Source organism: Corallococcus sicarius, from assembly GCF_003611735.1.
In the GTDB taxonomy this organism is placed as follows: domain Bacteria; phylum Myxococcota; class Myxococcia; order Myxococcales; family Myxococcaceae; genus Corallococcus; species Corallococcus sicarius.
Map to the genome: position 1 here is coordinate 1 of NZ_RAWG01000003.1, position 84957 is coordinate 84957.

General features: G+C 70.1%; 55 protein-coding genes. 28 read left to right on the forward strand and 27 right to left on the reverse strand.

Annotation, left to right across the window (positions count from 1 at the left end; all coding sequences use genetic code 11):
• Both D7X12_RS00715 and D7X12_RS00720 read right to left on the reverse strand, forming a co-directional pair.
• Nucleotides 1-1123 (reverse strand): M50 family metallopeptidase (locus tag D7X12_RS00715; protein WP_147443467.1); only part of this gene is annotated, 1123 nt, incomplete at its 3' end.
• A gap of 13 nt (nucleotides 1124-1136) precedes the next feature.
• The gene (locus tag D7X12_RS00720; RefSeq protein WP_120539453.1) at nucleotides 1137-1559 is read right to left on the reverse strand and encodes an NUDIX domain-containing protein; all 423 of its coding nucleotides are present in this window, start codon (nucleotides 1557-1559) and stop codon (nucleotides 1137-1139) included.
• Between the two features lie 72 nt (nucleotides 1560-1631).
• Between D7X12_RS00720 and D7X12_RS00725 the strand changes: the two genes are divergently transcribed.
• Both D7X12_RS00725 and acs read left to right on the forward strand, forming a co-directional pair.
• Nucleotides 1632-2117 carry a hypothetical protein gene (locus D7X12_RS00725; protein WP_244224267.1) on the forward strand — a complete coding sequence of 162 codons (486 nt, stop codon included), beginning with the start codon at nucleotides 1632-1634 and terminating at the stop codon, nucleotides 2115-2117.
• A gap of 61 nt (nucleotides 2118-2178) precedes the next feature.
• Nucleotides 2179-4131, forward strand: coding sequence for an acetate--CoA ligase (gene acs, locus D7X12_RS00730; protein ID WP_120623338.1), 1953 nt, complete (start codon nucleotides 2179-2181; stop codon nucleotides 4129-4131).
• Between the two features lie 17 nt (nucleotides 4132-4148).
• Here acs and D7X12_RS42730 read toward each other — a convergent pair whose 3' ends face one another.
• Complete coding sequence (locus D7X12_RS42730; RefSeq protein WP_158619909.1) at nucleotides 4149-4310, reverse strand: hypothetical protein; 162 nt, start codon at nucleotides 4308-4310, stop codon at nucleotides 4149-4151.
• A 233-nt stretch (nucleotides 4311-4543) separates the two neighbouring features.
• Between D7X12_RS42730 and D7X12_RS00735 the strand changes: the two genes are divergently transcribed.
• Nucleotides 4544-6196 carry a dipeptidase gene (locus D7X12_RS00735; RefSeq protein WP_120623339.1) on the forward strand — a complete coding sequence of 551 codons (1653 nt, stop codon included), beginning with the start codon at nucleotides 4544-4546 and terminating at the stop codon, nucleotides 6194-6196.
• Nucleotides 6197-6455: 259 nt separating this feature from the next.
• Here the strand turns inward: D7X12_RS00735 and D7X12_RS00740 are convergent, their stop codons facing one another.
• From D7X12_RS00740 to D7X12_RS00755, 4 genes are all read right to left on the reverse strand, one after another.
• Nucleotides 6456-7064 carry a hypothetical protein gene (locus D7X12_RS00740; RefSeq protein WP_120623340.1) on the reverse strand — a complete coding sequence of 203 codons (609 nt, stop codon included), beginning with the start codon at nucleotides 7062-7064 and terminating at the stop codon, nucleotides 6456-6458.
• Entirely contained in the window at nucleotides 7061-8065 is a 1005-nt protein-coding gene (locus D7X12_RS00745) for a hypothetical protein (RefSeq protein WP_147443468.1), read from the reverse strand. Before D7X12_RS00745 ends, D7X12_RS00740 begins: the two co-directional genes overlap by 4 nt.
• Nucleotides 8066-8090: 25 nt before the next feature.
• A complete protein-coding gene (locus D7X12_RS00750; protein WP_120623342.1) occupies nucleotides 8091-9677 on the reverse strand; it encodes an IS1182 family transposase in 1587 nt (528 codons plus the stop codon).
• A 102-nt stretch (nucleotides 9678-9779) separates the two neighbouring features.
• The gene (locus D7X12_RS00755) at nucleotides 9780-15251 is read right to left on the reverse strand and encodes a CHAT domain-containing protein (protein ID WP_158619910.1); all 5472 of its coding nucleotides are present in this window, start codon (nucleotides 15249-15251) and stop codon (nucleotides 9780-9782) included.
• A 448-nt stretch (nucleotides 15252-15699) separates the two neighbouring features.
• On the opposite strand from D7X12_RS00755, the gene D7X12_RS00760 reads away from it, so the two are divergent.
• On the forward strand, nucleotides 15700-16662 hold the full coding sequence (locus D7X12_RS00760) for a squalene/phytoene synthase family protein (protein ID WP_158619911.1): 963 nt from the start codon (nucleotides 15700-15702) through the stop codon (nucleotides 16660-16662).
• A 145-nt stretch (nucleotides 16663-16807) separates the two neighbouring features.
• Nucleotides 16808-17092, forward strand: coding sequence for a hypothetical protein (locus D7X12_RS00765; protein ID WP_120623345.1), 285 nt, complete (start codon nucleotides 16808-16810; stop codon nucleotides 17090-17092).
• Between the two features lie 105 nt (nucleotides 17093-17197).
• On the opposite strand, the gene D7X12_RS00770 is transcribed toward D7X12_RS00765, so the two are convergent.
• Nucleotides 17198-17719 carry a hypothetical protein gene (locus tag D7X12_RS00770; protein WP_147443469.1) on the reverse strand — a complete coding sequence of 174 codons (522 nt, stop codon included), beginning with the start codon at nucleotides 17717-17719 and terminating at the stop codon, nucleotides 17198-17200.
• 257 nt (nucleotides 17720-17976) lie between these two features.
• Between D7X12_RS00770 and D7X12_RS00775 the strand changes: the two genes are divergently transcribed.
• On the forward strand, nucleotides 17977-18519 hold the full coding sequence (locus tag D7X12_RS00775) for a hypothetical protein (protein WP_120623347.1): 543 nt from the start codon (nucleotides 17977-17979) through the stop codon (nucleotides 18517-18519).
• Nucleotides 18520-18656: 137 nt separating this feature from the next.
• Entirely contained in the window at nucleotides 18657-19658 is a 1002-nt protein-coding gene (dusA, locus tag D7X12_RS00780) for a tRNA dihydrouridine(20/20a) synthase DusA (protein ID WP_120623348.1), read from the forward strand.
• 27 nt (nucleotides 19659-19685) lie between these two features.
• Here dusA and D7X12_RS42735 read toward each other — a convergent pair whose 3' ends face one another.
• Nucleotides 19686-19850 carry a hypothetical protein gene (locus tag D7X12_RS42735; protein ID WP_158619912.1) on the reverse strand — a complete coding sequence of 55 codons (165 nt, stop codon included), beginning with the start codon at nucleotides 19848-19850 and terminating at the stop codon, nucleotides 19686-19688.
• 366 nt (nucleotides 19851-20216) lie between these two features.
• On the opposite strand from D7X12_RS42735, the gene D7X12_RS00790 reads away from it, so the two are divergent.
• Entirely contained in the window at nucleotides 20217-23177 is a 2961-nt protein-coding gene (locus D7X12_RS00790) for a CHAT domain-containing protein (protein WP_120623350.1), read from the forward strand.
• 103 nt (nucleotides 23178-23280) lie between these two features.
• Here D7X12_RS00790 and D7X12_RS00795 read toward each other — a convergent pair whose 3' ends face one another.
• Complete coding sequence (locus D7X12_RS00795; RefSeq protein ID WP_120623351.1) at nucleotides 23281-24309, reverse strand: hypothetical protein; 1029 nt, start codon at nucleotides 24307-24309, stop codon at nucleotides 23281-23283.
• Nucleotides 24310-24441: 132 nt separating this feature from the next.
• On the reverse strand, nucleotides 24442-25671 hold the full coding sequence (locus tag D7X12_RS00800; protein WP_120623352.1) for an FAD-dependent monooxygenase: 1230 nt from the start codon (nucleotides 25669-25671) through the stop codon (nucleotides 24442-24444).
• A 79-nt stretch (nucleotides 25672-25750) separates the two neighbouring features.
• On the opposite strand from D7X12_RS00800, the gene D7X12_RS00805 reads away from it, so the two are divergent.
• Together D7X12_RS00805 and D7X12_RS00810 are read left to right on the forward strand one after the other, a co-directional pair.
• Entirely contained in the window at nucleotides 25751-25969 is a 219-nt protein-coding gene (locus D7X12_RS00805) for a hypothetical protein (protein WP_120623353.1), read from the forward strand.
• A 252-nt stretch (nucleotides 25970-26221) separates the two neighbouring features.
• Nucleotides 26222-27838 (forward strand): LVIVD repeat-containing protein, encoded by a 1617-nt coding sequence (locus D7X12_RS00810; RefSeq protein WP_120623354.1) that lies wholly within the window; start codon nucleotides 26222-26224, stop codon nucleotides 27836-27838.
• 18 nt (nucleotides 27839-27856) lie between these two features.
• Here D7X12_RS00810 and D7X12_RS00815 read toward each other — a convergent pair whose 3' ends face one another.
• On the reverse strand, nucleotides 27857-28465 hold the full coding sequence (locus D7X12_RS00815) for a LysE/ArgO family amino acid transporter (RefSeq protein WP_120623355.1): 609 nt from the start codon (nucleotides 28463-28465) through the stop codon (nucleotides 27857-27859).
• Nucleotides 28466-28573: 108 nt separating this feature from the next.
• Between D7X12_RS00815 and D7X12_RS00820 the strand changes: the two genes are divergently transcribed.
• A complete protein-coding gene (locus D7X12_RS00820) occupies nucleotides 28574-29482 on the forward strand; it encodes a LysR family transcriptional regulator ArgP (protein WP_120623356.1) in 909 nt (302 codons plus the stop codon).
• Nucleotides 29483-29503: 21 nt separating this feature from the next.
• Here D7X12_RS00820 and D7X12_RS00825 read toward each other — a convergent pair whose 3' ends face one another.
• Nucleotides 29504-30400 (reverse strand): AraC family transcriptional regulator, encoded by an 897-nt coding sequence (locus tag D7X12_RS00825; RefSeq protein WP_208718749.1) that lies wholly within the window; start codon nucleotides 30398-30400, stop codon nucleotides 29504-29506.
• A 108-nt stretch (nucleotides 30401-30508) separates the two neighbouring features.
• Between D7X12_RS00825 and D7X12_RS00830 the strand changes: the two genes are divergently transcribed.
• The gene (locus tag D7X12_RS00830) at nucleotides 30509-31252 is read left to right on the forward strand and encodes an SDR family oxidoreductase (protein ID WP_120623358.1); all 744 of its coding nucleotides are present in this window, start codon (nucleotides 30509-30511) and stop codon (nucleotides 31250-31252) included.
• Nucleotides 31253-31410: 158 nt separating this feature from the next.
• On the opposite strand, the gene trxA is transcribed toward D7X12_RS00830, so the two are convergent.
• Nucleotides 31411-31737, reverse strand: a complete 327-nt coding sequence (trxA, locus tag D7X12_RS00835) for a thioredoxin (RefSeq protein WP_120623359.1) — start codon at nucleotides 31735-31737, stop codon at nucleotides 31411-31413.
• A 122-nt stretch (nucleotides 31738-31859) separates the two neighbouring features.
• Nucleotides 31860-32771, reverse strand: coding sequence for a LysR family transcriptional regulator (locus D7X12_RS00840; RefSeq protein ID WP_120623385.1), 912 nt, complete (start codon nucleotides 32769-32771; stop codon nucleotides 31860-31862).
• Nucleotides 32772-32939: 168 nt separating this feature from the next.
• Here D7X12_RS00840 and D7X12_RS00845 point away from each other — a divergent pair, with 168 nt between their 5' ends.
• Entirely contained in the window at nucleotides 32940-34604 is a 1665-nt protein-coding gene (locus D7X12_RS00845; protein ID WP_120623360.1) for a hypothetical protein, read from the forward strand.
• Nucleotides 34605-34676: 72 nt separating this feature from the next.
• On the opposite strand, the gene D7X12_RS00850 is transcribed toward D7X12_RS00845, so the two are convergent.
• Nucleotides 34677-35612 carry a bestrophin family protein gene (locus tag D7X12_RS00850; RefSeq protein WP_120623386.1) on the reverse strand — a complete coding sequence of 312 codons (936 nt, stop codon included), beginning with the start codon at nucleotides 35610-35612 and terminating at the stop codon, nucleotides 34677-34679.
• A 150-nt stretch (nucleotides 35613-35762) separates the two neighbouring features.
• Between D7X12_RS00850 and D7X12_RS00855 the strand changes: the two genes are divergently transcribed.
• From D7X12_RS00855 to D7X12_RS00865, 3 genes are all read left to right on the forward strand, one after another.
• Complete coding sequence (locus D7X12_RS00855; RefSeq protein ID WP_439329338.1) at nucleotides 35763-36539, forward strand: DUF2381 family protein; 777 nt, start codon at nucleotides 35763-35765, stop codon at nucleotides 36537-36539.
• A gap of 10 nt (nucleotides 36540-36549) precedes the next feature.
• Nucleotides 36550-37047 (forward strand): hypothetical protein, encoded by a 498-nt coding sequence (locus D7X12_RS00860; RefSeq protein ID WP_120623361.1) that lies wholly within the window; start codon nucleotides 36550-36552, stop codon nucleotides 37045-37047.
• Nucleotides 37048-37142: 95 nt separating this feature from the next.
• A complete protein-coding gene (locus D7X12_RS00865) occupies nucleotides 37143-37610 on the forward strand; it encodes an FBP domain-containing protein (protein ID WP_120623362.1) in 468 nt (155 codons plus the stop codon).
• 42 nt (nucleotides 37611-37652) lie between these two features.
• Here D7X12_RS00865 and D7X12_RS00870 read toward each other — a convergent pair whose 3' ends face one another.
• Both D7X12_RS00870 and D7X12_RS00875 read right to left on the reverse strand, forming a co-directional pair.
• Nucleotides 37653-51617, reverse strand: a complete 13965-nt coding sequence (locus tag D7X12_RS00870; protein ID WP_120623363.1) for a non-ribosomal peptide synthetase — start codon at nucleotides 51615-51617, stop codon at nucleotides 37653-37655.
• Nucleotides 51618-51713: 96 nt separating this feature from the next.
• Nucleotides 51714-53303 carry a sensor histidine kinase gene (locus D7X12_RS00875; RefSeq protein WP_120623364.1) on the reverse strand — a complete coding sequence of 530 codons (1590 nt, stop codon included), beginning with the start codon at nucleotides 53301-53303 and terminating at the stop codon, nucleotides 51714-51716.
• A gap of 252 nt (nucleotides 53304-53555) precedes the next feature.
• Between D7X12_RS00875 and D7X12_RS00880 the strand changes: the two genes are divergently transcribed.
• On the forward strand, nucleotides 53556-54866 hold the full coding sequence (locus D7X12_RS00880; RefSeq protein WP_120623365.1) for a DUF4082 domain-containing protein: 1311 nt from the start codon (nucleotides 53556-53558) through the stop codon (nucleotides 54864-54866).
• Nucleotides 54867-54945: 79 nt separating this feature from the next.
• Here D7X12_RS00880 and D7X12_RS00885 read toward each other — a convergent pair whose 3' ends face one another.
• The 3 genes from D7X12_RS00885 to D7X12_RS00895 form a co-directional block, all read right to left on the reverse strand.
• Nucleotides 54946-56394, reverse strand: a complete 1449-nt coding sequence (locus D7X12_RS00885; RefSeq protein ID WP_120623366.1) for a glycoside hydrolase family 43 protein — start codon at nucleotides 56392-56394, stop codon at nucleotides 54946-54948.
• A 109-nt stretch (nucleotides 56395-56503) separates the two neighbouring features.
• Nucleotides 56504-57517, reverse strand: a complete 1014-nt coding sequence (locus tag D7X12_RS00890) for a DUF2071 domain-containing protein (RefSeq protein ID WP_120623367.1) — start codon at nucleotides 57515-57517, stop codon at nucleotides 56504-56506.
• Nucleotides 57514-58128 (reverse strand): hypothetical protein, encoded by a 615-nt coding sequence (locus D7X12_RS00895; RefSeq protein WP_120623368.1) that lies wholly within the window; start codon nucleotides 58126-58128, stop codon nucleotides 57514-57516. The genes D7X12_RS00890 and D7X12_RS00895 overlap by 4 nt, the downstream gene beginning before the upstream one ends.
• 37 nt (nucleotides 58129-58165) lie before the next feature.
• Here D7X12_RS00895 and D7X12_RS00900 point away from each other — a divergent pair, with 37 nt between their 5' ends.
• From D7X12_RS00900 to D7X12_RS00920, 5 genes are all read left to right on the forward strand, one after another.
• A complete protein-coding gene (locus tag D7X12_RS00900) occupies nucleotides 58166-59152 on the forward strand; it encodes an NAD(P)-dependent alcohol dehydrogenase (RefSeq protein WP_120623369.1) in 987 nt (328 codons plus the stop codon).
• A 90-nt stretch (nucleotides 59153-59242) separates the two neighbouring features.
• Nucleotides 59243-59728: an RNA polymerase sigma factor gene (locus D7X12_RS00905; protein WP_120623370.1), complete on the forward strand. Its 486-nt coding sequence runs from the start codon at nucleotides 59243-59245 to the stop codon at nucleotides 59726-59728.
• Between the two features lie 197 nt (nucleotides 59729-59925).
• Entirely contained in the window at nucleotides 59926-60429 is a 504-nt protein-coding gene (locus tag D7X12_RS00910) for a cupredoxin domain-containing protein (RefSeq protein ID WP_147443470.1), read from the forward strand.
• Nucleotides 60426-62153, forward strand: a complete 1728-nt coding sequence (locus tag D7X12_RS00915; protein ID WP_120623372.1) for a caspase family protein — start codon at nucleotides 60426-60428, stop codon at nucleotides 62151-62153. The genes D7X12_RS00910 and D7X12_RS00915 overlap by 4 nt, the downstream gene beginning before the upstream one ends.
• Nucleotides 62153-63433: a right-handed parallel beta-helix repeat-containing protein gene (locus D7X12_RS00920; protein WP_120623373.1), complete on the forward strand. Its 1281-nt coding sequence runs from the start codon at nucleotides 62153-62155 to the stop codon at nucleotides 63431-63433. Before D7X12_RS00915 ends, D7X12_RS00920 begins: the two co-directional genes overlap by 1 nt.
• A gap of 27 nt (nucleotides 63434-63460) precedes the next feature.
• Here the strand turns inward: D7X12_RS00920 and D7X12_RS00925 are convergent, their stop codons facing one another.
• Entirely contained in the window at nucleotides 63461-65146 is a 1686-nt protein-coding gene (locus tag D7X12_RS00925; RefSeq protein ID WP_158619913.1) for a DUF4082 domain-containing protein, read from the reverse strand.
• Nucleotides 65147-65414: 268 nt separating this feature from the next.
• On the opposite strand from D7X12_RS00925, the gene D7X12_RS00930 reads away from it, so the two are divergent.
• The 4 genes from D7X12_RS00930 to D7X12_RS00945 all read left to right on the forward strand — a co-directional run bounded on the left by D7X12_RS00930 (nucleotide 65415) and on the right by D7X12_RS00945 (nucleotide 71085).
• Nucleotides 65415-66398: a hypothetical protein gene (locus tag D7X12_RS00930; RefSeq protein WP_158619914.1), complete on the forward strand. Its 984-nt coding sequence runs from the start codon at nucleotides 65415-65417 to the stop codon at nucleotides 66396-66398.
• 49 nt (nucleotides 66399-66447) lie between these two features.
• Nucleotides 66448-68130 carry an SH3 domain-containing protein gene (locus D7X12_RS00935; protein WP_120623376.1) on the forward strand — a complete coding sequence of 561 codons (1683 nt, stop codon included), beginning with the start codon at nucleotides 66448-66450 and terminating at the stop codon, nucleotides 68128-68130.
• A 210-nt stretch (nucleotides 68131-68340) separates the two neighbouring features.
• Complete coding sequence (locus D7X12_RS00940) at nucleotides 68341-69702, forward strand: FAD-binding oxidoreductase (RefSeq protein WP_244224268.1); 1362 nt, start codon at nucleotides 68341-68343, stop codon at nucleotides 69700-69702.
• Nucleotides 69703-69756: 54 nt separating this feature from the next.
• A complete protein-coding gene (locus tag D7X12_RS00945; RefSeq protein WP_120623378.1) occupies nucleotides 69757-71085 on the forward strand; it encodes a metal-dependent hydrolase family protein in 1329 nt (442 codons plus the stop codon).
• Nucleotides 71086-71095: 10 nt separating this feature from the next.
• Here D7X12_RS00945 and D7X12_RS00950 read toward each other — a convergent pair whose 3' ends face one another.
• The 5 genes from D7X12_RS00950 to D7X12_RS00970 all read right to left on the reverse strand — a co-directional run bounded on the left by D7X12_RS00950 (nucleotide 71096) and on the right by D7X12_RS00970 (nucleotide 82165).
• Nucleotides 71096-72838: an acyl-CoA dehydrogenase family protein gene (locus D7X12_RS00950; RefSeq protein WP_120623379.1), complete on the reverse strand. Its 1743-nt coding sequence runs from the start codon at nucleotides 72836-72838 to the stop codon at nucleotides 71096-71098.
• Nucleotides 72835-73554: a thioesterase II family protein gene (locus D7X12_RS00955; protein WP_158619915.1), complete on the reverse strand. Its 720-nt coding sequence runs from the start codon at nucleotides 73552-73554 to the stop codon at nucleotides 72835-72837. The genes D7X12_RS00950 and D7X12_RS00955 overlap by 4 nt, the downstream gene beginning before the upstream one ends.
• 56 nt (nucleotides 73555-73610) lie before the next feature.
• A complete protein-coding gene (locus D7X12_RS00960; protein WP_120623381.1) occupies nucleotides 73611-76682 on the reverse strand; it encodes a type I polyketide synthase in 3072 nt (1023 codons plus the stop codon).
• Complete coding sequence (locus tag D7X12_RS00965; protein ID WP_158619916.1) at nucleotides 76679-81766, reverse strand: non-ribosomal peptide synthetase; 5088 nt, start codon at nucleotides 81764-81766, stop codon at nucleotides 76679-76681. The genes D7X12_RS00960 and D7X12_RS00965 overlap by 4 nt, the downstream gene beginning before the upstream one ends.
• A gap of 129 nt (nucleotides 81767-81895) precedes the next feature.
• The gene (locus D7X12_RS00970; RefSeq protein WP_120623383.1) at nucleotides 81896-82165 is read right to left on the reverse strand and encodes a histidine kinase; all 270 of its coding nucleotides are present in this window, start codon (nucleotides 82163-82165) and stop codon (nucleotides 81896-81898) included.
• 89 nt (nucleotides 82166-82254) lie between these two features.
• Between D7X12_RS00970 and D7X12_RS00975 the strand changes: the two genes are divergently transcribed.
• Together D7X12_RS00975 and D7X12_RS00980 are read left to right on the forward strand one after the other, a co-directional pair.
• Nucleotides 82255-84132: an Ig-like domain-containing protein gene (locus tag D7X12_RS00975; protein ID WP_208718751.1), complete on the forward strand. Its 1878-nt coding sequence runs from the start codon at nucleotides 82255-82257 to the stop codon at nucleotides 84130-84132.
• 109 nt (nucleotides 84133-84241) lie between these two features.
• Nucleotides 84242-84841, forward strand: coding sequence for a TetR/AcrR family transcriptional regulator (locus tag D7X12_RS00980; protein ID WP_120623384.1), 600 nt, complete (start codon nucleotides 84242-84244; stop codon nucleotides 84839-84841).
• Nucleotides 84842-84957 lie beyond the last annotated feature (116 nt).

The following is an 84957-nucleotide window of genomic DNA, read 5'->3' on the forward strand; positions in this document are numbered from 1 at the left end:
GGGCTGGCGCGGGGGAGGGCAAGCCCGCATCCGGTGCCGGAGCCGTTGGGGCCGTGCCGCCCATCACGACCTTCGGTGCCGCGGGGGACGACGAGGGCAGGGCGCGGCGGATCTCCGCGCCCGCCGTGGCCACGATGGCGATGGAGATGAACAGGAACCCCGCCGTCTGCGCGACCGTCTCCACGCGCGGCGGAATGCGCCGTCCACTCACCGCCTCGACCGCGAGCAGCAGCACCCGGCCCCCATCCAATCCCGGCACCGGCACCAACGTCAGCATCGCCAGCGCCACCGACGCCGCCACCAGCGCCCGCACCAGCGCATCGAACCCCGACGCGGTGGACGACGCGACGTCGGATGATTCCTGGCGCATCAGCGCGCCCGGCCCACCCCGGCCCGCGACCTCCGGTCCGCGCACCAGCGCCGCCAGCGTGGACAGCGCCTCGGACGCCACCCTCCCGGTGTGCACGAGTGACTGGGTGAAGGCCTCGCCGGGCGCGTGCTCGCGGAACACGTACTGCTGGCTTACGCCGATGCGCCCCGCGCCCCGCTCATCCGCGCGCGGACGCACCCGCACCGTGCGCGGCTCACCGTGCCGCTCCACCGCCAGCTCCAGGTCGCGGCCCACGCCGTCCGCCACGCGCGTGACGAAGTCCGACCAGCTCTCCAGCGGCTTGCCATCCGCGCGCACCAGCCGGTCACCCGGCAGCAACTGCGCGCGCGCCGCCTCCGAACCCGGCAGCACCGTGCCCACCGTCAGCGGCACCACGACGTGCGTGCCGGACGTGTACAGCGTGAACAGGAGCCCCACCGCCACCGCGTAGTTCGCCACCGGCCCCGCCAGGATGATGCCCATCCGCTTGAGCGGCCCCAGCGTGCCGAACCCGGAGGTGTCCTCCTCGCCGGAGCGGTGCGGGTTCATGCCCTGCAGGTTCGCGGACGCGCCCAGCGGCACGGCGCCCAGCACGAACTGCGTGCCGAACAGCCGGAACGACAGGAGCGGCGGCCCGAAGCCCACGGTGAAGCGCGGCACCCGCACGCCCAGGAGCCGCGCGGCCACCAGGTGCCCCAGCTCGTGCACGATGAGCAGCGCCCCGAGGGCGAGCAGGACGAACAGGTAGTGCATCCGGGCCCCGGACCTACAGCTTGCGGCGCTTGCCGGTGCGCTTGTACGTCACGTAGTCGGACAGGATGGTGCCGTGGTCGAAGCAGAGGTCCTTCGGCAGCGCGTCCAGCGTGAACGTCTTCGCCTCGGCCGCGTCGTCCGCGCCCACCGGCTCGCCCTTCGCCTGCGCGATGAACACCGTGGAGATGGTGTGCAGCCGCGGGTCCCGCTTCGGATCCGAGTAGCTGAAGAACTGCTCCTCCAACGTCACGTCCAGCCCCGTCTCCTCCTTGGCCTCGCGGATGGCCGCCTTGTCCAGCGGCTCTCCTTCGTCCACGAAGCCGCCGGGCAGCGCCCAGCCCACGGGCGGGTTGGCGCGGCGGATGAGCACGATGCGCTCGCCGGACAGCTCGATGATGCAGTCCACGGTGGGTTTGGGGTTGCGGTATTCAGGCATGGCGTCGCACTCTACCCCCGCCCCTACGCGAGCGCCCGCTCCGGATGCGTCCCGTGGGCGATGGTGCGTGCCGTGTCTACCCTTCGACGCCTCTGCCTCGTTGCCTTCGCGCTCGCGGCCCCTTCCCTGGCGGGCTGCCTGCCGTACAGCCAGAACGAGGGCGAATACGAGCTGATCCCCACCGAAGTGCTGCGCGACGACTGCAACCTGCTGGCGGAGGTGCAGGGCGACTTCCAGCTGGGCCTGCAGGTCTCCGGGCGCGTGGTGCGCGCGGACTTCGGCGTGCAGAACATGCAGCTGCTCGGCTACTTCCTGGAGGACGGTGACGCGTTCACCGCCGACGGCAGCGTCGCCAACGTCAGCATCACGACAAGAGGCGAGGAGTGCCTGCTCGACCAGGTCCGCGTGCACCTGGACGCGACCACGCAGTGCGTGACGCAGTTCGATGGTCAACTGCGGCTCGTCTACGCCTCCAACGGGGTCGCGCGCTGCAACTGCGAGCTGTGGGTCCGCTTCGAAGGCGTTCAGGGAAACACCCGCTGCGAAGAGGAGCCTTGAGCCTGGAGGCCAGGGTCCCTACAACAGGAGGGCTGTTCCCACGCGCAAATGAGGGACGCCCATGGCAGACACGCAGGAAATCGTCTCGGTCCTGACCGAGTCCCGCGTCTTCCCCCCGCCCGCGAAGTTCTCCCAGCGGGCCCACATCCGCAGCATGGAGGACTACCAGCGGCTGTGGGACGAGGCGGAGAAGGACCCGCGGAAGTACTGGGGTGACCGCGCCCGTGAGGAGCTGTTCTGGAAGGAGCCCTTCCAGACGGTCCTGGACTGGAAGCCGCCCCATGCGCGCTGGTTCGTCGAGGGGAAGACCAACCTCGCCTACAACTGCCTGGACCGGCACCTGCCGAAGCTGAAGGACAAGCCCGCCATCCTCTTCGAGGGGGAGCCGGGCGACCGCCGCGCCATCACCTACGGAGAGCTGTCGCAGCAGGTGAACCGGCTGGCCAACGGCCTCAAGTCCCTGGGGGTGAAGAAGGGGGACCGCGTGGGCATCTACCTGCCCATGGTGCCGGAGGCGGCCGTCGCGATGCTCGCGTGCGCGCGGCTGGGCGCGGTGCACTCGGTGGTGTTTGGCGGCTTCTCCGCGGAGGCGCTCCAGGAGCGCATGAAGGACGCGGGCGTGAAGGTGCTGCTCACCGCGGACGGCGGCTGGCGCAAGGGCGCGGTGGTGCCGCTGATGAAGAACGTGGAGGCCGCGCTCACGCACGCCACCGGCATCGAGAAGGTCGTCGTCCTCACGCGCACCGGCGACGGCAAGCTGCCGGAGGGGCCGAAGTTCCTGGCGTGGGACGCGCTGGTGAAGGGCCAGTCCGACACCTGCGAGCCGGAGTGGGTGGAGAGCGAACACCCGCTGTTCATCCTCTACACCTCCGGCTCCACCGGGAAGCCCAAGGGCGTGCTGCACACCACGGCGGGCTACGCGATGAACACGTCGCTCACCACGCGCTGGGTGTTCGACCTGCGCGAGGACGACGTCTACTGGTGCACCGCCGACGTCGGCTGGGTGACGGGCCACAGCTATGTCGTCTACGGCCCGCTGATGAACGGCGTCACCACGGTGCTCTACGAAGGCGCGCCCACGCAGCCGGGGCCGGACCGCTTCTGGGACATCATCGAGCGCTACAAGGTCTCCATCCTCTACACCGCGCCCACCGCCATCCGCGCCTTCATGCGCCTGGGCGACGGGCCGGTGAAGCAGCACGACCTGTCCTCGCTGCGCCTCTTGGGCAGCGTGGGCGAGCCCATCAACCCCGAAGCGTGGATGTGGTACCGCGACGTCATCGGCGGCGGGCGCTGCCCTGTCGTGGACACGTGGTGGCAGACGGAGACGGGCTGCATCATGGTCTCCCCGCTGCCCGGCGCCACGCCCACCAAGCCGGGCTCCGCCACCTTCCCGCTGCCCGGCATCCACGCGGAGATATTGGACCGCGACGGCAAGCGGGTGCCCCGGGGACAGGGCGGCCTGCTGTTCGTGACGAAGCCCTGGCCGTCCATGCTGCGCACCGTGTACGGCGACCCGGAGCGGTACGTGAACACGTACTTCAGCGAGCTGCCCGGCATGTACTTCACCGGCGACGGCGCGCGCACGGACGCGGATGGCTACGTGTGGCTGATGGGGCGCGTGGACGACGTGGTGAACGTCGCGGGCCACCGCCTGGGCACCGCGGAGGTGGAGAGCGCGCTCGTCGCGCACGCGAAGGTGGCCGAGGCCGCCGTGGTGGGGCGCCCGGACGACCTGAAGGGCACCGCGCTGGTGGCCTTCGTGACGCTCAAGCAAGGCAACGCTCCCTCGGACGCGCTCAAGAAGGAGCTGGCCACGCACGTGGGGAAGGAGATTGGCGCCATCGCCCGGCCGGATGAGATCCGCTTCGCGGAGGGGCTGCCCAAGACGCGCTCCGGGAAGATCATGCGCCGGCTCCTGCGCGACGTGGCCGCGGGCAACCACTCCACGCAGGACACCACCACGCTGGAGGACCTCAACGTGCTGGCCGCGCTGCGCCAGAACGACGAGTAGCCGCGCTCAGCGGTACTTCAGGCCGGGCCGTCCTCCGCGTCCTTGCGGGGGCGGCCGTGCTTGTCCTTCACGTTCTCCCGGTCCGCCTTGCTCCACCAGACGCGGGAGCTCCAGAGCGCGGGGCCGAGGATGACGGTGAGGACGAAGAACACCACCAGGCCCACCACGATCTCCGTCACGTCTGCCTCCTGGGGCCCGTGGCGGAGGGAAGCGGCGCGCCGGGCCGGAAAAGTGAACCCTAGCGTTCCCGGGCAGGCGCTGCCATGCGCCCGGCAGACAGGGAAGTAGCGGAACGTCCGGCGCCCATCGCCTTCACGCATGACGCGGGGCGCAGCCTGGGGCCCGGGCGCCTTCCTGTCGTGCAACCTGACTGGGCGGGCAGCGGGCGGCAGTCCTGCTAGATTGCGCCGCCATGAACCGATTCCCCTCGACCCTGCTCACCGCGCTGCCGCTGACGGCGGTGCTGGTCGCCCCCATCGCGGATGCCTGCACCAGCATGCTGGTGACGAAGGGCGCCACGACGGACGGCTCCACGTTCATCACCTACGCGGCCGACTCGCACGAGCTGTACGGCGAGCTGTACCACACGCCCGCGCGCCGCCACGCGGCCGGCGCCATGCGCGACGTCATTGACTGGGACACGGGCAAGTTCCTGGGGCGCATCAAGGAGTTGCCCGCCACGTACTCGGTGGTGGGCAACATGAACGAGCACCAGCTCTCCATCAGCGAGTCCACCTTCACGGGCCGCAAGGAGCTGGAGGGGCCCGCGGGCCTCATCGACTACGGCTCGCTCATCTACATCGCGCTGGAGCGCGCGAAGACGGCGCGCGAGGCCATCCAGGTGATGACGGGCCTGGTCGCGGAGTACGGCTACTCCTCCACCGGCGAGACGTTCTCCATCGCCGACCCGAAGGAGGCGTGGCTGCTGGAGATGATTGGCAAGGGCGCGGGCCAGAAGGGCGCGGTGTGGGTGGCGCGCAAGCTGCCGGACGGCGTCATCTCCGCGCACGCCAACCAGGCGCGCATCCGCCAGTTCCCGCTCAACGACGCGGCCAACGCGCTGTACTCGCCGGACGTCATCTCGTTCGCGCGCGCGAAGGGCTGGTTCACGGGCGCGGACAAGGACTTCAGCTTCGCGGACACGTACCACCCGCTGGACTTCGGGGGGCAGCGCTTCTCCGAAGGGCGCGTGTGGAGCATCTTCCGCCGCGCGGCCCCGTCGCTGAAGCTGGGCGTCGAGTACGCGGACGGCGCGGACGTGTCGAAGCGCCTGCCGCTGTGGGTGAAGCCGGACAAGAAGGTGTCCGTGCAGGACGCGATGGCGCTGATGCGCGACCACTTCGAGGGCACGCCGCTGGACATGTCCAAGGACGTGGGCGCGGGGCCCTACGCGGTGCCGTACCGCTGGCGGCCGATGACGTGGGACGTGGACGGCAAGAGCTACGTCCACGAGCGCGCCATCTCCACGCAGCAGACGGGCTTCTCCTTCGTCGCGCAGATGCGCGCGGGCCTGCCGGACGCCATTGGTGGCGTGCTCTGGTTCGGCGTGGATGACACGTACACCACCGTGTACACGCCCATGTACGCGGGCATCCGGCAGGTGCCGAAGAACTTCTCCCAGGGCGTGGCCAGCCGGGGCGACTTCTCCTGGGACTCGTCCTTCTGGGTGTTCAACTGGGTGTCGAACCAGGCCTACGGGCGCTGGAGCGACATGATCGTGGACGTGCAGAAGGCGCAGGGGGAGCTGGAGGGTCAGTTCCTCGCGGATCAGGCCCACGTGGAGAGCATCGCGCAGACGCTCTACAAGCGAACGCCGGAGCAGGCGCGCCAGTACCTCACCGAGTACTCGCTGCAGCAGGGCGACAAGGTGCACGCGCGCTGGCGCAAGCTGGGCGAGCAGCTGCTGGTGAAGTACATCGACGGCAACGTGCGGGACGCGCAGGGCAAGGTGAACCACCCCCGCTACCCGGATGCGTGGTACCGCCGCATCGCCGCGGACAACGGCACGATGCTGCAGTCGCGCGAGAAGCCGGAGCCGAAGCCCACCGTCGCTCCGGCCCCCTGAGCGTGTCCCCCGGGCCGGGCGGAGTTTCCGTCCCGGCCCCGGGCCCTTCGAATGAGCCTCCAGGTCCTTGCGACTTGGGGGCTTTTTCGTTTTCCGGGGCAGGCACTCTGGCGGTGTGCCCTGTCGTGTGCTCCGAGGGGCCAGACTGCGCCCGCCTTCACCCCAATGCTCAACGGACCTTTTGTTACAAGCCAGCAGGCTTCATCCCGTCGGAGGACTGGCAGCCGCGCGGAAGGGAACCGCGGAGTGAGCATGCGCCTCAATCCTCCGGCGCTTCCTCCGCGAGTTCGAAGAGGACAACCCCTGCGGAGCTGAGGGATTTCGACAGCGCCGAGTCCAGGGTGTCGTCCGCGTCTGCTCCCTCCACCGCCATCAAGAGCACCGGGCTCTCACCGGGCTCCAACTTCCAGCGTCTACCGGGCATCGAGCCCTGGGCGGTTCTCGACTGATAGAACACCCGAACATGCTCGCCGGGGGCTTGGAAGGGATGTAATTCGAGCGTGAGCCCCACCTTGACGGAGAGCGACTCGATTTCACCCCAGGCAGGGGCGGTCAGCAGCTCAGGAGCCCTGGAGGTGGGTCCCAGGAGCGCTGTGAGTGGGGGCGGGACCAGGTGGAGGCTCAGCGCCACGCCAACGGGGAAGCGTGTCTTGCGTCGGAGCCTGCTCAAGGATGAAGCGAGCCAGGGATGGTTGAGGACTTCCATGGCAAACCGGTCAATGGTCGCGCGCCGCGCAACAGCCTGCGCCCACCGAGTCGCTGCGTCCGGCGTCGTGAGCAGGGCCCGCCATGCCGCAGGCGTCTCCGGATCATCCTCGCCTTGGACGAGTGCATCGAGCGTCACGAAGTCTACGGGCTTGCGGCTCATGAACGCCTCCTCCTGGTGACGGATGGAAGCGCTTCGATGCTGCGCTCCAGCTCAGGGCTTGCTCCTTCATCCAGGGCAAATGCGGTGAGGGTGGTCTTGGTCACGGACTCGCGCATGAGCTGCCACTCCATGAGGGCCACGGCGTCCGCTGTCTCTGCCGGCGCGTTGAGGGAGCCGATCAACTGGTGAAGGAGCGCACTCACCCCCTCACGCCGCAAGTGTTGGACGGCTCTCTTTGTCTTGGGAATCGTCAGGGGCAATGCCGCTGCGATCTCCTCCTCCGTTCGCCGGTAGGGAGGCACGTTCCGGCACTGGCGGAACAGCCACTCGCGTACGGCGAGATGCGAGGGGGCGGCGTCCTTCTGTTGGAGAAGCAGGCCACGGAAGAGGCATGCGAAGCGAAACAGCGCATCATGGATGCGGATGCTCCGCTCCTTCTTCATCCGGGGTTGATGGGAGGGCTCGGGGATTGGCAAGTCGAACCAGAGGGAGCGCAGCTCCTCCGTGGCCCGGAGCCACCATGTGACGAGGTCTGGACAGGTACGAGCGAGCAGCTCCGTCAATGTGCGGGAGAGCCGCTCTACCAGTCGTTGCACATCCAGATCGGGAACAGGCACTCCTTCTGACTCAGGGATCTCGGCGAGCACCGAGTCCCGCCTGCATGCCGCCTCGAGTTCCTGCATCTTCCGCAGGAATCCTGCGGCTCCCTCCCGCTGAGAAAGCCAGAAACGCGCCTGGGTGAAGAGGCGCCAGCAGCGTGAAGAGGGGCTGAGCCTTCCCTGCTCCAGCGTGCCGGTGGCGAACCGTTTGAGACACCAGTCAACGGCGTCATCAAGGGTCTTGAACCGGAACGCATCGAGCAGGTTCTGTTCGCCATAGGGCTTCGCCGCTTGTGCGAGGCTATGCCGGAGGAGAAGGGCGAAGACTTCCCGGTGTTCCAGCACGAGCGCAGCGCGTCCTTCTTTGGACCAATCGGTGATGGGCGTCCCCAGCTTGTTCATGTGCTAGAGCGCCGAACAGGTTAGGTCACGCCGCGAGTGGGTAGCGCGCGGCGACCTCGAGGTTTTGGACGACCGCGAGTCGCCTGAGGTCGAAGAGGTTGCGGCGCGTGCCTCGGTAACGGGCCTTCGGGCCCTGGCGGTTGGCGAGATGTGCCAGGCAATGCTCGACGCCGACACGCTCGCGGAGTCCTGCTCGGCCCGCGCGCGACTGCAGACGTGAGCGAAGGCGCTGCTGGAGCCGCTCGTCGTCGCCCATCGTGACGCTGCGCCCCTTGCCGGACGCGGCCTGGGTACAACTCGAGCGCAGCTTGCACGGCCCGCAGGCTTCCGGGTCGAAGTGCACGACGGCGCCGGGCTCGAAGGGCTCCACCTCGCCAGCAGGGCACGTGAGGGTGCCGTCGCGGAGGTTCACTTTGAAGTCGCGCTTGCCGAAGAGTCCGGGCTTCGCGCTGGCGCCTCGCCACGGCCGGCAGACGACGTCGCCGCCACTCGTCAGCACGTCTTCGGCCAGGGTGCTGTGGAGGTACGCCCTGTCGATGAGGAGGACATCGGGGAAGAGCTCCTGGTGGGCCATGTCTTCCTGCAGTGCAAGGGTCGCCTCCTCTTCGGGGCGGTTGGCGGGCGTCACGGCGCAGGCCACCACGAGGTCGGTGTCGAGGTCGGTGCCGACGTGCTGCTTGTAGCCATTGAATCGCTTGCTCTTGCTCTTGCGCCCGTGGCGCATGTCGGCGTCCTCGATGGAGATACGCCTGTCGGCCGCCACGCCCTGTCGAATCTGAACGCCGCCCTCGGGGCGCGGCTCGAGGTCCTGCGCCTTCACCTGCGCGAGCGCTTCGATGGAGCGAGTCAGCGGAGCCGCGACGCACGACTTCGACTGCTTCGCCACCCAGGCCATGAGACGGTCGAGCTGCCGGCACAGGCGATTGAGTGCGTCGAGCTTCGCGTCGGGCGCGCTCCAGTCGATGTCGAGGCCGGCCTTGATGCTGCGGGCCCGCAGCAACGGCGCATCGGCCTGCTGACACACCTCCTCGACGTCGGTACCGAGCGCGAGCGCCATGCCCTCGGCCACCTTGCGGCCGGCGTGGCCGAGCAGGTTGAGGGTGTCCTCAACCCGCCCGGCCCCTTCTAAAGGGCGGCTGTCGACTCCCACTCGCAGCGTCTTCGGCGTCTTCTTCGAATCGAACCCCTTCGTCCGCTTCGCCACCTCGACGGTGCGCTCCAGCAACCGGCGGTCCATCTCGGTCGCGATGAGTCGCTCCCTGAATTGCTGCAGCCCGCCCTGGGAGAAGGCGGGCGCGTCCTCGTCCGCACCGAGTCGGTCCAATACCATTCGCCACCGGCTGTCGGTGCCCGAGAGGCACACGGCTTCGGCGTCCGAGGTCTGCGTGTAGGCCTGCACCAGCAGCGCCATGCACATCATCGCGGGCGGCTGCGGCGCTTGCCCCTGGCCCGTCTGTCGGTACATCGCTTCGAGCTCGTCCTGAAAGGCCTCGTCGAACAACTCGTGCCGATGCTCGCGCAGAAAGACGAAGAGCTTCCTGCTCTTCCCCGCGAGCTTCAGCAGGCGCTGCTCCCGTGCGCTCTGCTCCACCGCCGGCTTCCAGCGCTCCATGAGCCACCTCCGTGAGGTGGCGACCTGATCACGCGGCGACAGCCCGCGTCGATCGCTCGCGCAAGTATCCGACTTTCCTCGGGCGGAAACCTGATCGGCGCTCTAGGCCCCCCACCAACGGAAAGCCGCGAGATGCGCTGGCTGGCACAGCTCTTCCACGAGTTCCTCCCCGTCCAAGCCCGCCACCAGGGGAGAATCGGCGCTGTCGGTGAACGGCACGAGCAGTCCTGGGTCGACGTTGAACACGATCGACGCGGCGGAGCGCCTCAAGTGATCTATCAATTCGAGCACCTGGCGCACGGTCCGCTGGGCCGCCTGACTCCGAAGCTCTTGCAGCGCAGCGTGGGTCATGCAGAGTGCTTGTTTCAAAGCCTCGGGGCGGTGTCCGATCCGCCGGCGCATCAGCCCATATTGTTCGCACACCAGGGCCTTGACGATGTCATGGACCGGCCATGCCAGATCGATGACAGCCAGGGCACCGTTGGCGAGGAAGCTCGCGGCAAGCCCTGGGATGCGGTCGCCATCGTTGCGAAGCGGGAGCAGCATTCCCGCGCTCCCGGCAGTGCACGCCCAGAGCTCGACCACCTTGCAGCGAGGCATGAGCATCCCGTGGGTATTCCTCTCGCGAAGTGCTCTTCTTCCCTCCAACTGCATGAGCGACATCGTGTCGTTGAGGGAGTCCGCCTTGCCGACGCCATACAGTCGCAACGTGCGAATCCGTGATGCCTGGGGCTCCAGGGTTCCCACCTCAACCACCCGGTTACCGCTGAGTTCTGCAGGGTCGACTACCAGGTGTGGAGGCTGAACGCGCCGGAGCGTCTCCACTGCGGCCTCCCCGAAGCCAGTGGTTCCCTCCTCCCTGTCGCGGGCAAGCAAGCAGGCCGTGAAATCCTCAGCCTCCTGTTCCCTCGGCAGGAGAGAGAAGGCAATCGATGGCATGTGGACGAGCGCCTCGACTTGGTGCGCGAGGAGCCCCCCAGCGAGCTTCAATCCGAGCAGCGGCAGCTCACGCAGGGCCCCCGGAGCCAGGACACTCCACTTCAACTTCTTTCGAGCCTGCGCCGTTCGAAGCAGCGACTCGAGCACCGGCGCCAGCTGTTCCTCCACCATGCGCCATGAATTCCGCCGCATGTCTGAGGAGGTGCCCCGGCCGGAGGTCGCATCCTGCTCGGAAGGGTGCAGCACGCCCATGAGTGCGCCCTGGACCAGCACCTTCTCCAACCGGAAGGTCCGCTGACCGCGTGAGTGCCCATCGTTCCAACACGCCATGATCAGCAACTCCCCCTGAGGCTCGATCACGAGCCCGAGCACACCGTGTCCGTCAGACAGGTTCCTGAGGGCCTTCTCGTTCTTATCAAGGTCGCGCCCGGGTTCGATGAAGCTCGTCACGCCGGGGAACTCCTGGATGCCCGTGAGCTTGCGGCCTTGCGCATCAGCCTCCAGAAGCGTCTCCCAGGTCTTGGCGATGCTCGCCTCGATCCAGGCCGAGAGGCTGATGGCCTCGAAGGCGGCGGTGTGTGGCGGACGCGTTTCCTCTTTGCGGAGCGAGAGACACGTTTCGCCAAGGGTCCAGGCCGTCAGATCCGTGTCCACCTTCAACCCCTGAACCAGCGCTTGTGAGGACACTGCGTAGGGGTCCAGGCGGTGAGGATGAGGACCGGGGAGCGCGGGATCCACGCTGGGAAAGAGGGTCGCATCGGTCAGGGTGGTGTGGAGCAGCCTCCGGATCCGCAGCAGATCCCACAGGTACTGCATGGCAGGCGGGAGGGACTCCAACCCCAGCGCTTCCGGTAGTCGCGCGAGCCGATGGAGCACGCTCAGGCGCAGATCGCACGAGTACTGCAAGCAGGCCAGGAGGTGAACCACATCCTCCGGCTGCGCGCGGGCATGCCCCGCCAGGTAGCCATTGAGCATCCATCGGTATGCCGGTCCCGGCGTTCCCGTCATCCGCACCAGAGGAGAGCCGTCATCGGACGGATACCCCCAGATCGCGCCCTCCATCCGGTTGAGTGCCTGGTTTGAGGCCTTGGGCAACATGCCCGCGCCTGGCCGCGGACCTTCTTGAAACGCCTTGTGGTTGACGACGGCAACAAGTTCCTTCGGCGGCAGGAACGCCAGGGCTTCTTCGATGTTCAACGGCGCGTCACCCAGCTGTTCGAGCAGGGCGTGCAGACGGTAGAAGGCCGCAATGGTCTCACGATGGGGCCAGGTCCGTGGGACGAGCTTGCGGAGGGCTTCGATGCCGCTGGCGTTTCGCGCACGCACTGCTGGGGAGCCCAAGGCAATCAGCTCAGCCGCGGTCGTTGCTACCCGGAGGGCTTCGAATGTACCTGGGGTCACTCTTTCCAGCGCTGGGAGGACTTCCTCGAACGAGGTCTGAACCGCGTGATCGGGCTCCTCCTCCCGATGGTGCACACGCTGGAGGAAGCTCAACCGGGCCCGAGCCGCCACAGCGTCGGCGGACAGGTCCCCTGTGCAGGAAGAGAGACCGGCCAGAAGTCCCTCTGCGCGAGCCAGGGGCACGGCGTGAGGGAGCATGGTCCGGACATCCCCTCGCTGGGCAACCTCGAGCCAGAGATGCGAGGCCTCGACGGAGAGCTGCTCCCGCTCGTGTGGTGAGATGCCTGGAACCGCAAGCGCCTCATGGACCCACGCCAGCGCGGCGAGCAGGTTGTTGAACTGAGAGGAGTTGAGCCGATCGCGCAGTACGCGAGCCACCGCCAGGGCTCGTTCCGGCGAGGGGGCCTCACCGGGCTCGGGGAGGGCCTCACGTTCGAGCCAGGAGTCCTGTAGCTCATCAAAGGAGACCGGTGACGGCGGCTCCTGGGCCAGGAGTTGTTCCAACTGCGCCTGCTCCTCGGCGGTGAGTGCCCGGTCGGAGCCCGGCGTCCATTCCTTCTCCGACTTCCACTCCGGCAGGCCCACGAAGCGGATGCCTGCCCACGCAACGGGGCATGCCAGTCGCGCTTCGAGTTCGCCCACCTGGTGCTCGCTCATCTGGTCCGCAACGGGGCCCAGCATTCCCAGCACGGGACCGCGGATGTCCTGCTCGGGTGGAAGGCCCAAGGTTTCAGCGAAAGAGACAATGGCCTCGTTGACGGGAAGCCTCCGCAGGGATTCGAGCAGCAGCGGCAGGCTCTGCTCAAGCCACCGCCGCTGTGCACCCGTCAGGGCCTGAGCAGGCTCATCCCCCGCAGCGAGCCTTCGCCGGTATTCCCGTGCCAGGATTGCGGTCACCAGGTCAGGCACGGACCACTGTGCCCCGATGGCGGTTCTCACCCCGCTCGTCAGCAGGATGTGGTCCAGCCCGTAGCCCTCGTTCGCAGGACGTGTCAGGGGATCATGGGGAAGGTTGGCGCCCGACTGACACGCCCAGACCTCCACCCTCTCCATGCCATTCAGCGACGCTTCCTCGAGATCGCTGAAGTCGAGCGTCCCCCCCTTGATCTCGAGCCGGGGCCACTCTCCGGCGGTGTGCTCTCCGTGGGTGTAGATGCTGAGGGTCCGGGCCTCCGCGAGGGCACCTTGGATGGCTTCGAGCGTGGCCTCGTCTCCCTCCAGGCAGCGTTCGCCTGGGCTTAGCGCCTGGAAGGCGATGGGGTGGAAGTGTGTCCCTCCGGGGATGACCACCCACTCTCCCCTTCGAGGGGGAGTGGGTGCCGGGCGGGTGCGCAGCGGAAAGAGGCTGGGGAGCCAGATGATGGACTCGAACCGGTCGATGAGCCGGTGGCCCGCGGGGCCCAGTGCGGCGAGCGGGAGGAACGTCGACACGTGTGAGGGCAGCAGGACGGCTCGAGTCCACACCCCCGGGGGCAGAGCCGCTGAGAAGTCGAGTTCCTGCAACAATTTCGAGAGGAGTTCAGACTTCGTGAAGGTCGCACTTTGCTCTGCTGCTTGTCGAAGGAGGCTGAAGACCTCCGGACGAATGGGGCAGGTGGAACTCCGTGCCATCAACTCGCCACCTTCGAGCCACACGGCGGCGGTCAGCAGCTCCAGCTCTTGCACGAAGATTCGTATCAGGACATGGCCTGGATGCTGGCGGAGCACTTCGGTCAGCTCCTCGGTACCAAGGTTCTGGTTGAGGATGTGCTGGGTCTCCGCGTAGTTCTTGTCTTCCCGCGCGAGCGCGTAGCGCAGCCGGGCTACTTGCTGGCGGCCCTTCTCGACCTGTGCTTCGAAGTACTCGGAGGGGACTGGCGCCTTTCGTGCGGCGATGCACCTTGGCAGGATGAAGGTGGAGCTTTCGTCCTCTGGATGTTGATCCAACTGGGGAATGACTTTGTCTAGGAATTCCCGCTGCCCATCAGGAGCCTGGCGTCTGATCGACTGTGTGAATGAGTCGAGCATGTACGTCTGGCCCATATGCTTCGCCAGCTCACGATAGAGCGCCTTGGCAAGGGGCTCCTCAGGCCTCCGCACACGCGATGAGAGGTTTTCGGCGAAGCGGAAGCCGCTCGTGTTCTCAAGAGCCAGGAAGGCGCTCAGGGCATCCTGTTGGTCCTGCGCGAGGATGCAGGCCACGGCCTCTGCAGCCTGCTGGAGGTCAATCGAAGCCGCGTCCGCCTCGGAGTCGGAGATGGTTGCCTCGGCCCGATGCTGGATGGCCTTCTCGATGAAGCCGCTCAGCAGCTCAATGGCGGCTTTGGGTCCATCGGCTCTCCTGAGCAGCGCAGCCAGGTGCCGCAGATGCTTGAACTGGTCCAGCACATTCCATCGCACCTGCTCCAGCAAGGTCCGGGCGTGGGCCGCCCGCTCGGGAGCATCACCACCGAGGATGATTTCCGCGAGTTCCATGCGCGCAAGCGCTTGATATTGCGGGTCCCCCGTCTGGATGACCTCCTTGGCCAGTTGCTCGGCCCGTTTGCGGTCCTGTTTGCGTCCCCGTGCGCGCAACAGGCTCGCGGAGGAGAGCTGGGACCGGAGGGGAATGTCGTTGCGGGAGGCTCCAAAAATTTCCTTGGCGCGCTGGGCGCACTCCATCGCCCGGTCATATTCGCGGATCGCGCGCTCGACCTCTCCCAGTTCGGTTCCCAGGAAGTTGGCGAGGTTCAGGTGGACCTCGGAGCGTTGTTGAAGGCCCAGCTGGCCGCAGTCCTTCAGCCTCCAGAGCGCACCTCTGTAGCGTCGTTCAATCTCCTCGAAGAGTGGCGCTTGATCCTCCCGCGCGAGCAGTTGAGCCATCCGGCGAAGGCATACTGCGAGGGAGCTTTCGGTCTCCGCGTAGCGGAGCGGGGCGCGTTGGCGGACCGGTGATTCCAGCGCACGGGTGTAGAGTTGCCTGGCAGTGGTGAGCGAGAACAAGTCCTCCTGTGCATCCGCGAGTGCATGCGCCAGGTCATGGCGAGCGGCTGCCGCAGCGGCGGTGTCATCCTTCTCCGTGTGCAGCGCCAGCGCTCGGTGAAAGAGGGGGAGTGCTTGCTCCCTGCGGCCCAAGGCGACCAGGCTCTGCGCTCGAAGACGCAGGTTCCAGGATTCGGGGTTCTCTGCGAGGGCCAGGTCGTAGGCTTTCTCTTCCTGAAGCGCCTGGAACCCCTTCCGGGCTTCCTCGAAAATCTTCTTCTTGGATTTCAGCATGTGCGTTCCTCCTGCATCCATAGCGGGAAGCCTCCGCAGGGTTTCCCCAAACCTGCCCCCTGTGTGCCGGGGCCTCTGACCTTGGGGTGAGGCGTATGAGAACAGGCTGGCGCGGCCGACGGTCGCTGAGGTGGTCGCGTGACGCCTCCTGGTGCCCCCTATGTGCCCCTTCGCTGTGGAATCAGGCGCAACCGGGTGGGACAGGGTGGGATGCCGAGCCCGGGTGAACTCTAGGATGCGGAGGGTCAAGACGCGTCCTGCGTGAGGTTTCCATTCCCGTGCCGGGGGCGAGTCCCGGCCCCGGCCCTCGGGGCGGCCCGGTGTTCGACCCCGGACCCGTGCGGCGCGGGCCCTCTCGGGGGCCTGCTGTTCGCGCGTGTGTCGGTGGGTGGGTTGTGGCAGTCACGGGCCTGGGCGGAGCGCGCCCCCTTCCCGAAGGACGGTTTGCTTGAGTGACGCTGCCCCTGTGACGGCCCTCCCGCTTCGGGACGACGAGCTGTCGGATTTCCTCGCGCGCACCAGCCGCACGTTCGCGCTCGCCATCCCGCTCCTGGAGGAGCCCCTGCGCCGCGAGGTGGGCCTGGGCTACCTGCTCTTGCGCGTCGCCGACACGCTGGAGGACGCCGCGTCCTGGACGCGCGAGGCCCGGCGCGAGGCGCTGGCCGGCTTCGAGGCCCTGCTCAAGGAGGACCCGGAAGCCGACGCCGAGGCGCTCTCTCGCGACTGGCGGGAGCGCCGTCCGAGCGAGGACGCGGGCTACCTGGACCTCCTGGCGCGCACGCCTTCGCTGCTGGCGAGCCTGGACGCACTTCGCCTGGAGGCCGGCGCCATCCTGCGCCACTTCGTGCTCAAGACGGTGCAGGGCATGCGCGAGGTGCTCGCGAGCGCCACCGCCGAGGGCCTGCTGGCGTTGGACTCGCTCCAGTCCCTGCGTGACTATTGCTACATCGTGGCCGGACTGGTGGGGGAGCTGCTCACGGAGCTGTTCGTCCTGGACGCGCGCCTCACCCCCTTCTCCCCGAACCTGCGCGCCCTGGCCCCGCTCTTCGGCGAGGGCCTGCAACTGGTCAACATCCTCAAGGACGCCCGGCAGGATGCGCGGGAGGGGCGCTCGCTCCTCCCCCCCGGCGTCCAGCTCCAGGACGTGGAGCGGCTCGCGGGCGAGGACCTGGTCGCGGCCGCGCGCTACGTGCGGGCCCTCTACAGCGCGGGCGCCTCCCGGGACGTGCTCGCCTTCACCACCCTGCCCCTGCTGCTCGCGCAGGCCACGCTGGAGCTGCTCGTGCGCGACGGCGCCGGTGCCAAGGTGTCCCGCGCGGTGGTGACCTCCCAGATGATCGCCCTCCAGAGCGCCCTGGAGCGGGGCACGCTCCCGGAGGCCGTGGAGGCGCTCGCGGGCCCCACCCCGTGACGCCCCGGAGGGGTTTGTAAGGGAATCCCGATCTTCGTTTCGAACTGGATATTCGCGTTTTGGCGGCTTGTCTCGGTTTCGATGTGAGTGAGACAACCGTTGTCGCCCCCGTCACTCCGGCGGGGCGGATGACGGAGACAACCCCATGAAGAACCTGTTCAAGCGGCTGCTGTTGGCGTCTGGGCTGGCGTTGGCGGTCGGCTGCGGCGGCGGGATGGCGGCCGAGGAGGTCACCCCGGCGACGGTGGAGGAAGGTAGCGTGACGCAGGAGGCGCTGCCCGTCTGTGGCTCGGGCCTGGACTGCCGCGGCTCCTCCTTCAGTGGCTCATACATGTGCATCCAGACCCCGACGTCCACGCGCGCCGTCTACTGCTGCCCGAGCGGCCAGCGCGTCTACTACGCCGACGACCGCGGTTACTTCTGCGCCTAGCTTCGCCTGCCACTCCCAGGCCCTGTGCGCCCGAGGTGCTGGCCCGCGACGACGGGCCATGCCGCCGGAGGTCCCCGGCGGCATGGCCTGGATGTGCCGCTGCGGTCAGCGAAGCCCCTGATAGCCGTAACCGGTGACAGTGACGGTGGAGAGCAGCTGGCTGTGGGTCGTGTTGGCATAGAGCCTGAAGTCGTAGTGATGTCCCACCTGGATCCACCACGCGAACTCGCAGCCTGACTGGGCTTGGGTAAAGAGCAGCTCGGGCTGGCCATCCACGCTCACCCAGACCTCGCCAACCGTGGCCTGGTAGACCTGCCAGCAGATCTGCGTTGAGCCGATGCTCGTGGCGTTGGTGTTGATCCACACGTCCGTGGGGCTCGCGGAGACGGTCCCCGAGGCAGAAGCTCCGCCGCGACGGCAGAGCCACTGCGCGTCGCAGTAGTAGCCGGTGGGGCATCGGCCCTCCTCATCACAATCGATAATCAGTGACTTGACGTCTCCCTCCTGCGACTCGCGGATGCCTGGATCCGAAACCTGCACCGGCTCCATGGTCTCTTCCGTGTCACCACAGGCGCCCAATGCCAGTGCCACTGCGAGGAACGCTGCGCTCAGCCATCGGCTTTTCATGCACGACCCCCTGAATGCGTTTGCGGAGAGCCATTGCAGGCCCCCTTGGCTTGGATGAGCCGACAAAGCGGAAAGTGATGCGAAAGCATTGCGGGCTGCGTGGGGGATGGGAGATGAGCTCCATCCCCCCTTCCACAGCGACGCACTGCGCCATGCGTCGCTCTGGAGGGGGACGGTTCCGCTCAGGAGTCCGCAACTTCCGGGTGCCCATATCGGATAATTCCGATGTTGGTGTTCCCCCTGGAGTTCTGCCCCTCATGAACTGCGCCCGTTCGACCCCGGCGGTCATCGTCTACTTCCCTGCGCGCACGGACGCGGCGCCTCCGAAGGTGTCCCGTCAGCCGGTGCGGGTGGAGCGGCCCGCCCTCGCGGGCGTGGACGGGCTGCCCTTCGCCGCCACGCGTCAGCGCGGCCTGTGGACCTTCCAGACGCCGACGGGGCAGGAGCGGTGGCTGCCCGGTCGGGTGCGGGGGCAGGCCCGGATGCAGGCCTTCCTGGTGGAGGCGCTGGGGTTTGGGGGCCTCATCCAGGGGTACGACGTCGCGGCGGACACGCGCAGTGACTCGATTCCCGGGCACCCGGACTTCGCGAAGAACTTCGACCTGTTCCTCCACCACTACGCGGGCGCGCTGCTCAAGCGGATGCTGCCGGAGCCCGCGTTCGCGCAGGCGCTGGGGCGGGTGGTGATGCTCAACGGCCAGCAGTGGACCGGGCTGGGCTTCACCCTGACGGACGCCGGGCAGCGCCTGGTGGATGGGTGGCTCGCGGAGCAGGGTGTGGTGCTCGGCCCGACGGCCTGAGCCCTGGCCCCCGGGCCTGGCTCCGGAGTCTTGCGGTGCGACCCGGCCGGCCCGCCGGGTCGCCTGCCTCCGGAGGGACCCGGAAGGCCATGGAGAGCCCCTGGGCGGACGGCGGGATTCCGGATAGGGGTAGGGTGATGACTGCCCTGGCCTATCCCATGCCGCTGTGTGTCGCGCCGATGATGGACTGGACGGACCGGCACTGCCGGTTCTTCTTCCGCCAGCTGTCGCGCCACACCCTGCTCTACACGGAGATGGTGACCACGGGCGCGGTGCTGCACGGCAAGCGCGACCGCCTGCTGGGCTTCTCTCCCGCCGAACACCCGGTGGCCCTCCAGCTGGGGGGCTCGGAGCCGGCGGAGCTGGCGGCCTCCGCGCGCATTGGCGAGGAGTGGGGCTACGACGAGATCAACCTCAACGTCGGTTGCCCCAGCGACCGCGTGCAGTCCGGCCGCTTCGGCGCGTGCCTGATGGCGGAGCCGGACCTGGTGGCCCGGGGCGTGGCCGCCATGCGGGAAGCGGTGCGCATCCCGGTGACGGTGAAGTCGCGCATCGCCATCGACGACATGGAGGAGTGGTCCACGCTGGAGGACTTCGTGCGGCGCGTCTCCGCGGCGGGCTGCACGCGCTTCATCATCCATGCGCGCAAGGCGTGGCTGAAGGGCCTGAGCCCCAAGGAGAACCGGGACGTGCCGCCGCTGCGCTACGACCTGGTGTACCGGCTGAAGGCGGAGTTCCCCCACCTGGACATCAGCCTCAACGGCGGCGTGAAGACGCTGGATGCGGCGGCCGAACACCTGCCCCACGTGGATGGCGTGATGATGGGCCGAGCGCCCTACGAGACGCCCTACCTGCTGGCGGACGCGGACCGGCGCTTCTTCGGAGGCACCGGGGCGCCCCCCACGCGGCACGCGGTGGTGGACGCGATGCTGCCGTACATCGAAGCGCAGCGGAGCCAGGGCGCGCCGCTGGGCGCCATCACCCGGCACATGCTGGGGCTCTTCCAGGGGCTGCCGGGCGCGCGTGCGTGGCGCCGTCACCTGAGCGAGAACGCCCACGAGGACGGCGCGGGACCGGAGGTGGTGGTCGCCGCCGCCGCGAAGGTACCGCGCGAGGCGGGCCTCCAGGCCGTGGCCTGAAGGCCCGCGCGGACTACGCTCCCAGGCTCAGCAGATGCCGCCGCGATCCTCTTGCTGGCAGTACTGGACGCAGAAGCGCGCCGTGCTGATGCACTCCGTGCCATCGCAACAATAGAACGACGCGTACAGCGACTCGCTGCTCGTGCCCATCTCCGCCGTCTCAGCAGACTCCACGGGCTGTGCGTCTTCCACGCCGCCACAGCCTGCCAACAGCCCGACTGCCATCAGCCCTGCAATGATCGCCGCTCGCATGGTGTTCTCCTGGGTTGACGGCTTGCGCCGCGCTCCCAAGGTATCTCCTGCCCCTGACATGGGGCCAGTTTCACGCCAGGGGAGCGGGTCCATTCCGCTCCCGATCCGACTGGTCGCGATGGACCTCGAATGACGCGGCTTCACTGGCGACGCATCTGCAAATAGGGATTTCAAGGATCTCTGCATGATTCTCCCACCCACCGGCTCTATCGGTTCGTGGTGGGGGCGTTCGGGAGCCATTCAGCCTGCTCAGGTCTGAGCTGTCAGGCGTGGGAGGGCGAACCCGGACGGGCACAAGGAGCCGGCATGCAGCAGTTTCTCATGGGGATGATGGTGGTGCTGTTGTGCTGTGCGCCGGGAGTGGCGGCCGGGGAGGGACCTCTGGATGCGCGGCTCCAGGAGGCACAGACGGCTTCAGACGAGGCGGACACGTCCTGGGACGCGGGGCGGTACGCGGATGCCATTGCGCGGGGTGAGCGTGCGCTTGTATTGCGTGAGGCCGTGCTCGGGAGCGCGCATCCAGAGGTCGCCAGGAGTCTGGACTGGCTCGGTTCTCATCACCTGCTTCAGGGGAACCCTGTCCGGGCCGGGCCGCTCCTGCAACGCGCGCTGGCCATCCGGGAGGCCGCCCTCGGCAAGGACCACCCGGAGGTCGCTCAAACGCTCACCCTCCTCGCCAACCTGTATTCGGACCAGAGACTGTATGCTCGGGCTGAGCCGTTCTATGTCCGCGCGCTGGCCATCCGGGAAGCTGCCTTCGGAAAGAACCATCTTCTCGTTGCCGCATCGCTCAACGGTCTCGCAAAGCTCTATCAGCATCAGATTTTGTACGCTCGTTCCGAGCCGCTTTTCTTGCGCGCGCTGGCCATCCGGGAGGCCTCCCTCGGCCAGAACCACCTGGAGGTCGCTCAAACGCTCAACGACCTCGGCGAGTCCTATATGTACTCGGGGTTGTACGCTCGTGCTGAGCCGCTCTTCTTGCGCGCGCTGGCCATCCGGGAAGCCTCCCTCGGCCAGAAGCATCCCGACGTTGCGGTCACGCTCTTGCATTTCTCCGAAAACTACGCGGCCCAGGGGGTGTCCGAACGGGCCAGACCGCTGGTGTTGCGTGCGATAGCCGTCCGGGAAGCGGCCCTCGACAACAATCCTCCCAACGTCGCGGACTCGCTCTTTCAACTGGCGGGTCTCTACCTGGTCCAGGGATGGTTCGCTCGTGCCGAGCTGCTCTATGTCCGCACCCTGGCCCTTCAGGAAGCGACCGTCGGCAAGAACCATCCCCTCGTCGCTGAGACGCTCTACTGTCGGGCTGCGGCCTCCCAACTCCAGGGATTGTACGGTCGCGCCGAGCCGCTCTTCCAGCGCGCGCTCGCCATTCGGGGCGCGACTTCCGGCGAGAACCATCCGCGCAGCGCGGAAGCGCTCAACCACCTCGCGGTGGTCCACCTGGCCCAGCATCGCCTCGCCGAGGCCCTCCCGCTGCTGACCCGCGCGTTCGCCATGTCCGAGCGGCGCCTGCGCCAGGAGACCCTCGGCTTCTCCGAGGTGCACCTGTCCCGCTTCCTCCAGTTCCTGCGCACCGACGAGGAGCGGCTCTATGCGCTGCTGCGCGCTCATCCCGACGACGCCCGCGTCAGACGCCTGGCCCTTGGCGCTGCCCTGCTCCTCAAAGGCCGCTCCGTGGAGGAAACGGCGGATATCTCCCGGACCCTCTACCGGAGCCTGGGCGCGCAGGACCGTGAAACCTTCGAGAGGCTGGGAGGACTGCGCAGCCAGCTGGCCCAGCTGTCACTCCAGGGCCCCGGTTCACTCTCACAGCCCGCCTACCAGCAGCGCCTCCACGAGCTCTCCGAGCAGGGCGCTGCCCTCGAAGCCGATCTGGCCAGCCGCTCCGCCCCCCTGCGCGCGCTGACCGCGTTGCCGTCCCCCGCCGAGATTGTCGACCGTGTCGCCGCGGCCCTGTCTGGGGACGGCGCGCTCGTCGAGTTCATCACCTACGTGGACCGGCCGCTGGTGCTCAGGCCCCAGAAGCCCGGGTCCACGCGTCCCCCCTCACTGCGTTACCTGGCGCTGGTGCTCTTCCCTGACTCAACCACCCGCACCCTGGACCTGGGCCCGGCCGAGCCCATCGACTCCGCTGCCTTGCGCCTGAGAGACGCCCTGGCCAACCGGGATGCCGCCTTCGAAGCCCCCGCCCAGGCGCTCTACCAGCTCGTCTTCCAGCCCCTGCTTCCGTTGCTGGGGGAGACCCGCCGCCTCTTCCTTTCGCCGGATGGACAGCTGGCGCTGGTGCCCTTTGCCGCCCTCCATGATGGCCACCAGTTCCTCGTGGATGCCTTTGACTTCACCTATCTCTCCTCTGGCAAGGACCTGCTGCCTCGTTCCCAGGAGCGCGTGTCCCCAGGCTCGGTGGTCGTCCTCGCAAACCCGGATTTCAACGCGCTGCTCCCAGCTCCCGCTCACTCCCAGGCAGACGCTCCCACGGGCGCCGAGCGGTCCATTGCCGTTGGGACCTTCTTCTCCACGCTGCCCACGGACGAGGCGCGAAGGGCCTGGGCCCTGACCCCACTGCCAGGCACCCTTCAGGAGGCCGAGGCCATCCAAAGGCTGCTACCGCAGGCCCAGCTCTTCCTGGGCCCCGAGGCCACCAAGGAGCGGCTGATGCACCTGCCGACCCCCGGCATCCTCCATCTGGCCACCCACGGCTTCTTCTTGGGCAACGCGCCCGAGTCCACCACCGCTGCCCGCGCGGTCAAGCAGTTCGGTGCGCTGGGCGAGGACCCCCAGGCCCACAGCCCCGCGGATCCCCTGCTGCGCTCCGGCCTTGTCTTCGCTGGGGCGCGTGCCTCGGCGTCTTCCGGCTTCAGTCCGGCCTCCTCGCCCGACAGCACGCTGGTGACGGCGCTGGAGCTGGCGGGCCTCGACCTCTGGGGCACCCAACTCGTCGTCCTGTCCGCGTGCGACACCGGCCGGGGCGACATCAAGCTGGGTCAAGGTGTGTACGGGCTGCGGCGGGCCTTCCTCGTGGCGGGAGCGGAGACGGTGGTGATGAGTCTGTGGAAGGTGAACGACGAGACGACGAGCACGCTGATGGAGGCCTACTACCGCAACCTGCTGGCGGGGCAGGGGCGAGCCGCGGCCTTGCGCGAGGCGATGCGGGAGCTGCGGCGGACCCAATCGCATCCACACGCCTGGGCGCCCTTCATCGCCATGGGGCAAGACGCGCCCCTGCGCTCGCTTGCGTCCAGTTCCCTGGAAGCGCACCCCTGATGGGATTGTCGAGTCCGGCTTCCGCCTGCTGCTGGCTCGCCAGGAGCGGCGCTACGGCCGCGTCCTGTAAAGACAATCGATAACAGCCCTGGAGGCGTGACCCCTACCGGTCAGGCTTTGCCATGGGGCTCTCGGGAGTGGCGGCATCCTTCGGGGGACGGGGTGCCTTGGGAGGCGCCTTCTTCTCGTCCGCCAACCCGGCGACCCGCTTCACGACGCCGAGGAAGAACGGCTCGGAGAAGCCCGCGAGGAAGCCGAAGACGGTGTGGTGCTGCCAGGTGAAGGACTCCACGTCGAGGTTCGCCACCTTGATGAGACCGCTCGTCAGGACGGCGAACAGCAGCATCGCGGCGGTCGCGCCAACGAACGGCTGCGCGGTCAACACGGGCCAGAAGGCGCGGAGCTGCCGGATGCTCATGATTTCGTCCCGCAGCGTGTAGACACCTCCCAGGACCGACCCCAGGGCCCCGGCCGCCATCGCAGTCAGGAGAAAGGTGTTCACGGGGCAGGCAAAGGGCTTCCCCTCCCAGACCGTCATCACGCCCGCCAGGCCGAGCACCACGCCGAGCACGGCCGTCACCGCGAAGAAGTAGTTCGCGCGGAGCTGCTCATTCGCGCGGTCATGTCGCCAGGAATCCATCCGCTGCTGGTAGAGCGAGGCGAGCCGGTCGATGATCACCTCTCGCCCTCGTGCCGGGAGTGCTTCGCCCGTCTTCTCGGTCGCGGCGCGCTGCTCTTGGAACCCCTTCAGCTCCGCTTCCCCTTCGAGCAGCGAGGACAGGTGCGCGTCCGGCGCGAAGTAGAGCAATGCGATCTTCAACTCCTCGGCGGCATCCCAGGCCGCGTCGCGGCCCAGTTTGTCGGTGATGCGTTGGAGAACGGAGGTGATCGCGAGGACGGGCTGTGGCGGCCTGTAGATGGCGGCTCCGAGTTCCAGATACACCCGGAGTTCGACGAGGCGTGAGGAGACCCGTGAGAACGCCTTCACGAGCTCCGGGTCCTTCTTCTTGAGCCACGGCACCTTCCAGGGATTGGCGAAGAAGGTGCTCACCCTTTTCTCCGTCTCACCGATCTCTCGGAACAGGTCGTTCGTGTTGCTGGACGAGGACTGCGCACTGGTGACGGGCTCCATGGCAAGCCTCCGACAAGCAGACAACCTGACGAGCATAGGACGGATGGGGCCCGGATGGACTGCGACTCCCGGGCAATCACTCGCGCGGGTCAGCTCCTCCTTGCGAGTGGATGCAGGGCGAGGCTCCTGCCACTACCCGCCGGAATTTGCGGGAGCGTCGCTGCGCGCGAATGGGGCGAGGTAGCGCGGCTCCACGGCCGTCACGCCCCCCGCGCCCTGCATCTTCTTGCCCGCGAGCTTCATCACCGCGCCCAGGACGGTGAACATCAGGTGCAGCACGCCGAGCGGCTTGAGCACCATCTGCCCCGCGCGCGTCTGGCCTGCCTGGACGCGGTCGACCTCGGGCTGGCGCTCCGCCTGGATCCGCTCGAAGACCGCGGCATCCAGCGGGCGCTCCGCCTGAAGAGCATCCAACAGGTGGTTGGCGGCCACGAACGTGTCACGGAGGGCGAGGTTCAACCCCTGTCCGCCGGACGGCGACAGGGTGTGCGCCGCGTCTCCGAGGAAGAGGACGCCCGGCGCGTGCCAGCGGCGCACGCGGTCGACGATGATCTTCAGCACCTGCCAGTCCGTGTGCTCGTCGAGTTTGCGCTCCACGTGGGGCCGGAGCGTCTCCGGCAGCGTGGGCAGCAGCCGGCGCCGCAGCTCCGGGAGGTCCTTGCGCAGCCGGTTGAGGTCGCCCGGCTCGCTGTAGGCCAGGTGCAGCCGGTGGTTCGTGGAGGGCTGGAAGACGACGACGAGCCCCTTGCCGAACATGTGGACCTGGAGCGATTCGGGCAGCGCCTCCGGTGCGTCGGAGAGGTCGAAGCGCAGCCAGAGCGCATCGGCGGTCGTCTCGAACGACTCGGTCTCCAGGCCGCAGGACCTGCGCAGGTGGCTGTTGCGTCCGTTGCAGACGATGAAGAGGTCCCCGTCGACGCGGCCCTCCACACCGTCGCGGCGGGTTTTCATCGCGACGACGCGCCCGTCCTCCTGGACGGCGTCGAGCACGGTGGTGCCGAAGTCCAGCTGGTAGTGGGGATGGCGTGAGCACAGCTCGTGGAGCAGCGCGAGCATCCCGGGCTGTGACACCACGGCCCCGCGCTCCTGGGGACCGGGCACGCGGACCGTGCGGTGCTTGCCCGCGTACATGCGGCGCTCGATGTCTGGCAATGCCAGTCCGCGTTCAATCAGCACGGAGAAGAGCCCCGCCTGCTGGAGCGCTTCGACGACGGACGCCTGCAGGAGCTCGCCGCGGAACTCGCGCTCGAAGTCGGGGTGGCGCTCCAGGACGCGGACCGGAACGCCGTTCGAGACGAGCTGGTAGGCGAGGACCATGCCGGCGGGTCCACCGCCAACGATGACGATGCGAGGGGGCTTCATGGCGGCCCTTCTACCGGACTCCCGCTGGACGCGTGAGTGGGGGTACTGCCTGCCTCCTGGCTGGAGGTATGCTGGGGCCATGGTGCTCCTGACCGACCATTCCGGACTGCCGCCCGCGCAGCGCGCCGCGCTGGAGCGGGAGCTTGCGCCGCTGACCCTGCTCCAGGACGTGGTGCGCTGGGGCTTCGCGCACAGGCCTCCGCGCGACGTGGCGGCGGTCGTCGTCCAGGACGAGTTCACGCACGACGTGGTGGTGCCCTGGGAGGGCGAGCGGTACCTCGTCTTCGACACCACCTGACTCGGCGGGGTGACCGCGGTCTCCGTGTGGGACCATCCGCCAACCGCCGATGAACTCCTGGACGCCCGGCTCGCCGCGGGGTGGGCGCCCACGCCGACGAGCACCGTCGACGGGGAGGTCATCCTCGGCCATGCCGCGTGTCGGATTCCCCGACCGTCAGCGCCCTGAGTCCCCCGCGCCTGTCTCCGGGGAGGTGAGGGACAGGGCAGGGTGGGAACGTTGGGTCGGGGCGCTTCTCTTGCGAGGTCTGCCATGACAATCCCTCTCCGGACGCTGTTGGCCATCCTGGTGCTCCAGCTCCTCCCCGGCTGCGAGGACACACCCCCGCGCCCCTCCTTCGACGCGGGGACCCCGGACGCCGGCCTCTATGTCTGGGACGGCACGTACACCGAACTGGAGGAGCACGGAGACTGGGTGGACCGGGGCCCCTTCGCGCCGTGCGGCTTCGATTCGCGGGACGCGTCCGCCACCGCCTGCGAGGAGTTGCCCCGCTTCGATGTCTCGAAGTGCGACCCGGCCGCCCTCGCCATGCTCCCCCAGGAGGGCATCTATCTGGCCAACACCCGGTCCGAGCGACGCCTGGAGGACGGCGGCGTCCGGGTCTCCAGTGGCCCCGTCGGCTTCCAGCTCCGCGACGACGGTGGCACGAGCACGCTGTTCGACGAGCCGCTCCGCTTCCGCGACACGCAGGACGGGCGCTTCTCCCTCATCGGGACGAACACGCGCACCAGCCTCGTCATGGCCCTGGTGGGCTGCCAGACGCCCGCGCCGGACGTCATCACCGGCTGCTTCGCCTCCTGTCGCCGGGGGACGCTGTCGCAGCACGGCACCTTCGAGGCCCACCGCGTCGCCCACCAGGCGGGCGAGCCCGAGTCCTCTGGAGGGCTGACGCTGCTCTCGGAGCGTCACGTCGCGCAGGGGCACGCCGTGGATGTCTATGTCACCCGGGGCCACGCCTACGTCGTCTCAATGCCGTACCAGGGCCGAGAAGGCGGGCTCACCGTCTTCGACGTGCGCGACCCGAAGAATCCCATCCTCACGGCGTCCATCAGCCTGCCCGGGGAAAAACTCTGGAACGGTGTCTGGGCCTGGGAAAATGCCCTCTACGTGGCCAGCAGCATCCAGGGCGTGCTCGTCTACGACCTCTCCAACCCCGCGCAGCCTGCCTTCGTGCGAAGCCTGCCGACGGGGACCTTTGGCGCCCACACGGTGCTCGTCGACGGCGGGCGGCTCTACGCCATGGTCCCCAACACCGGCACCTACGTCTACGACGTGTCCCAGCCGCTGGCGCCCGTGCTGCGCACCGTCATCACCATCCCCGGGGACTTCGACTCCGGGGGGCCGCATGACGCGTTCGTGTATGAGAACCGGCTGTACATCAGCAACGCCTTTGGCGGCTACGGCGTGATGGATGTCACCGACCTGGACGACGTGCGCTACCTGGGCCTGTACCCGCGTCCAAACTTCGGCTTCGCGCACCACAGCGCGGTGGGGACCTTCGCCGGACGCACCCTCGCCTTCGAAGGGGGAGAGTTCCACAGCTCCCACCTGCGCGTGCTCGACGTCACCGACCCGGCGCGCATCGTGAAGCTGGGCGAGTTCCGGATGCGGCCCGTCACGTCCATCCACAACCTCATCCTGCGCGGCACCCGCCTCTACGTGGCCTGGTACCACGAGGGCCTGCGGGTGCTGGACGTGTCCAATCCCACGCGGCCCACGCAGCTGGCTCATTACAACACCTTCCGGGAGAGCGACCCGTCCCGGGGCGACAGCCTCTTCGAGGGCGTCTTCGGCGTCCGCGTCCCCGGCGACGGCCACGTGTACGTCGTGGACTCGTCGCGGGGCCTGCTCATCTTCAACGAGCTGTGAGCGCTCGGGCCCGCCGCGTCAGACCAGGAGCGAGACAGCCAGCGCCAGCATGACCAGCCCGATGATGCCATCCAGAATCCTCCAGGCGAGGGGTCGGGCGAAGAGCGGCGCGAGATACCGCGCGCCGAAGCCCAGGCTGCTGAACCACGCGCAGCTGGCGACGGCGGCCCCGGCGCCGAAGAGCGGCGCGCCGTGGCCTCCTTCCCGCGCCGCGACGGAACCCAGGAGCACGACGGTGTCCAGGTAGACGTGGGGGTTGAGGAAGGTGAGCGCCAGGGCCGTGCGCAGCGCGCGCCCCGAGCTCGCCTCCCGCCCGCCTGCGGCCTCCAGCGCCGCGCGGGCAGGGCGGAGCGCACGCAAGAGCGACGTCACGCCGAACCAGGCCACGTAGGCGGCGCCGCACCACGTGGTCACCAGGACGAGCCACGGGAGCTTCGTGATGAGCTGCCCCATGCCCGCGACGCCCGCGGCGATGAGGAGCACGTCTCCGGCCACGCAGACGCCGACGACCAGGGGGACGTGCGCGCGCAGCAGGCCCTGCCTCAGGACGAAGGCGTTCTGGGCTCCGATGGCCATGATGAGTGAGGCGCCCAGCCCGGCCCCTCGCAGAAGTGGTGACAGCTCCATGACGACCCTCCGGGTGACGCACACTTCGCGCCCCCACTCGGCAAGGTGCCCGCAGGCGGGTATGTAGGGGAGCTAAACTTCCTGAACCGGATGAAGGAACGCTAAACCATGCTCGACTACCCGCTGCTGGAGGCGTTGGCGGCCGTTGTGCGAGAGGGGTCCTTCGAGCGCGCCGCCCGGGTGCTCCACGTCACGCCGTCGGCCGTCTCCCAGCGCGTCAAGCTCCTGGAGGAGCGCCTGGGTCAGGTGCTGGTCGTGCGGGCGCAGCCCTGCCGCCCCACTGCGACGGGTGCGGTGCTCTGCGGGCACGCCGAGCAGGTCGCGCTGCTGGAGCACGAGCTGCGCACCCGCCTCCCGGAGGTGGGGACGTCCCCGGGCCCTCGCCCCACGCTGCGCCTGGCGGCCAACGCCGACAGCGTCGCGACCTGGCTCGTGCGCGCGCTGGCGGACTTCACCTCGCGACACGACGTGCTCTTCGACCTGGCCGTGGACGACGAGACGCACACCGCGGAGCTGCTGCGGTCGGGCTCGGTGCTCGGTGCGGTGACGTCACAGGCCGAGCCCGTCCAGGGTTGCCGCGCGACGCGCCTGGGGGCGCTGCGGTACCTGGCGACCTGCTCCCCCGACTTCCACCGGCGCCACTTCGGCTCGGGCGTGACGGGGGCGGCCCTCGCCGGCGCGCCGTGCCTGCGCTTCGACACCAAGGACGCGCTCCAGCGCACCTTCCTGCGCCGGCTGACGCGCACGCAGGTCGAGCCGCCGACCCACTGGCTGCCCAGCCCGCACGGCTTCGTGGACGCCTGCCGCGAGGGGATGGGCTGGGGGATGAACCCCGAGCCCCTCATCCGCGAGGAGCTGCGCGCGGGGAGGCTCGTCGAGCTCGCGGCGGGCCGACACCTGGACGTGGTGCTGTACTGGCAACAGGGGCGACTGGCGTCCCCCCTCGCGGAGGAGCTGTCGCGGACGCTCCAGGCGGCCGCCCGCGCCTCCCTCAAGGCCGTCCGCGCCGTCAGGTGATCGAGGTTTGAGAACCCGGGTTCAGCCCGCACGCGCATAGCGGCCCGGAGGCTGGCCTACGTGTCGGCTGAACGCAGTGCTGAAGGTGCTCGCCGAGCCGTAGCCGACGCGCTCGGCGACCTCCGCGACTCCGAGGTCGTGGCGGCGAAGCAGATCCCTCGCGACGGCCATGCGCCAGGCGAGCAGGTACTCCATCGGCGGAAGGCCCACGGTGCGGGTGAAGCGCCCGAAGAACGCCGAGCGCGAGAGCGCCGCGGCCTTCGCGAGCTGCGGCACCGTCCACGGACGCGCGAGCTGAGCGTGCATGTGCCGTATCGCCGGTGCGAGCCGTGCATCGGCCAACCCGCGCAGGAGCCCCGGAGGCGCGTCGTCGGCCGAGGTCGACCGCAACGCTTCGATGAGCAGGATCTCCACGAGCCGCGTGAGCACGAGCTCGCGCCCCGCCCTCTGTTCTTTCGATTCGTCGCCCACGAGCCGCACCAGCACCGAGAGCCGCTCGACCCCGCGCACGTGCACCAGCGCTGGCAGCAGCGACACGAGGAGCGCCGCGTCGGGCGAGTCGAAGACGAAGTAGCCACCGAGCAGCCGCACGTCAGGGCGTCCACCGCGCGTGCCGTGGCGGACTTCATCCCTCGGCGCGGTGGTGACCTTGGGGTCGATGCGCTCGGGCTTCACCGGGTCGAAGCCCGACAAGGTGAAGCCAGGCGTCGCCGGTAGGAGGACGAAGTCGCCTGCCTCCAGCGTGAGGACTCGCTGGCCTTCCACCGCGAGAAGGCAGCGGCCCTCGAGCACGGCGCAGAAGCTGGGCTGGCCGAAGTCGGAGTAGCGAACCCCCCAGCGACCCGCGCCGCTGATGCGCTTCGAGAACACGGTGCGCGGCTGGAGCAGCGCGATGACTTCCGAGAGAGGGTCGATCATGCCTGGACTCTCGCAAATGAAATGTGGACCCGCCATGATAGTGGGTCCGGCCCACCGTCGCTACGCTCCTCCCATCAACGCCGCACTCCTCGCGGCAAGGGAGCTGACATGAAGACCGTCCTCGTCACGGGTTGCTCATCTGGCTACGGCCTCGAGACCGCGCGTCACTTCCATGCGCAGGGCTGGAACGTGGTCGCCACCATGCGAACGCCGCGCGAGAACATCCTGCCTCGGTCGAGCCGACTGCACGTGGTGGCCCTCGACGTGACGAAGCCAGGGAGCATCGCGGCTGCGCTCGAAGCGAGCGGGCCCCTCGATGTGCTCGTCAACAATGCGGGCATCGGGCTCCTGGGCGCCTTCGAGGTCACGCCGATGACCACGGTGCGCGACGTCTTCGAAACCAACACCTTTGGCGTGATGTCGATGACGCAGGCCGTGCTGCCGCAGTTCCGCACGCGCGGGTCGGGGGTGATCGTGAATGTGACCTCGAGCGCGACGCTGGCACCCATGCCGCTGGTGGCTGTCTACACCGCGAGCAAGATGGCCATCGAAGGGTTCACCGCGTCGCTCGCGTTCGAACTGGAGGCCTTCAATGTGCGGGTGAAGTTGGTGGAGCCAGGCTACGGCCCGAGTACGAGCTTCACGCGCAACGGGAGCGCCCGCATGGAGGGGCTGCTCCCCGAGGCGTACGCGCCCTTCGCGGAGCGCATCTTCGCTTCCCTGGGGCAGCCGGCCGCGGTGACGAGCGCGTCCGACGTGGCCGAAGGGGTCTGGCGTGCCGCGAACGACTCGACTGGGACGCTCCGTTTCCCAGCCGGTCCCGACGCAGTGGCGCTCGCTCGGGCGACCTGAGCGGCAACTGCTGTGCGCCACGTCCACCGTGGTGTGCGGAGACGTTGTTCGTCAGGCGGAGATGGCCAGAAGCGCGCAGCGCGGAAGGACGAGACGCATGCGACGAGACCTCGCGGAAGCGGGGATGAAACACCCGGGCTTTACCATTCTTGCTCGTCTCAGAGCACCTGTCGCACGGCCTCGTCGAGCTTCGCCTTCGGCACCGCGCCGACAATCTGTTTCACCACCTTGCCGTCCTTGAAGAACAGCAGCGTGGGCATGGCGCGGATGCCGTACTGCTCCGGCGTCACCGGGTGATCATCGACGTTGAGCTTGGCCATCTTCATCCGGCCCTTGTACTCGGAGGCCAGGGCTTCAATGACGGGCGCGATGACCCGGCACGGCGGGCACCACGTGGCCGTGAAGTCCACCAGCACCGGCTCGGACGACTCCAGCACCTCGCGCTTGAACTCCGCGTCTCCCAATTCAATGACATTGCCGGCCATGTCCCATCCTCCGTGAAGGGCGCCCGTCACACCGGGCCGCGCCTTGTCCACGGCGGGATGTAATCGCGGGCAGCCACCGGGACGAGGGGCCCGCGCGAAACGCATTGTTCCGCCAGGAGCCCCTAACCCTCCTCCCACGGGAGCGACGCGCCGCGCTCGGACAGCAGGTCCAGGAAGGCGCGCACCTTGAGGGGGAGCTGCCGGCTGCTCGGGTAGACGGCGAAGAGGGGCAGGCCCGGGGGCGTGTCGGCCGCGAGCACGGGGACGAGCAACCCTGCGCGCACGTCGTCCGCCACGAGCGAGGCGGGCAAGCGCACGATGCCCAGCCCGGCGCGCGCCGCCGCCTGGCCTGCGCGAACGCTCGGCACGCGCAGACGACCCGCCACCGGCACCGTGCGCGCGCTCCTGCCCTCTCCGAAGAACCACACCTCGTCGGAGCCGGGCTCGGCCAGGAGGACGCACTCGTGCGCCGCCAGCTCCTCGGGGGACTGGGGCGTGCCGTGGCGGCTCAAGTAGGCGGGGCTCGCATAGCACCCCGTGCGCACCCGCCCGAGCCTGCGCGCCACCAGCGACGAGTCCGCGAGCGGCCCGGTGCGCAGCGCCAGGTCGTACTCCTCCGCGACGAGGTCCACGTGCGTCTGTGCGAGTGACACCTCCACGCGCAGTCGGGGCTGGCGCAGGAGCAGCTCGGCGATGACGGGCGTGAGCAGCTCGCCGAGCAGCGACAGGGTCGCGATGCGCAGCGTTCCCTGGGGCGTGCCGCGCGACTCGCTCAGCGCCGCGTTCACCTCGCGGGCGTCGGCGACGAGCCGGGCGCACTGGGCGTGGTACTCGCGGCCCGCCTCGGTGAGCCGCAGCCGCCGCGTGTTGCGCTCGAGCAGCCGGATCCCCAGTCGCTCCTCCAGGGCGGACAGCCTCCGGCTCACCGTGGACTTGCGCAGGCCCAGGCGCTCCGCCGCGGACGTGATGCCGCCTGTCGTCACCACCTCCGCGAAGAGGAGCATGTCATCCAGCAGCGGGGGACTCGAGGCCACGGGCAAAGCCTATGCCTGGAGGAGGGGAGCGCGCACAGACCGATTTCGCGTGGCCGGAGGCCGGGGCCCGGGGTCTTCCAGGCTCGCGTGCCGTGTCACGGCGCATGGAGGCCGGTGCCCCGCCGGTAGGCACGGCGGGAAGCGCCGGCCCGGCAAGGGGAGTTCCGGATGAAGGCGAACCGCTGGCTGTTGCTGGGGGCCCTGGGTGTGGCGCTCGGTGTCGTGGGATGTACTGGTGAAACCGGCAACCCGCCGCAGAATCCTCCGGCGACCGTGGATGCCGGGTCGGACGCGGGTGCGTCCCTCCCGCCCGACGCGGGACCTGGCTCCCTCTGCATCGCCGAGGGCGTGACGTGCAGCAAGGACTCGGGCGCCCAGTGCTGTACGGGCCTCTGTACGGACTCGGGTGTCTGTCCGGCCCCGAGCACCCAGTGCACCGCCGCGGGCAGCGCCTGCACCAGCGGCATCGAGTGCTGCACGAACAGCTGTCTGGACGGCAAGTGCTCTTCGCTGCAGTGCCTGGATGTGGGCAGCACCTGCGCCAGCGCGGAGGCGTGCTGCACCAAGGTCTGCGGCACGGACGGCAAGTGCGCGGCGCTGCCGCCCAGTGGCACCAGCAGCTGCAAGGTGCCGGGGCAGGCGTGCACCGGCGCGGGGGACTGCTGCTCCAGCAACTGCCAGGCGGGCGTCTGCAAGCCGGCGTATTCGTGCCAGGCGAACAACGACCTCTGCATGAAGGGTGCGGATTGCTGCGGCGGTGTGTGTTCGCAGGAGAACACCGGCACCCCGGGGCGCTGCGTGTCGGTCAGTGGTGGCGGCGCGGGCAGCTGCCTGCAGGACGGCAACCCGTGCACGGGCGGCAGCAATTGCTGCTCGCGCACCTGCGTGGACCTGGGCTTCGGGACCACGGTGTGCCAGCCGGTGGGCGGCTGCCGCCCCACGGGTGACTACTGCACCAACGACGGCGCGTGCTGCGGCGGTGAGAAGCTGGCCAACGCGGTGGACTGCCGCGAGAGCCGCTGTGACAAGCCGAATGGCTGCAACCCGGTGGGCAACATCTGCGGCAGCGGCCAGCTGCCGGACGGCGGCATCATCGACGTGAACGCCCGCGAGGCCTGCTGCGACGGTCAGAAGGCCGTGTGCAAGGTGGACTCCGTGGGCGTGCCGCGCTGCTTCGGCGGCTGCCCCAACAACAACTGCCCGGCGGGGTGCCCCTCGGGCTACACCGGCGAGGCGCCGTGCTGCATCGCGCAGGAGCAGGAGTGCCAGTTCTCCGACCAGTGCTGCGGCGGCGCGCGCTGCCTGCCCGGCGCCAATGGCGGCCTTACCTGCCAGAAGGTGACGTGCGCGGCGGTGGGCACGCAGTGCGATCCTTCGAACTCGCAGTGCTGCGCCGGCACCTCCTGCCTGAGTGCCTCCGAGCTCACCTTCGCCTGCCGGGCCACGCCCATCTACCCGGACGGTGGCACGGTCACCCCGGATGCGGGCACGGGCGGAACGGACGCGGGCACCTGCGCCGCGAACGGGAAGACCTGTGGTTCAGGGGCGGCCTGCTGCTCCGGCATCTGCAACGCCGGCACGTGCGCCGCGCCCAGCGTCTGCCAGCCCCAGGGCCAGGCCTGCACCTCGGCCGGAGACTGCTGCGCCGGGCTGGGTTGCCGCATCCCGGGTGGCAGTGTCAGTGGCACCTGCGAGACGGGGTCGACCTGTTCCGCGGCGGGCCAGGCGTGCTCGCCCACCAGCCCGTGCTGCCCGACCCTCTTCTGCGGGAACGTCGCGGGTGAGGCCTGCGACGGGACGACGCCGTGCCTGTGCGTCGGAAGCATCGGCTGAGCCGGTAGCGGCATCGCGCTGCCTCCACCCCACGGCCCTGGGCGTGGGGGCAGCGCGAGCAGTGCGCGGCGCCTACGGGAGGATGAAGTCCCGGGGGCGCAGCGGCTCGGGCTGGGGTTCTCCCAGCGACTCCAGCAGGTTGATCTCCGCCGTGCGGACGATGGCGAGCAGGGGCAGGTCGTTGGGTGCGTTTCCGAAGGGCTCCTCCAACTCGTCGCTCAAGAGGTCCAGGCCGAAGAAGGTGTAGGCGATCATCGCGGAGAGCACGGGCGTGAACCAGCCCAGCGCCTCGGCGAGGCCGAAGGGCAGCAGCAGGCAGAAGAGATACGCGGTGCGGTGCAGCAGCACGGTGTACGCGAAGGGCAGCGGGGTGAGGCGGATGCGCTCGCAGGCGCAGAGCACGCCCGTCATGGCGTGCACCCGCTCATTCAAGGCGCCCCAGGTGATGTCGGATAGCCGGCCTTCCCGACGCAGCGTCCCCAGTTCCCCCTGATGCTCGCGCAGGAGGGCGTTCGGGCGGTTTCCGCTGGCGAGCACGCGGGAGCGCTCGGGCTCCACGACGAAGCGCGAGATGTCCTCCTGGGCGTCGTGTCCCCGCAGGTGCGCGGCGAGCGCATGCGCGAAGGCGATGTTGCGGTGCACGAGGCGCCGCGCGGCCTGTCGCCCCTCGATGGGCAGCTCGGCGCGCCCGTCGTCCAGCAGTGCGATGGCCGCGTGGGTGAACGCGCGCAGCTCAATCATGAGCGCGCCCCACTGCTTGCGCGCCTCCCACCACCGGTCGTAGCAGGCGTTGTTCCGGAACCCGAGGAAGATGGAGAGCGCGATGCCCAGCAGGGACAGGGGCGCGGGCGAGGTGACCTGGAGCCGCAGGTAGCCCTGCTTGTGCGTCAGGACGACGAAGCAGGAGAGCGCTGCAATGCCCAGCACGTGAGGCAGGACGCGCGGCAGGACGGTGCCGCGCACGACGAACAGGAGCCGGAAGAAACCAGGACGGGGACGGACGATCACGAGCGGGACCTCGTGCTCCAAAACCCCGCGGCTCGCAAGGACGTCGTGCGGCTCGCTCCACGAAGTCACGCGACGGAGCGCCAGACAGTTGGCGGGCTGGATGGCGTCCTACCTGGACTGGGGGCGTGTGATTGCTATGTTCCAGGTCCTATGGGGAATCCCCTACCTGGGAAGTGGTTATTGCTCAGCGGCCTGCTCGCTGGAGCCTCGATGGCAGAGGGACGGGGGCCGCCTGGCATCCGGACGCTCTTCCTGGCGGACGCTCCCGATGCCGCGCCTCAACGTGTCTACGTGAAGGGACACGTTGTGACGGTCCTCCGCTTCGAGCAGCCCGTGGAGGCGGCACGCACCCGTCTGGTGGGAGGCGAAGGCCGGTTCGAGCCCCTGGGCATCGTCGGGCGGAAGGTCATCCTCGAGCCCCGTCAGGAGCTGGATTCGGACGAGGGGTTTTCCCTGATGGTGACCCTGGCCGATGGGCGTGAAGTGCTTTTCCTCCTTCGCCCCGCTGGGCACCGGGGAGGACGGAGCGCGGACCAGCAACTGGATGTCTTCGACGACCGCGTGAGCTGCGAGGCTCAGCGGGCCGCGCTCCGCGACGCGGAGCAGGAGAACAAGACCCTGCGCGCCGACAACGAGCGGCTTCGCAAGGAAGAAGTTTCCGAGGACCATGCGCTGGCCGCATTGCTGGCGGCAGGGGCCGTGGCCCAGACGCCGTTTGTTCTCGCGGACCACTTCTCCGGGAAGGATGAAGACGCGGCGTTGGACGGAACCCTCTTCCGGGGCATCGGCAAGGCCGCGGTCGTCTTCGTGGATGGAAGTGCGTTCCTGGACGAGGGCACGCTGACGTCCCTCTTCCTGGAGATGTACCGGCAGGACGGGCTCCGGCAGGCGATGGTTCAACTGGATCCGGACCTGATCGGAAAGTAAGAGCGACCGGATGAACTCCCGCGAATGTTTGTTCCTGGGGTGTGTGGTCCTGCTGGGATTGTCGTTGGGCTGTGCCACGACCCCAGGAGATGTCCGACTTCGCGCCGACGGCACGCCCCTGTCAGAGAAGTGCCCGGAGAAGTCGCTGGAGGTCATGCGGTATCTGCAGCTCTTCGTGGGGGAGGCTGCCTGGGTCCAGTTGGATGCGAACCAGAGCCGTGCTCGGACCATCACCCTCTACGACGGTCCCATTGAAAGCGTGCTGGACGAAGACATCGGGACCCTGGAGGCACCGGCCCGTCTCTATGGGCGCGTCTGGACTGGAGGGGCGCAGCCGGTCATCCGCTACTACGCGGCCAAGCGCATGCGGGGCGGGGACACCGTGCCCATCTGCGCGGTGGCGCGGCTTGGATTCGGACAGCTGCGCAAGCTGCCGGAGTCCAAGCCGGGAACCGCCGTCCTCGATTCATCACGTGCCGGTGTCTACATCGTGGATGAGTTCCGGTAGGGCCATCTCCAGCGCCATTGGATTCGCGCCGTGGCAACATGGTGGCGGACCCGCCCGGTCAGGATCCTGGCCGGCCATCGTCTGCGCAGGCGCCTATGTTCCGAATCGAAACCGAGAAAGAGTTTCTGCGCGCGTTCCGTTCGCGGGACCGCAAGTTCGTGGAGCCGCCCAAAGGCACGAAGTTCCCCCTCTTCGTCCGGGACTACTTCGCGTGGGTGGACCCCTATGGGGTTCGCGTCTTCCTGCTGTTCACCCCACCCGGAGGCACGCAGCCCACGGGCATCGCCTTCCGGCGGGATCACCAGGGGGACAAGTCCCTGGTGCCCCAGGTGTGTGATTGGTGCCGCACCTCCGAGACGGAGATTGGCCTGCTCACCACGGATGTCGACTCGAAGCGCCGGGTGGGTGTGATCCTCTGCATGGACCTGCGCTGCGGTGAGCGGCTGGAGTCCATGGCGAACCTGTCCGGGCGCAGCGTCCTGGATGACAACCAGCGGCTCATCGAACGGATGGCTCGCTTCGCGAGCGAGGCATTGGGCCTCAAGCCCGGCTCAAACGCCTGAAGAGGCGGGCGTTCACGCCCGCCGTCCCCCTCGACGCGCCGCTCACCCCAGCTCACCCAGGTGGTGGCGGAGCCGCTCCGCCACCGCGGAAGCATGCGGCTCGCCCAGCATCGTGTAGTGGTCCCCCGGCACCTCGTACACGGTGAGGTGTCCCGTGAGCCACATGCTCCAGTCCGGCTGCGGCCCCGTGCTGGCCGCGGCCCGGAGGAGGAGGGCGGGCCCCGAGTAGCCACCGTGGGGCACGTAGCTGCGCTGGGCTTCGTAGAGCCGCTGGTAGAGCGGGTAGAGGCGCTCGGCGGTGTCCAGGTCCAGTCCCACGCTGCCTCCCGGAGCACTCCGGGCCTGCTCCAGCACCGTGGCCAGCAGCTCCCGTCCCTCCAGGCGTCGCAGCGCCTCCAGGTCCAGGGGCAATCCCTTCCATGGCAGGCCGAGCGTCCGAGCGAAGAGGCCCAGGAGGCTGAGCGCGTCGGGCGCGGGGCGGGGCTCGGGCGTGGGCACGGTGGAGTCCAGCAGCGCCAGCAACTCCACCTGTTCGCCCACGGTCTGGAGCTGACGCGCCAGCTCCAGGGCGACGAGTCCGCCGAAGGACCAGCCCGCCAGCAGGTACGGCCCCTGCGGCTGCACGGTGCGAAGCTGGACGAGGTAGTCGCGGGCCAGGGCCTCGACGGAGTCCGGGGGAAGCTCGCCTCCCTCCAGGCCCGAGGCGACCAGTCCGTAGACGGGCCTCTGGCTTCCGAGCTGGCGCACCAGCTCGGTGTAGCCCAGCACGCCGCCGCCACCGCCATGGACGAGGAAGAGGGGCCGCAAGGGCGACGTGCCCGCGTCCAGCCGCAGCAGGTTGGCCGTGGGCTGGGCGGACTCCTGCAACGCCAACCGCGCCAGTCGCTCCACCGTGGCGTGCTGGAAGAGGACGGAGACGGGGAGCGGCCGGCCGGTGTGCTCGCGGATGGCGGCCATCAGCCGCAGGGCCAACAGGGAGTGTCCGCCCAGGTCGAAGAAGTTGTCGGTGACGCTGACGCGGGGCACGCGCAGCACGTTCGCGAAGGCCTGCGCCAGCTGCTCCTCCAGGGGCGTGCGGGGCGCGACATGGGCGTCGGCCGAGGAGGCCGTCACGGACTCGGGAGCGGGCAGCGCCTTGCGGTCGACCTTCGAGTTGGAGGTGAGGGGCAGGGCGTCCAGGCGCACGAGGGCGGAGGGCACCATGAACTCCGGCAGCCGGGTCCGCAGGTGCGCGCGCAGGGCCGTGGCGTCGAAGGGCTCGGGAGCCACGACGTAGCCCACGAGTCGCTTGTCGCCGGGTACGTCCTCGCGGGCCAGGACGATGGCTTCGCGCACCTCGGCGTGGGTCATCAGCGCGGCCTCGATTTCGCCTGGCTCGATGCGGAAGCCCCGCACCTTCACCTGGGTGTCCGCGCGGCCGAGGAACTCCAGCACGCCGTCGTGCCGCCACCTCGCGAGGTCACCCGTGCGGTAGACGCGGGCCCCTGGCTCCAACGCGAAGGGGTCGGGCACGAAGCGCTCCGCGGTGAGCGCGGGCTGGCCCAGGTAGCCTCTCGCCAGCCCGTCTCCGCCCATGTAGAGCTCGCCTGCCACACCCGAGGGCACGGGTTGTCCGGAGGCATCCAGGACATACAGCTGCGTGTTTCCGATGGGGCGGCCCAGGGGGACGGAGGTGCCCACCTGCGCGGCGGACGTGAAGCGGTGGCTCGTGGCGAAGACGGTGCCCTCCGTGGGGCCATAGCCCGCCGTCACGGGGATGCGCAGCTCCTCCAGCACGCGGCGCACGTGGGACGCGGGGATGACGTCACCGCCGGTGAGCACCTGGCGCACGGAGCGCAACGCGTGCAGGTGGGTGTCCACCACCTGCGTGAAGAGGCCGACGGTGATCCACAGCGTCGTCACGCCGTGGCGCACCAGCACCTGCTCCAATTCATACGGGTCCCCGGGCGGATGCGGCGGGAAGACAGCCAGCTTCGAGCCGTGCAGCAGCGCGCCCCAGATTTCAAACGTGGACGCGTCAAAGGCGAGCGGCGCCATGTGCAGCAGCGTCTCCTCGGGCCCGAGGCCGAAGTCCACGCCGAAGAGGGTGCGCAGCACGGCGGCGTGCGACGAACCCACGCCCTTGGGTCGGCCCGTGGAGCCGGACGTGAAGACGATGTACGCGAGGCTGTCAGGCAGCGCGGCCCGTGGGGGCGCGTGCGTGGGCCCGGCCTCCAGCGACAGCTCCTCCTGCACCACGGCCCGCAGCCCCTGTGAGGGCAGCTTCGGCAAGAGCGCGCGCGAGGTGACGACGATGCGGGGCGCGGCGTCTTCCACCATGGCGGCCAGGCGTTCGCGCGGATAGGCCGGATCCATGGGCACATAGGCACCGCCGGCCTTGAGGATGGCGAGGAGCGTGACGAAGAGCTCCAGTGAGCGCTCGAGCGTGACGCCCACGCGGGCGTCGGTGTCCACGCCCAAGGCGCGCAGGTGCCACGCGAGCTGGTTGGCGCGTGCATCCAGCTGTCGGTAGGTGAGGCGCGAGTCCCCGGCTTCGACGGCGACCTTGTCAGGGAAGCGGGCCACCGCCTGCGCGAAGACCTCCGGCAGCGTGGAGCCCCGCGGGTACTCGGTGGCGGTGGCGTTCCAGTCCACCAACATCCGCTGGCGCTCGGCCTGCGTCAGCAGGGACTGGGAGCCCAGGGGCGCCTCGGGGCGGGCCACGAGTCCTTCCACCAGCGTGCGGAAGTGCTCCGCCATGCGCGCGACCGTGCCCTGCTCGAACAGGTCGGTGTTGTAGCTCAGGGCTCCCGTGTAGCCCTCCGGGGACTCCACCAGGCCCAGCTCCAGCTCGAACTTGACGGTGGCCTCCTCCACGTCCAGCGGGCGCAACGTCAGCTCCTGCTTCCGGGGTGCGCGGGGAGGGACATTGCGCAGGGAGAACGCCACCTGGATCAGCGGGCCCCGGCTCGCATCTCGCGCGGGGCGCAGCTCTTCGACGAGCCGCTCGAAGGGCAGGTCCTGGTGGGTGTACGCCCCCAGCGCCATCTCCTTCACCTCGCGCAGCAACTGGAGGAACGACGCGCGGCGGTCCACCCGGGCGCGCAGCACCAGCGTGTTCACGAAGAAGCCGACGATGCCCTCCAGCTCGCCCAGATGGCGGCCCGCGATGGGCGAGCCGACGGAGAAGTCCTGCTGCCCGGAGTAGCGTGAGAGCAGCACCTGCCACGTGGCGAGCAGGACCATGAAGGGCGTGGCGCCTTCCTGGTGGCTGAGCGCCTTGAGGCCCTGGGACGTCGCGTGCGAGAGGACCACGGGCACCTGGGCTCCGTGGAAGGTCTGCACGGAGGGACGCGGCTTGTCGGTGGGCAGCTCCAGCGCGTGGGGCACGCCGGCGAGCTGCTGCTTCCACCACCCCACCTGCTGCTCCAGCACCTCTCCCTTCAGCCAGTCGCGCTGCCAGGCCGCGTAGTCCGCGTACTGGAGTGGCAGCGGCGGCAGCGGGGAAGGCAGCCCCCGTGAGAAAGACAGGTAGAGGGCGGCCATCTCCTCGACGAGGACGCGGCTGGACCAGCCGTCGGAGACGATGTGGTGCACCGAGACGAGCAGCACGTGGCGCTGCTCGGACAGGCGCAGCAGGGTGGTGCGGATCAGCGGGGCGCGGGCCAGGTCGAAGGGCTTCAGCGCCTCCTCGTGCGCGAGCCGCCGGGCCTCCGCGTCCTTCTGCGCCTCCGGCACGTGGCCCAGGTCCACCCGCGCCAGGGGCAGGTCCGCATGCGGGTGGATCCGCTGGACGGGCTCGCCGTCCTCGCGCGTGTGGAATGTGGTGCGCAGCGCTTCGTGGCGCTGGACGAGTTCCTGGAGGCCCCGGGCCAGGGCTTCGGGGTTCAACGGGCCGTCGAGTCGGACGGCCGCGGGGATGTTGTAGAAGGGGCTCCCCGGATGGAGCCTGTCGAGGAACCACAGGCGCTGCTGGGCGAAGGACAGCGGCAGGGGGCCGTCGCGGGGGACGGGCACCAGCGGAGGCATCCGCACGTCATCGTGAGAGCGTCCGGAGCCTTCGATGCGGGAGGCGAGCGCGGCGATGGTGGGCGCTTCGAAGAGCGCGCGCAGTGGCAGCTCCGTGCCCGTCTCCGTGCGCACCCGTGACACCACCTGGGTCGCCAGCAGCGAGTGCCCCCCCAGCGCGAAGAAGTCATCCTTCACGCCCACGCGGGGAACATGCAGCACGTCGGACCAGATGGCCGCGAGCTTCGCTTCCAGCGCCGTGCGCGGCGCTTCGTACGTGCCGCCGGGTTGCTGCGCCTCCGGCTCCGGCAGCGCCTTGCGCTCCACCTTGCCATTGGCATTGAGCGGCAGGGCGTCCAGCACCACCACCGTCCCAGGCACCATGTACTCCGGCAATCGTTGACGCAGGTCTGCCTTGAGCGACTCCGCTTCCGGCGTCGCTCCGGCCTTCGCCGCGACGTAGGCGACGAGGCGCTTGTCGGCGCCGTCTCCCTTCGCGACCACCACCGCGTCCTTCACGGCTTTGTGCTGGCGCAGGGCGGCCTCGACTTCGCCCAGTTCGATGCGGAAGCCTCGCACCTTCACCTGGAAGTCCACCCGGCCCAGGTACTCCAGCACGCCATCCGCCCGGTACCGGACCCGGTCTCCCGTGCGGTACATGCGGCTGCCCGCGGGGCCGTGTACTTCAGGCAGGAACCGCTCCGCCGTGAGCTCCGGCCGCAGCAGGTAGCCGCGCGTCTGTCCTTCACCGGCGAGGTACAGCTCGCCCGCCACGCCGACTGGCACGGGTTGCAGGTACGCATCCAGCACGTACGCGCGCGTGTTCGCCAGGGGACGGCCGATGTTCGGCACTTCCTCTCGCCCCACCAGCGAGCCTGTCGAGTACGTCGTGTCCTCGGAGGGGCCGTAGAGGTTGTAGAGCTTGCGCACCGTCGGCACGCCGTACACCTGCTTCGCCAGCGTCTCCGGCAGGGCTTCGCCCGCGAGGTTCACCACGCGCACCGACGGGGGCACCGCACCCAGCTTCACCAGTTGTGCCATCGCGGACGGCACCGTGTTGATGAGCGTGACCTCCGCCTCCAGCTTCTCTTCGGCCAGGTGCAGCGCGTCGCGCACCACCACCACGCTGCCACCCCGCATCAGCGGCGCGAACAGCTCGAAGACAGAGAGGTCGAAGTTGAGGGACGTCGCCGCCAGCACGGCCTTCGTCTCTTCCGCTTCGAACGTGGCCTGTGCCCACGTCAGGAAGGCCACCGCGTTCCGGTGCGTCACCGCCACGCCCTTGGGCCTCCCCGTACTGCCCGACGTATAGATGAAATACGCGACGTTCTCCGGCTGCGCTTCCGTCGGGGGCGGCGCGCTGGACTCCTCGGCCAGGGCGTCGTCACGGTCCAGGCACACCGCCTGCGCGGTGAACGCCGGCAGTGCTTCCAGCAGGTGCGAGTGCGCCACCAGCGCCGGGCCCCGCGCGTCCTCCAACAGCCAGCCCAGGCGCTCCTTCGGGTAGCTCGGATCCAGCGGCACGTAGGCGCCGCCGGCCTTCATGATGCCCAGCGTTCCCACCACCACGTCCGCCGTGCGCTCCACGCACAGGCCCACGCGGATCTCGGGCCCCACGCCCAGCTTGCGCAGCCGGTGCGCCAGTTGGTTCGCCTTCGCCTCCACCTCTCGGTACGTCAGCCGCTGCTTGCCGCTCACCACCGCGACCGCATCCGGCGTCTTCCGGGCCTGCGCCTCGAAGAGCCGCGGAATCGTCGCGTCGCGCGGGTACTCCGCCTGCGTCTGGTTCCACGTCACCAGCAGTTGCTCACGCTCACCTTGCGTCAGCAGGGGCAGCTCCCCGACGCGGGTGTCCGGACGGGCCACTGCGGCCTCCAGGAGCGTGCGCAGGTGCTCCACCATCCGGCCGATGGTGGCGGGCTCGAACAGGTCGGTGCGGTAGCTCAGCGTTCCATGCAGGCCCTGCGGCGTGCGCGCCAGGTCCAGGGTCAGGTCGAACTGCGTCGTCTGGAAGTCCTGCTCCAGGGGCAGCAGTCGCAGCGGCGCGGAGCCGCCGGGTCCGCTGGCCAGCGTCACGGGTTGCAGCGGAGCGTTCTGCAGGGCGAGCAGGACCTGGAAGAGGGGCGAGTGGCTCAGGCTGCGCCGAGGCTGCAATGCCTCCACCAGCTTCTCGAAGGGCGCGTCCTGGTGCTCGTAGGCCGCGAGCGTGGTGGCGCGCACCCGTCCCAGCAGCTCGCGGAACGTGGCCTTCGGGTCGACGTGCGTGCGCAGCACCAGCGTGTTGACGAAGAAGCCGATGAGCCCTTCCGTCTCCTGGCGCGTGCGGCCCGCGATGGGCGAGCCGAGGGTGATGTCCTCCTGCCCGGCGTAGCGGGAGAGCAGCACCTGGAAGGCGGACACCAGCCCCATGAACAGCGTGCCGCCCTCGCGCTGGCTCAGCGCCTGGAGGGACTCGGTCAGCGTGGCAGACAACCGCACAGGCACCTGGGCGCCCCGGTAGGACTGGATGCTCGGGCGCGGCTTGTCGGTGGGCAGCTCCAACAGCGGCGGCACTCCGGACAGCTGCTGGCGCCACCAGGCCATCATGTGCTCCAGGACCTCGTCCTTGAGCCACGCGCGCTGCCATACCGCGAAGTCGACGTATTGGACGGGGAGGGGCGCCAGCCGGGGAGGCTGGCCCGACGCATGCGCCGCGTACAGCGCGGTCAGCTCCCGCACGAGCACGCCCATGGACCACCCGTCGGAGACGATGTGGTGCAGGTTCAACGACAGCACCTGCGCTTCGGGGCCCAGGCGCCGCAGCGCGACGCGCAGCAGCGGGCCTCGGGCCAGGTCGAAGGGACGCAGGGCTTCTTCACGCAGCCCCTGCTCCAGCGCGGCGTGGGCCACGTCCGGAGCCAGCGCGCTCAGGTCCACCTGCTCCAGGGCGCGCGGCACCGTGGGAAGGATGACCTGGACGGGCTCGCCCTCCTGCGAGACGAAGACGGTGCGCAGCGATTCGTGGCGCGCGACGAGCGCGGCGAAGGCCTGCTCCAGCGCGGCGACGTCCAGCGCGCCCTCGACCCGCAGGGCCATGAAGAGGTTGTACGCGGAGCTGCCGGGCTCCAACTGGTCGATGAGCCACAGCCGCTGCTGCGCGAAGGACAGGGGCAGGACCGCGTCGCGCGGGACGGGGACCAGGGGCGGCGGTGGAGGCAGCGCCACCTCCGCGCGGGTGCGCCACTCCAGGGCCTTCCGGTGCACCTCCGCCCAGCTCAACGTGCGGCCCTCGTGTTCCACGGCCACGGCTTCCGGACGGAGACGGGCCTGCGCCTGGAGGAGCACGGGCGGACAGCCGTCCTGCGCCGTGGCGGGCGTCTTGCCTTCCTGGAACAGGAGTTCGCGCTCCCCGGGCGTGAGCATGGGCAGCGCGGAGAGGCGGCACTCCGGCTCCCGGACGGCGGCCTCCAGCAGCGTGCGCAGGTGGCCCACGATGTGTCCCGCGGTCGCGGCGTAGAAGAGGTCGGTGTTGTATTCGAGCAGGCCCTTCAGCCCGTCGGCCGTGTCGTTGAGCGCGAGGGTGAGGTCGAACTTCGCCGTGCCGCCACGAGGCTCGAGCGGCTGGAGCCGCAGCCCCGTGCCCATCGTCTCCGGCATGGGCGCGTTCTGGTACGCGAGCATCACCTGGAAGAGCGGCGGGCGGCGCGGGTCGCGCTCGGGGCGGAGGGCCTCCACCAGCTTCTCGAAGGGCAGGTCCTGGTGGGCATACGCGCCCAGCGCCGTGTCGCGCACGCGCGTCAGCAGCTCCCGGAAGGTCGGATCCCCGCCCAGCTTCGTGCGCAGCACCAGCGTGTTGACGAAGAAGCCGATGAGCCCCTCCAGCTCCGCGTGGTGGCGGCCCGCGATGGGCGAGCCGACGGCGACATCCTCCTGGCCGCTGTAGCGGGAGAGCAGCACCTGGAAGGCGGCCAGCACCACCATGGAGGGTGTGACGCCTTCACGCCGACAGAGGACCTGCATCGCGTCCGACAGCTCGCGCGGGAACTGGAAGGGCCACACCGCGCCGCGGAAGGTCTGCGTCGGAGGGCGAGGGCGGTCCGTGGGCAGCTCCAGCGCCTTCGGTGCATCCTGGAGTTGCTGGCGCCACCAGCCCAGCTGGGCCTCCAGCGCCTCGTCGCGCAGCCAGCCGTGCTGCCAGACGGAGAAGTCCGCGTACTGCACTGGCAGCGGCTTCAGCTCCGGTGCCCGGCGCTCCGCATGGGCCGCGTACAGCGTGGTCAGCTCCTGGAGGAACACGCCCATGGACCACGCGTCGGCGATGACGTGGTGCAGGGTCAACAGCAGCACGTGGTGCCGCGCGTCCATGCGCACCAGGAGGACGCGCCAGAGCGGGCCGGACTCCAGGTGGAAGAGCTGTCGCGCCTCCTCGTCGATGAGGGCTCGCAGCGCGTGCGCGGCATCGGGCCAGGTGCTCAGGTCCATCCAGCCCGCGGGCAGCGCGGGGGCCGGGGCGATGCGCTGCACGGGGACGGAGTCCTGCTCGTGGAACGTGGTGCGCAGGGACTCGTGGCGCTGGAGCAGGTCGCGCAGGGCGCGCGCGAACGCCGGCACGTCGAGCGTCCCTTCCAGGCGCACGACGAAGGGGAGGTTGTACGCGGTGCTGTCGGGCTCCAGCTTCGAGAGGAACCACAGTCGCTGCTGCGCGAAGGACAGGGGCAGGTGGCCGTCACGCGGCACGGGCCGGAGGGGAGGCGCCGTCAGCGCGGGCCGCAGCGGGGCCTGCGTCTCGATGCGGCGGGCGACGGCCTCCACCGTGGGGGACGCGAAGAGGTCCGCGATGGACAGCTCCGCCTGGAACGCGCGCCGGATGCGCGAGAGGATCTGCGTGGCGCTCAGCGAGTGGCCGCCCAGCTCGAAGAAGTTGTCCTCGGCGCCGACGGTGCCGGTCTGGAGGACCTCTTCCCAGAGCGTGGCGAGCCGTCGCTCGGTGTCCGTGCGCGGCGGGCGTGTCGGGACGCGGTCCTGGAAGGTGGAGGGCGCGGGGAGGGCCTTGCGGTCCACCTTGCCGTTGGCGGTGAGGGGCAGCGCCGCCAGTCGCCCCAGCGCGGACGGCACCATGTAATCGGGCAGCCGCTGCTTGAGGAACGCGCGCAGTGCGGCCATGTCCAGGGACTCGGCGGCCACGACGTAGGCCACGAGGCGCTTGTCGCCGGGCACGTCCTCGCGGGCCACGACAATGGCCTCGCGGACGTCGGAATGGGCGAGCAGTGCGGCTTCGACTTCCGCCAGTTCGATGCGGAAGCCGCGCACCTTCACCTGGGCGTCGGTGCGGCCGAGGAACTCCAGCACGCCGTCCTCGCGCCAGCGGGCGAGGTCCCCCGTGCGATAGAGGCGGGCGCCTGGCGTGGTGGCGAAGGGATGGGGGAGGAAGCGCTCCGCGGTGAGCGCGGGCTGGCCCACGTAGCCGCGCGCCAGGCCCTCGCCGCCGACGTAGAGCTCGCCCGTGACGCCCGGGGGCACAGGCTGGCTTGAGGCATCCAGGACATACACCTGCGTGTTGCCCAGCGGGCGGCCCAGGGGGACGGAGGTGCGGACCTGAGAGGCGGACGTGAAGCGGTGGCTCGTGGCGAAGACGGTGGTCTCCGTGGGGCCATAGCCGGCCGTCACGGGGATGCGCAGGTCCTCCAGCACGCGGCGCACGTGTGAGGCGGAGATGACGTCACCGCCGGTGAGCACCTGGCGCAGCGAGCGCAGCGCGGGCAGGTGCGAGTCCACCACCTGGGCGAAGAGGCCCGCGGTCAGCCACAGCATCGTCACGCCGTGGCGCACCAGCACCTGCTCCAACTCGCGCGGATCCGACGGGGGATGCGGTGGGAAGACGGCCAGCTTCGCGCCGTGCAGCAGCGCGCCCCAGACCTCCAGGGTGGAGGCGTCGAACGCGAGCGGCGCCATCAGCAGCAGCGTCTCCTCGGGGCCGAAGCGGGCGAAGTCCACGCCGAAGAGGGTGCGCAGCACGGCGGCATGGGGCGTGCCCACGCCCTTGGGCCTGCCGGTGGAGCCCGAGGTGAAGTCGATATACGCGAGGCTGTCGGGCAGGGCGGCCAGCGGAGGCGCGTGTGTGGGCTCGGCGTCCAGCGACAGCTCCTCCAGCACCACGGCGCGGAGTCCCTCGTGGGGCAGCTTCGGCAAGAGTGCGCGCGAGGTGAGGAGCACGCGGGGGCTGGCGTCCTCGACCATGGCGGTGAGGCGTTCGCGCGGGTAGGCCGGATCCAGCGGCACATAGGCACCGCCGGCCTTGAGGATGGCGACGAGCGAGACGAGCAGCTCCAGGGAGCGCTCCATCGAGAGTGCCACGCGGGAGTCGGTGCTCACGCCCAGCGAGCGCAGGTGCCACGCGAGCTGATTGGCGCGCGCGTCCAGTTGTCGGTAGGTGAGGTGCGAGTCCCCGAACTCGATGGCGACCTTGTCGGGGAACCGGGCCACCACCTGAGCGAAGACCTCCGGCAGCGTGGAGCCCCGCGGGTAGTCGGTGACGGTGGCGTTCCAGTCCACCAACATCCGCTGGCGCGCTTCGGCCGTGAAGGGCACCCCAGCATCACCACGCGGAGGTGCGGAGGCACGGGCCTCCGTCGCGTGCGCCGCTTCTTCGGAACGCTGGCGCGCTTCGGCCGCTAGAGGCACCTCGGTGTCACCGCGCGGTGGTGCGGAGGCGTGGGCCTCCATCGCTCGCGCCGCTTCTTCCAGCGGAATGGTGGGCACGGGCCGCGCGCGGGCTTCGTGCTGCTTGCGCGGTGCCGGTGCCAGTTCGGGCTGCGACCGTTTCGCGAGGGCCTCGTCGATGAGGCGGGCCACGGCGTCCAGGGCGGGCGACTCGAACAGGCGGCGGAGGGGCAGCTCCACCGCGAAGGCCTGACGGATCCGGCTGAGGGCCTGTGTGGCCAGCAGCGAATGGCCTCCCAGCTCGAAGAAGCTGTCGTGGGCTCCGACGCGCGTGACGCCGAGCAACTCCTGCCACAGCGCGGCCAGGCGCTCCTCGGTGGGAGTGCGCGGCGCGACGTAGTCCTGTGTGCCATTCGCAGCCAGGTCCGGAGCGGGCAGTGCCTTGCGGTCCACCTTGCCGTTGGTCGTGAGCGGCAGCGCGGACAGCACCACCACGGCCGAGGGCACCATGTACTCAGGCAGGACGTCCTTGAGGGCCGCTCGCAGCTCGTGGCCGTCGGCGGTCATGCCTTCGCGCAGCACGGCGTAGCCCACCAGCCGCTTGCCGCCAGGCCCATCCTCGCGCGCCACCACCACCGCTTCGCGCACCGGAGGCAGCTTCGCCAGCGCGGCCTCCACCTCGCCCGGCTCGATGCGGAAGCCGCGCACCTTCACCTGCGCGTCCGCCCGGCCGATGAACTCCAGCGTGCCGTCCTCGCGCCAGCGCACCACGTCGCCCGTGCGGTACAGCCGCGCCCCCGCCTCGCCGGAGAAGGCGTCTGGCATGAAGCGCTCGGCCGTCAGCGCGGCCCTGCCCGCATAGCCGCGCGCCACGCCCACGCCGCCCAGGTGCAGCTCGCCCTTGATGCCCACGGGCACGGGCTCGCCGCGCGCGTCCAGCACGTAGGCACGCACGTTGGCCAGCGGCCGGCCAATGGAGGGCACCCGCCCGTCCGCCACGCACTCGGTGAGCGTGGCCATGACCGTGGCTTCGGTGGGGCCGTACGTGTTGAGGAGCCTGCGACCCGGAGCCCACCGCGCCACCACCTCCGACGGCAGCGCTTCACCGCCGGAGATGACGGTGCGCAGCGACGGGAGCCCCTCCGCGGGCGTGGCCGCGAGCGTCGCGGGCGTGACGCTGATGACGGTGAGGGCCTCGTCGCGCACCAGCTTGCGCAGCGGCTCGCCCGGCATCAGGTCTTCCAGCGGCGCGAGCACCAGCGTGGCCCCGCTGCACAGGGTGGTGAAGATCTCCTCCACGGACAGGTCGAAGGAGAGGCTGGCGAACTGGAGCACGCGGCTGCCGGGCCCGATGCCGTAGGCCACCGCCTCATGCGTGACGAGGTTGGTGACGCCCCGGTGCTCGATGGCCGTCCCCTTCGGGATGCCAGTGCTGCCCGAGGTGTAGAGCACGTAGGCGAGGTTTCGAGGTCCCACGCCGGAGACCGGGGCCTCGGGGCGCTCACCCGCGAGCGCCGCCCGCTCCGCATCGAGGCACAGGGCCCGGCTCTGATGCGCCTGCGGGAAGCGCTCCAGCAGCGGGGCCTGCGTCACCATCACGGTGGCGCCGCTGTCCTCCAGCATGAAGGCCAGCCGCTCGCGCGGCAGCAGCGGATCCACGGGCACCCAGGCGCCGCCCGCCTTGAGGATGCCAAGCAGTCCCACGGCCACGTCCAGCGAACGCTCCACGCTCAGGGCCACGCGGGACTCAAGGCCCACGCCCCGGCGGCGCAGTGCGTGCGCGAGCTGGTTGGCGCGCGTATCCAGCTGCGCGTACGTGAGCGACTGCCCCTGGAACTGGACGGCCGGGGCCTCCGGCGTCCGCCGCGCCTGCGCTTCGAAGAGCGCGTGCAGGCAGGTGTCCTCGGGGAAGGGCGCGGTGCCGCCGGTCCACGCGCTGCGGACCTGTCGCTGCTCCGCCGCGTCCATCAGCGGCAGCTCAAGGATGCGCCGGTCCGGAGCGGAGGCCGCGCCCTCCAGCAGCGTGCGCAGGTGCGCGAGCAGTCGCTGGATGGAGCCGGGCTCGAAGAGGTCCGTGTTGTATTCGGCGGTGACGCGCAGCCCCTCGGGCAGCTCCGTGGCGAGCAGCGACAGGTCCGCCTTGCTGGTGCGGTTGTCCACGGGCTGCGCATCCAGGACGAGCCCCGGCAACCGCAGCGGCGGCAGGGGCGCGTTCTGCAGCGTCAGCGCCACCTGGAAGAGGGGATTGACGCTCAGCTGGCGCTCGGGCTTGAGCGCATCCACCAGCTTCTCGAAGGGCACGTCCTGGTGGGCATAGGCCTCCAGCGTCGTCTCCCGCACGCGGCCGAGCAGCTCGCGGAACGACGGCTGTCCGGACAGGTCCGTGCGAAAGGCGAGGTAGTTGGTGAACAGGCCGATGAGCCCCTCCAGCTCGGCGCGGCCACGGCCGGCGATGGAGGTGCCCACCACCACGTCCTGCTGACCGGTGTAGCGGGAGAGCAGCACCTGGAAGCCCGCGAGCAGCACGCCAAACAGCGTGGTGCCCTCCGCGCGGGCGAGCGCCTTGAGCGACTCGATGAGGGGATGCGGCAGCACCTCGGTGATGCGGGCCCCACGTCCGGAGGCGACGGCGGGGCGGGGCCTGTCGGTGGGCAGCTCCAGCACCGCGTCCGGATCCAACCGCTCCCGCCACCAGCGCAGGTGCGAGTCCAGCACCTCGCCCTTCAACGACTCGCGCTGCCACGCGGCATAGTCCGCGTACTGCATGGGCAGCGGCGGCAGCGGCGAGGGCCGGCCCGCCGCGAGCGCCGGGTACAGCGCGCTCAGCTCACGCACCAGCACCCCCATGGACCAGCCGTCCGTGATGATGTGGTGCAGCTTGAGCAGCAGAATGTGTTCCAGCGTGTCCAGGCGGTACAGGACGGTGCGCAGCAGCGGCCCCTTCTCCAGGTCGAAGGGCTGGCGCGCCTCATCAAGGATCCGGCGCTGCGCCTCCGCCTCCCGCTCTTCAGCGGCAAGCGGCCGGAGGTCCACCACGGGCAGCGCCAGGTCCAGGCCCTGCGCGATGCGCTGGAGGGGCCGTCCGTCCTGTTCGACGAACGTGGTGCGCAGCGGCGCATGGCGCACCACCAACTCCTGGAGGCTGGCGCGGAGGACCTCCGCGTCGAGCGAGCCGGAGAAGCGCACGCGGACCGGGATGTTGAAGGAGGCGCTGCCCGGGCTCAGCCGGTCCTGGAACCACATGCGCTCCTGGCTGAAGGACACCGGCGCCTGTTGGACGGGACGGGCCTTGGTGCGCAGCAGCTCCGCCAGCCGTGCCCGCTTCTGCTCCGGCGTCGCCCCCGCCGCGGTGTGGCTGCCCTTCGATTCCGCTGAACTCATGTTCGCAGAATATGCGGACAGAACCGGACACCGGGCGAAAGGTGAAGGCGCGCTGCTGGACGAGGCAAAATGCAGCCTCGGCGTCCAGGGGGCGGGCTACTCCTGTTCGGGCTTCTCCTTCGCGAAGGGGCGCGAGTCGAGCGGCAGGTCCACGAAGAAGGTGGTGCCGGAGTTCGGGGTGCTTGTCACGCCAACGATGCCCCCGAGCGCCTCCGCGACGCCGCGCACCACGGTGAGGCCCACGCCCCAGCCCGGCTGGGCGCCACGCTCGGCCTCCTGGCCCCGGTGGAAGTGCCCGAAGAGCGCCCCCTGCTCTTCGGGCGTGAGGCCCTTGCCCAGGTTGATGACGCGCAACCCGGCGCGGTGCTCGCTGCGGTGCACGCTGAAGGTGATGGGGGAGCCCGTCTCGCCGTACTTCACCGCGTTGACGGCGAGGTTCTCCAGCACCCGCCGCAGCCCGTCGCGGCTCCAGTGGCCCTCCACCTTCCCATCCGAGTGCACGAGGAAGCGGTCGCCGTGCACCGTGGCGAGCTCCTCCGCCACCTCGCGGGCCAGCGTCGTGAGGTCGAAGTGCGACAGCTCCACGGTGAGCGCCCGGCCCTCGCGCAGGCGGCTGGCGTCCAGCAGGTCCGTGACCATCCGGTCCAGCCGCTCCAGGTTGGTCACCACCCGCGCTGCGTACTCCAGGTGGCGCTCCTGGGCCTCGGGCCGGCGCAGGATGATCTGCGCGCTCATCTTCGCCGCCGTCAGCGGCGTGCGCAGGTCGTGGGACACCATGGCGATGAAGCGCTCGCGCACCTCGCGCTCCACCCGGAAGTTCTCCACCGTGCTGCGCGACAGGTCGCGCTCGCGCAACAGCATGCTGCGCTCGGTGAGGTCCTGCACCACCTTGGAGAAGCCGATGAGCAGGCCGTCCCGGTACATGGGGGTGATGAGCGCGTCCGCCACGAAGTTCGAGCCGTCCTTGCGCCTGCGCATCCCCTCGCCGCGGAAGCGGCCCTCGCGCGCCGCGATGAGCAGGTGGTCCTCCGGGTCGCGGCGGGCCCGGCCCTCTTCCGTGTAGAGCATCCGGAAGTGGTGGCCCACGGCCTCCTGCACCGTGTAGCCCTTCATGCGCACGCAGCCGAAGTTCCACGAGGTGATGACGCCCTCGGGATCCAACGTGAAGAGCGCGTAGTCGTGCACCCCCTCCACGAAGATGCGGAAGCGCTCCTCACTCGCGGTGAGCGCCGCCGTGCGCTCCTGCACCTGCTGCTCCAGTTGCGTGTGGGCCTCCTCCAGGGCCTTGCGGCCGCTCTCCGCCTCCATGCCGCGCTGCCGGGAGAACTCGCTGGCCGCGTTGCGCACGCCGACCTGCACCGCGTCGAGCAGCACGTCGCGGTCGTTCGCGCTCAGCGGGCCCTCCTCCTCCAGCACCTCGAAGAGCACCTGGCGCAGCAATTGGTACTCGTGGATGACCTGCTCCAGGGAGTAGGCGCTCAGCATCGCCCGCTCCCGGCCGTGCTTCCTGCCGAGCGCGTGCTCCCGCGCCCCCAGGGCCTGCTGCGGCACGGGTTGCGCCAGCGTCGTGGCCACCTCGGCCAGCATGTCCGGCAGGGAGTCGCGAAGGGCCGGCGAGGCTGCCACCTGGGCGGCGGGAACCTGCTGCCGTGCCCGCGCCTCCCAGGTCTGGAGGATGCGCGCCATGGACGACCTCAGGCGTTGCGCGGTGGGGGCGGGTGGGCTCACGAGCTCGTCGTCCTTTGAAACCGACAGGGCGGTATCGTCATTGGCACCTGGGAGCGGCAAGCCCCTGGCGGCCTCGACCTTTGGGAAGGTGAACACTCCCCGCGTCCGGGGCACGGCCGCGCATGCCCCTGGAAATCAGGTTAGACGGGTCCGGGGCGCCACCGCGCCGCCTGTCATTCGCGTCCGCCCTGCGTGGACGGGAGGTCCCTGATGAAGCCGGTTGGAATGGTCTCCTCGACGTTGTTCGCCTTGCTGCTCTGCGCGCCCGGGCTCGTGCGCGCGCAGAGCACCGCGTCCCTGTGGGACGGCACCACCGCGCCAGCTCCGGCGCAGCTCGACCCGGACACCACGGCCGTGGAGGTGGGCGTGCGCTTCCAGAGCTCCGCGCCCGCGGCCCTCGACAAGGTGCGCTTCTACCGGGATCCGGCCGCGGCGCTCACCACCAGCGCGGTGCACGTCTGGAGCGCGAGCGGCGCGCTGCTCGCCTCCAGCGTCTGGGTGGGGGAGGGCGGTCCGCACACGGGTTGGGTGACGTTGGATCTCTACCCGGACGTCCCGCTGGCCGCGAACACGCAGTACGTCGTCTCCTACCACGCACCCCAGGGGCGCTACACCGTCACCGAGGGCGCCTTCGCCAGCGGCTACACCGCCGGGGTGCTGTCGGTGCCCGTCGACGGCGGCGTGTACGCCTACGGCCCGCGGGGCACCTTCCCCACGCAGACGTGGAACCACTCCAACTACTGGGTGGAGCCGCTCGTGAAGCAGGCGCCTCCGGAGACGCCGTTCTTCACGCGGGCCTATCCTGGCAACAACGCCGCGGCGGTGCGCTGGGATGCCGCATCCGGGGCGCAGACCTACGCGGTGCTTCGCGCGACCTCGGAGGCCGGTCCGTACCAGACGGTGGCGGCGGGCCTCACGCGAACGGCGTACCTGGACACCGCTGTCACGAATGGCGTCGCGTACTTCTACCAGGTGCGCGCGTCCAACACGTACGGCACCAGCGCCCCGTCCTACCGCGCGACGGTGACGCCCGCCCCTCGCGCCTACAGCCTGTGGCAGACGCCCACGCCCTCCGGCGTCTTCGCGTCGGATGACACGGAGGGCGTGGAGGTGGGCGTGCGTTTCAAGAGCGAAGTGCCGGGCATCGTGGATGCCGTGCGCTTCTACCGCGACCCCGGCGCTCCGCTGGAGGAGCGCGTGGTGCACCTGTGGGACGCGCAGGGCGTGCTGCTGGCCACGGGCATCTTCGTGGGTGAGGGCGGGCCGGGCAGCGGCTGGCAGACGGTGAACCTCTCCCCGGACGTGGCCGTGCAGGAGAACACGGCGTACACCGTGTCGTACTACGCGCCGGCGGGGGGCTACACCGTGGCCTCGCAGGCCTTCGTCATCCCGCACTACAGCCAGCCGCTGCGCGTGGAGGCGGACGGTGGCGTCTTCGCCTACGGGCCCGAGGGCACCTTCCCCACGCTGAGCTGGCAGAGCTCCAACTATTGGGTGGAGCCCGTCTTCCGCGTTCGCTGATCCGTCGTGGCGACTGCCGCTTCCGGGGAACGGTGTTCCCCGGAGCGGTGCGACGTCAGGCCTGTCAGGCCTGCTTCCGCTACGGCATCGGCCGGGAGCTGATGGACGGGGCCTCGGGGACCGCGGGCCAGCCATTGGGCCAGGTGATGGCGTCCACGAGCATCACCCGCGCCGTGTGGGCGCTGTTCCACGCGTGATAGACCATGTACGTGTCGCCGCCCGGTCCGGTGACGACGGAGTTGTGGCCCGGGCCCACCCAGCCGCCGCCCGTCGTGAGGATGGGCGCGCCCAGCTTCGTGTACGGGCCCAGCGGGCTGGTGGCGCGGGCGACGCCCACCGCGTACGTGCTGTTGTAGTACGCGTTGCCACTGTAGAAGAGGTAGTAGTAGCCGCCCCGCGCGACGACCCACGGCGCCTCCACGACGCCGCCTTCCCAGGCGAGGTTGTTGGTCATGAGCGTGCGGCGCGTGCCGGTGAGCGACAGGCCGTCCGCCGACAGCGTCTGGCCATAGAGGGGCGTCTGCTGGCCCACCGCGTTTCCGTCCGCCTTCCACACCAGGTACGGCACCCCCGCGGTGTCGCGGAAGAACGTCGCGTCAATCATGCCCATGCCCGCGTCGTGCACGAGCGGCCGGCCCAGGTCGGTGTACGGCCCGAGCGCGCTGTCCGCCGTCGCGGCGCCAATGGACAGCTTTCCGTCCGTGTGACGCGCGGTGTAGTACGCGATGAACCGCGTGCCGACCTTGTGGATCTCCGGCGCCCAGAAGTCGCCCGTGGCCCACGTCGGCTTGCGCGCGGACGGGAAGATGGAGCCCGCGCTCGTCCAGGTCACCAGGTCCGGGGACGTGCGCAGCCCGAAAGCGTTGGCCGCGCCCCCCGACGTGCAGGCCGCGACGTACTTCGTGCCGTCATGGATGACGCCCGGGTCCGCGCAGTCCACGGGGACCACCGGGTTCTGATACAGCCCGCCGCAGCCCGTGTAGCGCAATGACAGACCACACGCGTTCAATCCGCTGAAGTAGGGCTTCCAGCCGTTCGACAGCACCGTGTAGGAGTTGGGGGACTCGTTCGTGCAGCCCCGGTCCCAGAACACGCGCCCGCCCACGTCGTCGTACTGGGCCGTGTGCCCCGAGGGGCGCAGCCACGTCGCGCTGTAGGTGACGCGCGTCGTGCACGCGGTGGCGCCCGCGCAATCCGTGTCGAGCGCCAGCACGCACGCGTTGTTGCCCGTGAAGTACGGCTTCCAGCCATTCGACAGCAGGGCGTAGGAGTTGGTGCCCTCGTTGATGCACCGGCCGTCCCAGGTCACCAGCTCGCCCGCGATGTCGTACTGCGCCGGGTGGGTCGAGGGACGGATCCACCGGTCGCCGTAGGTGATGCGCGTGCTGCACGCGAGCGCTCCGCTGGCGGTGCCGACCGGGGCCTCGTCCGGGAGCGGGACGTCGGAACGCTCGTCGCCACAGCCGGGAGCGAATACCGAGACGGCCCCCAGGAGCGCGAGGGCCGGAATGAGCGACGGGTTCTTCATGGGATGACCTCCGAGCGCCCGTTCCCTCGTCAGGAGCGAGCGCGGGCAGACAGCACGGTGGAGGCCCGACCTAGCACGCAATACGTGTTAAATCATCTAAGCTTGAATTTCACGCGTAACGCTCGCGACGCAGCGGGCGCCAGCGGTAGGCGCACTCCTTGAGGTGCAGCACCGAGTCGAGCCTCGCGCCCGGGGCGAGCGGGCCCTCCTGGAGGTACTCGCAATACAACTGCACCGGCGTGGCGAAGCGCGCGTTCCAGGGCTCGCGGTCGATGGTCAGCAGGTAGACGAACCCGTCCGCCACGCCGAGCGCGTCGTAGCACTCGACCAGCGGCTCATGCAGCGCGTCCAGGTCCTTCCACACACTGCCCGCGGGCGGCTGCGTCCGGGGCTCCGTGTCGAAGACGCCCACCAGCTTCCCACCGGGGAAGGCGGGCTCCGGATCCACGCCCAGCGTGAGCAGGTTTCCCTCGCGCGCCATCACCATCTGGGCTTCGCCGAACTCGTGGAACTTGAACTCCTTGAGCGCGTTGCCCACGCTGCGCATCACCGGATCGCTCGTCTCGCTGCGCACGAAGTAGCCGCCGCGGCGCCAGTCGCCGTTCGCGTTGCGGTAGCGCACCGCGGCCCGGTAGCTCACCTGGTAGAAGCAGACGCCCAGCAGCGGCAACAAGCCCCGGGGCCGCATGTCGCGCAGGGAGGACATCAGCACCTGCACCCAGGCCGTGCCGTGGAAGAGCTCCGGCTCCAGCGGCGCGGGCAGCAGGCGCGCGAGGAGGGCAGGGTCCACCGCGTAGTTGAGCGACACGGCCTCCACCCAGTGCGTCTGCACCTGCGTGAGCCACGGCACGGAAGGACACACCTCCATGCCCTCGGAGCTGGGGCTGGGGTCGTGGGCCCGCGCGAGCGCGGCGTGCGCCTCCCGCAGCGCCTCGTGTCCCGACGGCGTCAGCACCCACGCCCCGCGCGAGGCCTGCACCTGCCCCGCCGCGACGAGCTGCCGCAGCACGGAGGCGGGCTCCACGACACCGGCCTCCTTCAGCCGCGCCGTGAGCGTCCGTTCGGTGAGCCCGAGCGGCTCCAGGGCCAGCGCCACCAGGGCCGCGAGTGACTCCGCGCTCATACCAGCCTCGGCCCCGTGTCCCCGGCGGCGAGCCGTCGGCTCCGGGCGCGATGCAGCGCGAGGCCGGAGCCGAACTGGACGAGGAACCAGAGCCCGCCCAGCACACCGAACCCGTGCGCCTCCAGGCGCGTCATCCCCAGGGCGGCCAGCGCGAAGAGCAGGGCCATCCCGTACCAGATGCGGCCCATCAGCGCGCCCATGGACGCGAAGGACATGGCGAACAGGACGCACGCCACCGCGGGCACGAAGAGCCGGTCCAACCCGAGCAGCAGGTTGAGCAGCGCCACCAGCACCAGCCCTCCGATGAAGGTGGTCCAGATGGCCCAGATCTGCCGCTCGATGAACGAGCGCACCCCGGCCTGCTGGCCGCGCTTCATCAAGAAGATGCTGGTGAGGTTGACGCCGAGCAGCACGCCCCAGAGCAGCACGAAGGCGCCCGGGCCGCGCTGCCCCTGCGCCCAGAGCCAGTCCGTGGCCAGGAAGCCCCCGCCGTTGATGAAGGCGTGGAGCATCCAGATGGCGCCCCAGTTCTGGAGCGCGGTGTCGTCGCGGGCCTGCGCGACGACGCGGCGCATGAGTTCGAGGGCCTGGGTGGCTTCGGTGCGGTTCACGCCCGGGATGCTACTGCTTCTGGTAGACGCACACGTCATGAAGGCCCTTGTTCAAGACAGGTATGGCTCGTCCGAGGTCCTGCACCTGCGGGACATCGACGTACCCCGGGTGGGAGAGAACGACGTGCTCCTGCGGGTCCACGCGGCGGCGCTCCACATGGGGGACTGGCACCTGATGACGGGCCTGCCGTACCTGGTGCGCCTGGGCTTTGGACTGCGGGGCCCGAAAATCGCCGTTCGCGGGATGGATGTCGCGGGTCGCGTCGAGGCCGTCGGCAAGGGCGTGACGGAGTTCCAGCCGGGCGATGAGGTGTTCGGCGTCTGCGACGGCGCGCTCGCGGAGTACGCGTGCGCCCGGAAGGACAAGCTCCTGCGCAAGCCCTCCAACCTTACCTTCGAGCAGGCCGCGGCCGTCCCCACCTCCGCCTCCACCGCGCTGCAGGCGCTGCGCGATTCGGGAGGGCTCCAGCCGGGGCAGAAGGTGTTGATCATCGGAGCCGGCGGGGGCGTGGGATTGTTCGCGGTGCAGCTGGCCAGGGCGCTTGGCGCGCACGTCACCGGCGTGTGCAGCACCACGAAGGTGGACTGGGTGCGCTCGCTGGGCGCGGACGACGTCATTGACTACACCCGCCAGGACTTCACGGCGCTTGCGCAGCGCTACGACCTCATCCTCGACACGGCGGGCAACCGTCCCCTGTCGCTCCTGCGGCGTGCGCTCACGCCCCAGGGGACGCTCGTGCTCGTTGGAGGCGAAGAGGGGGGACGCTGGTTTGGAGGGAACGAGCGTCAACTCCAGGCGCTCGCGCTCTCACCCTTCGTGAGCCACAAGCTTCGCGGCCTGCTCGCGCTGGCGCGCAAGGAGGACCTGGCGTTCCTGAAGGAACTCATCGAGGCCGGCAAGCTCATGCCGGTCATCGACAAGACGTTCCCGCTCCGTGAAGGTCGTGAGGCCGTGCACTACCTGGAGGGTGGCCGGACCCGGGGGAAGGTCGTCGTCACCAACGACGTCGCGGCGGCGTCCTGAACACCGCCGTGCCTTTCTCTGCTCGAAGGCTGGGTGTACGCTGGGCGTCGCCGCGATAGACGTCCCTCTCCCCCTCGTCGGATTTCCCTGATGCGCGACGGTGATGCCCTCAGCGAGGTCTGCCGCAGGCTTGGACCGGCCATCTACCGCCGTTGTCTGAAGATCCTGCGCAATCCGGACGAGGCCGCGGACGCCTGTCAGAAGGTCTTCATGCAGCTGGTGCGTCATCGCTCCCGGCTGCCTCCGGAGCCCGAACAGCTGCGCTGGGTCTACGTCGTCGCGACGCGGGTGTGCTTTGCCCAGCTGCGCGACGATGCCTGGGAGACGGCGAGCGGGACGGAGCTGAACCACGACGCACCGGCGCCCACGGACAGCTTCGCGGAGGTAGCAGACCGGCAGATGGCGCTCAAGGCGCTCTCCTGCGCCACGGAGCACGAGCGCATGGTCGCGTGGCTCGTGCTCGTGGACGGCCATTCCCAGGAGGAGGCCGCGGAGCTCCTCAGCCTCTCACGCAAGACGGTCGGCAAGCGCATCCAGCTCTTCCTGGCGAACGCCCGCCGCGGGGTCTTCGAATGAACGCACCACGGACGGCGCAGTGCCCGAGCGACCTTTTGCTCGAGGAGCATCTGCTGAGCGCGAATCCCGCCACCGCGAGGCACATCGCGGGGTGTGCCCACTGTCAGGCCTGGGAGCGCTCCGCCGGGGAGGCCGCGCGCGTGTTCGCGCGTCAAGGTCCTCTCTGGATGGCGAAGACGCAGGCGAGGGCTTCGCCGATGAGGCGATGGGCCCCGCTGCTGCCGGCAGCCGCCCTCGCCGCAGCCGCCCTGTTCCTCCTCCGCTTCCCACCGCCGGAGGCCCCGCGCTACGCGACCAAGGGCGGGGAGCTGACCGTCTACGTCGGAGGGCAGGGCGAGCCACGGGCCGCGACCGAGGGAGAGCGGGTGCGACCGGGAGAGGCGCTGCGCTTCCAGGTGGCACCGGGCTCAGCGGCCTTCGTCTGGATTGCTTCGGTCGATTCAACGGGCGCTGTCTCCCGCCTCGCGCCCGCGGAAGGGACGACGCCGCTCGCGGTGGATGGGGCACAGCTGCTTCCGGGCAGCGCGGTGCTCGATGCGGCGGAAGGACCGGAGCGGATCTGGGCGGTGATCTCGCAGGAGCCCCTGAGCTGGGGCGTCGTGGAGCAGGCCCTCCAGGGGAGCCCGGTGCGCGACCCCAAGGCGGTTCACATCCCCGGCGCTCGGACCGCCACGGTGCTGCTTGAGCGACGCGCACCATGAGCCGGCTTGCGTTGAACGCCGTGCTCTTCGCGGCTTCAGCAGCGAAGCGCGCCATGCGCCGGCTTGCGTTGAACGCCGTGCTCTTCGCGGCTTCAGCAGCGAAGAGCGCCATGAGCCGGCTTGCGTTGGGCGCCGTGCTCTTCGCGGCTTCCGCAGCGAAGAGCGCCATGAGCCGATTCGCATTGATCGCCGTGCTCTTCGTCGCTGCTTCCGCGAGGGCTCAGTTGCCCGAGCGGCGCTTCGCCATCGCGGTCGGCAGCAACGTGGGCGCCCCGGGCCACGCGCGGCTTCGTTTTGCGGAGGCGGATGCCTCGCGCTTCGCGGATGCACTGAAGGAACTCGGGGGCTTTCGCGCCGAGGACGTGCGCGTGCTGCATCAGCCCACCCGTGCGCAGCTCCTCGTGGAGGTGCGCGCGCTCGAACAACGCATCGTCGAAGCGGCCCGCCGCTCCTCGCGGCGAAACCTGCTGCTCCTCTACTGGTCCGGCCACGCCACGGAGCAGGGCCTGGAGCTGGGGAGCGAGAGCGTCGCCTTCGCGGAGTTGAGGAAGCTGCTCGGGGCCTCGCGCGCGCACGTGCGACTGGCCTTCGTGGATGCGTGCAGGTCCGGAGGGCTCGTCACCTCGAAGGGGGCGAAGGCCCTTCCAGGCGGGTTCGAGCTCAACGTCACAAGTGACGAGTCCCCGGATGGGACCGCGATCCTCGCGTCCTCCGGCCCGGGGGAGAACGCGCTTGAGAGCGCGGAGCTGCGCGGGAGCTTCTTCACGCACCACCTGACGGCCGGGCTTCGCGGCGCGGCGGACGCCGATGGAGACAGCCGCATCACGCTCCAGGAGGCCTATCGCTACGCCTATGCGAAGACCGTCTCCCATACGGCCGAGGTCTCCGGCGTCGCCCAGCGTCCCACGTACGCCCTGGACCTGAAAGGGAAGGGCGACCTCGTGCTCACCGAACTGCGCCGCGCGGATGCGCGTCTCGTCTTCGCCCCGGGGTCGGAGCCCGACAGGCGCTGGCTCGTCGTGCGCGACGAGGGACTCGGCGAGGTGCTGGAGCTTCGTGAGGATCCCGTGAAGCCACGGCAGCTCGCGCTGCGTGCCGGAAGCTACCGGTTGATCCGCACGACCGCGAACGATGTCCGGACCGGTGCCTTCGCGCTCACGCAAGGGGAGGAGCGGACCGCCACGACGGTCACGCTGACACAGCGTCCCTTCGCCGACCGCGGGGAGAAGGGCGACGCGCTCCGGGGCGAGGGCTTCGGACGGGAGCTGGAGCTCCTCGCAGCGGTCGGCCTCAACACGCCGCCACTTCGGGGCATGGGGCTTGCGCCCGCGCTGCTGCTGGGAGGCGACCTCGCGATGGGCACCTCCCAGACGCTGCGGATCCGCGCGAGATATCAGGACGGCCAGGGCCAGGATGCCGGGCTGCCCTACGCGCTCCGGAGCCTCGGAGGGGATATCGCGTGGCTCTGGAGGCTTCCCGTCCGGGGACTCGAAGCCGGCGGACGGCTGGGCGCGGATGCGGTCCGGCAGTCGGTGGCGAGCACGTCGGCGGGGACGGCGTTCCGCGGGCGCGCGGGGGCGGTGCTCTCGTATGCGCTGCCCCTCGGGGGCCGGGTCTCCTGGTTCTCGGAAGCGGAGGCACAGGCCGCCTCGTTCCGGCTGAATGACCGCGTGGTCCTCCGGCCCGCGTTCGAAGCCGTCACTGGATTGGGCTTCCGACTCTGATGCGTGACCTCCTCCTCGTCGCGGCCCTGGGCCTGCTCGCGTGCGCGTGTGGTGAAGGCCTCTTCGATGCACGCGGGCGGCCCGACGTTCGCGTCATCGGGCGTGAAGGCGGCACCGTCACCTCGCGCGATGGCCGTGTCCGGGTGACCCTTCCGCCGGGTGCGCTCGATGGCGAGGAGACGGTCTCGCTCCGGGAGCTGGGGGTGCAGGGCTGGTCGGTGGGAGTGACCTATGCCCTGGAGCCTTCCGCACGGACGCTCGCCGTCCCCGCGCAGGTGGAGATGCGCGCCGAGTCGGCGCCGGGCTACCGGGGCCCTGCCTCCCTTGTCCGCGTGACGGGGGATGGCCGACCGGCCCCGATGGCCGGCTCCTGGAGTGAAGGGACACGGAGCTTCGGCCAGCTCTCCGCGCTCGAAGACCTCGGGCTCGCGCAGCCCCTGTGCTCCGAACCCATCGAATGCGCGGATGGCTTCCGGTGCGAGGACGGCGTGTGCAAGACCTGTCCCGCCAACGTCTCCTGCCGCGCCAACCCGGACCTCCCCGGCCCGCTGAACACCGGGGTCCCCGCGGGCGCGTCCCTGATCCGGCACGAGGGGGACGTGGTGCTGGACACGCCGGGGGCCGTGCTCGAGGACCGCGACATCCACGGTCGGCTGATCATCCGCGCGAACAACGTCACCGTGCGCCGGTGCGTGGTGCACGCGCCGGTGCCCCGCGAGATTGGCGGCATCATCAGCGTGACGGGCGCGACGGGCGTCGTGTTGGAGGACCTCGAGGTCTTCGCGGAGGAGTCCTCGACGCTCCAGTGGGGCGTGATGGGCGGAGGCTTCACCGCGCGCCGGCTCGACGTGCACGGGGTGGTGGTCGGGATGAGCCTCAAGTCCGGCGCGCGGGTGGAGGCCTCGTGGGTCCACGCGCTCGACCCGGTGGGCGCCCAGTACGGCATCAGCGTCTTCGATGGGCGCGACATCGGCATCTATGACAGCAACGTGCACGGTCCGGGGGAGGACGTCGGCGCGGCGGTCTTCGTGAACCAGCAGGTCGGACCGGCGCGCGATGTGAGGATTGAGCGCAACCGGCTCGACCGTGGCAGCTGCATCGTGAACCTGGGACACGCGGGCGGCGCGAGCCTTCCGGGCATGGTGGTGCGCAACAACGTCTTCGGCGCCCGGACGTTCTACGACTGCGCCGTGCTCGTGAGCACCCAGACGCAGCTGTCCGCCGCGGGCAACGTCTGGGAGGCCACGGGCGTGGAGGTCCCCATCGAGCGACACGATTGAGACCTCCGGGAGGCCCTGGGGCGTTCGCTAGTTCGAGGGAGGGAGGACCGTTCCGTCCACCCAGGTGTTGTTGGACCAGACGTTCCCCGGCTCCGAGGTGTCGAAGCTGGTGATGGCCCCGTAGTAGCCACAGCGCCCGCTCGAACCGCGACCGAAGACGTTGCCGATGAAGCGGATGTTGTTCGTCGCGCCCGAGTACGGCTTGCCCTGCGACGACCCGCCGTAGGCGCAGAAGCCTCCCGTGGTGCCGGGGAAGTAGTTGTTCTCCACCAGGTTGTTCTCCACCGGGGCGAAGTCGCCGTAGCCCGTGAGCGCGGCCGAGCAGCCCGCGTCGGGAGGCACGTCCGGCGCGTCGCAGGTGATGGTGTTGTGGCGGAGGGTGACGTTGCGGCCCATGCGGATGCCGGACTCGTGCGCGGTCCCCGTCTCGTCCGTCATCTGGCCGTGGACGTAGGAGTCGCGGATCTCGCAGTCGTGCCAGCAGTGCATGGAGCGATTGCCGCCCTGCACGTGCACGCGGATGGCGGTGAAGTTCACGGCCCCCACACCCGTGACGATGCGGTCACCCGCGTCGACGTGGGAGTCGGTGATCGTGAAGGAGAAGCCGGTGGAGCTCTCGTCGGTGGCGACGCTGCCGTTGATCTTCGAGTTGCGGATCACGACGCCCGCTGCGCGGATGTTGAGGTCGCAGTTCACCGTCTTGGAGTCGATGACGGTGTTGGCCACGGTGAGGGTGCACGGGCCGGTGTAGGCCGTGAGCTGCGTTCCCGCCGGCACGCCCGTCGTGCTCGCGGTCGGAAAGCCACCGGCCGGCGGATTGGAGTTCGTCGTCGCCGTGACGGTGTTCGAGTTGGCGCTGACGTTGCCGGCGGCATCGCGCGCCTTCACCAGGTAGCTGTAGGCCGTGGCCGCCGCGAGGCCGGAGTCCGCGTAGGTGCGGCTCGCCGTGGAGGCGATCTTCACGCCATTGCGGAAGACGTCGTAGGCCGCGACGCCCACGTTGTCCGTGGAGGCGTTCCAGCCCAGGTTGATGGCGCTCGCGGACGCCGCGGACGCGACGAGTCCCGAGGGTGCGGTCGGCGCCTGGGTGTCCGCCGGGGGCTCGGTGCCGTCCGGCAGGAAGACCACATCCACGGCGTAGTCGGTGTTCTGGAAGCCCTGCGTCGGAAAGCCGCCGCCGTAGCGGTAGACGCCATTCACTCCGTCCACACCCGACGCGAGTCCCTGGATGGGGCCGCGTGACTTCTCCGCGTTGAAGCCGCCCACGGTCGCGCCATACCGCCCGGCCGAGGCGTAGTACGACACGACGTAGGTCGTCCCCGCGCTGACGTTGATGGGGGATGCGAAGCGCACCGTCTGCCAACCCGTCGTCGTCTCGCTCGTGGAGGTCGCCTCCGCGAGCTTCGCGCCCGTCCGGTTCCACAGGCTCACGCGGTGCGGGCCGACATTCTGGGCGCCGCCCTTGAAGAAGCGCACGCCGCGGGCGGTGCCCGGGACGGACACACGGAACTTCATTCCCAGCTCCACCGCGCCGGTATCGCTGTCCATCGCGATGGTGGGACGGGCGGAGTCGAGGAACAGCGAGACCTCGCCCGGCTCAAGTGCCTGCTGCTCACCGGCGAGTGCGTCCGGGCCCGCGACTTCATCCGCGGGGCCCGTGGAACATGCGGACAGGACAACGAACAGGACCGCGCCAAGACTCCGAATTCTCATGGGGACTTCCTCCGAAAGGATTTCTTTCGGGCGGCTAATGCGCGAGCCGCGATTCGTGGGAACCCGCTGTGAAGAAAGTCGGCGGATTGACGCGCCGACATCCGGGGCGCTAGGCCGGGGGATGGGCCTCTTCCTCTTCCTTGCGGTCTCAGTCGTCGTGTCGGCGCCGGACGCGGGCGCAACAGCCGGAGCCGAGGCTCGCGCCGCGGTGGCCTCGTGCACGCTGCCTTCCTTGCTGGGGGAAGCTTCTGGGACGACGGCGGAGCTCGTGGAGACCCCAGCAGGCCATGCCGTCCGGCTCCGCGAGGCGAATGGTCCCTCGGGCTCCGGCCAGTACGTGACGCAGCGGCTGTGGCTCATCCTTCCGAAGACGTGTCGGACCGTGGCCCTCCAGATGGAGTGCGCGGGAGGCAACCCGGCTTGCTCGGCCATGTTCATCCACCGTCCGGGCCAGCCCCCCACGAACCCGGAGCGCGAGCTGTTGCTGTCCTGGCTGGGCGGGGCCCGACGCGATTCGAAGAAGCCCGAGCATCAGTCCGCCATCGCTCCGGCACTCCAGCCCCTTCCACCCATGAGGGAAGAGGACACCGACGAAGAGCCCCCCGCGCGCTCCCGGGGGGCGAAGGCGCTTCCTGGCGCCTTCAACGTGCGGGCCGTGACGCAGCCGCCTCCGCGATGGTCGCGGGGGCTCCCCGTGGCGCAATCCCTGTCATGGGCCGACTCGAACATCTTCGCCGAGGAGGAGGACGCCTCCATCAACGCGCCGAAGGGATTCGTGACCTCCGGCCGTTTCCTTTCCGTCCACCGGGGCGACTGCTGTGTCCGTGAGGACGCGGTGCGGGAGGTCGGCGCCCAACGACTCCGTTTCTTCTCCAGTCCCAGCCGTCCCACCCAGAAGGAGACGTACGTGGTGCTGGAGCAGCCGAAGCGCCACCGCTCGGCGTGGCTCGCGGCGTCCGGGAGCGGCCTGGAGTTGCTGGGGATGCACCGGGGCCGGGCCTGGCTGAAGGTGCCCGTCTTCATGGACCCGGGCTTCTCGCTGGTGGCCATCGACGTGGAGTCGGGGGCCGCGTGGCATCTGGGCCTGGACCGCACGGCCACGTTCGACCCGGATGCGTACCTGCCGCGCGAGGTGACGCAGGAGGGCGTGCTGCTCGAGTCCACCGAGGGGGAGGAGGACGGCTCCGGGAAGACGGTGCCCTGGGCGCTGCTGGAGCGTGCCCTGCGCGACGCCCGCCCTCCCGCGAAGTGATGCACGTCGCACGGCGGTCCACACGGCATTCCAGAAGTGAGCGACCCCCATGTTCCTCGCCTTCCTCACCGCGCTCCTGACCCAGGCTCCCGTCACCCTGCCGCAGCTCACCGGGCAGCACTGCAGCAGCTCCGGCTGGTGCGCGGTGCTACCCGCGCCCCTGTACCCCGGGCTGGTGGCCGCGCGGGGTGACACCCTCGTCACCCACGGGGTCCGCTCCGGCGTGGTGATGCTCTCGCGCGCGGGTGCATGGCGGGACACGTTGGACACGGGCCTGGGGCCGCTGCGGCGCTTGACGCTGGCCGATGCGCCGGGAGGCGCGCTGTGGCTCTTCGCGTGTGACCGCGTGCGGTGTGTCCGCGCGAAGGTGGACGACCGCATCGGGGCGCTGGCGCTCGTCCCGGACAACGAGCTGCCCGCGACGCCTCCCGAACCCGAGGTGCGGGAGCCCCGGCCCGGTGTGCGGTTCTTCCTGGAGAAGGAGCATCTCGTCGTCGAGTCGGGAGGTCAGCGACGGACGCCTCCCTCCGTGAAGGGGACGCAGTTCGCGAAGGAGCTCGATGTGCTGTTCGGAGGCGGGCCCGGTGAGCCCCTGTGGCTCTACCGTGCCTATGAGACCGCGCGCCTCACCGTGACGCGGGAGCACCCGCTCGGGAAGCTGGAGCGCTTCTTCCTGGCGCAGTGCACGCATGAGGTCACCCTGCTGGGATCGCCGGAGCGGCCCGTTGCCCTCTGCAACGAGATGGGCACGCACTCCCTCCACCGCTTCGACGGCGAGCGCTGGCAGGCGCTCACGACGGAGCTGGATTGGGCCAGCCCGGACCTGGGCTTCGTGCACGTGGGCGGCGGCTGCGCTCCCTGCTTCCTGAGCGGCAGTCGGATGCTCTGGCGCACGCAAGGTGGCTCATGGCGGACCGTGGCCCTGCCAGCGCTGCCGCCCGTCGCCCCGGAGGGCCACCACCGCCCGGACCGCGCGAGCATCGACGCGAGGGGGCTGCCGGGGGTCGTCAGCCAGTACGGCACCTTCCGTCACGACGGCGCACGCTGGCGCCGGGTAGGAGGGCCGTCGGAGACGGATCAGTTCATGGAAGCGCGCCTCGCGCCCCGTGAGCAGTGCAATGCCACCGGCTGCCTCCGCGGGAGCGAAATGCAGTGGCGCCCGGATGGCAAGACCTGGCAGCCGCTGCAACTGCCCTTGGCCGGACCCGGGACGGAGCTGGCCCTGGCGCAGGCGGAGGACAAGGACTTCATCATGTATGGGCAACGCGACGACGCGGATTGCGCCGCCGCACTCGAAGGGGGCGAGTTCGTGTTCGCCTTCAATGCCCTGCTGCTCCGGGGCACGCCCGAAAAGGGCTGGCGCACGGAGCGGCTCCCGATGGGCTACGCCTGTCACTTCACGGAAGGCCCCGAGGGGCTCTACCTCTGGAACCCCTTCCTGAAGACGCTGATGTTCCAGCGCAAGGACGCGGCGCCCACGCCCGTCCCGGAGGAGACCTGGGCCACGGTGTCCGGTGTGAAGGCCGGGGATGTGCTGCGCGTGAGGGAGGTGCCGGACTGGCGCTCCCTGGAAGTGGCCGCGCTGGCACCCGGGACCCGGTGCGTCCGCGAGCTGCGCCGGCGCACGGTGACCCGGGAGACCTGGGCCGAAGTGCTGACCGTGGAGGGCAAGCGGGGCTGGGTGAACTGGCGCTTCCTTGCCCGGGCCCAGGGGCCGTGCTCGCCCCCTTGAGATGAAGTCGACGCGTGCGAGGAGGCTTCCTCCCGCCTCCCCGTGCCTGGAGGCCCTGCGTGGGGCCAGCACCGTGCGCATTCGTTGGGTCAGGCGCCGTGTCGCTGCCTTCTCACAGGAGGAAACCCCGTGACTCTCGAAACCCACCGCGTGCCGCCGCAATCGGGCGCAGGTCTGCCACCGGACAGCGTGGAACACTTCCGGGCACAGTTGAGGGGCCCACTCCTCCGGCCAGGGGACGCTGACTACGAGCAGGCGTGCCAGCTGTACAACGCGATGATCCACAAGCGTCCGGCCATGGTGGCCCGCTGCGCCGACGTGGCGGACGTCATCGCCTCCGTGAACTTCGCCCGCGAGCAGGGGCTCGCCCTGGCCGTGCGCGGCGGCGGACACAGCGGCGCCGGCCTGGGCCTGGTCGACGACGGGCTGGTGATCGACCTGTCGCACCTGCGCGACGTGCGGGTGGACCCCGAGGCGCGCACGGTGCGGGTCGCGGGGGGCTGCGTCTGGGGGGACGTGGACCACGCCACGCACGCCTTCGGACTCGCCGTGCCGTCGGGGATCATCTCCACCACGGGCGTGGGCGGCCTCACGCTGGGCGGCGGCACGGGCCACCTCACGCGCCGCTTTGGCCTCACCATCGACAACCTGCTCGCCGTGGACGTGGTGCTCGCGGACGGACGCCTCGTCACCGCCAGCGCGGAGCGACACACGGACCTGTTCTGGGCGGTGCGCGGTGGAGGCGGCAACTTCGGCGTCGTGACGTCGTTCCTCTTCCGGGCCCACCCGGTGGGCATCGTGGTGGGAGGCCCCACGCTCTGGCCCCTGGACCGCGCGGCGGAGGTGATGCGTTGGTACCGCGAGTTCCTGCCGGCCGCGCCCGAGGACCTCAACGGCTTCTTCGCCTTCATGACCGTGCCGCCCGCGCCTCCGTTCCCCGAGTCCCTGCACCTGCAGAAGATGTGCGGCGTGGTGTGGTGCTACACCGGGGCCCCCGCGCGCGCGGATGCGCTGTTCGCGCCCGTGAAAGCGCTCAAGCCCGCCCTGCACGGCGTGCAGCCCATGCCCTACCCCATGCTGCAGGCGGCCTTCGACGGGCTCTATCCGCCCGGGCTGCAGTGGTACTGGCGCGCGGACTTCGTGCGCGAGCTGAGCGACGAGGCCATCGCGCGCCACGTGGAGTTCGCCGAGCGGCTGCCGACGATGCACTCCACGATGCACCTCTACCCCGTGGATGGGGCGGCGCATCGGGTGGGCCCGCATGACACGGCCTTCCGCTTCCGCGACGCACGCTGGTCCCAGGTCATGGTCGGCGTGGACCCCTCGCCGGAGCGGGCGGCGGACATCACCGCCTGGGCGAAGGACTACTGGGACGCGGTGCACCCGTACTCCGCGGGCGGCGCCTACGTGAACTTCATGATGGACGAGGGCCAGGACCGCGTGCGTGCGACCTACGGCGACAACTACGCGCGGCTGTTGGCGGTGAAGAACCGCTACGACCCCACCAACCTCTTCAGCGTGAACCAGAACATCCAGCCGGACCCGGTGCCGCCCCCACACGTCGCGCATTGAGGAGGGACGGGCGGTTGCTTGACTCAGGGGCAGGGTGGGCGGCAAGTGGCTCCCATGCGCCGCTCCCTGCTCCTGGGTTCCCTCCTGCTGTCCCTGTCCGCCTCCGCCGCCGAGCCCGCTGCCAGGCCCGGAGCTGCCCAGGTCCTCAAGGCCGCGCGCCTCTTCGACGCGAAGACGGGGAAGGTCGTTACGCCGGGGGTCGTGGTGGTGGCGGACGGGAAGGTGGTGGGCGTGGGCGCGAAGGCGCCCGTGCCCGCGGGTGCCACGGTGGTGGAGCTGGGGGACGCCACGCTGCTGCCGGGCTTCATGGACGCGCACACGCACCTGACCGTGGAGCCCGGGCCCGACTGGCGCAAGGACGTCATCGACAGCTTCCAGCGCACGATTCCCGAGCAGACGCTCGACACGCTGCCCTGGGCCCGCGTCACGCTGATGGCGGGCTTCACCACCGTGCGGAACCTGGGCGCGGAGGACTTCATCGACGTGGGCCTGCGCAATGCCATCGCACGCGGCAACGTGGTGGGGCCGCGCATCCTCGCGGCCTCGTCCAGCCTCAGCTCCACGGGCGGGCACTGTGATTACGGCAACTCGTGGCGCAAGGGGCTGATGGCCCACGACGCCAGCCCCGGCGTGGCGGATGGCCCGGACGCGCTGCGCGCCCGCGTGCGGGAGACGCTCAAGTACGGCGCCGACCTCATCAAGGTCTGCGCCACGGGCGGCGTGATGAGCTTCAACGCGGAGCCGGACGCACCGCAGTTCACCCAGGCGGAGCTGGACGCGGTGGTGGACGAGGCCCACGCGCACCGGCGCAAGGTGGCCGCGCATGCCCACGGCGCCGAAGGGGCCAAGCGCGCCGTCCGCGCGGGCGTGGACTCCGTCGAGCACGGCACCCTCCTGGACGACGAGGCCCTGGCGCTGATGAAGCGCAAGGGCACCTGGTACGTGCCCACGGCCCTCGCCTTCTTCGGCGCGAAGGAGCTGGCGGACAAGGGCAACCTGCCGCCGGACACCGTCGCCAAGCTCCGCACGGTGGATCAGCGGCGCGAACAGGTGCTGCGCAAGGCGATTGCAATCGGGGTGCGCATCGCCCTGGGCACCGACTCGGGCGTGTTCGCCCACGGGCGCAACGCGGAGGAGTTCGCGCTGCTGGTGCAGGCCGGCATGCCGCCCGCGGAGGCACTGCGCGCTGGCACGGTGTACGCGGCGGAGCTGCTGGGCGTGGCGGACCGGCTGGGGACGCTGGAGCCGGGGAAGCTGGCGGATGTCGTCGCCGTGCCCGGCAATCCGCTCAATGACATCCGCGCCACGCAGAAGGTCTTCTTCGTGATGAAGGACGGCATCATCCACCGCAACGACGCGGCGCCGGCCACCGCCCCGCGCTGAACCCCGAGCCTCACGGCCGAATGAGCACGTCACACAGCAGGAAGTCGAGCTCGCTCCCGGACAACCAGCGGGCGCTCACCCCCGCGAAGTCGGGCTCGGCCTCCGCGTCGAGCTGCCGCCAGAGGTCTTCCAGGCGGTAGCGCGCGGCGGTGCAGTAGACGTCCGCCAGGTCGCCCGCGTGGGGCTGCCCTCGCTCCGCCAGGGCCGCGGCGTGGGCCAGTGTGACGGATTGGGTGAACAGCTCATTGCAGACCTGGTTCAGCAGGATGAGCGTCCGTTGGCGCGCGTAGAGCACGCTTGCGTCCGGGTAGCGGCGCGACAACTCCTGGCACTTCCGGGACAGCCGGTGCACCTCTCGCGCCGTGTGCTGGAGGTGCTCCCGGTTGCGGGGTGACAGGTGCTCCTCCACGGGCAGCGGCGGGGGGGGCGACTCCTGCTCCACGGCCTGCGCGGGTGACGGGTAGTAGAGGGAGAAGAGGCCCTCTCGCGCGGCCTTGTGGTCCACGAGGAAGTCCACGCCGCCCGCCACGCGGAAGGCCCGGGCGTCGCGCAGGACGCGCTCCACCGGCGCTGGTACCGCACCCCGCGCTGCCTTGCTCCCGGCCGTCTCGTAGCCCTCGGCGGCGAGCAGGGACAGGGTCCGGTCCGCGATGCGCGCGCACACGAGGGAGGCGATGTTCTTGGCCGCCACCTGTTCGAACCAGCGCATGGGCAGGGTGTCCACCGTCACGCCGGTGAGGCTCCAGCGGGCCACGCTCTCCAGGGCGAAGACCTCGGCGGCGGTGGCGGAGACCTGCCGCTGGATCTCCTCGAAGTCGCCGAGCATGCGCCCCTGGGCGAGGCGCCGGTGGAGGAACTCGCGCGACCACTGGAGGCACTGCTTGGAGAGCGCCAGGGACGCCGCCACGATGATGTACATGCGGCCCAGGGCGCTGAGCGGCTCCAGCAGCGGCGTGTTGCGCCAGTGCTCCTGCGACATCGCCAGCATGCGCTCCTTCGGCACCCGCACGTTGTCGAAGCTCAGCGCGGCGATGGGCAGCCCGCGCAGGCCCATCAGCCCGTGCTCGGCGCGGACGCGGAAGCCGGGGCTCGTTGTCTCCACGAAGAAGAGGCTGATCTGCTCCCTGCCGTCTTCGCAGAGCGTCGCGGTGACGTTCAGGAGGTCCGCGATGGAGCCGTTCCCGATGTAGACCTTCTCCCCGTTCAGCACATACGCCGTCCCATCCTCCGTGGGCGTGGCGGTGGTGGACGCGCGCCGCGCGGAGGCCCCGGTGGGCTCGGTGTCGGCCCAACCGGAGATGGCCCCGTCGGCGACGCGGGCGCGGACGTAGTCCTTGAGCGGACCGGCCTGGACCGCCTCGATGATGGCGCCCGCGCCGAGGCCGCTGTGGATGGCCAGCGTGTAGCCCACCGGGAGGCACCGGCTCATCACCGCCTCGATGACGCGGAAGGTGTTCAGCAGCGAGAGCCCCCGGCCGCCCAGCTCCCGCTCCACCGGGAGCTTGTAATAGCCCCGCGCGCGCAGGGCTTCGATCAGCTCCGGTGAGAGCCGGCCCGTGCGCTCCACCTCGACCGCGTCCACGTGCTCCTTCAGGAACTGGTCGACCTCGGTGATGACGGCATCGCCCTCGCGACGCTCCTCGGGGTCCTGTTCGGGAAATGCGCGGACGAGGTCCCAGCGGAGCTTCCCCGCGAAGAGCTGGCCCAGGAAGCCCTCGCGGGCGCGGATGGCGGGATGCAGGGGCTGGCTCATGGCTTCACGTCCCTTCGGGAAACGGTGTGGGGGCGGCCCTGCCGCAGCGCTTCTGCCACGAGGCGCAGGAGCGAGTCCTTCTGCTCCCGCAGGTAGAAGTGGCCGCCGGGCAGCAGGTGGAAGTCGAAGGGGCCGGTGGTGTGGACGCGCCAGGGCTCCAGCTCTTCGCGGGTCAGGTCGTCCTGCGTGCCGCCCGTGACGGTCATCGCGCAGTCCAGGGGGGCGTGGGGCTCATGCCGGTAGGACTCCACGACTGCCAGGTCCGCGCGCAGGCCCGGCAGGAGCAGCTCGCGCAGCTCCGCGTCTTCCCGCAGCTCCACGGCCAGCTCGCCGTAGGTGGGTGCGAGCGCGGTGATCAATCCGTCGTCGTCCAGGTGGCTCGCGGGGATGCCGCGCGGAGGAAGCTGCGGGGCGGGGGCGGCGGAGAGGAACAGCCGGTCTGGAGGCGTGCGGCCCAGGTCGCGCAGGCGCCGGGCCGTTTCGAAGGCCACGAGCGCCCCCAGGCTGTGTCCGAAGAAGGCGAAGGACGTCCCGAAGTCCACCTCGGCCACCAGGGTGTCCACCAGCTCGCGCATCCGGCTGAAGGGCGTCTCCTCCGCGCGCGCACCACGTCCGGGAAGCTGCACGCCCCACACTTCGATGTCCGGGAGCGCGTCCGCCCAGCGCACGTACTCGCCCGCGGAGCCGCCGCTGTGAGGGAAGCAGAAGAGACGCACGGGGGCTTCCGGGCGCCGCAAGCGGCAGGCAAGCCAGGAAGGGGGCAGGGGTGTGGTCATGTCGAGGAGGGACCTGGGCGCGTGCTGACGGTGGACGCTGACTCGGAGGATGTCTCGGATGGCGCTGCACCCGCCGACGTCGCCTCCGCGGCAACTGCCTCCGCGACGAAGCGGGCCAGCCGGGTCACGGTGGGCGCGCGGAAGAGAGTCTTTACCCGCAGGGGCGTGGCGACGTGCGGGCGCAGCCGCGCGATGAGCTGCGCCGCCATCAGCGAGTCGCCGCCCATCTCGAAGAAGTTGTCGTGGAGGCCGACCCGGGGCAGCCCCAGGACCTCCGCGAACGCGGTGGCGATGCGCCGCACGGTCAGGTCCTCGGGCAGCTCTGTCGTGACGGCTGGGGACTCAGCGGGTGTGTCGTCCGCCAGCTGCGCCTTGCTTGCCTGTGTCGGCACGGGCGCGGGTGCGTCCGGCGCCTCGACCAGATAGCGCTGGCGCTCGAAGGGGTACGTCGGCAATGGCACCCGTCGCCGCTTCGAGCCCCCGTGCAATCCCTGCCAGGAGAGCGGCACGCCCGCGGCCCACAGGCGCCCGGCCGCGGTGAGCGCGGTGATCAGGTCGGACGTGGTGTCCGCGGGGTGGGGGAGGGTGGCCACCGTCAGGTGCGCACCCGCGTCCGGGTGCTGGCGCGCCAGCGTCGCCAGCGTCCGTCCAGGACCCACCTCCACGAAGACACTGGCCGGGCCCGCCAGCAGCGTGCCCAGCGCATCGCCAAAGCGCACGGTGTGGCGCAGGTGCGCGGCCCAGTACGCCGGGTCCACGGCCTGCTCCGCGGTGACGACGGCGCCGGTGAGGTCGGAGATCCACGGCAGCTGCGGAGGCCGCCGCTCGACACGTTGAACGCAGGCGGTGAACGCGGCCAGCGACGGCTCGACGAGCGGCGAGTGCCCGGCGCCCGGGATGCGCAGCAGTCGCGACTCCACGCCGCGCGCCGTCAGCCGGGCCTGGAGTCCTTCGACGTCCATCACCGGGCCGGACACCGTGCACTGCGCGGGTCCGTTCACGGCCGCCAGGGAGAGCCCGTCGTGGAGCAGGAGCAGGGGCACGAGCTCGGACTCGGGCAGCGGCACGGCCAACATGGCGCCCGCGGGCAGGCTCGCGAGGATTCGGGAGCGCTCCAGGACCAGGTGCAGGGCATCCGCCAGGCAGAACACACCGGCCACCGTGGCCGCGGCATAGGCCCCCAGGCTGTGTCCCACCACCGCGGCGGGCTTCACGCCCCAGCGCTTCCACAGCCGCGCCACCGCGTACTCGATGACGAACACGGAGAGCTGGCCGGTGATGAACTCGCCCATCCGCGCGGAGGCCAGCTCCAGCGCGGCGGTGTCCGACGGCTCGGGGTGGAGCACCGCCCGCAGGTCGAACCCCAGGACGGGGGTGAGTTGGGCGCGGCATTCGTCCACGGCCTCGCGGAAGGCAGGCTGCGTCGCATACAGCTCCCGGCCCATGCCCACGTGTTGTCCACCGTGGCCGGGGAACATGAACACCACCGGGCGCTCTCCCGGCTCCAGCCGCGCATCGTCCGCCCGCTCCGCCAGTCCGCGGAGGACCTCGGGGAGGTCCTGGCCCACGGCGAACGTACGATGCGCATGCGCGGGACGTCCCACCTGGAGCGTCCAGGCGACATCACCCAGAGGCACCTCCGGGTGCTCGCGCAGGTGCCCCCCGAGTCGGTCCACGGCTCGGCCCAGCGCGGCGGGACCGTGGGCCGACAGCACCAGGAGCTGCGGCGTGCGCGAGCGCTCGGGCGCGGGAAGCGCGGGCGCCTCCTCCAGCACGGTGTGGGCGTTGGTCCCGCCGATGCCCAGTGAGCTGACGCCGGCCCGACGGGGAAGGCCGCCCGTGTCCCAGTCCCGCAGCTGCGTGTTCACGCGGAAGGGGCTGTGCTCGAAGTCGATCTCCGGATTGGGCTGCTCGAAGTTCAGGCTCGGCGGCAGCTGCCGGTGCTCCAGCGCGAGGACGGTCTTGATGAAGCCCGCCACGCCCGCCGCCGCATCCGTGTGGCCGATGTTTGTCTTCACCGAGCCCAACCAGCAGAAGTGCCGCGCGTCGGTGCCAAACGCCTTCGTCAGCGCGGCCAGCTCGATGGGGTCTCCCATCCGCGTGCCGGTGCCGTGCGCCTCGATGGAGGTGATGCTCTCGGGCTCCACCCCGGCGACGCGCAAGGCCGTCTCGATGACGCTGGCCTGTCCCTCCACGCTGGGCGCGGTAAAGCCAATCTTCCCGGCGGCGTCGTTGTTGATGGCGGAGCCCCGGAGGACCGCACGAATCGTGTCCCCGTCCGCCAGGGCGTCCGCGAACCGCTTGAGCACCACGAGTCCCACGCCGTTGCTGCCCACGGTGCCCTGCGCGCGCGCGTCGAACGCACGGCAGCGACCATCCGGCGACAGCGGCCCGCCCTCGCTGTAGTGGCCGAAGCGCGGCGGCGCGTGCACCGACGCGCCACCGGCCAGGGCGATGTCGCAGTCCCCCGCGAGCAGCGCCTGCGCCGCCAGGTGGATGGCGACCAGGGACGTGGAGCAGGCTGTCTGCACGGTGACCGCGGGGCCGCGCAGCCCGAGCTTGTAGGCCACCCGGCTGGTGAGGAAGTCCATGCCCGTGGCCAGCCGAAGCTGCCAATCACTCGCACCCGCGAGCAGCTCCCTTCGCGAGCGCAGCGTGGACAGATAGGACGTCTCGCTGCCTCCAGCGTAGAGCCCGATGGCGCCGCGATAGCGCGCGGGATCATACCCGGCGTCCTCCAGCGCCTCCCGTGCACACTCCAGGAACACCCGCTGCTGCGGATCCAACATCAGGGCTTCCAGGGGCGAGCAGCCGAACGCCGCCGCGTCGAACCTGTCGGCGTCCGCCACCAGGCCGAAGGCAGGCACCTCCTCGCCCACCGCGCTCTCTCCCAGAGGTTGCTCGGAGGGGCGTCCGTCCGGGCCGAAGAAGGTGATGGACTCGACGCCGCCAGCCAGGTTGGACCAGAACTCCGCGGCGTTGGCGGCCCCGGGAAGACGACACGCCAATCCCACCACCGCGATGTGCGCGGAGCGGTCCTCCGCGTCCAGCTCCAGTGGGGCACTCATTCCGCGTCCTCCGGGTCGCTGTCCGACGCGAGCCGTCCCCGCCGGCCGAGCAGGCGCGCGCGTCCACTCTGGCGTTGCTCCTGGCGCTGCTCCTGCGCGGCGGCGGCCTGCCCGCCATCGTCCCGACCCTGGAGATGCCCGGCGAGTGTCCGGACGGTGGGGAACTCGAACAGCTTCACCATGGGCACATCGTGGCCCAGGCGGCCCTTCAACAGGTGCTGCACCTGCGCCAGCATCAGGGAGTGCCCGCCGAGGTCGAAGAAGTTGTCCTCCGCGCCCACGCGCTCCAGGCGCAGCGTCTCGCACCAGAGGCCGGCGACCTGTCGCTCCAGCTCGTTCGCGAGCGGAGCCTGGGGCGCTGACGTCACCGCGGGAGGCTCGGGCAATGCGCGCTCATCCACCTTGCCGCCGTGGGTGAGCGGCAGCGCCGCCAGCTCCACGTAGGTGGAGGGAATCATGTACGCCGGCAGCTCGCGGGAGAGGTGTTCGCGCAGCCGCGCCGGGGACGGCATGGCCTGACCCGACCGGGGGACGAGGTAACCCACCAGCCGTGGCTCTCCGTCCGGAGCGCTCCAGGGCCGGACGTAGGCCTCGGCGAGTCCCGGACACGTGCGCAGCACGGCGGAGACCTCCGCGGGCTCCACGCGGAAGCCGCGGAGTTTGATCTGTGCATCCATGCGCCCCAGGAACTCGAGCATCCCGTCCCGCCGGAAGCGCACGCGGTCTCCTGTTCGGTACAGGCGCGCGCCAGGGCGCGAGGAGAACGGATCCGGAAGGAAGCTCGCGGCGGTGAGGTCCGGACGGTTCAGGTAGCCCCGCGCTACGCCGGCGCCGCCGACATACAGCGCTCCTGGAACCCCCAGGGGCACGGGCTGCAGCTCCGCATCCAGCACGTACGCCGTGGCCCCGTCGATGGGCTGGCCGATGGCGGGCAGCGCCGCGTCCGTGCCGGCGGGGAGCACCTCGCCGGACGTGGCTGTCACGGTGGTCTCGGTGGGGCCATACTGATTGAACAGCCGCCAGGGCAACCCGGGCACCGGACGCGCGAGGAGCCGGTCTCCGCCCGCGAGCACCGTGCGCAGCGCGGACGCCGCCGGCCAGGGAAGCGCCAGCAGCCGCTCGGCGAGCGCGGTAGGCAGGTCCGTGAAGGTGATGTGCTCGGAGAGGAGCCATGCCTGGAGCCGCTCCGGAGACAGGCGTACGTCTTGTCCGGGGACGTGCAGCGTCGCGCCGACCGTCAGCGCGGGCCAGAGCTCCGCGGCCGACGGGTCGAAGGCGGGAGAGTAGAGGAGCGTGGTGCGGCTGCTCGCATCCAGGCCGAAGGCGCGGCGGTGCCACGCGACGAGGTTGGACAGCGAGCCGTGCTCCACCATCACGCCCTTGGGCCGCCCGGTGGATCCGGACGTGTACATGACGTAGACCAGCGAACCGGGCTGGGTGCCAGGGGGCAGGCCGCCGCGCGGCGTGCCGGGGCCGCGGAAGTCCTCGACGCACACCCGCTCCAACGTGGCGGGGAGCCGCTCGCGAAGCGCTCCGGTGGTGACGACCTGGCGGACGCCGCCATCGGCGAGGAGGAGCGCGAGCCGCTCGGCGGGATGCTCCGGATCCAATGGCAGGAACGCGGCTCCCGCCAGCATCACGCCCAACTCCGCCGTGGCCAGGTCCGCCCCACGGGGCGCGCAGACGCCGACGACCGTCTCCTCGCCCGCGCCCTGCTGAAACAGATGTTCGGCCAGCAGCGTCGCGCGCCGGATCAGCTCCGCGTAGGTGAGGGGCCCCGATTCGTCGCGCACGGCCACCGCGTCGGGCGTCCGCGCGGCCTGCTCCAGCACCTGCTGATGCACCGGCGGTTCAAAGCCAGACACGGCGGAGGGATTCCGTCCCACCAGGAGGGCCTGTCGCTCGGCGTCGGAGAGCATCGGCAGGCGCGACACCGGGGCGTCGGGGCTGGCCACCGCGGCCTCCAGCAGCCGCAGGAAGTGCGTGGACATCCGCTCCATCGTCGAGCGGTCGAAGAGGTCCCGGTTGTACTCCCAGATGAGCGAGATGCGGGCATCCCCGCGAGCCTTGTCGCCCAGGTGCCGTCCGGCATGCGGAATGGCGACGACGTCCAGGTCCACCTTCGAGGAGCCGTTGCCCCGCTCGAACACGGTGCACGCCGCGCCGCCCAGGCGGGGACTGATCACCGCCGAGTCGTGGAAGCTGAACATCGCCTGCACGAGCGGGTTGCGACTGGGGTCGCGCTTCACGCCCAGTGCTTCGACCAGCTTGAGGAAGGGATAGGTCTGGTGTTCCGCCGCCGCGGCGGTGACGTCGCGCACCTGCCGGACCAGCTCCCGGAACGACGGTGCGCCAGAGACGTCGCACCGCAGGACGACGGCGTTGACGAACATGCCGATGACGTTCTCGATGTTCCGGATGCCGGCCCTGGAGGCGAAGGCCGAACCGATGCAGAGGTCCTGCTCCCCGGTGTAGCGGTGCAGCAGCGTGGCGAAGGCGGCGAAGAGGGTGTTGAAGAGGGTGACGCCCTCCCGCTGGCAGAAGGCGCGCAGGGCGCCAGGCAGGGCCGGGGGCAGCTCCAGCCGGAGCAGGTCGCCGTTGGAGCCCTGCACGCGAGGCCGGGGGCGGTCGGTGCTCAGCGGCAGCACCTCGGGCGCGCCGGCCAGCCGCTCACGCCAGAAGGCGAGCTGCGCCTTCATGGCCGGGGCGTCGAGCGCCGCGCGCTGCCACACCGCGAAGTCGCGGTACTGCACCCCCGGCTCCGGCAGCGGCGAGGGCTCACCGCGCAGGTAGGCGTTGTAGAGCGCGTCCAGCTCCCGCATCAGCACGGAGAAGGACACCCCGTCATGGACGACGTGGTGCTCGACGAGGATCAGCTCGTGCTCGTCCGGAGCCAGGCGGAGGGCGCTCCAGCGGACCAGCGGTGGCGCGAAGAGGGAGAGGGGACGCCGCAGCTCCTCGCGGATGGCCTCCTCGCGCTGACGCTCCCGCTCATCTCCGGGAAGCCCACTCAGGTCGAGCAGCGGAACACGCACCGGCGTCACCGGCAGGACGCGCTGCCACGGCCGACCGTCGACCTCCTCGTAGGCCGTCCGCAGCAATTCGTGGCGCCGGGTGATCTCCGTGAGGGCGCGCTCAAGCACCGCCAGGTCCAGCCCGCCCAGCACGCGAAGCGTTGTCTGCGCCTGGTAGGAGATGCTGTCGGGCGACAGCTTCTGGAGGAACCAGACCTGCTCCTGCTGCACGGAGAGCGGCGCCCGTTCCAGTCCCGTGGCGCGGACCACGGGCGGCAGCACATCCTTCGCGGGGCTGGCCCGCCGTGACTCCAGCAGCTCCGCGAGCGAGTCGATGCGAGGGTGCGCGAACAGCTCCCGCAGCGACACGGGCAGGCGCAGCGCGTCCTCGATGCGCGCGGTGATCTGCGTGGCGAGCAGCGAGTGTCCCCCCAGCTCGAAGAAGTCGTCCTGGAGGCCGACCTGCTCCAGGTGCAGCTCCTCCTGCCACACCCGCGCGAGCGTGCGCTCCAGCTCCGTGCGGGGCGCGACGTAGGCCCGGCTCCGGCTCGCATGGACGGCGGGAGCGGGGAGCGCGTGGGTGTCCACCTTGCCCGTGGGGCCCAGCGGCAGCGCGTCCATCACGACGAACGTCCGGGGCATCATGGTCTCGGGGAGCCAGGCCCGGAGGTGCTCGCGCAGCTGCTCCGTCCCGGGGACGGCGCGCGCGTCCCGGGGCGCGAAATACGCCACGAAGAAGACGTCCTCGGCAGCCTCCATGGCCCCGGTGCTCCGCGCCATGACGTGCGCGGCCCCCACGTGCGGATGCGTGAGCAGCGCGGCGGTGATCTCCGCGGGCTCGACGCGGATGCCCCGGACCTTCACCTGCGAGTCGATGCGGCCGAGGAACTCCAGCGAGCCCTCCGGCAAGGCGCGGCCGAGGTCCCCCGTGCGGTACAGTCGCTCACCGCCCGTGCGCGAGAAGGGGTGGGGAATGAAGCGCGAGGCGGTGAGGTCCGGCGCGCCCACGTACCCGCGAGCCAGGCCCGGGCCTCCGATGAACAGCTCCCCGGTCTCTCCAGCGCCCACGGGCCGCAGGTCCGCGTCGAGCAGGTGGATCTCCGCGCCATCGATGGGATGACCGATGGAGGGCAGGCGCTCCTCGCGCGACTCCCCAGCGGGAGGCACGACGTCGGACGTGCAGTAGATGGTGCACTCGGCGGGGCCATAGCCATTCACGAGCTGGAAGGGCAGCCCGGGCCGGGGGCGCAGGTGCAGCCGGTCTCCGCCGGTGAGCAGCAGTCGCAGGGCGCAGGACTCCGGCCACGCAAGCGGGAGCAGGCGCTCGGCGAGCGGGGTCGGAAGGAAGACGAAGGTGATGCCTCGGGCCAGCAGCCACTCCTGTGACTTCCGGGGAGACAGGCGGGTCTCCTCGTCCACCGGCAGCTCCAGCCGCGCGCCCGAGGCCAACGAAGGCAGGAGGGACATGACCAGGGCATCGAAGCCCAGCGAGGCCATCACCCCCACACGGTCCGCTGGCGACAGCGCGAACGTGCCGCAGTGGTACGCCGTGAAGGCGGACAGGGCGCGGTGGCTGATCATCACGCCCTTGGGCAGCCCCGTGGAGCCCGAGGTGTGGATGACATACGCGAGGTGATCCGGCAGGACGTCGATGTCCGGATTCACGGCCGGAAACGACGTGAACTCCCGAGCCGAAGCCGAAAGGACCGGGATGCCGTCCAACGCGAGCCGCTCCACGGCCGGCCCCGAGCCAATGGCAGCCATCACCCCCGCGGACGCCGCCATGTATCGCAGGCGCTCGGGTGGGGAGGCGGGATCCAGCGGGACCCAGGCCGCGCCCGCCTTGAGCACGCCCAGGACGGCCACCACCAGCTCCACGCTTCGCGGGAGGCAGATGGCGATGAGGGAGTCCGGCCCCGCACCCCGCGCGCGCAGCGCGTGCGCGAGCTGGTTCGCCTGCGCGTTCAGCTCCGCCTGGGTGAGGGACTCGTCCCCGTGTTTCACCGCGACATGGGAGGGAAGCTCGGTCGCGCGTCGCTCGACGAGCTGGTGGACGAGGGGGAGCAGCAAGGGGCCTCCGACCGGCGCTGTAGACACGCCGGGTGCGGGGGGCCCGCACAGGCGGGTTGGCGCTGTCAGTCCGGAGGCTTTACCAGCAGCCGGCAGGAAGCCCAAGCCCCCGGCCCCCGCGGGGAGGTCTCAGCTGCGCAAGCGCGAGAACTCGGAGAAGGTCGAGAACAGCTCCGGCGCCGCCGCGTTCGAGGCCAGGTTCTCCACGATGCGGCGCAGCCCGGTGGGGTCCGCCACCAGGTTGAGCACGCCTTCGGCCTTCAACACGAAGCGATCCGTGAACACCGCGGAGAGCTCCTCCAGCGCCTGGAGGGTGATGGCGTGGAGGTCGCATTCACTCACGTTCAGCGACACGCGCTTGCCGGCCTTGATCTGGCTTGCGTCCAGCCTGGGGGCCAACCCCTTGGAGAAGGAAAAACATTGTCAGGTCACTGTGTGAGGCATTCAACGGAAGGGTGTTACGAGGGCGAATGACAAGAAGATTCCTGATGGCTGTCGTGACGATGGGGAGCGCGCTGTTGACAGGGTGTGATGGCGTGGTGGAGCCGCGGCTCGAACGCGACCCCGCTCCAGGGGGCAGCGCGTCCGTCGCCTCCACCCACCAGGCGCTCCTCTCTCCGGAGCTCGAGGCGTCACTCGCGTGCGTGCAGGGGTATGCCGAAGCGGGCACCTGCGATTGGGCGCATTGGAGCGAGCTGTGGGAGACGTGCGAGACCTACGAACACCCGGAGCTCGAAGATGGGCTCTTCATCGCTGAGGTGCAGGCGGGACGCTGCACGTCCGCCAACTGGACCTCGCTGCGCGAGCAACTCGTCGCGCCGCGCCCGCCGAGCGTCCGGGTGCGCGTCAATTGTCTTGCGGACTCCCAGGTGCTGCAGGAGGCCACGCTGGATGGCTGCTACGCCGTCACCGGCGCGCAGGCCTCCTATTTCGACGTGCCGATGGGCACGACCGTGACGCTCCATGCGGGCGTGGACTGCACCGGCGACTCCACCGACATCGACTCCGACACGAACCTCTGCGACACGTCGTTCGCGAGCGGCGCGAGCGCGAACGACAAGGTGCGCTCATTCCGGATCCAGTCCTCCGCGCGGAGGGCGGTGCCGTACCGCTATGACTGCGCCGACAACGAGCCGACCTGCGTCAAGAACTTCAACGGCAGGCTGAACCAGGTCAACAAGACGCACACGGTCAAGGTCATCCGGGTCGTCATGGACGGTCGCGTCACGCCGTCGCTGAGCGAAATCCGGGGCAACATCCGCGAGATGTATGACTTCTTCGACGGGGCGTCGCACCATCAGGTGGGGATGCGTTTCTATCCGGATCAGACCGTGAATGTGCCGACGACCCGGGACTGCGGGAAGGCGAAGAGCCAGGCCCTCAAGAAGAGCAGCTCGAACGCGCAACTGAACGTGCTCATGATGCCCCTGGGCTTGTGTGAGGAATCGCACGGTGGGGGGCGCCGCATCACCCTCGCGAGCCGCCTGCAGCGAGACTATGCCCACGAGACCGGGCACTCCCTGGGCCTTGGGCACGGCAACAAGGTCGACGCCAATGGCGTCTTTGACAGCAGCGGTGACCCGAGCACCTACATGGGCACGCTGCCGTCGGAGAGCTACAACCTCCCGCAGCTCCACTGGCTGGGGTGGACGCGGAAGCATGACCTCATCAAGATCAACGCGGCGATTGAAGACGGGGGCTCCACCGACCTCACGCTCCGACCGGTGAACCGCAATGTCGACATCGGCAGCAGCGTGGCGCTGGGCGCCGTCTATGAAAGATCCGACCTCGGGAGGCGGCTGTTCGTCGCCATGCCGAAGTCACGCACCACGGACGTGAACCAGATCGACGGCGGCGAGGTGTTCGTCTACCGCGCGGGCATGTGCGTGGGCTGCACGGGCATCTCGATGGGCTCGACGGTGGCTGCGCGGATCCCCGTCAAGCCGCAACAGGCGTCCGAGCCGGTCAAGGGCTTCATCGCGGACGACCTCTACCTCAAGCAGGTGGGCGTCGAGAGTCAACCGGTGACGGAGAACGGGATCACCGTGGAGGTCTTCACCTCCGTCACGTTGCGCATCAAGCGGTCGGTCCCGAAGGTGCTCTCGCCGGCCCACGGCTCGATGACGAGCAACAGCCTGCCGACCTACAGCGGGAGGACGGAGCCCGGCCTCACCATCAAGGTCCTGGTGGATGACGTCCGGGTGGGCATCATCACGGCCACCGACGAGGGCACCTGGAGCTTCACCCAGCCCACCGCGCTGGCGCCGGGGCTTCACACGGTGAGCGCCAAGGCGGAGGATTCAGCGGGCCACGTCAGCCCGCCCTCCGAACCCCACACCTTCACCGTGGACACGACGGGGAACTGAGCTTCCACGGCGCGCCCCAGGTCCATCGCGAGCGACAGGCCGCGATGGACCGTGTGAGGTCCCTGAAGGGGGAGTTGCGGAAAAAGCACGACCGTTCTATGAATGGGTCATGCGCAAGGGCGAGCTCACCCATCAGGCCATCCTGGAGACCGCGGTGCGGCTCGCCAGCCGGGTGGGGCTGCAGGGGCTGAGCATTGGAGGGCTGGCGGAGGAGCTGGGCCTCTCCAAGAGCGGCCTGTTCGCGCACTTCAAGTCCAAGACGGAGCTCCAGGTGCAGGTGCTGGAGGCGGCCACCGCCCTCTTCACCGAGCGCGTCGTCCGCCCGGCGCTGGGCAGGCCCCGGGGCGAGCCCCGCGTGCAGGCGCTCTTCGACGGCTGGCTGACGTGGGACCGCGACAAGATCCTCGAGGGCGGCTGCATCTTCGTGGCGGCGGCGGCGGAGCTGGACGACGCGCCCGGGCCCGCGCGCGACACGCTGGTGCAGAGCCAGCGGGACTGGTTGGACTGCCTGGCCCAGGCCGCGCGCATCGCGGTGGTGGAGGGCCACTTCCGCAAGGCGCTGGACGTGGAGCAGTTCGCGCATGATCAGTACGCGGTGATGTTGGGCTTCCACCACGCGAAGCGGCTGATGCGGGACCCCCAGGCGGAGGCGCGAGCCCGCCGGGCCTTCGACGCGCTCGTCACCGCCGCGCGCACCCCTACTTCCTGACCTTTCATTGCAGTGTCCTTCGAGGAGGACCTCGTCATGGCGGAAAATAGCACGAACGTTCGTATGAAGATGGCGCTGTGGGGCGTGCAGGCGGCGGGGCGGAGCCTGGGGGCGGT

Bases quoted from the DNA above. Each gene is read 5' to 3' on its own strand.
- D7X12_RS00720 (WP_120539453.1), bottom strand. From the start codon at position 1,559: ATGCCTGAATACCGCAACCCCAAACCCACCGTGGACTGCATCATCGAG.
- acs (WP_120623338.1), top strand. From the start codon at position 2,179: ATGGCAGACACGCAGGAAATCGTCTCGGTCCTGACCGAGTCCCGCGTC.
- D7X12_RS00735 (WP_120623339.1), top strand. From the start codon at position 4,544: ATGAACCGATTCCCCTCGACCCTGCTCACCGCGCTGCCGCTGACGGCG.
- D7X12_RS00740 (WP_120623340.1), bottom strand. From the start codon at position 7,064: ATGAGCCGCAAGCCCGTAGACTTCGTGACGCTCGATGCACTCGTCCAA.
- D7X12_RS00745 (WP_147443468.1), bottom strand. From the start codon at position 8,065: ATGAACAAGCTGGGGACGCCCATCACCGATTGGTCCAAAGAAGGACGC.
- D7X12_RS00750 (WP_120623342.1), bottom strand. From the start codon at position 9,677: ATGGAGCGCTGGAAGCCGGCGGTGGAGCAGAGCGCACGGGAGCAGCGC.
- D7X12_RS00755 (WP_158619910.1), bottom strand. From the start codon at position 15,251: ATGCTGAAATCCAAGAAGAAGATTTTCGAGGAAGCCCGGAAGGGGTTC.
- D7X12_RS00765 (WP_120623345.1), top strand. From the start codon at position 16,808: ATGAAGAACCTGTTCAAGCGGCTGCTGTTGGCGTCTGGGCTGGCGTTG.
- D7X12_RS00770 (WP_147443469.1), bottom strand. From the start codon at position 17,719: ATGAAAAGCCGATGGCTGAGCGCAGCGTTCCTCGCAGTGGCACTGGCA.
- D7X12_RS00775 (WP_120623347.1), top strand. From the start codon at position 17,977: ATGAACTGCGCCCGTTCGACCCCGGCGGTCATCGTCTACTTCCCTGCG.
- dusA (WP_120623348.1), top strand. From the start codon at position 18,657: ATGACTGCCCTGGCCTATCCCATGCCGCTGTGTGTCGCGCCGATGATG.
- D7X12_RS00790 (WP_120623350.1), top strand. From the start codon at position 20,217: ATGCAGCAGTTTCTCATGGGGATGATGGTGGTGCTGTTGTGCTGTGCG.
- D7X12_RS00795 (WP_120623351.1), bottom strand. From the start codon at position 24,309: ATGGAGCCCGTCACCAGTGCGCAGTCCTCGTCCAGCAACACGAACGAC.
- D7X12_RS00800 (WP_120623352.1), bottom strand. From the start codon at position 25,671: ATGAAGCCCCCTCGCATCGTCATCGTTGGCGGTGGACCCGCCGGCATG.
- D7X12_RS00805 (WP_120623353.1), top strand. From the start codon at position 25,751: ATGGTGCTCCTGACCGACCATTCCGGACTGCCGCCCGCGCAGCGCGCC.
- D7X12_RS00810 (WP_120623354.1), top strand. From the start codon at position 26,222: ATGACAATCCCTCTCCGGACGCTGTTGGCCATCCTGGTGCTCCAGCTC.
- D7X12_RS00815 (WP_120623355.1), bottom strand. From the start codon at position 28,465: ATGGAGCTGTCACCACTTCTGCGAGGGGCCGGGCTGGGCGCCTCACTC.
- D7X12_RS00820 (WP_120623356.1), top strand. From the start codon at position 28,574: ATGCTCGACTACCCGCTGCTGGAGGCGTTGGCGGCCGTTGTGCGAGAG.
- D7X12_RS00825 (WP_208718749.1), bottom strand. From the start codon at position 30,400: ATGATCGACCCTCTCTCGGAAGTCATCGCGCTGCTCCAGCCGCGCACC.
- D7X12_RS00830 (WP_120623358.1), top strand. From the start codon at position 30,509: ATGAAGACCGTCCTCGTCACGGGTTGCTCATCTGGCTACGGCCTCGAG.
- trxA (WP_120623359.1), bottom strand. From the start codon at position 31,737: ATGGCCGGCAATGTCATTGAATTGGGAGACGCGGAGTTCAAGCGCGAG.
- D7X12_RS00845 (WP_120623360.1), top strand. From the start codon at position 32,940: ATGAAGGCGAACCGCTGGCTGTTGCTGGGGGCCCTGGGTGTGGCGCTC.
- D7X12_RS00855 (WP_439329338.1), top strand. From the start codon at position 35,763: ATGGGGAATCCCCTACCTGGGAAGTGGTTATTGCTCAGCGGCCTGCTC.
- D7X12_RS00860 (WP_120623361.1), top strand. From the start codon at position 36,550: ATGAACTCCCGCGAATGTTTGTTCCTGGGGTGTGTGGTCCTGCTGGGA.
- D7X12_RS00865 (WP_120623362.1), top strand. From the start codon at position 37,143: ATGTTCCGAATCGAAACCGAGAAAGAGTTTCTGCGCGCGTTCCGTTCG.
- D7X12_RS00870 (WP_120623363.1), bottom strand. From the start codon at position 51,617: ATGAGTTCAGCGGAATCGAAGGGCAGCCACACCGCGGCGGGGGCGACG.
- D7X12_RS00875 (WP_120623364.1), bottom strand. From the start codon at position 53,303: ATGGCGCGCATCCTCCAGACCTGGGAGGCGCGGGCACGGCAGCAGGTT.
- D7X12_RS00880 (WP_120623365.1), top strand. From the start codon at position 53,556: ATGAAGCCGGTTGGAATGGTCTCCTCGACGTTGTTCGCCTTGCTGCTC.
- D7X12_RS00885 (WP_120623366.1), bottom strand. From the start codon at position 56,394: ATGAAGAACCCGTCGCTCATTCCGGCCCTCGCGCTCCTGGGGGCCGTC.
- D7X12_RS00890 (WP_120623367.1), bottom strand. From the start codon at position 57,517: ATGAGCGCGGAGTCACTCGCGGCCCTGGTGGCGCTGGCCCTGGAGCCG.
- D7X12_RS00900 (WP_120623369.1), top strand. From the start codon at position 58,166: ATGAAGGCCCTTGTTCAAGACAGGTATGGCTCGTCCGAGGTCCTGCAC.
- D7X12_RS00905 (WP_120623370.1), top strand. From the start codon at position 59,243: ATGCGCGACGGTGATGCCCTCAGCGAGGTCTGCCGCAGGCTTGGACCG.
- D7X12_RS00910 (WP_147443470.1), top strand. From the start codon at position 59,926: ATGAGGCGATGGGCCCCGCTGCTGCCGGCAGCCGCCCTCGCCGCAGCC.
- D7X12_RS00915 (WP_120623372.1), top strand. From the start codon at position 60,426: ATGAGCCGGCTTGCGTTGAACGCCGTGCTCTTCGCGGCTTCAGCAGCG.
- D7X12_RS00920 (WP_120623373.1), top strand. From the start codon at position 62,153: ATGCGTGACCTCCTCCTCGTCGCGGCCCTGGGCCTGCTCGCGTGCGCG.
- D7X12_RS00925 (WP_158619913.1), bottom strand. From the start codon at position 65,146: ATGAGAATTCGGAGTCTTGGCGCGGTCCTGTTCGTTGTCCTGTCCGCA.
- D7X12_RS00935 (WP_120623376.1), top strand. From the start codon at position 66,448: ATGTTCCTCGCCTTCCTCACCGCGCTCCTGACCCAGGCTCCCGTCACC.
- D7X12_RS00945 (WP_120623378.1), top strand. From the start codon at position 69,757: ATGCGCCGCTCCCTGCTCCTGGGTTCCCTCCTGCTGTCCCTGTCCGCC.
- D7X12_RS00950 (WP_120623379.1), bottom strand. From the start codon at position 72,838: ATGAGCCAGCCCCTGCATCCCGCCATCCGCGCCCGCGAGGGCTTCCTG.
- D7X12_RS00960 (WP_120623381.1), bottom strand. From the start codon at position 76,682: ATGAGTGCCCCACTGGAGCTGGACGCGGAGGACCGCTCCGCGCACATC.
- D7X12_RS00975 (WP_208718751.1), top strand. From the start codon at position 82,255: ATGGCTGTCGTGACGATGGGGAGCGCGCTGTTGACAGGGTGTGATGGC.
- D7X12_RS00980 (WP_120623384.1), top strand. From the start codon at position 84,242: ATGCGCAAGGGCGAGCTCACCCATCAGGCCATCCTGGAGACCGCGGTG.